A 113,200-nucleotide genomic window follows, 5' to 3' on the forward strand; every position below is an offset into this window, starting at 1 on the left:
ACTGGTACAACCACGAACGACTCCAGAAACGACTCAAGGGTCTGACTCCGATGCACTACCGGAACCAGACCCTTGAACCCCTAACCGCCTAGAATTAAACCAGTCCAACTTTCGGGGGCCAGTTCAAGTTAGGCTAACCTTGTTTCACATCGCTAGTGTGGGAGTATGACCACCGAACTGGCCCCCGTACTGTGCTCCGACAATCGCGTCGAGCCGCTACCCGGTACAGCAAAGACCGGAACCATCTTTGTAGCCTTTGAGCACCTGCACGGCTGGGGTCGGGACATCATGGACGGCGATGCCTTCGACTCCGAGACGACGGCGCGCCTCGCTGCATACCTCAAGCAGTTCGGCGCTAGCCTGCAGCTGATCCGTAAACCCGGACGAGAGGGGCAGCAGCGTGCAGGGCACACCGTTTTTATCGCGTTTGTGGAGCACGGGATAGTAGAAAAACTGCACGTCAATAGTGTGGCGGAACTACTTAACCTAGATATCAGCGCGCCGGGGACTTCCGGGGGCGAACGCGTGCCCCATCCAGTGGTGCTGGTGTGTACGCATGGCAAAAGAGATATGTGCTGCGCTGTCAAAGGGCGCCCGCTGGCAGCTGCACTTGAAAGCGAATTCGGCGGTGATGTTGTCTGGGAATCCTCGCATACCAAAGGACACCGCTTTGCCCCCTCGATTATCGCGCTGCCCTGGGGTTACTCCTTCGGGCACCTAGGGGAAAACGCGGCCGCAGACATGGTGCGCCACTTTCAACGCGGCGAGCTGTTCCTCGCCGGCAATCGCGGGCGGAGCTGCTATCCGGCTGCGGAACAAGCCGCCGAACTGGCGGTAGCTACCCGCTTGGTGGAACACGGCGAAGTTGTGCGACTCGGTGCACTTGTGGTCAGTGGTGACGTGGTCAGCCACAATGATGGCCGGCAATGGGAGGTCGTGCTAGAGCAGCGTCCAGTCGAGGGCGTGATCTCCTCGTGTGGGGATGCCCCGAAAGCAGGTAAAGCCTGGAAAATACGAGCAATAGTGCCACGATTGCACTAGCACACGTTTTATACTCGGCTTATGGCTAAACTCCTCACACTTGATACCTCTAAAATCGCTAAGCCTGCGGGGAGTGCGGAGGGTTTTCCGGATCATTTTCCCGAGGAACTGGCAGCGGGTACCCCGGAAAAGCTAAAGCAAGATCTGGTGGCGCTGCTAGGGCAGGAACAGGTCCATTCCCGGGCCCTTGACCTGGTGCGCTACGCCTCGGATGCCGGCCACTATCGCCTCTTCCCGCAGGTTGTGGTCTCGCCACGGGACATCGCGGACATGCAGCGGCTGCTCGCGTACTGCCGTGAGAACGGCCGCCACCTAACTTTTCGCTCCGGTGGGTCCTCCCTGAACGGTCAGGCGCAGTGCGACGACATCCTCGTGGACGTCCGGAGCAATTTCCGGGGCATTGAAGTTCGAGGCGAAACCGTGCACGTTCGTCCCGGCGAAACCCTGTCCGCGCTCAATGCTGTGCTCGCGCGCACAGGGCGCCGCTTTGCTCCAGATCCAGCATCTGCGGTGGTGGCAACCATCGGCGGCATCCTGGCCAATAACTCGGGCGGAATGCGATGCACTGTCGCGGAGGATTCTTATCATTCGATCGAAGATGCCACGATCGTGTTGCCGTCGGGAACGGTCGTCGATACGCGTGCGGCAGATGCCGAGGAGCGCCTGGCCGCTGCGGAACCGGAGTTGGTGCGCGGTCTGCTGGATATTCGTGCGCGGTTGCTTGCCGATGAAGCCCTCGTGGCGCGGCTGCGTCGCAAGTTTTCAATCCGCAATACCAACGGCATTCGCCTTGATGCTTTCCTTGATGCCGATACCCCGGTCGGTATCCTGCGTCGTCTCATGGTCGGATCGGAAGGCACGCTCGGATTCATCGCGGATGCGGACCTGCGCACCTTGCCATTGCCAACAGAAAAGGCAGTGACCTGGGTGATGCTGCCAACACTGGCTTCCGCCGCGGAGTACGTACCTAAGCTCATGGCGGCCGGTGCTGCCGCCTGTGAAATCCTAGTCAGCCCGGTACTGCGGGAATCCGTCGGTAACTTCAAGGGCGCGGCGGCCGAATGGTCAGAACTCGATGACGATGCTTCTGCGCTGTTGCTGGAAATCGCCGGCCTAGATGAGGCGGACTTGCAGGCCAAGATCGCCGCCGCCGAGGCTGTGCTCGCAGGTGCGCCTCTGACCGCTCCGCTGGACTTCATGCGGGATCAACGGGACATCGATCTGGCCTGGCAAATCCGTGGCGGCTTGTATGCCCTCTTCGGCAAGCAGCGCAAAGAAGGAACCGCACTCATCACCGAGGACGTGTGCTTCCCGCCCGCCCAGGTCGGCGAGGCCGCCAAGGATCTCATGGCATTGCTGCGCAAACACGGTTACCCGGAGATGGTGATGGGGCATGCGGCATTCGGTAACCTGCACTTCTTCATGACGCCAGCCTTTGACAACCCTACTGAAGTGCAGGCCTATGAAATCTTCATCGACGAGCTGGCCGAATTGGTCCTTGACAGCTACGACGGTTCCCTCAAGGCCGAACACGGTACCGGCTTCGCGATGGCCTCCCATGTGGAACGCGAATGGGGCAGCACCGCCTTTGAAATGATGTGGCAGGTCAAGAAGCTCCTGGACCCAGACGGGCTCCTCGCTCCCAACGTCAAGCTCACGCGCGACCAGGACATTCACCTCAAAAACTTCAAGTCCTACCCGCGCATTGAAGCCGAGGCGACGCACTGCGTGGAATGTGGTTTCTGTGAACCCGTGTGCCCATCGCGTAACGCCACCGTCACCCCGCGCCAGCGCATCGTGCTGCGCCGCGAAATGGCTCGCCAGCCCGCAGGTTCCGCCCTGCTTGCCGCGCTTTTCGACGACTATGGCTACGACGCCATCGATATGTGTGCAGCGGACGGCACCTGCGCCATCTCCTGCCCGATCTCCATTGACACTGGGGCGCTGATGAAAACATTCCGGGCGACGCAGCAAACTGCCCAAGCGAACAAAGTCGCACTCGGATTGGCCAAGAACTGGGCAGCGGTAGAAAAAGCTGCCCGTGGCGGTTTGAGCGCCGCCGGAGCAGTGCAGAAAGTACTGGGTCCGGAGCTTGGAGCAAACGTGCTGGGAGCCCTCACCGGGATAGTGCGCAGCGTAGTCTCAGAAGACCTCGTACCCTCTGCCAAGGACGGCCTGCCTCCGGCCTCTGCCGCACTGCCGAGCACTACCCGCAGTGGAGCGGCTGCGATCTACTTCCCGGCGTGCATTAACCGCATGTTTGGTCGTAGCGGATCCGGGCCTTCACTGCCGGAGACGCTGGTCGCGCTTTCGGCGCGGGCAGGCAAGCCGCTGCACATCCCGGACAATGTTGCCGGCACATGCTGCGGTACACCGTTTAGCTCCAAAGGCTTCCGCGATGCCAAGCACTATATGGCGGTACAGCTGCTAGAAGACCTGTGGACATGGTCAGAATCCGGCACGCTGCCCATCATTGTGGATGCATCATCCTGTACACACGGAATGGTGCATGATGTCCCAGCTGAACTGTCGGAAGAACAGCTCGCCCGCTGGCAGCAGATCCAGATTTTGGATGCCGTCGCCTGGGCAGCCGCGCTGCTACCTGAGTTGACAGTGAGCAATCCTGCCGGGCGCGTAGCCGTACACCCGAACTGTTCCATACAACACCTAGACCTGGTCACGCCACTGATGGCAGTTGCTTCCTTTGCCGCCAGCGATGCGTTCATCCCACTCGGTGCTACTTGTTGCGGTACCGCAGGAGACCGTGGTTTGCTGCACCCAGAACTGCTCGAATCGGCTACCGCAGATGAGCGTGCTGGGCTAGCGCTAGCAGAGCAGGACGGACATATCGATTCTTTCGTGTCCGCGAACCGTACCTGCGAAATGGGGCTGGAACAGAAGACTGGGCTCGGCTACGAACACGTGGCGTACCTGCTGGAACAAGCGACGCGTTAGCCGTGCCATTCCGCGAGCTTTGCTAGCAGTACCTTGTCCGATTCCTGCTTGGCCGTACGATTGCCCTCCACGGTGCCGCCGAGCATTTTCTCCCAGGAGCGGCCGAAGGTGGTGATGTCCTCGGAAAATATGTGGCCGGCGTTCGGGTAGACGTGTGCTTCCAGATTCGGGTTGCGTTCCGCGAGTCCGCGGGCGGCAACGTCTCCCTGCCACATCGCATCTTGCTCGCCGGCGAAGAGGAGACCCTTGCCCTGGAAATTCGCGATCGGGATCCGGGCATCTTCGGCATTGGCGGCGCGCTCCGGCATTGACTCGTAGGTGGCTCGGTACGCAGTGGGAAGGCCGAGCATCATGTCAAAGAACATCTTTGAGCTGGCCTTTGGCTCTGCGTCTCGGAAAGAGAGGTAGGGCACGGGCTGGCCATCTTTGGTGAAAGAAGAATGTTCCTCGCGGCCGAAGCTAAGTCCTTGATAGGTGTATTCGGATGGGGTGTACAGCACGATATTGTCCATCCGTGCGCCGCGGGCAGCGAGGTTGGCAGTGAGCTCTGCGCCTTTCGACGCCCCGATCACGGTGACTGGGCCAGGGTTGGTGATGTTGGTGTCCAGATAGGCTGAGACCTCATCATAGAACTCCAAAGGCACCTCAGCGAGGTCAGCTTGCTGGTTGGGCTGGCCGAAGAAGAACAGGGAGAGGACTTCGTAGCCTTGTTCTGAGAGCTGCTTGCCTAGTGGATAGCTGGGGGAGCCTTCGGAGCCGCCGAACACCACGACGGTGCCGCGGTGCTTGCGTTCACTCGGGGTGAAGTGGAAACCGTTGAGGTAGTCGCCCTCGATGCTCTTGACCTGGGCATTGATTTCGTAGGTGGACTTATCTTGCAGGTCGGTGCTGCCCGGGACCGCGTAGCGCTTGGTGTTATAGGCGTTGATGCCGGCGATGGTGGCAACCACCAAGACCACAACGAGGACCAAAGCACCGAGGACTTTAAGAAGTTTCCGCATAGCTTTGACCTTAGCGCCCAGACGTAGCGTGCAGGTTAACTTTGTGCCACAAAATATCGGACGAAATTTTCCCCGTCAACCTGCGCTAACGGCCCATGTATGCGGTGGTATTGCGCTGTTTGGCGGGGAAGATTTCTGATTATGCTTTCCAGGAGAATCGGAATTCTGGGAATGGCAGGTTAATGGTCTCCATGTGGTAAAACGCATTCTTCGCGTGCTTGGAGTAGTGATATTCCCTAGCGCGCAGCGTGGTCACCGAGATCAGGTTGCCAAAGTCAGGCAGGAAGCCCGGGGCGTGGAGAGCTAAGAACGGTGTGAGGTCAAGTAGCCAGGCGTCGGCTAGCTCTTGCAGCTGCGCCGGGTAGGCATCCAGCGTGGCCACGTGGCTCATCTTGGTGCGCTGCTCATCGCCGTACACCACTGGCGCATCGGAGAGTAGCTGCACCTTGACTGCGTTCGATGCGTCACCGCCACCGTTCACCTGCCAATACGCCTTATCGACGGCGATGAAAACCGCATCATCTGGCCGCAGCGTCACCTGAGTCATCCGCCCGTAGAGGTGGCTGGAGAACAAATCAGTTGCCTGGCCATTGACCACTAGTTTGATGGCGCCAAGGCGGTACATTTCCTGCAGTGTTGGATCGCGGGAAATAAGGTTTGGCAGTGCATTAACCGGGTCAAGCAGCTCGGGGTTGAAGTTCATCAGACGCGGCACGGTGAGGTCGTCGTAAATGTGTGGCTGATTTTGCCGGATGAAGGCATCGACGAGGCGGCGACTCTCCGCTGGCTTGGGCGGGAAGCGTTTCGGCTGCGCCTTATAGAGCTCCTTCTGTAGCGAGCAGGTATAGGCGCGCGAGCCGCGGGTGTTGTTGCGCTCGATGGGGCAGCCGGCGAAGCAGAGATAGAACCAGGGGCAGGCGCGGCATTCTTGGGAGAGGGGTTCGTTGTTGGCTTCGTATTGTGCGATGGTGCGGGAACCGGCGTCGATAAGCTCCGGCATACCCAACTGGACCATGTTGCCGAACTTGAGCGCGGGTTCTGCCTGGCCACGATGGCACGGGTAGACATCGCCGTCTTTCTGGACCAGGAAGTTGTTTTCACCGCAGTTGATCTGGTTCGTGCAGTAGCCGTGGGTAAATTCTTTGAACCATTCGTAGTAGATGGCGCGCTCGAACTTGGTGCCGTGGAAGTGCTCTTGCAGCGCGCGCAGGAAAGCGACCATTTCTTCCTGGTCGAGCTGGGAGACGTAGCTGGAGTTGGCGCTGTCATAAGCGAACATGATGTAGAAGTCGGTGCACATGTCGAAACCATGTTCATCCAGCCACTCAATGTCTGCGATGAACTCGGCGATCCGTCGGAGATGCTCCTTTCCGACGACGCAGCTGATCCCCTTGGCGTAAGGGTAGTCCTTCAGAAGCAGCACATTGTCTCGAGTGCGTTGGAGCGTGGACTTGCCTTGCTTAGTGGTGCGTAGCTCATGATGCAGCGAGAAGGGGAGGTCAAAGCTTCCAGAGATGGAGACACGGAACTCCTCGTACAGTGGCCGGAGCACATGAAAGTTGTACAGGTTTGTCTTAATGTGGATTGGGCTGAGCGTGCGGCTACCCAGCGCCTTCAGCTCGCTGCGGTAGCGCTCGCGGTAGTCGAAGTAGGCCTGGAAGAGCTCGCGGAGTACTGGCTGGGGGAGTAATGAGATCTCGGCGCCGTGGAGGAGAAGCGCATCAATGAGGATGCCCTGGTGTTCAAGGTGGCCAGCAATCAAGTGGAACTGGGAAACCACATCATCGTAGGTGTCGCGGTTTTCGGTGAGATCCCCAAGATAGCAATAGGAGCATCCCAGGTTGCAGTACTGGTTTGGGACGAAGGTCAGCTTGATGGCTTGATGGAATAATTGCAGGTCAGCCATTGTTATTATTGTTGTTATTATTGTTATTGTTGTTGTTCGAGCTGCTGCCGCCTGTAGAAGAGCCACTCCAACCGCGCATCCGCAGTTCGTTTCCGACGATGTCCGTCCAGCCGTCGTTAAAGCTGCCGGTCTGCTGGAACAAGGTGCCATTGGCGAGCGCTTGATCTAGCTGGTTTTGTCTGAGCCACGTTTGAAAGTCAGTCACTTTTCTCGCGTCCTTAATCTCTTCCTACCCCAGTACCCTAGTCCAGTAGCCTGGGTCAGCGCAGCTCCTGCGGAAGCCGCGGAATCTGTACCGCAACCTTCTCGCGCCAGTGTGGGAGATAACGTGCTTCCACATAGTTGGCTTGCACAAGGGAAGCCTTTTCATAGCTATCTACAAACAAGGTTGCAGTGCTGGGAAAGCTCTCCCCGTGTGGAGTAAACACCGTGAGCTTCAGCTGAACTTCGTGCTTGCCGGGAATGGTTCGGCCAGTGACCGAATGCTGGATGATGGTCGCTCGTGCCGGTGCACCGTGGTACATCGCATCGAAGGTTGCTTGATCCAGGAATCCATCACGCAGGCAGACAAAGTCAAAGAACAGCTGTGCTCGCTCACGGAACGGACCATGCGGGACATAGAGCGCTGCTGGCTTTTTAGGTTGGAAGATCACCGGAAACTGAGCGCCGGGAACCACTGAGCCCAGGCGACGCCTGCCGACGGCCGCAACCATGCTTCCCTGGAACCGAGCGCCGTCTTCGCTCTCCACATCCATTTTAATCTGATAAGCGCGCACTCCTTTGCGCAGGCCACTGCGGGAAAAGGACTGCACAGTGCCCACGCCAACGCGCCCCTCACGCCAGCGTGCCGCTACATCCTTGGGCGCCATCTTTTTGGAAACGAAGGCAAGGGCTGCACATCCGATTACTAAGAAGACGACACCACCGATGATGAGATCCTCGGTGGATTGAATTGCGCGATCTTCCCAGTGCGACTTCAGCACAAGGAACATGATGACGATGATGAATAGCTGCAGCGTCCTAGTGATGAGGAGACGGATCATCGTCGCACTTCCTTAGGGATGCGCACCGCGACCACCGATGGGTCGGCCGGGAGATACTTGACCTCTACATAGCTGGCATTGCGTAGCTGTAAGTACTTCTCCTCAGTAAGGTACAGGCGTGCGCTGGCCGGAAACTGCTGACCTGTCGGGGTGGTCACGTTGAGGCTCAAGTTCCATTCCAGGGCATCCTCACGCTTGCGACCTGTTTGCTGCATATCCGCGATGATGGCCCGAGCTTCGTTGCCCCAATATTGCGCGTTGAGTGTCTGCTGATCGAGGATACCTTCACGTTGGCAGGCATAGTCATAAAACAGCTGGGCGCGGTGTTGGAGCGGGCCGTGTGGAACATACAGCTTTTCTGGTTTGGATGCCTGGTAAATCACCGGAATCATGGTGTTGGGCGTCAATTTTGATAGTCGTCGACTGCCGACGGTGGACTTCAGCGACCCCGCAAAGATCGCACCGTCCTCGCCTTCGACCTGCATGTTGATTCGATAGACGTGACGGTTGTTCACACGGTACATGTGGTGATAATCGCGGACCCGCCCCACGCCGACCTTTCCGTCTGTCCAATTCTTCGCTACATTGCGGGGGAGCAGAAAAGCGATCAGAGTGAAGACACCGAACATGATGGTGAGGGGAAACCCAAAGACGACCATCAGCATTGCTATCGCGAACCCGGTGGTATCCACCAGGAAAAACGCCATGAGTAGACCGACAACAGTCATGGCAAGTGCGCCGAGCAACAATCGCAAGAACACCTTGTACATGATTTGACTGTAGATCAGTTCGCTGGCTCACGCTGGCCCTATACTGGGGCACCATGGTTCCTGAATCTTCCTTCGCAGCCGCACTCCCGGAGCTCGCTTACCCAGCACGAGGTGAGGATGCGCCTGCACCAGAACTGCTGTTGCTGAATGAGCCACTAGCTGTAGAACTCGGATTGGACCCCGATTGGCTGCGTTCGGACGAGGGGATTGACTTCCTACTCGGACACGACGGCGGGTGGGCACTGGCTTACGCCGGTCACCAGTTTGGGCAGTATTCGCCGCTGCTTGGCGACGGCCGCGCTATCCTCCTCGGGGAATTCTCCGGACGCGAGGTGCAGGCCAAGGGGACGGGGCGGACCCAATTCTCCCGCCGCGGGGATGGCCGCGGACCTCTCGACGCAATGCTCCGCGAATACCTCATCTCTGAGTACCTGCACTCAGTGGGCGTTGCTAGCACGCGTGGCCTTGCCGTCCTGAGCACAGGCAGAAAAATCCAGCGGCAGTTAGTCACCCCGGCTGGGGTGTGCGTACGGGTAGCCAAATCACATGTGCGAGTAGGCAGCTTTGAGTTAGTGCGACGTAATGGCAGCCCGGAACTATTGGAACGTTTGAGTTCCTATGCGTGGGAGCGGTTCCCAGGTGGACTCAGCGCTGTGGTCTCCCGGCAAGCGCAGACGGTAGCCCAGTGGATGGGCATCGGGTTCGTCCATGGGGTGATGAATACCGACAACTGCAGCATATCTGGGGAAACCCTCGATTTTGGGCCCTGCGCATTCCTAGATGCACACGACCCGGGGGCGTGCTTTAGCTCTATTGACGTCGGTAAGCGTTATGCCTATGGGCGTCAGCCCGCGATGATGCAGTGGAACCTAATGCGCCTGGCGGAGTGTCTGGAGGAAGAGATCGACTTTGAGCCAGCCTTCCGCGCCGCATTGTTGGAGGTGTGGGCGGAGAAGCTGGGTACGTCGGATCCCAGCGAGATCAACAAGTGGTTTGAGCGACTCGCTCTTGAACAGCCGGATCACACCCTGGCCCACGCTACGATGCCTGGGAAAAACCCGCAGGTCATCCCGCGTAATGAGGTAGTGCAGCGCGCGCTAGACGCTGCCCTAGCCGGTGACCTTGCGCCATATTTGGCGCTGCAGGAAGTGCTTTCTGATCCATTCACCAAGCCTGAGCAGGACTACCAAGCGGCCGCTTCGGGGTACGTGACCTACTGCGGGACTTAGACTAGCGACGCATGATCTTCTTGGACAACCAGTTGCCGAGGAGCTGGGCGATCTGGACGATCACGATGATCACTGCGGTTGCTGCCAAGGTGACCTCTGGGTCATAGGAGCGGTAGCCGTACACAATCGCGAAGTCGCCCAAGCCGCCGCCACCGATGTAACCGGCCATCGCGGACATATCTACTACCGCGATGAAGATGAAGGTATAGCCGAGGATCAACGGGCCGAGCGCCTCCGGGATGATCACAGTGCGGATGATGAGCCAAGGGGACGCGCCCATTGCCCGCGCGGCTTCAATTACACCTGGGTCGATAGCCACGAGGTTCTGCTCGACGATTCGGGCCACGCCGAAGGTAGCCGCAACTGACATGACAAACACAGCGGCATCGATGCCGATGGTCGAACCGATCATCGCTTTGGTCACTGGGCCGATGAAAGCGATGAGGATGATGAAGGGGATCGGCCGGACAAAGTTCACCAGAATGTTCAGCACCGTGTACAGCCCCTTATTGTGCAGGATGCTGCCGGAGCGAGTGGTGTACAGCAAGATGCCCAAGGCAAGTCCCAAAAGGCCGCCGACGACCATCGTGATCGACACCATGTAGAGGGTGTCCCAGATGGATTCTACGAATTGGTCGCCGAGGCGATCCCAGTTTGCTGCGAGGATAGTTTCGGTCATCGCTTGATCTCCTCGACCTCTGCGTTGGCGGATACGGACTGGTAGAAGCGCTCAACAGCGTCTTCGGGTCCGGTGAGCTGTACGGTGACCTTTCCGAAGGAATGGTGCTGCAGGGTGGTGATGCCACCGTGCACGATATTGATGTTGACGCCGGCCTTGGTCGCGTCCGCCGACGCGGCGAAAAAGCCAGTCTCCTCAGTGAGGTTGATCGTGAAGATTCGCCCCGGGCGCCGGAGGAGCTCGTCGGCTTCCACTAGGTCTGGGGTATTGCGCAGGGAAGTAGCCACGAAGCGCTGAGCTACGGGGGTCTGCGGATTGGAGAACACCTCATGGACAGTGCCGTACTCAACCACCTTGCCGGACTCCATGACGGCGACTTTGTCTCCGATGGAGCGGACTACATCCATTTCGTGAGTAATCACCACGATGGTGATACCGAATTCCTTGTTCACTCGACGCAGTAGTTCGAGTACGTCGTGTGTGGTTTCCGGGTCGAGCGCCGAGGTAGCTTCGTCCGCTAGCAGCAGCTTAGGTTGGGTTGCCAGTGCGCGGGCGATGCCCACACGCTGCTTTTGCCCACCTGAAAGCTGCTCGGGGTAGTGCTTGGCTTTGTCGCCCAGTCCGACAAAGTCCAGCAGTTCCGCTACGCGCTTGTCCCGTTCGGCCTTGGGCATACCGGCCAGCTCGAGCGGGTAGGCCACGTTGCCGGCGGCGGTGCGAGAGGAAAACAGGTTGAACTGCTGGAAGATCATTCCGATATCGCGGCGGGTGGCGCGGAGCTTCTTTTCGGGCATGCCGACGATGTTCAGGTCGTCGAGAAGCAGCTCACCACTGGTCGCGGTTTCGAGACCGTTGATCAGCCGCACCAGCGTGGATTTACCCGCGCCGGAGTAGCCGATGATGCCGATGATCTCGCCAGGCTCGACGGTCAAGGTGACGCCGTCGATGGCGTGCAGGGTCTTCTTATCTGTGCGGAAGACTTTGGTGATATCCCGGAACTGGATGCGAGTTCCGGGGCGCGTAGCGTTAGACACTGGGTATTGATCCTTGGGAGTTATTTGGAGGAAGCCTGCAGTCGATCCAGGATAGCCTTGAGCTCTTCCTGGGGGCGCTTGACCGCTACCGAAGTGCCCTGGGAGTCCTTTGCGAGGGCCTCTTGGACAGCTGGGGTGTGGTAAACATCGACGAGCTTAGCGATCTTCTCATTATTTACATCCTCTGCGCGAACCACCAGGGCGTTGATGTATGGCTCAGCCTCGGTCGAGTTCGGATCGTCCTTGAACACTGCGAGGGTAGGGTCGATGCCTGCGCGCTCTAGGAAGGTGTTGTTGATTACGGCTGGCTTGCCTTCACCGTAGACCGCAGGGGTCTGTGCGGAGTCGATCGGGGTGATCTTGACCTTGGAGGCAGCTTCATCAACATCTGCTGGGGTCGGAGTGACCAGTCCTTCCTGCTTGAGCTTTACTAATCCCGCCTGTACCAGGACGTTGATTGCGCGCCCCTGGTTGGAGGGATCGTTGGGAAGAGCAACTTCCTGCCCCTCGATACCGTCGAGGCTGCTGTGATCCTTCCAGTACAGTGCCAGTGGCACGATCTGAGTGGAACCGATCGGCACTAGGGTGTCATTCGCGCCGGTATTGTATTCGGAGAGGAACTTCAGATGCTGGAAGAGATTCACATCGATTTCGCCTTCGGAGAGCGCGCGGTTTGGAGTGCTGTAATCGGCGAACTGGGTGGTGTCTAATTCAATTCCGGCCTTCTCAGCCTCGTCTTCGAATACCTGCCAGTAGCCCATATCTGATTCGGTGGTGCCGATCTTAATAGTGTTTTCGTCGGAAGCTCCCCGGCCACAGGCGGTGAGGGAGGTAGCGGCGAGGATGGTGGCCAGCCCGAGGGCTGCGGTGCGACGGAATTTCATGACATGATCCTTTTCTAGACAGAGCTTTCTATATTGCTGTTCAAAACCCTAGCAATGCGCCCCTTAGATGTACAGCTTGGTCTAGAAAGCTTGGTCTGTCCTTGAGTGGATTGCCTGCCTTGAGCAGCGAGTATGGTTAAAAAGTGATCCTAATCACAAAAATGCCAGGCTTGAGCTTTGGGGTGGAACATGTGTTCTAATTTAGCTACTCTGATGCCGTGGAATGGAATGGCGGTCCGGTTGGCTTCAATGGGCGCCCGCTGAGCTGGTCTAAGTTGGAAAGAATCCTCAGCGGCCGTCGGGTGGAAACACCGGTATCTGTGCTGCATCTGGAAACGCCTGCTGCGGAGAATATTGCAACGCCTGTACGAAATTGCTTCGCCGAGTTGCACGCACATAGCTCATACAACTTTTTGGTCGGCGCCTCAGAACCGACAGACCTCGTTGCTAAGGCAGCGGAGCTAGGCATGCCCGCGTTAGGAGTGTTGGATCGAGACGGCTTCTATGGGGCCGTGAAGTTCGCTGAAGCTGCCGCCACGGCTGGGATTGAAACAGTTTTTGGTGCCGAGCTATCGCTTATCGACGCCCCGCTCACAGTGCTCGCCCGCACCCCCGAGGGCTACCGTCGACTATCCCGGGTTATTTCGATGGCGCGAATGGCTGGCGGAACTAAAGAAGACACCCATTATCCGATGCTTGAGGAACTGGGAGTACATGCTGCACATTGGGTGATTCTGGTAGATCACCGGTGGTTTCCGGCGATTGAACGCTTACTAGCGGTATTCGGAGCTGAAAACATTGTGCTGGAGCATCAGGTGCAGTTGATTCCGGAAGACGCAGACCGGCTCGCTGAGCTGCGTGAGATGCAAGCGAACTGGGGACTACCGGGAATCGTTTCTTGTGTCCCGAACGCCGCAACAGCTCCCGATGCGCGTTTAGCTGCAGCCAAGAACGCCCTGAACTTGCGTCTTGATCTGGGAAGCGCCGAACCACAGTTGCATCCAATGGGAGGCACCTGGCTGCGGAGCGCCGATTCGCTGAAGAAAGCGCTACCGGATGCGCATGATCTGATCGAGCACACTGTGGTGCTCGCTGCTGAATGCGCCTTCACGCTGGACCTTATTGCCCCGAACCTGCCGCACTGGGATGTTCCTCCCGGGCATTCTGAAATGAGTTGGCTGCGGCAGATCACCAAGGAGCGCTATGTCGAGCGCTATGCAGGGCGTTCTGCGGAGGTGCGGCATCGGGCCCAGCAGCAGATCGATTACGAGCTGTCAGTAATCGAGCAGCTGGACTTCCCCGGCTATTTCCTCATTGTTATGGACCTGGTGGATTTTTGCCGAGGTGCCAATATCTTGTGCCAGGGCCGCGGTTCGGCTGCGAACTCTGCTGTGTGCTTCGCCCTCGGTATTACCGCAGTAGAGCCGATCCAGGCGGGTTTGCTCTTTGAGCGCTTTCTTTCCCCGGATCGCGATGGGCCGCCAGACATCGATATTGATATCGAATCCGGTCGGCGCGAGGAAGTAATCCAGTATGTCTATGACAAGTATGGGCGCGATAACGCTGCTCAGGTGGCAAACGTGATCACCTACCGCACGAAGGGGGCGATCCGTGATGCGGGCAGGGCCCTCGGATACCCACAGGGCAGTTGTGATGCCTGGTCGCGGGGAAGCGCGGAACCTCCGGAGCGCGTACTCGAGTTGGCAGCCCGCTTTAAAGGGCAACCACGACACTTGGGCATTCACTCTGGAGGAATGGTGATCTGCGATCGACCAATCGCAGATGTCGTGCCAGTGGAATGGGCACGCATGGCAGGCCGCTCGGTCGTGCAGTGGGATAAGGATGACTGCGCTTCCGCAGGGCTGGTGAAATTTGATCTGCTGGGGTTGGGCATGCTCGAGGCGCTGCATCACATGATGGATTTGGTGCAGGAACATCGCGGGCAGAAGGTGCGACTTTGGGAGCTGGACCTCACCGATACCAACATCTATGAGATGCTCTCTCGTGCGGATGCTGTGGGCGTGTTCCAGGTGGAATCGCGCGCGCAATTGTCTACGCTGCCTCGGCTCAAACCCCGTAACTTCTTTGATCTCGTGGTGGAGGTTGCCCTGATTCGTCCCGGCCCGATCCAGGGCGGTTCGGTGCACCCGTACATTCGCAGGCGTAACGGTCAGGATCCGGTTAGCTTCGACCATCCCTGCCTGGAGCCCGCCCTGCGCAAAACGCTGGGGATACCGCTTTTTCAGGAGCAGCTCATGCAGATGGCGCGGGATGCCGCCGGGTTTTCCGGGGCGGAAGCAGATGCCCTGCGCCGTGCGATGGGCTCGAAACGCTCTCCGGCGAAAATGGCGGCCCTCAAGGAGCGATTCTTCACGGGGCTGCGGGAAAACAATGGCATCGTGGGTGAGATAGCAGACAACTTGTGGAACAAGATGGTGGCCTTCGCCGCCTACGGTTTCCCGGAATCGCACTCCCAATCCTTTGCCAGCCTCGTATTCTTTTCGGCTTGGTTCAAGTATTACTACCCAGCAGAATTCTGTGTGGGGCTGTTGCGTGCCCAACCAATGGGGTTTTACTCGCCACAGTCTCTGATTCAGGATGCACGCCGCCATGGTGTGCGCATCCTGCCGGTCTCAGTCGCGGAATCTGGGGTTGAGGCAGACTGTCCACAGGGCGCGATCCGGCTTGGTCTGAATCTGGTGCGCGGGCTGGGTGCGGAGGCTGCGCAGCGCATTATCGACGCCCGGAACCAGGCTCCCCTGAGCTCGATTGCGGACCTCTCCCGCCGCGCACACTTGAGTGTTTCTCACATGGAATCCCTAGCCAAAGCCGGTGCCCTGGATTGCTTTGGTGTGGATCGTCGGCAGGCATTATGGGAGGCGGGCGTGGCTGCGACGGAAAAAGAGGGCATGCTGCCCGGGCTCTCGGCGATTTCGGCCCCGGCACTGCCGGGAATGAATGCCTTTGAGTTGCTGGTGGCGGATATCGCAACCACCGGAGTAACGCCCGATACGCAGCCTATGTCGATAGTGCGGTCAGCGCTGGCGCAGCAGGGAGTTACAACAGCGAACCAGCTGCTCCAAGTGGAAGATGGGAGGAGGATTCGGGTGGCAGGCGTGGTGACGCATCGACAGCGTCCGCAGACCGCGAGCGGGGTGACCTTTCTTGGCATGGAGGATGAAACTGGGCTGATTAACGTCTTGATCTCTCCCGGCTTGTGGTCTCGGCAGCGCCTAGTGGCGCGTACCGCGAAGGCCTTGCTCGTTCGGGGCATAATTCAGAATGCGGCGGGCGCGCCGACGCTGGTGGCAGATCGCCTGGAGCCACTCCCCGTCGGGGAGTGGCTGAGCAGGGGGTCGCGGGACTTTAGGTAGCGGCGCCCTAGGGGCCCATCCCGAAGCTGAATCCGAACAACGTGAAGGCGAAAAGCATCAGCACGATGTCGATCCACGGGGCGAGGATTGCTAGCGCCGCAATGGTGAACTGGCGCTTGCGGACGGCCACAATAATCGCCGCGATGGTCAAGGGGATGGCGGCCGCGACGCGGAACGCGTCACTGGCTCCGAATTCGTCGGCGCAGACCAGCGCCGCCACTAGAAAGGCGGCGATGAGAGTTACGCGGCTGAGGATATTGTCAAACTTTTCCATAGCTCTTTCTATAGGAACCTAGAGGAGCTTACCTTGGCAAACTCCTAGTGGATTCTGGACTCGGCAATTGTCTCGTGCCCACGAAATGGCGTGCTTCATTGCGTGAAGATGCGCGATTTCGTCCCAGGTATACGAACCCGCATTATGATCCAGTTCATGTTGAGTGGAATCAATAAGCGCCTGATCGCAAGCTTTCTTTGCGTTCAAATCGGACTGATCCCGTAGACAAACATCATGTGTTCGGCAAGCCTCGTCGGCTGGCTTTCCTTCCTGAGGCTCTCCTGGTTGGGAGTTGTTTGGGCCACAGTAACGCCACTTATACATGAAACCATCAAGGCCTCTGGTCGCAGTTGGATCTGCAAAACCATTGATGTACTCACCTGCCCGGATTGCTGTTTTAGAAGCTCCAGCATTTTGAGCGACTTGCGTGTCAAAATGAGGTACACCGTCGGTGTCGGTGTACTTATCGATCTCTTGGTCCAAAGCCTGGCTATCGTGTTGTGTGGCGTAGGTGGCTTCCAGTTCGGTAGGGGAAGCGCTAGATAGCGGTGTGCATACTAGCGCGGCAAAGCAGCATAGTGCTGCTGAAGAAAAGCGGAGGGTTTTTTAATCAAAACGAAAGAACTCCTTGAGGTTGGGGGGAAAACTTGCGGTCGCCAGTTTAAGGTAAGCCAAACCTAATTGAATGATGTTCAATAATTTGTTATAAACTCCTGATGATTTTGTTATTAATTGGCAACAGGGAATTTCTATGTTCGATTTTGTCGGTATGCAAGATGTGGGATGTACTTTTTGGGGGTGTGAGTTTCAATGACGGGATTGATATCAAGAGGTGACGCTCCCGCGATTGGGGCCTCGGCGTGGCAGTGTCGTCCGAGCAGTGAGCCAAATCCGGCGCTAGGTTCTTTCCTGGTAGTCGAAAACGGGCAGTGACCAGCTGCGCCAGATGGCGAGCAAACGCAGTGTGACGGCAACACAGACGGAAACGATAACCGTGACTGGTTCGGAAGTGCCAAGCCAATCCATGAAGAAGTAGACGCACGTGGCTAACACTGCAACGGAGGCGTACAGCTCCTTTTGGAAAACCAGCGGAAGTTGGTTACTGAGTAGGTCTCGCAGTACGCCTCCGAACACGCCGGTGATCACTGAGGCCACCACCGCGATGATGAAGCCGTGACCTTGGCGTATCGCTACTTCGGTGCCGATCACTGCGAAAGCAGAGAGGCCGATGGCATCGAGCACGAGGAACATCACACGGAAATTCTCGAGCAGAAACGGCATGCTCACAGTAAGCAGGGAGGCTGCCCAAATAAGCAGCAGCCAATGGGGCTCGGCCACCCAGGACAGGGGGTAGTGGCCCAGCAGTATGTCTCGGATAGAGCCACCGCCGATTGCGGTAACGGAGGCAATGACGCCTACTCCGAAGAGGTCCATTTTCCGGCGGCCGGCAGCCAAAGCGCCGGTCATTCCTTCAGCAGTGATGCCGATGATCCACAGGGCTTTGAGCAGGGTAAACACTGATGGGCCGCCTCTTTTGCTTGGAAGTGCTGACCTGAATCAGATTAGCGGACGGAAGAATCGTGGGGGCAATGACCCGGAGAGAATCCCTATCCGACGAGTGTGGGCAGTTAAGGCACCGCTAAAGCGTGATGTCAAGCTGGAACGATGTGGGATATGTCTATGAATGTTGACTTTCCAACATAACCGATTCAGTTTTAAGTTGGAAATAATCAACAAACTGAATCTCACTGAGGGATTCCCACCTTGAAAGGGGAGATCTGTGCTCGCCACAATTCTCGACCCATCAACAACGCTAGCGATAGTCCTGCAAGTCGCCGTCGTCCTGTTCTGCCTCCTCCTGGGTACTAGGTATGGCGGCATTGGCCTTGGCTTGATCTCAGGCTTTGGCCTGCTTCTCATGGTGTTCTTGTTCGGCCTTGAGCCGGGCAAGCCGCCTGTCGACGTCATGCTGACCATCATCGCGGTGATCGGCTGCGCCGCCACACTGCAACAAGCCGGTGGCCTAGACGTGATGATGCAATACGCGGAAAAGTTGCTGCGTAAGAAGCCGGAGATGATCACCATCCTGGCGCCGCTGACTACCTGGTTCCTCACGGTGCTGTGTGGAACGGGCCACGTGGTGTACACGATGTTCCCGATTATTGAGGACATCGCGATTAAGAAGGGCATTCGCCCGGAGCGCCCGATGGCAGTATCTTCCACCTCGGCGCAGATGGGTATTACCGCTTCGCCGGTGTCGGTTGCTACCGTGTCGCTCGCCTCGATCCTGGCCAAGGACGCCGGTGTCATCGAAAAGGCCTATTCGATCCCGCAGATCCTCATGGTGGCAATTCCCGCTTCGCTGGCTGGCGTGTTGCTCGCGGCGTTGTGGTCGCTGCGCCGTGGTAAGGATCTGGACAAGGACGAGGAATTCCAGGAGCGGATGAAGGATCCGGAGTTCAAGGACATGGTCTACGGTTCCTCCGAGACCCTGATCGGAAAGGTCTTCCCCAAGGAGTCTTTCCGTGCGATGTGGACGTTCTTCACCGCCATCGCCGTGGTGGTTGTGCTCGGTGCCTTTGAAAAGCTTCGCCCTGCCTTCGAGGGTAAGAAGGGCATGGAGCCGCTGTCCATGAACCTGGTCATCCAGATGGTTATGCTCGTTGCCGGTGCGTTCATCCTGATTTTCTGCAAGGTGGAGTCCGGCAAGATCGCCAACACGACGGTGTTCAAGGCCGGCATGACCGCCGTGTTCTCCGTCTTCGGCGTGGCCTGGATGGCAGATACCTTCTTCCAGACACATATCGACGCCCTCAAGGGCTCGCTGGGTGGTGTCGTGGAGACCGCGCCTTGGGCTTATGCAATTGTCCTGTTGATCGTATCCAAGCTGGTGAATTCCCAGGCTGCCGCCCTCGTTGCTATCGCCCCGATCGGCCTTCAGCTCGGTGTTGCCCCTGAGCTCATCGTCGGCTTCTATGGCGCGGCATACGGCTACTTTATTCTGCCGACCTACCCTTCGGACCTGGCCTGCATCGGCTTCGACAAGACAGGCACTACTCGCATCGGCAAGTACGTGCTCAACCACTCCTTCATCATCCCGGGTTTCATTTCCGTGATTACCTCCTGTGTGGTGGGTTCCTTCCTCGCGCAAGTAGTGCTTTAACGCCTTCAACTGCAATCGCCAGCGAGTCTCTCCGAAAAGTCGGGAGCCGCTGGCGTTGTGTTATCCAGGTTTAGGATGGGAGGTATGACAACTCCGCTCCATCCGGTCTCGCCCAAACTTGTCAAAGTTCGATACCTGGTGGTCTTGCCGTGGACATTGATTGCCATCCTTGGCTTCCTTATTCCGGCACTGCTTATCGACGCCTGGTTCTACGTAGGAGCGACAATATTCTTCCTCCTGTTCCTCTGGCAGCTCTGGCTGATCCCAGCTCAGGTAAAGAAGCTTGGCTGGCTTGAATCGGAGCAAGAACTGCTCCTCACCAAAGGCAAGCTTTGGCATGTATTCACAGTGGTGCCCTATGGCCGCATCCAGTTCGTCGACGTGAAGGCCGGCCCCATTGAGCGCGCGTTTGGACTTAAACACGTAGAGCTGCACACGGCGTCGTCGACAAGCGATGCCAAAGTGCGGGGCCTGCCGGGAGCTGACGCCGATGCGCTGCGCACTCGCTTGGCCGAGCGGGCTCGCGAAAGGATGAACGGGCTGTGAGGGAATTTCAGCGCGTGCATCGCGCGACCCCATTGTTGAAGTTCTGGACGACAATCCTGGCGGTGTTCGCGGTAATCATCGCGAACATTAATTCCGTCGGATTGAAGGAAATTGCGGATTTCCTGCGGGGTGAAGAGGTGCAATTGTGGTGGTTCGCCGCGGGTATCGGGGTGTTCTTACTGTCTTGTGCGCTGGTGTGGGGGATTTCTGGAATATGGTGGCGGGCGATGGGCTTCCGGCTCGGCGATGACGAGGTTGAGCTCAAACACGGCGTTATCTCAACCACCGTTCGCTCGGCGCGCTATGAACGGATCCAATCCGTGGACGTGGTTGAACCCGTGATCGCGCGCATCTTCCGGGTGGCAAAGGTGCGGATTGAAACCGCTGGTGGTGCGGGGTCAACCCTGGAGATTCTCTATTTGCGGAAACCCAAGGCTGAGCGCGTCTGCGCAGAAGTTCTGGCGCGGGCGCGTGGTGAGGACATGGAGGAACGGCCCTTAACAGAACCAGTACATGCTGCTCTCATTCCAGAGATCCCTATTCAGCGCAGTCTGCTCGCCGCAGTAATTCACCCAGCTAGCATCGTGGTGCTGCTTTCAACTGTTTTCGGGTTTGTCGTGCCGGGTGGCTTTGGTGCGGTGATCCCGGTGTTCGTGGGCCTGCTGCCGTGGGTGTGGGGGATCGTGGACAAGAGTTGGCGTTTTACAGCTGAGGTGGACAATGATGCCTTGAATGTCACATACGGGCTTGCTGATAAGCGCAGACAAACCATCCCGCTGGCTCGGATTCATGCGGTGAAAATCGCCCAGCCAGTGCTGTGGCGGCCATTCAACTGGTGGAGCGTTATCGTTTCCACCGCTGGCTATGGCATGAGAGACAAGCAGGCCGGGACGTCGATGTTGCTACCGGTGGGAACTCGGGAGCAAGCCCTGGCGATGTTGTGCGTGCTCAGCCCGCTCACGGAGCAGGACGTTGTCACGCATGCTCAGCCGGAGCGGGCGACGCAGCCGCAGTATCGCAGTCCGAAATCCGCGTGGTGGGTATCGCCGATTGATCAAGGTCAACAGGCGGTAACCCTGCTGGGGGAGCGAGCGGTGGTAACTCATTCTGGGCGTTTTGGGCATCGAATGAGTGTGATTGCGCCGGAGCATATCCAAGAACTCTCGCTACAACGCGGTCCGATCGCGCAGGGCCTCGGGCTGGCTGATGTCCGCTTTGACCTGGTTCCTGGTCCAGTGCAGATGTCGGGGAAGCAGCTGCTACTCGCGGATGCGCAGCAGCTGCTGGAAGTACTGCGGAAACGCGCGCTGCCGAGCATTCAAAACGCGATAAGTTCAAGGCATTGAACAAAGAATTTCATATGCAATAATTTCTTGCTAGGGTGTTTCTGAACATGACGATTGCCCATTAGGGGCCTCGCCACCCCTCTAGCAAGAAGGACACCTACGTGAAAAATTCGCGTCTCCGCCTCAGCGTTAGCGCTCTGGCGCTTAGTTGCTGTCTCGTCTCCTGCGCAGCGCCGCAGCTAGGTCAAGGAAGCTCCGGGCTGAAAGTAGTGGCAACTACCACGCAGATTTGTGACTATGTCACCCAGATCGCTAGCGCTGCAGGCGGCGAAGGGCTGGAATTTACCAAGACGGATTCTCAAGGCGTCACCAGCACGCATGGCTCCGGTGAAGCCGCACTCGAATTGACGTGCCTCTTGGCCCCAAACGCTTCTGCACACGACCACGAAATGACCCCACAGCAGATGGCGGCACTCAATCGCGCAGACCTACTGCTGAGCAACGGCGTAGATCTGGAGAACTTCCTCGACCAAGCAGTGGCCTCCTCTGGATTTGAGGGCACCAAACTCATAACCTCAGGCCACCAAGAGGGCACCTCAGAGAAGGAAAAATACACCGTTGATCACGGCAGCAAGAAGGTAGAGGTAGCGCCGTGGCCTTTCGACGGAGAGGACGGCGCGCCCCCGGAGTTCAAATACGATCCCCACGTGTGGACCAGTCCTAAAAATGCGACTGTCCAGGTGGAAAACATCGGCGCTGCGCTGCAGCAGGCAGATTCGGAGCATGCAGAACTCTGGCGGGAGCGCACCGCTGCGTACACAAAGCAGCTCGCGGAGTTGGCGCGGTGGACGTCGGAAAGCATGGCGACGGTACCGCAAGAAGACCGGATCCTGTTCACATCCCACGATGCCTTCGGCTACCTATCCCATGACTTTGATATCAAGTTCATCGGCTCCGCGCTATCAGACTTCAACTCACAGCAAGACGCCACCAACCAACATCTCCAAGCCGGGGTGCAGCAAGTCAAAGAAGCGCGCGCAACCTCGATCTTCGCGGAGAACTCCAACAGTGCAAAATCCATCGAAGCAATTGGACGCGCTGCGGGCGTGCGGGTAATCACGGGAGATGAGGCCCTGTATGGAGACTCGCTCGGACCTGCGGGCACTGACGGCGAAACGTACGTGGGCTCTATTACTCACAACATCACCAACCTGGTGAGCGCATGGGGCGGCACCGCCGCGCCTCTGCCTGCTGCCTTGGACGGATACGCGCCAAAGGATACGGTCGAGCATGCTGAACGTTAAAGATGCCAGCTTCGGATATACGGCAACCCCCGCGGTATCCGAGGTAACTTTTCACCTGCCAGCGGGCCAAGCGCTTGCCCTGATCGGCCCCAACGGTTCGGGGAAAACTACCCTGCTCAAGGGCCTGCTCGGGCAAATACGACAGTTCTCCGGAACTGTAGCCATGGCCCCTGATGCCACGATTGGCTACGTCCCGCAAACTACCGAATTCGACCTGACCTTCCCAATAACCGCGCAGCAAGTTGTCGGGATGGGACTATATACGCAGCGCTCCTGGCTGCGCTTCAGCCCGAACCAGGAGCACCGCGCCCGAGTACGACGGGCGCTGCGCCGGGTACAGCTGGAGGATCAGGCAGACGCCCGGTTCGGAACCTTGTCAGGAGGTCAACGTCAACGGGTCCTCCTCGCGCGTGCCCTCGTGGCCGATCCCAGCCTAGTGCTGTTGGACGAACCATTTAATGGCCTTGACCCGGACAGTAGGGAAGTTCTCCTAGAAATCATCGATGAGCTGAAGGCCGATGGAGTGAGCTTGATCAGCTCTACCCACGACCTGCAACTCGCCCGACGCTGCTGCGAATACACCCTGGTACTGGCCGGGAAACAACGCGCATGTGGTCCCACCAAGCAGGTGCTGGCTCACGCCAGAGTGGACGAACTGCTATGCACTTAATTCAGTACGTTCTAGGAACCGATTATTTGCTACGGCCCCTACTGATGTTGCTGGTGTTGAGCGCAGCCGCCGGCGTTGCTGGGGCACTAGTGAACCTGAAGCGAGCAGAGTTTCGCGCCGAGGCTATGGTGCACTCGGTGTTTCCGGGCATCGTCGGAGGCTTCGTGTGGGGTGGCACCGAGTCGATTCTCGTAGGTGCATCTCTCGCGGCTGTGGTGACTGCTGCGATCCTGACCTTTCGGCGGTCCCATTCCGCGCATAGCGCAGGAGAGGAAGCCGGCACCGCAGTGGTCTTGAGCTCCTTTTACTCCCTCGGCATCGTCGCAGCCTTGTACTTTTCAGACAAGTCGGGTCAATTAGAGGCGCTAATGTTCGGGCGGTTGTTGGAGATGACTGAGGCCCGCTTCTTGCAATCAGTGGTCCTGTGCCTAGCCGCACTAGCGCTTTTGCTGTTGAGCTGGCGTTCGCAAGTCTTTCTCGCCTTTGATCCACAGGCGGCCGCCGGGGCCGGGATCGTGGGCTGGCGCTGTGAGTTGATACTGAATCTAGCGATCGCGGCAGTCGTTGTCGCCGGATCTTCCGTGGTCGGGGTCCTGCTCGTGGTCGGATTCCTGGTGGTCCCGGGCGCCGCCGCGCGCCTCGTCGCCCCGACTTCGGCTGCAATGGTGGCCTGGTCCGTGGCGGTCGCCGCCCTCGGCAGTGTTGTCGGAATGTGGTGGATGCTGCAAAGCAGCAGTCGACCGGTGTCCCCGCAGGCGGCAGTTTCGCTGGCTTTGGTCGGCGTGTTTTTCTTGGTGCTCTTTGCCCGAACTGTTAGTAGGAGTGTGCGATGATCCCCGTTTTTCCGCTCGTCGAGGCGCTTAGCGTCGGCGCAGCTGCCGGTCTGGTCGGGGCTGTGGCGGTATTGCACCGGCGGGTGTTCTTTAGTGAAGCGATCACTCATGCTACGTTCCCCGGTGCCGTGCTTGGTGTGGTCTTGGCGGCAGCATTTGTCCCGGGGATCAGTGCGTCTGGGCTCTCTGTGTTCTTGTTTCTCGGGGCGTTCGCAGCGTGTATCCCGCTGGCCGGCATGATGCGTGTACTGGAAGTGCGCGCCGGGCTTAGCGCCCAAGCAGCGGCAGGCGTTGTGCTCACTCTGGGCTTTTCCGGAGGCTACTTTTTGGCAAAGTGGTTTCAGCCGCTCCCGCTGCGGGTGGACTCTTTCCTCACTGGCTCAATTCTGACAGTCAATGCCCTTGATATCGCCGCTGCTACAGGGCTGCTCTTGATCGCAGGGGCTGTGGTGTGGGCGCTGCGGTGGCCGTTGGTCTACACCGCATTTGACCGTAACTTTCCTGGTCAGCGCACCGCGCTTTTCGACGCCATCGTGCTCATCCTCATCTGTCTGACGGTTGTCGTGTGTATCCCCGCGGTCGGCACGATCTTGCCGATCGCATTGATCGCGGCTCCGGCGGGGACTTTGTGGACTACCGCGAAGGATCCCTTATGGTTCCTGGCTGGCTCTGCAGTCTTGGGCGCCACGTTAGCGGTATTCGGATTGACGATAGCAGTAGGGCTTAGCTTGTCTGCTGGCGGAATGATCGCCCTGGCAGGAGGATGCTGCTTTGCCCTATCAGGCCTATGGCGGCGGAGCGGTCTACTACAGTAAAGCTCATGCATGTTTCTGACTTGCCCATGAAGACTCAGGACTACTTGAAAATCCTGTGGGATATTGCGGAACGCACCGGCGAACCCGCAAGCCTGGGGGAAATTGCCGCCATCCTGGGGCAACGGACCTCCACTACCTCGGAGGCAATCAAGCGGCTGGGAGCCCAAGACCTCGTGCACCATGAGCGCTACGGTGGGATCACTCTGACCGACCTGGGGCGCTCCTTGGCGTTGGGGATGGCGCGCCGCCACCGCTTGATCGAAACGTTCCTCGTTCGGACCTTGGGCTATAGCTGGGATGAGGTTCACACAGAGGCAGACATGCTTGAGCACGCGGTATCGGATGAGTTCATTGCCCGCTTAGATACGCATTTGGGCCACCCCACGCACGATCCGCACGGTGACCCGATCCCTACCGCGCAGGGGGAGGTCGAGGATATGGACCGCCTGCATCTCGGACAGATTGAGCCGGGCACGGTAGTCGAAGTCCTACGCATCCATGATGGGGACCCGGAGTTGCTGCGCTACCTGGCCAAACATGGCATTGTGCCAGGTCAGCAGTTGAGCCTGGGGGAGGCAGCCTTCGGGGGGATGCAGCTGGTCAACGTGGGTTCCCGCGAAGTAGCGCTAGCCGACGCCGGCTTGGCCGCGATCAACGTGCGCGAGGTCTAGCTACCAACGAAGCCCAGCTGTCGCCACGCCTCATAGGCTGCAACTGCCGCCGCGTTGGATAGGTTCATCGAGCGACGACCTGGCAGCATCGGGATCCGTACCTGCTGGGTGATGCGGTCGTGGCCGAGGGCATAGTCCGTTAAACCGGTTGGCTCGGTACCAAAGAGCAGCACATCCCCATGCTGGTACTGCACATCTGCGAAACTATTCTCGCAGTGCGCAGTGAAGGCAAAGACCCGCGCGCCGGGGATCGCGTCGAAAGCAGCGTCAAGGTTCTCATGGACGCGCACATCAGCGAGATCGTGGTAATCCAACCCCGCTCGCCGGAGGTTTTTCTCTGCCAAATCAAATCCCAGCGGGCCCGTCAGGTGCAGAATCGCTCCGGTTCCCGCGCACATCCGGATCGCGTTTCCCGTGTTAGGTGGGATGACGGGTTGCTCGAAGATGACGTGGGCAAAAGGGGATTCGACGTGCATAACCATTGAGGATACGCGTGGAGTTGGCGTCGATAAGCACCGCGCGGTCGGAAGGGTGAACAAACCGTGGAATAATGAAAGCCATGACTGCTACGAAGCTGGATGGAAATCTGTACCGCGACGAGATCTTCGCAGACCTTAAGGAACGCGTGGCTGCGCTGAAAGACAAAGGTATCGTGCCCGGGCTGGCAACTGTGCTGGTCGGCGACGATCCTGCTTCCCATTCCTATGTGAAGATGAAGCACCGCGACTGTGAACAGATCGGTGTGAAGTCGATCCGTAAGGATCTTCCAGCAGACGTGTCGCAAGAAGAGCTGCTCGCGGTTATCCAGGAGCTCAATAATGATCCTGAATGCACTGGCTACATCGTGCAGTTGCCTTTGCCGAAGCATCTCGATGAAAACGCAGTACTCGCAGCTATTGATCCAGCCAAGGATGCCGACGGCTTGCATCCAGTTAACCTCGGCAAGCTGGTGCTGAACGAGCCCGCCCCATTGCCGTGTACTCCGAACGGTGCGATCTCTCTGCTGCGTCGTTTCGATGTGGAACTGGCTGGCGCGAAGGTGGTGGTGATCGGACGTGGTGTCACTGTTGGTCGCCCTATCGGTCTCATGCTGACCCGGCGTTCTGAAAACGCCACCGTGACGTTGTGCCATACCGGCACTAAGGACTTGGCTGCGGAGACGCGCACTGCGGATGTCATCGTTGCCGCCGCTGGCCAACCGCACATGTTGACCGCTGACATGGTGAAGCCTGGGGCAGCAATCTTAGACGTTGGGGTGTCTCGCAAAGACGGCAAGCTGCTTGGCGACGTCCACCCGGACGTCTGGGAGACAGCAGGTTTCGTCTCACCAAACCCCGGGGGAGTCGGACCATTGACCCGTGCATTCCTCGTTCGCAACGTTGTCGAACGAGCGGAACAACAGGCAAACTAGGCAATCATGCCGTTGTTGCCACCTCCACCACCACACGTTGCAGCCGCGCTCAGAAATCCGCATGATGAGGGCATGCCGCCCTCGCGACTATCCCCACTGCTGCAGCGTATCGCGTTGCTCGCTTTCGTGCTTTTCGTTGCACTCTCGGCTGTATGCGCGCTGACGGAGCACTGGCGGCGGGCCACCTTCGTCCTCGGCGGAGCGCTCTGCCTGCTGGCGGTGGTTCGTCTGACCTGCGACTCAAAGCTACTAGGCGTCCTTGCAGTGCGGTCACGGAACTTTGATGTGTTCTTTGAGACGGTGCTGGGCCTGGTAATGGTGTTTCTAGCTGTTTCGGTGGACTCGCTCGGAAGCTAGTTGAGTGGCGCGAAGGCTAGCTCTCACGAGTGCTAAGTATGCGTTTGTCCGGCGAGTCGGAAGAACCGGCGTATGAGCTGATCCAACTGACGGGTTTCCGTGAGGAACGCGTCGTGCCCCACCGGGGAGACGATCTTTCCCATTCCAAGTAGGTTTCCCAGGTTTCGCGATAGGTGCTCTTGCTGGTGGTACGGGTACAAGATGTCTGTGTCTACGCCGACTACGAAGGTGGGAACGGTGATGTTAGTGAGGGCTCGGTTCAGACCACCACGGCCGCGACCCACGTCATGCCTATTGAGGGACTCCGTAAGGGTGACATAGGAGCCGGGGTCAAAACGTTCCGCGAGTTTCTCTGCTTGGTAGTCCAGATAGCTTTCTACCGCAAAGCGGTGTTCCCGCGAGCGGAACGGCCCCCGGGGATCCTCACCAGCTTGTGCATCTGTGCCGAAGCGTTCATCGATTTCCAGTTCGCCGCGGTAAGTCAGATGGGCGAGTTTTCGCGCAGTACTCATCCCGGAGATCGGACCAGGGCCGTGTTCGTAATAGTCGCCGCCCCGCCACTCAGGGTCGCCTTCGATCGAGGCGATCTGTTGGGCCTGGATACCGATCTGCCACGCACTGGCACGGGCGGATACTGCGAGAATCATGGCTGAGGCGACGCGATCGGGGTACATCGCAGCCCACTCGAGTGCGCGGGCACCGCCCATTGATCCGCCGATCACTGCAGATACCTGATCGATTCCAACAGCTGACAACGCTCGCTGTTCAGCCGCCACTTGATCTCGAATGGAGATCGCAGGGAATCGCGAACCCCACCGGCCGCCGTCGGGATGCTGCGAGGACGGGCCGGTGGAGCCTTTGCAGCCACCGATGACATTCGTGCAGATCACGTAGTTGGAGTTGGTGTCAATCGCCAACCCCGGGCCGATGAGCCCGGGCCACCAGCCAGTAGCGTCGCTGTCGCCGGTGAGCGCGTGCTCAATGAGCACGACGTTCTCACTGCGTGGATCGCCCCAGGTTTGATAAGCGATGGTCACATCGCGGATCCTCGCCCCAGCCTCAGTGGTGAAGTCTCCAATTGCTACGGTCTGCATCTTTCAGCCTGCTTTCTAAATGGCCTGGAGCCCGGCGCGAAGGTCAGCAATAATGTCCTCGATATCCTCAATGCCCACCGAAAGGCGAATCGTGGATTGGCTGATTCCGGCTCGTTCTAAGCCTTTGGCATCAGATTGGGAATGAGTGGTGGAGGCAGGATGGACTACCAGGGACCGGACGTCGCCAACGTTGGCGAGGTTCGAATGCAGTTTCAACGCGTCGATGAGCCGCCACGCTTCCTCGCGACCACCGGCGACATCGAAGGACAGCACCGCTCCGGCATGCTGCAGACCCAGCTTTTCCTTCACACTGAACCATGGGGAGGACTGGAGACCTGCGTAGTTTACAGAGACCACCTTTTCCTGCTCGCTGAGAAACTCGGCAACGGCCAGCGCGTTCGTATTGTGGCGCTCGAGGCGCAAGCTTAAGGTGTCAAGTCCTTGGGCAGTAACCCAAGCATTGAACGGGGAAGGGGCGGCGCCGGTGTCACGCAGGATACCGACCCTGGCTTTCAGCCCGAACGCAGGGGCTCCGAGCTCAGCATATTTTAGGCCATGGTAAGCCGGATCTGGGGTGGTGAACTGCGGGAATACGGGTTTGCCGTTTCTTTCTACCGTCCAGTCGAACTTTCCGCCGTCGATAAGCACGCCGCCTAGGCCGGAGCCGTTGCCGGTGTAGAACTTGGTTAGGGAGGCTACCACGATGTCGGCGCCGAGCTCGAGGGGCTTGACGACGGCAGCAGTGGCAAGCGTGTTGTCCACAATGAGGGGCACACTATTGCGGTGTGCGACCTCCGCGATTGCGGGGATGTCGAGGATATCTGCTACTGGATTGCCGAAGGTTTCGCCGTAGAAGGCGACGGTGTTTTCCTGCACTGCTGCTTGCCAGGACTCGGGGTCGTCGGGGTTTTCCACGAAGGTGGTTTCGATGCCGAGCCGTTTCAGGGTGACTTGGAATAGTGTTTGGGTGCCACCATAAAGGCGCGGTGAGCTGACGATATGGCTACCGGCCTCGGCCAGGTTGAGAATCGTGGCAGTCTCGGCGGCCTGGCCGGATGCGAATAGTACTGCGTGTACGCCGCCTTCGAGATTTGCGAGGCGGTCTTCCACAACACTGACGGTCGGGTTAGTGAGTCGAGAATAGACCGGGCCGGCATCGGAGAGGTCGAAACGCTTGGATGCGTGTTCGGCAGAGTCGAAGACGTAGCTGGAGGTGAGATAAATCGGGAGGTTTCGGGCGCCATTGTCACTGTCTACTGGTTGCGCGGCGTGGATCGCCCGGGTGGAAAAGCCCCACTGGGAGGTGTCGGAGTTGTCGTACTTGCTCATGGTGTGTCCTTTCGGTGGAATTTCACACAAATGTAGCGGACAGCTCAGTCTATGTAAACAGCTTTGTCTATTATTTTTAGTTTGTGCAGGTAGTGACGGTGTTGGGGGTAGACGGCTTTGTTCGCTGGGGTGTGGATTGGTGATGGAAGTTGCCCATGATTGCTCGTGTTAGGGGTGGCTATGTAAGTGGCTATTGTGAGACAAGTCAATTTCCTGTCTAATTGTTATATATCCGCAAACCAGGTAACCGGCGGAATTAACCGGAAAGGACAGTAGGCGCATGAGCCAAGCACTAAAAGTCCCCGAACGTGTCACCCTCCTGCATACTGATGCAACAGATCTTCCCGTGGGCGTGGATGACAAGCGTCCTATGACTACCAAAAAGAAGCTTTTCCTGCTGATCATTGCGGTGATTGCGGCTGCCGGTTGGGCAATGATCGCCTTTCACCGTGGTGAAACTGTAAATGCAGTGTGGCTCGTATGCGCAGCCGTCGGCTCGTACATCATCGCCTTCGCTGGCTACGCACGACTCGTCGAATACAAAATCGTGCGGCCAAAGGACTCGCGAGCAACCCCGGCCGAATATTGCAACGACGGCAAAGACTTCATGCCGACGGACCGTCGTGTGCTGTTCGGCCATCACTTCGCCGCTATCGCCGGCGCTGGCCCACTCGTTGGTCCTGTTATGGCAGCTCAAATGGGTTACCTGCCAGGAACATTGTGGATCGTGATCGGCGTCATTCTCGCTGGCGCGGTGCAAGACTACCTTGTGCTGTGGGTCTCTACCCGCCGCGGTGGGCGATCACTCGGCCAAATGGTACGCGATGAAGTGGGGCGCTTCGGAGGCGCCGCCGGCATCCTCGCAGTCATCTCGATCATGGTGATCATCATCGCTGTGCTGGCCCTGGTTGTGGTCAACGCGCTAGCTGAGTCACCTTGGGGCGTGTTCTCCATCGCCATGACCATCCCAATCGCATTGTTCATGGGCATTTACCTGCGCTACCTACGGCCAGGCCGGGTGATGGAAGTTTCGGTCATCGGTGTATTCCTCCTGCTGTTTTCCATCGTGGCTGGCGGTTGGGTCGCCAACACGGATTGGGGAGTGCAGTGGTTTACGCTCTCCAAGCTCACGCTCGCGTGGGCACTGATCATCTACGGTGTGATCGCCGCAATCTTGCCCGTATGGTTGCTGCTCGCACCGCGCGATTACCTCTCCACGTTCATGAAAGTCGGCGTGATCGGGCTGCTGGCAGTAGGAATCTTGATTGACCGCCCTGAGGTTCACATGCCTGCTGTCACGGAGTTTGCGCGGAGTGGGCAGGGGCCAGTCTTCTCCGGCAGCCTGTTCCCCTTCCTTTTCATCACCATCGCTTGTGGCGCCCTTTCCGGCTTCCACGCCCTCATCTCCTCAGGTACCACTCCGAAGCTCGTGGAGAAGGAAACCCAGATGCGAATGATCGGTTATGGCGGCATGCTGATGGAATCCTTCGTGGCCATCATGGCTCTCATCACGGCCGTGATCTTGGACCGTCACTTGTACTTCGCAATGAACGCGCCTTTAGCCATGACTGGTGGTAAACCAGAATCTGCTGCAGCATTCGTCAACGGCCTGGGAATTCCCGGCGCAGGCTTGAGCGCAGAACAATTGACGTTAGCTGCACAGGCAGTAGGGGAGCATACGGTGATCTCCCGTACCGGTGGCGCACCGACCCTCGCTTTCGGTATGTCCGAAATCCTCACCAGTATCTTCGGGCATCCAGAGATGCAGGCCTTCTGGTACCACTTCGCCATCATGTTTGAGGCGTTGTTCATCCTGACCACAGTTGATGCCGGAACACGCGTTGCCCGATTCATGATGACCGATACCCTGGCAAACGTTCCTGGACTGAAGAAGTTCCGTGACCAATCATGGACACTGGGCCACTGGATTTCCACCATCTTCGTATGCTCACTGTGGGGCGCGATTCTGATCATGGGCGTCACTGATCCGCTCGGTGGAATCAATGTGCTGTTCCCGCTGTTCGGCATCGCTAACCAGTTGCTCGCGGCTATCGCGCTATCACTGGTACTGGTCGTGGTGATCAAGAAGGGCCTGCTGAAATGGGCCTGGATCCCGGGGGTACCGCTAGCGTGGGACCTCATCGTCACGATGTACGCTTCCTGGCAAAAGATCTTCGCCGCAGACCCGAAGATTGGCTACTTTGCTCAGCACAACCGCTTCGCCGATGCCAAGGCCCAGGGGCTAACGGAGTTTGGCACCGCGAAATCTATCGAAGCCATCGATGCCGTAATACGCAACACCATGATCCAGGGCATTCTCTCCATCTTGTTCGCAGTACTGACCCTCGTGGTCGTGCTGGCAGCTCTCTGGGCATGTGTCCGCACCATCGCCGCCCAAGGCCGTGGAGAGGAAACCCCGACCAGCGAGGACCCCGAGCATCCTTCTGCCTACTTTGCTCCGACGGGCATGATTCCTACGGACGTCGAAAAGCAGCTGGCAGAGCAGTGGGCCGAAAGGGGGCCGGCGGTTCATGCGCGTCATTAAGGCGATCTGGTGGTGGCTTGGTGAGATCGTGGGGGAACGTGAATATGAAAAATACGTTGCCCACCTTCGAGTCCATCACCCGGATAGCCCGGTGCCCACCGAGCGGGAGTACTTCCGGGATCGCTACGCTGAGAAGGCGCGCAATCCCGGTGCTCGGTGCTGCTAGCTTGCCGATGCTGCTGGCTACACGCCGGTTTGCGCCTGGCTAAGCAAACTTCATCCCGCCCCGCTGGAGCGCCGCAAGATACGGCTTACCCAAGCCAGTGGCGGGGCTGAGGACGCCAGTAGCCTCCGGCAAACCCTCGGCGTGCGTCGCGAGCACCACAGCCGCCTCCGCCAGCATCATCGCGGTGACCTTGTACCCCGGATCGCCGTCCGCCATCACACGAGAAGTGAGCAGGCAACCGTCCTCCAGCTTGCCGTGGTGAGTGATGAGGAAACCGCCGTCATCGAGGTTCTTCGGGCCCTCGCCTGGTTCCGGCACCACCTTGGACAGGGGCTTTCGCAGTTTATCCACCATGATCGCAGAAAAAGCTGCCCCGATTGCCGCCAGCAACGCCTTTGCGCGCAATTGACCGCCAAGTCCGGACCCGGTGGGGACAACCTCGCGATAGCGCAATCGCTTTCCATAGCGATATCCCTGCAAGGAATTAGAGCGGCGTACCACCCGAGTATTGAACATCGACATGAAGAATGGGCCCGACCACTGCCCGAGCAGAGGAACGTACGCAGCCTCGAAATCTGGCTGCGGCCCCAAGTCCGGCTCACGAGTGTGGTCCGGCGACAGCGAATACGGGGAATGCAAAATAGCTCCGCCCTTAGGCATCCGCTTCGCATCTTTGCTCACCTCGCGCATCGAATCGACGGTGCCTCCGGATAGCCCGCCGCTGAGCTTATCGACGGCCATAACGACCTCACTGAACGGCCGGCCCTCGGCCTTTTCAGAAAGATGGAACATGCCCATGTCACTTAGCACTGAGTCGAAGCCACAGGAATGCACGATTTTGGCAGCAGTTTTGCCGTGCCAGCGATCTATTGTGCGCCGGATAAACAGGGCTTCCCCACTCAGATCCACGTAGTGCGTATCGTTTTCAGCGCAAGCGTCTACGAGCATGTCTCCGTGACGCGTATAAGGACCGACAGTCGAAATAATGACGGTAGCTTTGCGGGCAAGTTCAACAAGCTCTGACTTGTTGGCAGCATCTGCTTTGAGTGGGGTAAAAGGCAGTCGCAGGTCTTGGAGCTTGGCCCAGTTTCGTCCGGCGATGGCGATACTGAGATCTTTGTGGTGCTCTGCCAAATAGGCGGCGGTAAGCTTCCCGACGAAGCTGGTAGCGCCGAACAAGATGATGTCGAATTCGCGGTTCATGCTCGCCCAGTGTAGTGGGAAACCGAATTTTTGCCTTCGAAGAGCATGGCAAAGGCCCGGCCACACCACATCGAAAATGGGTGAGACCGGGCCTTAATACGACGGAGTCGCTGAGACTACTTCTTCAGCGCGTCGATGATCTCGTTGAACTTAGCTGAAGGACGCATGACAGCGTTGACCTTCTCTTCGTTCGGAGCGTAGTAGCCGCCGAGGTCGACTGGGGAGCCCTGGTTGTCCAGGAGGTCCTTCTCGATCTCGGTGGACGCTGCGGCCAAGGAGGCTGCGATCGGCTGGAACAGGCCAGCCAGCTCAGCGTCCTCGGACTGGGCTGCTAGTTCTTCTGCCCAGAACTTGGTCAGGAAGAAGTGGGAGCCGCGGTTGTCGATCTCGCCAGCCTTGCGGGAAGGGGAGAGATTTTCATCGAGCAGCTTCTCGGTTGCCTTGTCCAGGGCGTCGGCAAGCACAGCAGCCTTCTGAATCCCGGCGGTGTTGGCGAAGTGGCGCAGCGACTCCGCTAGAGCGAGGAACTCGCCGAGGGAATCCCAACGCAGGTGGTTCTCATTGACCAGCTGCTCAACGTGCTTAGGAGCAGATCCGCCCGCACCGGTCTCAAAGAGTCCGCCGCCAGCCATCAGCGGCACGATGGACAGCATCTTGGCAGAGGTGCCTAGCTCGAGGATCGGGAAGAGATCGGTGTTGTAGTCACGCAGCACGTTACCGGTGACAGAGATCGTGTCCTCGCCCTTGCGCATCCGGTCGATGGTGAACTGCGTAGCTTCCATCGGGGACATGATACGGATATCCAGGCCCTCGGTGTCGTGGTCCTTCAGGTACTTTTCCACCAGGGTGATCAGGTTACGATCGTGTGCACGCTCGGTGTCGAGCCAGAACACTGCCGGCATGCCGGACAGGCGGGAACGGGTGACAGCAAGCTTGACCCAATCCTGGATAGGAGCATCCTTGGCCTGGCATGCGCGCCAGATGTCGCCTGCGGAAACCTCGTGATCCATGAGCTCTTCGCCGGCGGAGTTGAGGATGACAACCTTGCCATCGGCAGAGATCTTGAAGGTCTTGTCGTGGGAGCCGTACTCCTCAGCCTTCTGCGCCATCAGACCAACGTTAGGGACGGTGCCCATGGTGGTTGGGTCGAAGGCGCCGTTCTTCTTGCAGTCGTCGATGACTACCTGGTAGATGCCTGCATAAGAGGAATCCGGAAGAACGGCTAAGGTGTCTTGCTCTTCGCCCGCAGCGTTCCACATGTGCCCGGAGGTGCGGATCATAGCTGGCATAGAGGCATCCACGATCACATCGGAAGGAACATGCAGGTTAGTGATGCCCTTATCGGAGTTCACCATGGCAACTGCTGGGCCCTCAGCGAAGCCCTTTTCAAAGGCTGCCTTGATCTCTTCACCGTTCTCTAGCTCTGCGAGACCGGAGTAGATTGCTGCGAGGCCGTTCTCTCCATCAAGGCCGGCTGCCAGGAGCTGCTCGCCATACTGAGCGTAAACATCCTTAAAGAAGGTGCGGACTACGTGGCCGAACATGATCGGGTCGGAGACCTTCATCATGGTTGCCTTGAGGTGTGTAGAGAAGAGGACGCCCTCTTCCTTAGCACGCTTGATCTGCTCTGCGAGGAACGCATCGAGGGCGGCGACGCGCATGACAGTGCCGTCGATAACTTCGCCCTCCAGTACCTTCAGACCGTCCTTGAGGATCTCCTCAGAGCCGTCGGCCTTGACCAGCTTGATCGTCAGGGTGTCAGCGGCTGGCATGATGACGGACTTCTCGTTGCGGCGGAAGTCATCGGAATCCATGGTCGCGACATTGGTCTTGGAGTCAGCGGACCAAGCACCCATGCGGTGTGGGTTCTTCTTAGCGAAGTTCTTCACAGCGATTGGCGCGCGGCGGTCAGAGTTGCCTTCGCGGAGAACTGGGTTAACGGCAGAGCCCTTCACGGCGTCGTAACGCGCGCGAATGTCCTTTTCCTCAGCAGTCTCTGGTGCATCAGGGAAGTCAGGCAGCGCGTAACCCTGGGCCTGCAGCTCCTTGATAGCGGCCTTAAGCTGTGGGACCGAAGCCGAGATATTTGGCAACTTAACGATGTTGGCCTCAGGGTTCTTTGCCAACTCACCGAGCTCCGCAAGAGCGTCAGCAACCTTCTGATCCTCGCTCAAGAAATCTGGGAACTGGGACAGGATACGGCCAGCGAGGGAAATGTCGCGCGTCTCCACCTCAATGCCCGCGGTAGAAGCGAAAGCTTCCACGACTGGCTTCAGCGAGTAGGTCGCGAGCAGTGGAGCCTCGTCAGTGCGGGTGTAAATGATTTTTGCCAATGTAACTCCCTTAAAGAAGATTGCAGTACAGGTATCAAGAATACCTGTTCCCAGTGTGCGGGGTAGGTTTGCCCAAAAAGGAGTGCACCTTTTCGGGGAACGGCATAACCCCGCTTCGGGGTGTAGGGTGATGCGACGTGAATGAGCAATCCCGCAAGATGCGTTTGCCCAACAGGCGGCCGCTACCACGTCAAACTGAGATTTCTGAGCGACACCGCATGATCGTCATGGTGGCGATTGCGCTCGGAGGATTCGGGATAGGCACCACCGAATTTGTTTCCATGGGGCTACTGCCGCTGATCGCACAAGACTTTAATATCACCGAAGACAGCGCCGGCCATATTATCTCGGCTTACGCCTTGGGCGTGGTGGTGGGTGCGCCGCTGATTACTACTCTGACCGGCTATATCCCGCGTCGCAGGCTGCTACTGATGTTGATGGCCTTCTTCGTGCTGGGCAACGCCCTCACAATCGCGGCACCAAGTTATGGCACACTCTTGATCGCCCGGTTTGTAGCAGGGCTGCCACATGGGGCGTTCTTTTCGGTGTCGGGTTTGTGTGCTGCGGCACTGGCGCCGCCAGGGCAGCGGGGTAAAGCGCTGGCACTAGTGGGCGTTGGGTTTTCGGCTGCAACGATCGGCGGGGTTCCGCTCGCACAGTGGCTGGGGCAGGCAGTACATTGGAAAGCCTCCTATGGCGTCGTGGTTGCGGCAGGCATCGCGACAGTTCTGGCTCTGTGGCGTTTCATGCCTCACATGGCTGACATGAAACCCACCTCTGCGCTCACAGAGCTGAGTGCGCTTGCGCGTTCTCAAGTCTGGCTGACCTTAGCGATGGGGACGGTCGGTTTCGGTGGCATGTTTGCTGTGTACACGTATATTGCATGGACGATGACGGATCCCGCGCGAGCCGCCATGGATCTGAAATACCTACCGGTTGTGCTCGCAGCTTATGGCGCAGGTGGGCTACTCGGTAATCTCTTTGGCGGGTTTTTGGCCGACCGAAATTTGGAACTGGGGATCGGGTTCGTGCTCAGCAGTATTGTTGTGGTTCTGGTGGGGTTCTATTTCCTGTCCGCGCACCAGGTCATTGGTACTGCAGTGTTCGGACTCATCGGCTTCTTTGGCTCTGCGCTGGTACCGCAATTGCAGATCCGGCTCATGGACGTTGCGGGGCGGGCGCAAACTCTTGCTGCAGCTCTTAATCACTCGGCGTTGAATCTGGCGAACGCTGCGGGGGCCTCGATAGGTGGTGCAGTGATCGCTGCGGGCTTTTCCTATGCCGCTCCTGCACTGGTCGGGGCTGGATTGGCCGCGGCGGCGTTGCTCATCTGGGGCCCGACCGTCTTGCTGAGAAGACATGCACGGTAACCTCAACCTTAATCAATTTGATGCTATTTTTAATGATTTTCTTGGGTTTGGGGCGCTTTAGCGCGTAAAGTCTTTAGGTGGCCCCCTTGATGCTGAATTAATTCAGCCTGGCAGGAAGACAAAACTGAATGGCGACACATCCCGCCGATCTCACCAGGAGAGAAATTAGCTATGCCCGATTAGTCGGCGTGGTAACAGCTATTTTCTTCTTCTGGCAAATCTCCGATGTTGTTACCGATTGGTCCGCAACGGTGCTGCTGGTATGGCGGGTAGGTGTCAGTGTGCTGGGGATTACCACCATCTTGGGCATTACCTTGTTCTTCCGGCGCTGTTTCCCGATCGCCGCGTGGGTGGTATTCGGGCTGGCTATGCTCGGGCAGCTGCTTTTTGTGCAGGAATCTATAGCCCTTGGACAAATGATCTCTGAATCGGGGGCGGCCCCGATTGTTGGTCGCTATTCGCAGTGCGTCCTGCCGCTGGCCATGCTCGTGCTGGCCTGGATTTTGTTCCGTGATTGCCGGTTCCCTTCACTTTTGGGCTGGTTCTTTGTCGCATATTCGGTGGCTTGGTTCGGGTATTACCTGTTCCATGGGGAAATTGGCAACCGGGTATGGTTCTCTTTCCTCAGCGACCTGTTGGGCATGTTTGCCCATGGCGGCTTGGTGCTGTGGATGACATACCTCGGCTGGTCGCGCGCAATACCGGATACTGGTGTTGCGGTAGGGGAAACTGATGTTGAGCCCCGCGATCTCGGCGAGTTGCAGCCACTTTCCTGAGCGCTCGCAGTGGGGGAACTGCCGGCCGTTACACTGACTGCATGAGTCTGATCATTTCCTCCGTCAATGTCAATGGAATCCGAGCTGCAGTCAAAGAACGCAGTGAAAAGAACCAGGGCTTTCTGCCCTGGCTGGAATCATCAAACGCAGACGTGGTCCTGCTGCAAGAGGTACGCGCAACCGAAAAACAGACTCGCGATGCGCTCGCCCCAGCTCTCGACTCGGGCTGGCATTATGTCGGCGCAGAAGCGAGCGCGAAAGGGCGCGCCGGGGTGGGAATTTTGTCCCGCAAACCGCTTCTCGACGTCCACATCGGCATCCCCCAGTTTGAAGACTCCGGTCGCTTCATTCAAGGCTCATTTGATGATGTCACCGTCGCCTCGCTCTACCTACCATCGGGTTCTGCCGGCACTGAAAAGCAGGATGAAAAATACCGCTTCCTCGACGAATTCTCCGAGGTGATCACCCAGCTGGCGGTGCAGCATCCCAATATGGTGATCGGCGGAGACTGGAACATCTGCCATCGGCGAGAAGACCTGAAGAACTGGAAAGCTAACCAAAAGAAGTCCGGTTTCCTTGCCGACGAGCGCGCGTTCATGGATTCCGTTTTTGGCGTCTTCCCGGACGAAATCTCCCAGGTGGAGGTGCATGGTGAGTACCTAGGCGCAGTCGATTACTCCTCAGTTCGCCCCCGGCGGGAAGCAAACACCAACCCGATGTGGTTCGACGTCGCCCGACGGCTGCAGCCCGAAGATGCTTCGCATACCTGGTGGACCTATCGTGGCCAAGCATTTGATACCGGAGCTGGTTGGCGGATTGACTATCAAGCAGCAACCGCGCCGATGCTGGCCCGAGCGCAACGCTCCTGGGTCGATAAAGCCGCCGCCTATGATTTACGGTGGTCAGACCATGCGCCGTTGAACGTGGAATACGCCTAGAGTTTGCAGGTTCCGGCCCCGACTAGCGGTCCAAGTCGGTACCGGTTCCACGCAATGATCCGATACACCGGTTTGAATATCGGCAGGCCAAGAAGGCGACCGAGCAGCCGGATCCTTCGGTTTCGCCCATGCCGGGTCAGCATCATCCCGATGCCGCGATTGCCCAAATACACCCGATCTTGCGAATCAACAAAATAGGCATTGCGCTGAATGTATAGTCCTTTGCCAGGAGCGATTTCAACGCCCGTGGTCAATTTCTGGAGATGCTGCGCACTCCAAGTGCAAAAGCCACAATCGGCATCGTAAAAGAACATAAGGACAATGGTAGGCGCAATGTCTGGCTATTTGGTACCAACGAAGCAAGTTAGAGTTTCTGAACTGCAAGCGCGCAAAGGGCAACGCCCCTGGGCAATGCTCACTTGCTATGACTATTCCTCAGCCCGCGCGTTTGCCGACGCCGGGATTGAGTGCTTCTTAGTAGGGGACTCCGCCGCCAATGTAATGCTCGGCTACACCTCAACCACCGCAATTTCCCTTGACGAAATGTGCATGCTCGGAGCGGCCGTTGTGCGAGGTGCAGGCAATGCACTCGTGGTCATCGACATGCCCTTCGGCACTTATGAAGCCTCCGATGAACAAGCAGTGCGTTCCGCCACCGAGCTACTGCGCCGTTCGGGTGCGCACATGGTGAAACTAGAAGGCGGGGTGCGTATGGCGGATCGAATTCGTGCGCTCAAGTCTGCAGGCCTAGCAGTGTGCGCACACGTCGGTTTTACCCCGCAATCCGTCAACGGACTCGGTGGCTTCAAGGTGCAGGGGCGTGGCACATCGGCAGATGCAGTGCGTGCCGACGTCACTGCCGTCGTCGACGCCGGAGCAGATTTCGTGGTTTTCGAAATGGTCCCGGCGGCTCTCGCAGCGGAAATCACCGCCAACTGTCCGATCCCAACAATCGGTATTGGCGCCGGCGCGCAGTGCGACGCCCAAGTTCTTGTATGGCATGACATGCTTGCGCTCCCCGAAGGAAACCGCACTCCGAAGTTCGTGCGTGCCTTCGGCTCGGTGGGCGCCGAAATGCTTGCCGGAGCCGCCAAATATAAGGAAGCCGTGGAGAACGGAGAATTCCCGGGGGAGGGGCATGTGTTTTAGGGGCGGTGCGACCATGATTTCACGATCATGATTTACAGACAAGCGTTGTTACCGAGCCTCGAATAGCACAAGTTCTACTCACATAATCATGATCGTGAAATCATGATTGTGCGTTGACTTTTCCTGCCGTCGCGCGCCCGTCGGTTCTTTGTGGGAAGATCGCAGGCAACATCACATTGGGAAACTTGGGGGAGTTTTCTTTAGCCATGCGCAAGCACTTCGTCTATTTGCGTAGATTCACCTTGCCGGAACGCGAGCTGTGGCTGCGTGATCACGCAGCGAGCCATCAATATTTGGCTCCGGATATTGCGATTCCAGCGGAAATATTGGATTCTTTAACCCGTTGGGAGCAATATCGGGCACGGGTAGAAGCTGTCGGACTGACGCGCAATTCTGCGGTGATAGTGGGGGAATCGGCGGCAGTGCTGCATGGTTTCCCACAATTGCGCACGCCCAGTTTCGTCTATCTGGCCTATCCCGGTGCCACTAGTGGTCGCTGTTCGACCCCGAAAACTAGGACGAAGCAATGGCGGCTGCCCGAGCATCATTGGGAATCGGTGGACGGGATTCGGCGCACCACCTTCAATCGAACTTTGGTCGATGTAGTCAGGACGAGTGACTTTGTCGATGGCTTGGTCGCCATGGACCATGCCCTCACTTTGAAGAGTCGGACGGAGCTAGCTAAGAAGTTTTCGCTGCTCAAGGGGATGCCGGGACGAAAGAAGATTGCGCGTGCTCTCAAATGGGGCAGCGGTGCTTCGCAGAGTCCTTTGGAATCCGCCGCCCGTGCGTTGCTGCTGGATGTACATTCTCCACTGATAACGTCGCTGCAAATCCAGCCCGAGGTGAGGGTGTCTCGATTCGAGGTGAGGTATCCTGACCTGCTAGTTAATGGGTGGTTGGCCATTGAAATGGATGGCGATGTGAAATACCGTGAGCCGACAGCGTTGCTCGCGGAAGCCAAGCGCCAAAAGGCATTGGAGCATCTTGGTTTCCAGTTCCTTAGGTTCGGTTACCCGGATCTCTTCCCGCCAGGCAATGGTGCGGCACCGTTGGTGCGTTCGGTACTTACTATTCTCAGCCGTAATCCCGGGCGAGGGCCTGTGCCAGGATACGAGCCGAAGAATAGCGACCATGATTTCACGATCATGATTATGTGAGTAGAGCAAGTGCTAAATGCGTCCAGCTCTACGCCACTCTCTCGAAATCATGATCGTGAAATCATGATCGCGGAGTGCCTGTTACTTCCTCCGAGCCGAAATCAATCCCGATGTTGTCGATAAGCCGCGTCGCACCTACCTTGGCAGCTACCAAGAGTCGATTAGCGCCCGTGGGGTCCACTTTGCCGAGTCCCGGCCCTCGTAACTCGAGGTAATCCAGGGCTATTGCGGGTACGGAGTCAATGACGGAACGCGCTGCTGAGATCACGGCGTCGGGGCCGTCGCCTGCCACGTAAGCGCCGGCGGTGAGAGCTGCGGAAAGGGTCAATGCGAGTTCGCGATCCGCCTCCGAAAGGTAGGTGTTGCGGGAAGACAGCGCGAGGCCGTCATTTTCTCGGACGATGGGGGCACCGATGACCTGTACGTCGAGGTTCAGATCATTGACCATCTGCTGGATAAGTACGATCTGTTGGTAATCTTTTTCACCAAAAATGGCGTGGGATGCGTTGGTGATCTGGAAGAGTTTGTGGACTACGGTCAGCACCCCTGCGAAATGCGTGGGACGCGAGTTGCCTTCGAGCTCGGCGCCTAGCAAGCCCGGGTGAATCATCGTACGGGGGCCATTGGGGTACATTTCGCGCGGGGTGGGAGCGAACACGGCGTCGGCACCCGCGGCGCGCAGCTTCTCGACGTCCTGTTCCAGCGTCCGCGGGTAGGCATCCAGATCCTCATTTTCCGAGAACTGCAAGGGATTGACAAAAATGCTCACCACGACGTTCGCGCCAGGGATGCGCTGTGCGGCTTTCACTAAGGAAATGTGTCCGGAGTGGAGAGCACCCATGGTGGGGACCAGCACAACCGGGCGGGATACCTTGCGGAGTGCGCGGGTGAGCTGGGAGATTTCCTTGATCGAGGTGTAGACGGTGGCTTTGCCTGGCTGAAACGCGGTCATGACCTAAAGATCTTAGTGCGCGTGCCCAATCGCTAGTCTATGTGCGCGGCCGAATGCTTCAGCCCAGCAATGCCTAGCAGGCTAGACATACATCGCTACACTAATAAACCATGACTGACACTGCGCCCAAGCCTGAAAAGAAGCAACGAGTCCTCTCCGGTATCCAGCCAACTGCCGACTCTTATCACCTCGGCAATTACCTGGGGGCGCTGAAGCAGTGGATTGATCTCCAGGATTCCTATGAGGCGTTCTACTTCATCCCAGACTTGCACGCGATTACGGTTGATCAGGACCCGAAAGAGCTGCGGGCCCGTACAGTTGCCGGCGCAGCGCAGCTCTTGGCGCTGGGTATCGACCCGGAAAAGTCCACCTTGTTTGTGCAGTCGCATGTCCATGAACATGCGGAATTGGGCTGGATCCTTACCTGCCTGACCGGGTTTGGTGAGGCATCGCGGATGACGCAATTCAAGGATAAGTCAGCTAAGCGCGGTGCGGACCGGACGTCGGCAGGCCTATTTACCTACCCGATGCTGATGGCAGCAGACATCTTGCTCTATCGCCCTCAGCTTGTGCCGGTCGGGGAGGATCAACGCCAGCACCTCGAGCTCACTCGCACCTTGGCAGAACGATTTAATTCTCGGTTCAAGAAGACTTTCGTGGTGCCCGAAGGTTTCATCCCGCAGGGTGCCGCGAAGATCTATGATCTGCAGGAGCCAACGTCGAAGATGAGTAAGTCGGGGGAGAATCCTAAGGGATGCGTGAACTTGTTGGATGATCCGAAGGTCTCCGCGAAGCGGATCAAGTCGGCGGTCACTGACAATGACGGTGAAATCCGCTATGACAAGGAGAATAAGCCCGGCGTATCCAACTTGCTCGTGATTCAGTCTGCGCTCACGAACAAGAGCATTGACGAGCTGGTCAAGGGTTATGAGGGGCAGGGTTACGGGGCGCTGAAAACTGACACCGCCGAAGCTCTCGAGGCCTTCACCACTCCGCTCAAAGCCAAATTCGACGAGTACATGGCAGATAAGGGTGAGCTGGAGCGGGTGCTTGCAGTGGGTGCTGAAAAAGCTTCGGAAGTTGCAGCCCGCACGCTTGCCGACGTCTATAAGAACATCGGTTTTTTGGCTCCGCGTCGCTAATTTTCGTGTCCGCATTTCCTAAGCTGGGGTAACAATCCAGCAAAAGAACGGATACAGGGCTGCACAAGCGCTGAATCTCTGCCGATTCCTCTCTACTGTAGAGAAAGTCAGAATTACAAAAGGAGTTTAGCCATGACCGCAGTGACCAAGGCGAGCGAAAAGCGCACCGACGAGTACGGCATCGAGAGGGTTCACAAAGATGATCCTGGGTTTGTAGACAAGCTGAGACTCAAGTGGGAATGGTTCGACCACATCATGCGGATGAACGAGCGCTTCGGCACCATGGGTGGCAACCAGTACGCTGCCGGTATTACGTACTTCTCCGTCCTTTCGATGTTCCCCATCCTCATGCTGCTCTTTGCGGCGCTCGGTTTCGCCTTGGCCAACAATCAGGAGCTCCTCGCCGAAGTCCAAGCTCGGATTGGGGACATGGCTTCCGGTCAGCTCGGGGAGACGCTGAATGAGATCCTGGCTACCGCGATCGACCAGCGTGGCGCTATCGCCAGCATTGGTACGCTGACCGCCTTGTGGTCCGGGCTCGGCTGGATGAACAACTTGCGTTATGGCGCCTCCAAAATGTGGAAGGTCGATCCAACCAAGCAGAGCTTCCTGGTGGCCAAGGGTAAAGATCTCGTCGGACTGATTGGGTTGTTGGTCTCCTTGGTGGTTGCCTTTGGTGTAACCGCGGTGGGGTCTTCCGGGCTTACGGATCGTTTCGTTGAGCGCATTGGCCTGGGACACATTCCGGGGATCTTCATCATTACCTACCTCATTGCAGTTGTGATCGGCCTCTTGGCTAACTTCCTGGTGTTCCTCTGGCTCATCAAGTACCTACCGCGAACCAAGGTCCCGATGCGTTCCGCAATTCATGCGGCCATAATCGGTGCGGTTGCGTTCGAGTTGTTCAAGCAGCTTGCGTCTATGTTTTTCTCCAACGGTCTGTCCAATCCAGCCGGGGCAACTTTCGGTCCGATCATCGGCGTCATGGTCCTGCTGTACTTCATCTGGCGCATCCTGCTGTACTGCTCTGCGTGGGCGGCCACCACCAAGGAATCTCTGGCCATGACGATCGTAGAAGTCCCAGAGCCAGCAGTTATCCGGGTGCGTAATGAGGTACGTGAAGGAAGCCCTAAATCCACGTGGGTTGGTGTAGGTGCCGTAATGGGGCTTGCAGGCAGCGCGTTGGCAGCGAAGGCGCTCAAGCGGAAGTAAGGTCTAGGTTGTGAACCTTTACCAAGAATTCCAACTCAATTCAGCTGAAGACTGCGGCGTACAGAGTGTAAAACTATTGGCGCAAGAAGTCCGCCTGCAACAGATGGGTTTCCCTGACGATTCGCCTCAGATTAAAAGGCTGCGCATGGCTTATGGCATTCTCGCGCACCCCGAGCAGCGTGCCACTTATGATCAGGCGCTGGAATCCGGTCGGCTGTTGGGCGATTATGAGTTGGAGCACTTGGCTAACTTTGGTTCTTGGCCTCTGCTGCCACCGCAGCAACCGGCGAAGCCAACGCCTCAACCACAACCGCAGCCTTCGCAATATGCCCGACCGCAGCCGGCACCTCCGACGCGGCCAATTAACCCAAACCCGGCAGTAAATCCTTTTGCTTCTGCAAATCAGTACCAACAGCAGCAAACCGTTCCAGTTGCACCACACTTTGCTGTGCCAGTGGCACCGATGGCACCGAATCGTCCAAGCCCTTCGGCTCGCGTTGGTATGACGCTGCTGGATGGTTTAATCGCCTTGGCGATCGTGGGCACAATAACGGGAAGTGCTTCCATGGATTCTTTCATCGGGGTACTGGCTAGCGCACTGATCATCCTGGTGTATTACCTTGGCTTCGAAGTGAAATTCGGAGCGACTCCAGCCAAGCTCATGCTCGGTTACACGGTGCGCGACGTCAACACCGGACAGAAGCTTTCGCTCGAACATGCTGCGAAGCGCAATTGGTGGCGGTTGGTAGCTATGGTGCCCGGCGTGGGTACCGCTGTCTCCTTTATCGCTGCGTGTATCTATGCTTCGACGATAAGTGAGTCTAACGGCAGGCAGGGCGCCCATGACCGCATTGCTAATGCCGAGGTCGTGAAGAAGGACAGTCCGCTCTAGACTTGAGCGCATGCATCAAGACCTAGATATCAGCCCGGAGTTCAAGTTAGTCAGTCGCGAGATCGTGGCACACCTTCCCAAGGTGGTATTACGCCACGATATAACTCTCGCTGCTGTGAGCGCCGAATTGGAGCGTTTGGCCAGCGAGGGCGTTGTCTACGCAGAGCTGCGGTGCGCGGTCACCACTGCGGACCAGCTGCAGGAGTTGCGGCGAGCAGTAGAGCGTTCAGCAGCCAACGGAATTACCGCGAAAGTGGTCCTCTCCATTAGTGAGATCGCTGCTGTTGAGAGCGCGATCGAACTAGCGAGAGGCCATCGCGGCCTCGTGGTAGGGGTGTCCTTCGAAGGGAACGCTGCCCAGGGCGTCGATAAGCACGGCGATGCTCTGATGAGGCTACGCCGAAACTTCCTGCCCTTCGTGGTGAACGCTGACAGCGGCGAGGGGATTGCCGCACTCGAGGCTGCTGTTACTGCGGGCGCAGCCCGGATCGCTGGTGCCACGCAGCTGTACGAGGAATTCAGCGTTGATCTTGAGGGAATCGCCGCTGGGCCGTTGTCCAGCTATATTCGAGACCGCGAAGTGCCTCTCGAAATGAGCCTTAGCGCCGACGTCGCTGCCGGGCTTGTCGACGAAGTCGGGGACCATCCATTGCCGCTGCTGCAGCAGCTAGGTTTCACCTGCACCCTGAATCCCGGCGGGCACAGTGTGGTTGAGGAGATGATGGTGCTTGTTGAGGGCTTTGATTATGGTCTTGAGGAACTCTTCGAGCTCACCGTCAACGCGATGGAGGCTGCTTTCGCCCCGTTGGAACTACGCCGAAGCATCATGCACTCGGAGATCATTCCGGCGTATCAAAAGTTTGCCGACCTAGAAGATGGTGCGCTCGAAGATCCGGCGGGGACAGATCTCCCCGCCGATGAAGAAGACTAGCGGGGCTTAGAGCTTGCTGAATCGCTTGGTCAGGGACTCTTCGAGTTGCTTCCAGCCCTTGGCCTCGTCAGTGTACGGGGCAGAAGGCAAGTAGCTGGAACGGGCGCCCAACATGTAGGAGATGTAATCCTGCAGGCCTGGGTTTGCCAGTAGCAGGGAGTTCAGCGAGTCGTCGCCAGCCCAGTCTGCGGCGTCGGCAAGCAGCTCATAAGCCTGGCGCATCTGCTCGGTATCGACGTCCTTGGGGCCTTTAGTGATGTCCTCCGCCAAACCCGTGAACGTGTACGTGTTGACCGGGTGAACAGTGATCTCGGCGGTACCACCGTTGACTTCGTCCATGACTTCCGACCACGTGGCGACCTTGGCTAGGTCGTGGTCGCCGTGTTCCACGAGCCAGCGGAGCAAGGCCTTCGGATTGTTGAAGGTGAAGATTTCCCCAAAACGACCCAAGAAGACGGGATTTTCAGCCACGTAGGTGCGCAGTGAGTAGACAATCCGACCATCGATGGCCACCTTGATGGGATCGATTCCGGAGGTTCCCCAGATGGTGGTGTCATAAGGATCCAGTGCGGCTTCAGCGGCAGCGGCTTCTTTCTCAGCGCGTTCTTTCGCCGCTGCTGCTACCTTTTCCGCGGCGTCGATCTGCGCCTGGGCTTGCGAAACCTCAGCTTCCGGCACAGCGGGGGTGTGTACGACCTTGTCGAGTGCATCCACCACGTTGTCCCAGCCCTTCAGCACGGTACGCCCGATGGCCGACCACTCGCCGAGTCCTTCTTCGGCACTGAAATGCTCGGAACCACGATCAACATTGCCGAGGATCGAGTAGCTGCCAAAGAAGCCCTGGACCTCAGCAAGATCGAGTACCTCGCCCAGCCCACGTGCCACGGAAAACGCCCGATTCACGCCGGAAACATTTTCATGTGACGGGCGACCTGCCAACATACCCGGTGCTCTGACGATGTCGTAGTAATCGCGAGTGCGAGGTACGACGCGTAGCGCATCACCGGCAGCAAAGCTGTTCCACTGTGGGTGGTTCTTCAGATCATGCTTGGCGTTCGTGTTCAGGTAGGCCAAAAGCTGCGCGGGAGACTCGAAGAAGAACACATGCTCACCCGCGCCTAAGAACGCTTGCCACTCTGCGCCGTGCTCTTTCCAGCTCGGTGCCCAAAGGGTGTAGTAGTCGCCTGCAGTGAGCGACAGCTTGACCGGGAGGATGCCTTGGTTCTGTGCCATAGGAACACATACTAGCTGCCTTTAGCCTGTTGGCCGGTAATAACCCTTGAATGCCATTCCCATATTTGTTTGGCGCAGCGGATTACGCGAAACAGGGTCACCCGCCTCGATAATGTGGCCTTGGCCGTCGTACATCGCCACGTGCCCGTCCCACACCACCAAGTCTCCTGCCTGCAGTTCCTCATGGGCTACTGGCCGTCCCACAGTTTGATCTTCCGCGATCCGGGGGATCTCCACCCCAGCTTGCCGCCAAGCCCACTGGGTGAAGCCGGAGCAGTCGAAGCCACCGTCTGGGGTGGTGCCGCCCCAGACATAAGGCGTGCCGAGCTGGGTCATCGCCGCCTGCACCGCAGACTGGCCCTGTGCGCTGCCAGCAGCTGAGGTCGGCGCGGGCCCAGAAAGCGCCACAGGTACCTCGGGAGGTAGCTCCGGTAACGGTTCGCTAGCGACGCCGTCAAGCTTTGCGACGGCCGGAGCCAGGTCCGCGCGGAGCCTATCGGCGCGGGAGCTTGCCTCCTGAACTGATAACAACGCCAAGGTGCTCAATTCCGCTATCGCGGTTGCCTGCGATCCCGGCACCGGGCTCAACAGCCGCGGGAGAATCCCCAGGGCTTGTCTCAGGAAGTTTTGGCCAATGCCCAGCAGATCACTGGTGGCTAGTGAAATCTCCGGCAGCGCGGCGCCAATGATGCTTTCGAATTGGCCATGGTTTTGCAGCAACGTATCACGTGCTCCCACCAAAGCGTTCGGGTTCGCACCGATCGCAGTGGCCACCTGCAAGGCGGTGTCCAACTGGGGTAACGTTCCGGCGGCGATTCCCACTGCGGCCGGAAGCAATTTCTCAATGGCTAGCAGCGGGGCAGTGAGGTCTATCATCTGAGCAACTCCAGGTCCCGGGCTAAGGCGGCATCATTTTCTTCTACCTGCGTTAGGACGCGCTCGGAGTTGTCTGCGACACGGTGTAGGTAGTTGCCAAGATGCGTGGCTCGTAGATTGAGCCGCTCGGCCGCTTCGCGGACTGCGACGTGAAAATCTGTGGTGTCTTCGGCGGTGACGGAGGCCGCAGAAACACTGCTTGCTTGGGCGCGAAGGTCAGAAATCAAGAGGCGAGTACGGGCTGGAGAAAAGTTAAAAAGGCTCATACTTAAATAGACTGCTGCACACCCTCAAAAGGTTGCATTAGGTATCAGAAATTTTCATCTAGACTTTCCGGTATGGATATCCGCATCGTCAACCATCCACTTGCAGCTGCCCGGCTCACGATCATGCGCGATGAACGCAGCGATAACGCTGCCTTCCGCGCGGCACTCGCTGATCTTGGTGCCATGCTGATCTATGAGGCATCACGTGACCTTGAGGTCGAGCACTTCGACGTCACCACACCCGTCGCCGTCGCGACGGGCGCCCGACTGCTCGACCCACCAATCATCGTTCCAGTCATCCGCGCAGGCTTGGGGATGATCGACCCAGCGTTGTCTATGATCCCCGATGCGCAAGTCGGTTTCATCGGCCTTGCACGCGACGAGGAAACCCACGAGCCAGTTCCTTACCTGGAAGCCCTGCCAGAGGATCTTTCCGGGCGGACAGTATTCGTGGTTGACCCGATGCTTGCCACCGGTGGCTCTTTGTTGCACGCCATCCGGCTGCTGGCGGATCGTGGCGCCACTGATATCACCTGCGTATGCATGGTGTCGGCCCAAGCGGGCGTTGACGCCTTGGCAAACTCGGGCCTGCCCTGCAAGCTGATCACTGCGACGGTAGATCCGACCCTCAATGAGGACGCCTACATCGTCCCCGGCCTCGGTGATGCCGGTGACCGCCTCTACGGGCCTCGCAACATCCAGATATAGCGCGCAGAAGCGCGGGCTACAGTCGAGTCACTAGCTCGTCTATCTCCGTGCGGAGCAGCTCGAGGAGCTCGGCAGCTCCTTCCGACTCCCAGGGCTGGTGTACCTCGAGATAGAACTTCGCCTTGCTTTCAGTTCCAGAGGTTCGCGCCAGTGCACGCACACCTGGACCTGAAAACAGTACTCCCTGCGAGCACCGTAGGTCCTCAGCGTGCACTGGTACTCCGGCAAGCGTTGTGGGCGGATGCATACGCAGCGCTGCAATCAAGCCTTCGGGGTCCGAGGTGCGTACCGCGATTTGATCGCTGAGGAACATGCCGTACCGCTTGTGCAGCGTTACTAGTTCATCGCCGAGCGTCATGCCTTGTGCTTTGAGCTCAGCGGCCCAAGCACAGGCGTAGAGCGCCGTAGCGATGCCATCTTTGTCTCCGACGAGGTGCGGAGCGGGCGCCGTCCCGATTGCCTCTTCATAAGCGAACGCCAACGTACCCGGTCGGTCATCTGCAGCGCGCACAAGGTGCTTGAAGCCGGTACAGGTGTCTTGGTAGTCCCAGCCGTAATCTGCAGCAATGTGCTTGAGCAATCTAGAGCTCACCTCAGAAGCGGCGACCACGGGGTGGTCTTCCGCGGCGATGCGAGGCATGAGCCGCACTGCGAGGAGCGGGCCGAGGTCGTCGCCACGCAGCATGACATGGGTGCCATCTGATTGCCGGTAGCCGATCGCACACCGGTCGGCGTCGGGGTCCAACGCAATGAGCACGTCAGCATCAACCTGCTGCGCGGTCTCCATGAGCAGGTCGGTAGCCCCTGGTTCTTCTGGGTTTGGAAAATCCACGGTGGGAAACAGCGGATCCGGGTAGTGCTGCGCGGTAACAGGAAAGATCTGCGCGAAGCCGGCAGACAGCAGTGCCTGCGTCGTCGCCCGGCCACCAACCCCATGCATCGAAGTGTAGGCAACCTTCAGCGCGGCACGCTCGTTGTTAACGCGAAGCAAATCCGCCTGCGGTGGTGCGATCAGATCCACTTCGTCATCAATGTAGCGCCGGAGCTGGTCCGTGGTGGGACGCACCATGACGCGGGGAACCTGTAAAGGATCCTCGATCGCCCGGATCTCCTCTTCGATCGCGTGCTCAGCAGCAGTATCGATTTGTCGCCCGTCGGAGGAATAGACCTTGTAACCGTTATAGCCTGCCGGATTATGGGAAGCGGTGATTTGCACCCCGGCATCCAAGCCACGGTTGCGAATTAGCCATGGCACGAGCTGAGTGGGCGACGGCATTGGCAGCAATGTGACTTCAAAACCAGCACCAGCAAATACCTCGGCGGTGACAGCAGCAAAGTTGGGAGAGCCGTAGCGGGCGTCGTACCCGACCACCACATGCAGGGAATCGTCTTGATTGAAGAGGACGGAGAGGGGATGATCTTTGCGCACTCGGCCCACAGATTTGGACAACCACGCGGCAAGACCGGCGGTCACCCGGGTGACCTGAATGACGTTCATTTGATCTGGTGCTGGACCAATTGGGGCGCGCATACCCGCCGTGCCAAAAACGAGCTCTCGAGGCTGGGACATATCACCAACTTAGTCGCTTTAGCTAAGCTTCGTGGCAGGAGGCAGTAAATGATTTCGATCCGATCTCACATAGACACTTGGTTAGCGGAGAACTCCGCCAGCATCCATGCGTGGCGGCATCACCTGCACCAAAACCCAGAGCTATCCCACATGGAGTATGACACCACAGCCTTCATTGAAAACGTGCTGCGTCAACACGGCCTGCAGCCGAAACCATTCCCGGGCACGGGGCTCATGGTGGACCTAGGGCCGGAGGACGCGCCTCGCTTGGCGTTTCGTGGCGATATCGATGCGCTGCCCATCGAAGAACACACCGGAGTTTCCTTTGCTTCCATGCACCCTGGAGTCATGCACGCCTGCGGGCATGACGTCCACACAACGGTCGCATTGGCCACCGCAGTAGCGCTAGCTACGTATCCACTCAAAACCGGCATCCGGGTCATTTTTCAGCCAGCTGAGGAAGTCATGGACGGCGGCGCGCCACAGGTGATCGCGTGGGGCGGATTGGAAGGCGTCGACCAGATCTTTGCGCTGCACGTGGAGCCCAAATTGCGGGTAGGGCTCATAGGGGCGCGGGCCGGGGCGATTACGTCGGCAGGCGATGTGCTGGAGATCCGCGTGTCAGGCCCTGGCGGACACACCTCCCGGCCGCATATGACGGCGGATGTAGTTTATGCGCTGTCCTCGGTGGTGACGCAGCTCCCGGCGCTGCTCTCGCGCCGGGTAGATCCGCGGACCGGAACCGTTATGGTGTTCGGGACGATTAATGCTGGTTATGCCGCCAACGCGATTCCCGAAACCGGGACGGTTTCCGGCACGATTCGCACCGCGGACATCAAGGTGTGGCGGACGATTGAGCCGCTGATGCGTGAACTCATCGCCCAGATACTGGCACCAACCGGTTGCAACTTCGATATCCGATATATCAAGGGAGTGCCACCGGTGGTCAATGATGATGTCTCCACTGCGATGCTTGTCGACGCCGCACGCACGATCGACCCCATGGCCATAGTAGAAGCTCCGCAATCTTCGGGCGGTGAGGATTTCTCCTGGTATTTGGAACATGTGCCAGGCGCGATGGGCCGGCTCGGCTGTTGGAGTGGGGCCGGCGAGAAGTTTGATCTGCATCGAGCGGACCTCATAGTAGACCCGCGGTGCGTGGAGGTTGGTGTCCGGTTGTTCGGTGCTATAGCACAGCGATTCGCCCAAGAAGCCGATAACGAAGAAAGTCGGCTAAGCTAACCGGTGCGAACCTAAATCAAAAGGCTTTGGAGGAAGAACTTAAGTGATCAATCGAATCGTGATCATCGGCGGCGGCCCTGCTGGCTACGAAGCAGCTTTGGCAGGGGCCAAGTACGGAGCTGAAGTCACCTTGGTTGAGGACCAGGGCTTGGGCGGTGCCGCCGTTGTCCTCGACTGTGTGCCTTCAAAGTCGTTCATTGCTGCGACGGGCATCTTCACTGAAATCGATGGTGCTCGTGAACTGATGCACATCGAAGAAATCAACCGTCGTGTGAAGGATCTGGCGCAAGCACAATCTGCCGACATTCTCGCCCAGATGCGTCGCGCAGGTATCCGCGTGATCAACGGCCGTGCTCGCTTCGACGACCACAGCAACAAGCAGGTCACTCACTACATCCATGTGGACAAGAATGATGGAACTACCGAGCTGCTCGAATCCGAACTCGTTCTCATCGCCACCGGTTCCTCGCCTCGCATCCTCAAGGGCGCAGAACCAGACGGCAACCGCATCCTCAACTGGCGTCAGGTCTATGATCTGCAAGAAGTGCCAGAGCACCTGATTGTGGTGGGTTCGGGTGTCACCGGCGCCGAATTCGTTTCCGCCTACGCACAATTGGGCGTGAAGGTGACGATGGTTGCTTCGCGCGACCGCATCCTCCCACATGATGATGCTGATGCAGCAGATGTCCTCGAGACTGTGCTCGCAGAAAAGGGTGTGCAGTTGGAAAAGCACGCCCGTGTGGAGAACGTGGAATACGCCGGAGATGACAAGGTAGTAGTCCACACCTCCGACGGCCGTGCCATCGAGGGATCCCATGTACTCATGACTGTCGGCTCAGTTCCGAACACCGCCGATCTCGGGCTGGAAACCGTAGGCGTTGATGTTGCTCCTTCTGGCCACATCAAGGTGGACCGAGTATCGCGCACTTCCGTTGCTGGAATTTACGCAGCCGGTGACTGCACCGATTTGTTCCCTCTCGCCTCCGTCGCCGCCATGCAGGGGCGTATCGCCATGTACCACGCTCTCGGCGAAGGCGTATCACCGATCCGTCTGAAGACGGTGGCCACCGCAGTGTTCACGCGTCCAGAAATCGCTGCGGTGGGCATTACTCAGCAAGAAGTGGCTGACGGTAAGGTCAACGCACGCACAATCATGCTGCCGCTGGCAACAAATGCGCGTTCCAAGATGCGCGGCATTCGGCACGGCTTTGTCAAGCTGTTCTGTCGTCAGGCATCAGGTCAGATCATCGGTGGCGTAGTGGTCGCCCCGATCGCTTCTGAGCTGATCCTTCCGATCGCGGTAGCAGTGAACAATCGTCTCACCGTCGCCGACCTAGCCGGCACTTTCGCCGTGTACCCTTCCTTGTCGGGTTCGATCACGGAGGCAGCACGTCAGCTCGTCACTCACGACGACCTGGACTAGCCTTCGCAGCCTAGCGAGCCTGCAGCCGCCACTGAGTTCCTTCCTTTCGGAAGGTCAACTCGGTGGCGGTTGTGCGTAGCGTGAGGGGATCTGCGAAGCCTTCGCTGCACAGGTCGAGCTCCTCGGTGGCATAACGCTGAGTCTCAACGCTGCGATCTGAGGTAACGCTGACAAAGGAGTTCATCACCTGGTCGTAGCCCTCTTCGGGGACCTTAACTGAGTCTTCTACAACTGCTACTACGTCGTGGGCCGTGACACCGGGGCACACGATGACAAAATGTTGAGCGTCCTTGGTGACGAGCTCCGATGCCGGCAGCGTCAGCACTGGGCCAGGTTCCCCTTGTAACCGGGCGAGCGCATCGTATGGCGCAGGTGGCGAACAGGCTGCCAGCCCAGGCAGCAGCAGGAAAAGTGGCCAACACAAGGACACAGCCACAACTCGTGCAGGGGACGTTGGTCTCATATCACGGACTATATGCGGTTACTGTAGGCCAGTGCCAGCAACTGGTTCACAACCGTTCGCTTTTTAGCCGGGGCGGTAGTTTAACCCGGTGTATTTCTAGCAAGCTGGACGCAGCGCGATCAGAAACATGGAAAAGTTGAGGGAGTTGTCCTAAAAGTCGCATAGGAAGGCGCCAATGTCTCAAGAAGTACAGACACCAACTTTTTCAAAGGTTCTCGTGGCCAACCGTGGCGAAATCGCTGTTCGAGCATTTCGCGCTGCTTATGAGATCGGTGCCGAAACAGTTGCAATCTTTCCCATCGAGGACCGAAACTCATTCCACCGGGCCTTTGCCTCAGAGGCGATCCGAATTGGAACTGAAGGCTCGCCGGTAAAGGCATATCTCAACATTGATGAGATCCTTCGGGCCGCGCAGGAATCCGGTTCTGATGCCATCTATCCTGGCTATGGTTTCCTCTCGGAGAATGCTCAACTTGCGCGGGAGTGTGCGGAACACGGCATCACCTTCATCGGGCCGACCCCGGAAGTACTCGAGCTGACGGGTGATAAATCAGCTGCCGTCTCTGCAGCGCGTGCAGCCGGACTCCCAACGCTCGATGAGTCGCAAGCAACTGACAACATCGATGAGTTAATGGAATCAGCGGCGGGACAAACCTACCCAATCTTTGTTAAAGCAGTCGCCGGCGGCGGCGGGCGCGGAATGCGCTTCGTCCCAGAAGCTGGGCAGCTCCGAGAACTGGCAATTGAGGCTTCGCGGGAGGCGGAGTCCGCTTTCGGTGATGCACGGGTCTACATTGAGCGCGCGGTATTGAACCCACAGCACATCGAGGTCCAGATTCTGGCGGACGCCACTGGAGACGTGATCCACCTCTACGAGCGCGACTGTTCCTTGCAGCGCCGCCATCAGAAAGTAGTAGAGATCGCTCCAGCGCAGTTCCTCGATCCTGAGCTGCGGGAGCGGATTTGTGCGGATGCGGTGAAGTTCTGTCGCCACATTGGCTACCTTGGCGCAGGAACCGTTGAGTTCTTGGTTGATGAAGCCGGAAACCACGTGTTTATTGAGATGAATCCGCGGATCCAGGTTGAGCACACGGTGACCGAAGAGGTGACCCAAGTGGACCTGGTGAAAACTCAGATGCAGATCGCGGCGGGCGTGAAATTGCGCGATCTTGGCCTCACCCAGGACAGCATCACCACTAGAGGCGCAGCGCTGCAGTGTCGAATCACTACCGAAGACCCCAGTAACGGCTTCCGTCCTGACACTGGAACAATTACCGCCTACCGCAGTCCCGGTGGTGCCGGCGTCCGTCTCGACGGTGCAGCCATGCTGGGCGGAGAGATCACGGCGCACTTCGACTCAATGCTGGTCAAGTTGACCTGCCGGGGCGCGGATTTCGCTACTGCCGTGGCCCGTGCACAGCGGGCACTCAACGAGTTTCATATTTCCGGCGTCGCAACCAACATTGGTTTCTTGCGGGCCTTGCTGCGGGAACCAGACTTCACTACCAAGCGGGTGGCTACCTCCTTCATTCAAGAGCACCCGTGGTTGATGTCGGCGCCGCCTGCCGACGACGAGGCGGGGCGCATCTTGGACTACCTCGCCGACACTACGGTTAACCGGCCGCACGGGATCCCGAGCGTGATGCCGCGGGCCGTCGATAAGCTGCCCGATCTACCCGAGCGTCGTCCCGGTAGCAAGGATCTTCTCCGCGAGCTTGGCCCGGACGGTTTCGCACGTCAGCTACGACAGCAAACAGCGCTTGCTGTCACCGACACCACCTTCCGCGATGCTCACCAGTCGCTCTTGGCCACGCGTGTTCGATCGAGTGCGCTAGTCGACGCCGCTCGAGCGGTGTCCGCACTGACACCTGAGCTGCTGTCTGTGGAGGCATGGGGTGGTGCTACCTATGACGTGGCATTGCGATTCCTCCATGAGGATCCGTGGGAGCGCTTAGACAGGCTTGCCGAGGCGATGCCGAACGTGCCAATCCAAATGCTGTTGCGCGGGCGTAACACCGTCGGTTACACGCCGTATCCCGACAGCGTCGCGCAGGCGTTTGTGCAGGAGGCTGCGTCCTCTGGCGTGGACATCTTCCGCATTTTCGACGCCCTTAACGATGTCTCTCAGATGCGGCCCGCGATCAATGCTGTGCTGAATACCGGCACCGCTGTGGCGGAGGTGGCGATGGCTTACTCAGGTAACCTGGCCGACCCGAATGAAAAGCTCTACACTCTCGACTACTACCTGCGGCTAGCGGAAGATATCGTCAATTCTGGGGCGCATGTGCTGGCCATCAAGGACATGGCCGGCCTGTTACGTCCGAAGGCAGCTGCCACCCTCGTCGGCGCACTGCGAGAGCGCTTTGACCTGCCCGTGCATGTGCACACACACGATACCGCTGGCGGTCAGCTGGCTACCTATCTTGCAGCTGCGGATGCCGGTGCGGACGCCGTTGACGTCGCTTCGGCGCCGCTGTCTGGCACCACCTCGCAGCCTTCCATGTCCGCACTGGTCGCGGCCTTCGCTGACACTGAACGCGACACCGGGCTTTCCTTGCAGGCCGTCTCTGATATCGAACCCTATTGGGAGGCGGTGCGACAGATTTACGCACCATTCGAATCAGGTACCCCAGGTCCTACCGGGCGGGTGTACCGGCATGAGATTCCGGGTGGTCAGCTCTCCAATCTCCGCGCGCAGGCGGTGGCGCTGGGTCTAGCGGATCGCTTCGAACTCATCGAGGATGCTTACGCAGGCGTGAATGAGCTCCTCGGCCGACCTACGAAGGTCACCCCGTCCTCCAAGGTTGTCGGCGACCTGGCGCTATACCTCGTGGGTGCGGGTGTGACGCCGGCGGAATTCGCTGCGGATCCACAGAAGTACGATATTCCTGACTCCGTTATTGCTTTCCTCCGCGGTGAACTTGGCACTCCTCCCGGGGGATGGCCGGAGCCACTGCGAACCCGTGCTTTGGCGGGACGTAGCGAGGCGAATCGCGTAGTTGACGTGCCAGAATCCGCGGCCGCCGCGTTGTCTGGCGATTCTGTCACTCGCCGCGCTGCGCTGGATCGACTGCTGTTCCCGAAGCCTGCGGAGGAGTTCGCAGAGCACCGTCGCTTGTTCGGCAACACCGCGATCCTCGGCGACCGGGAGTTTATCTATGGACTCGTCGCTGGCGAGGAAACGACGATCAGGCTGGCTGACAACCGGGTGCTCCTCGTGCGCCTCGACGCGATCTCCGAGCCAGATGAGAAGGGCATGCGCAAGGTCATGCTGACGGTGAACGGACAGGTTCGCCCGATGGAGGTGCGCGATAGAAACGTGGAGTCCGTGGTCAAGGCCGCTGAAAAGGCTGATCCAGGCAACCCAGGTCATATCGCAGCGCCTTTCGCGGGCACAGTGACCGTCACGGTTGCTGAGGGCGAGGAAGTCAAGGCCGGTGATGCGGTGGCTGTGATCGAGGCGATGAAGCTTGAAGCCACCATCTCCGCGCCTATCGACGGCACCGTAGAGCGCATCGCCTTGATGCAGCCCACCAAGGTAGAAAGCGGTGACTTGTTGCTCGTAGTGAGCTAACTGCTGGTACCTGCTATTTCGTGGCGTAGGGCAGCGCAAAGTCCCAGCGCAGGCGGTATAAACCTGCCAGAGTTATGCAAAGCTCTTGGTGACTGCTGTCTGCCAGCCGTCGAAAAGCGCAGGGTCGCAGGGCTGCGGTTGGTAGGTGCGTTTCTCGGCCCACAGCGCGCGGATCTCATTCAGGGATTTGTATACGCCCACCGCAAGGCCGGCTGCGTAGGCGGCGCCGAGAGCAGTGGTTTCTGTGACTGCCGGGATGGTCACAGGGACCCCGAGCTGATCAGCTTGGAACTGCATCAGCAGTGAGTTTCCCACCATTCCGCCGTCGGCTTTCAACGCTGAAATCTCGAGGCCGGTGTCTTGGTTCATCGCCTCGACTACCTCCCGGGTTTGATAGGCCACTGCTTCTAGCGCCGCGCGGGCGAAGTGGGCTTTGGTGTGAAAGCGGGTCAACCCGGTGATCACACCGCGGGCGTCAGCGCGCCAGTGCGGGGCGAGGAGGCCGGAAAATGCCGGGACTATGTAGCAGCCGCCGTTGTCAGGTACGGAGGCAGCAAGCTTTTCGACGTCCGCAGCCTGCGCAATCAGCCCCAAGTTGTCCCGCAGCCACTGGATCAATGAACCGGTGACTGCAATGGAGCCCTCGAGGGCGTACACAGTGGGTTGTGACCCAAGTTTGTAACACACAGTGGAAATCAGCCCATGCTGGGAGCGCTGGATTTCGGTACCGGTGTTCAGCAACAAAAAGTTGCCGGTGCCGTAGGTGTTTTTGACCTCTCCGGGCTCGAGGCAGGCTTGGCCGAAGGTTGCCGCTTGCTGGTCTCCGAGCACACCTGCGATCGGCACTCCGCTGAACTCGCCCACACGATGGATTTTCCCGATGACCTCAGAATTCGAGACGATGCGGGGGAGGATTGCTGGCGGGATCCCCAGCGCTTCGCATAGCGCGGGATCCCATTGGCCGGTGCGCAGATCCATGAGCATGGTGCGGGAGGCGTTGGTGATATCCGTGACGTGATCGCCCTTCGTCAGGTTCCAAATCAACCACGATTCGATGGTTCCAAATAGTAGATCGCCGTTTTCAGCTCGCTCCCGCGCACCTGGTACATGCGCCAAGATCCATGCGATTTTTGGGCCGGAGAAGTAGGTGGACACCGGCAGGCCGGTTCTTTCGAATAGCGCAGGATCGAGATCCTGACAAAAGCTGTCGGTGCGGGTGTCTTGCCACACGATCGCGTTGTACACCGGCTTCCCTGAGTGCCGATCCCACACAACAGTAGTTTCGCGCTGGTTGGTGATACCGACAGCCGCAATGTCCTCACCCGAGCACTCGGCCTTGGCTAGTACATCTGCCATCACGCGCCGGGTATTCGCCCAGATTTCCATTGGGTCGTGCTCCACCCAGCCTGGCCTCGGAAAAATCTGGCGGTGTTCGAGCTGGGAGGTTGCGAGGGCGCGGCCATGGTCGTCGAAAAGCATGCAGCGCGTAGACGTTGTGCCTTGGTCGATGGCGGCGATGATCTTGCGGCGATTGCGGAAACGGGGAGCCATGAGACCAGCCTAATCGCTTCCGGGGTGAGCTTTTCCAGCAAGTGCAGGTTGGCTAGCGTGCTTGCTCTGCCTGATACAGCGGCAGGAAACCGTCGATCCAGCGCTGAATGGCTGCGCGGCCTTCCGCGACACCGTCTCGTGTCTTCTTCGGTGGCAACATCGGATCATTCGGCAGATCGCGTTCCGGATCACCTACCGGAGCTACTTCGAGGTTGCCATCGTGGTAGCGCGCGATAGCCACGGCATTGACGTTGGTTTGTTCGCACACCGCCCAGGAATAGGCCGTATCATTGAGCCACTCTTGCTGCGCCGCGCTAATCGACGCCACCGAAGTCATCGCCTGCTCCAGCGCTATCGCGTCATCATCGCGCAAGGGTCGCGCGTAGAAGCGGCCACCGTTGACATCCATGGGCTCCATCTATTTTCCGATCTGCGTGTAGGTGGTTTTGGTTCGATACAAAGAGTCCGGCCCCACTTTCAGGACGAAGAGTAAGACAACGAGCACCGGTATCAGCAGTGCAACGAAAGTGGCGAGTTCTGGGGCTATGAGGAGAGCAAATGGGATGAGGCAAGCGTCGAGCGCAATGATTCCGATCCGACGCTGCAATCCGGAGGTGCGTTCGGTCTTGACTACCAGATCTTCGGGGATGTCGTGGACGAGGGTCTCAATATCGCCCTTAGTTCGAGCGCTCGCGGCTCGGGCGGCGCGCTGGTCGAACTCTGCGAGGCTCAGGTGGCCCGATTCCGTGGCACTCTTGAGCTTTTCAAGCGCGTACTCGCGCTCGAAATCGCCGATCAAATAGTGTTGCCGTTCTATGTCCTGCATGTTCATCATTATGCCCGTTTGATTGCCACTTTTGGGTAAACACTGACGGCCCGAGCACTCCGTGGGGAGCATTCGGGCCGTCGGCGTGTGGTTCTGCGTTAGCGGATTACTTGATTTCCATCAGGACGGCACCCTTGGTGACGCCTTCACCCGCTGCTGTTGCGATGCCGCTGACAACACCAGACTTGTGAGCCTTGACTGGGTTCTCCATCTTCATGGCCTCGAGAACGATCACGGTGTCGCCTTCGGCTACTTCCTGGCCCTCTTCCACGTTGACCTTGATCACGGTTCCCTGCATCGGAGCGGAAACTGCATCGCCGGAGACGGCTGCCTTAGCGCCACCTGCGCGGCGCTTCTTTGCCTTCTTCTTGGCGCCGCCAGCTGCGCCACCGCCGATAGCGAGATCGCCGGGGAGCGCGATTTCCACGCGACGGCCATCAATCTCCACGACAACCTTCTGAGAAGGAGTTGCTTCTTCGGCTTCTTCTACCTCGGCAGGATCAACGTAGGCAGGGATTGGGTTGTCCCACTCCTCTTCGATCCACTTGGTGTAGACATCAAACTTCTCGCCGTCACCAACAAATGCCGGGTTCTCCACGATGTGGCGGTGGAATGGGAGCACGGTAGGCATGCCTTCGACTACGTACTCGTTGAGAGCGCGGGATGCGCGCTGCAGTGCTTCGTCACGAGTCTCGCCAAAGACGATGAGCTTGGCGAGCATGGAGTCAAACTGGCCACCGATGACGGTGCCTTCCACGATGCCAGCGTCCATACGGACACCAGGGCCGGAAGGCTCAACGTACTTGGTGACCTTGCCTGGAGCAGGCATGAAGTTGTTGCCGGCATCTTCACCATTGATGCGGAACTCGAAGGCGTGGCCACGTGGGGTTGGATCTTCCTTGATATGGAGTTCCTTGCCCTCGGCGATGCGGAACTGCTCGCGTACCAGGTCGATGCCAGTGGTGACTTCGGTGACAGGGTGTTCCACCTGGAGGCGGGTGTTGACCTCGAGGAAGGAGATCAGTCCATCGGAACCAACGAGGTATTCGACGGTGCCAGCACCGTAGTAGCCAGCTTCCTTACAAATGGCCTTGGCAGACTCGTGCAGGCGGGTGCGCTGGTCTTCGGTGAGGAATGGGGCCGGAGCCTCCTCAACCAGCTTCTGGAAGCGACGCTGGAGGGAACAGTCGCGGGTGCCGGCGACAACAACGTTGCCGTGTTGGTCAGCAATGACCTGACATTCTACGTGGCGCGCCTTGTCCAGGTAACGCTCCACAAAGCACTCGCCACGGCCGAAAGCTGCAACGGCTTCGCGGGTAGCGGACTCGTAGAGGTCGGCTACTTCTTCCATCTTGTAGGCAACCTTCATGCCGCGGCCGCCGCCACCGAATGCTGCCTTAATGGCGATAGGGAGACCGTATTCTTCGGCGAAAGCAACGACCTCGGAGGCATCCTTCACTGGCTCTTTGGTGCCAGGGGCCATTGGGGCCTCTGCCTTAAGGGCGATGTGGCGGGCGGTAACCTTGTCGCCCAATTCGCGGATGGACTGCGGGGAAGGGCCGATCCAGATCAGGCCAGCGTTGATGACGGCTTCCGCGAAGTCGCCGTTTTCAGACAGGAAGCCATAACCAGGGTGGATAGCGTCCGCGCCGGACTTCTTTGCAGCGTCGAGGATCTTATCGAAGACGAGGTAAGACTCGGCAGAGTTCTGGCCACCCAGCGCGAAAGCCTCGTCGGCCATCGATACGAAAGGTGCATCCGCGTCTGGGTCGGCGTAAACAGCGACGCTCTTGATGCCGGCATCGCGTGCTGCGCGAATAACGCGAATTGCAATCTCACCACGGTTTGCAATCAGCACCTTGGTGATCTTCTTGGTCTCGACGGTCACGTCTAACCCCTCCTGGAAGTTTCTATGCGCTAGTTGAGTGAACTATTCACGCTTGTTACTAAGTTGTGCCACGTCCCACAGCTGGCTGGGGGTGCAGTGCGTGACACTTATTGTTACACAAGATGTCGCAAGTTCGAATGGAATCGAGTGAAGGAATGTGGCATCGCACCCCCAAGCGGGAGTAAAAAAATTGCCTGAACAATGTTCAAGGAGTAGGTCAGGAATCCTTATTGATTGGCATACGTACCATGTTGCCCCACTCGACCCATGCGCCGTCGTAATTCAGTACGTCTGCAAACCCGAGCAAGTTTTTCAGCACGAACCAACTGTGAGCGGAACGCTCGCCTTCGTGGCAATACACGATGGTGTGGGACTGTGGATCCAATCCTGCGTAGATCTGTTCCAGCTCCTCCCGTGACCGGAAGTAGTTATTGGCCATGACGCTTGACTCGCAGGCGACATTCTTGGCACCAGGAATATGACCGCGACGAATCGTCGGCTGGCTTTGTTGAGTTTCCGTGCCCTGGTATTCCTCGGAGCTGCGGACGTCGACAAGTGTTCCGGTGTCAATGACGGCGCGCACATCATTGACAAAAGCGCGCAGATGATCTTCTTTTAAGGTGGGGACGGGGTAGCCCGCTGCTGGATACTCCGGGACATCGTAGGAAGTATCGCGTTCCTCTGCCATCCACGCGTCGCGGCCGCCGTCGAGTAGGCGGACATCTTTATGGCCAAACAGCTCGAACACCCACAAGGTATAAGCGGCCCACCAATTGCGCTTATCTCCGTAGATCACCACGGTGTCATCCGGAGCGATTCCTTTCTCATCCATTAGAGCTGCAAATCGTTCAGGTGAAATGAAGTCGCGGGTGAGGGGATCGTTGAGGTCGCGGTGCCAGTCGATCTGGATAGCGGTAGGGATGTGACCGATGCTGTACAACAGGGAGTCTTCATCAGACTCGACCACCTTTAGTCCCTTCGAACCAAGTTGGGCAGAGAGCCATTGTGGGGATACGAGGCGCTCAGGGTGGGCGAAAGCCTTGAACTTGGGGTTCGGGTCTAGGGGTACGGCCATGGGTCGGCAGCCTTTCCATAATCTATGAGCAGTGGTTAGCCACCACCTTAGCGGGAATCGCTGCCGGACAGTCACAGCTCAAGAAGGGGTGTGCTCCGTCTAACATTTTGAAGGTGGGGGTATTCGGTGGGGCGGTCAGCTTTGGGATGCCAGGCCACAACCTGTGGTTTTGCGCACCAAATATTCATTGGCCCTGCAAGCAAGGTGCCGCAAAGATAAGGTTTTTCTTAAGCAGGGCGCGAATCCACGAGCCTTGTGCACACAGAGCTACCAAGGAGAGCGCATGAAAAAGGCAATCGTCGTATTCGAAGTCGAGGGTGGCAGCGACAAGCAAATTAACGGTCACCGTAAGGACACCCTGCCCATCGTCGATGCCATTAAGGCAGCGGGCTGGAATTCCGAGGTTGTCTTCTACCGTCCGGAGTGGTCGGAGAAGCTCTTCGAGTACGTGTCCGAGAATTTTGACGCTTACATTTCCCGTGTGAACCCAGGCAATATTCCTGGTGGTGAAAAAGGCTACTTCGATCTGCTCACCAAGCTCTCCAACGAAGCAGGCCTCGTGGGCATGTCTACTCCAGAGGAAATGATGGCCTATGGAGCGAAGGATGCGCTGGTAAAACTCAACGACACCGATTTGGTTCCAGCGGACACCGCAGCCTATTACGATGTCGAGACCTTCCACAACACCTTCCCAACCTCTATCTCCTACGGTGAACGCGTACTCAAGCAGAACCGCGGCTCTACTGGCGAAGGTATCTGGCGCGTCCAGCTTGAGGACAAGGAGCTGGCAGCTTCCGTGGCTCCAGGCACCGCCTTGCCACTGGATACTGTGCTGCGCTGCACGGAGGCCGTAGATAACCACACCGAGCTCAAGCCGCTCGGCGAATTCATGGATTTCTGCGACCAGTACATCATCGGTGAAAACGGCATGCTTGTGGACATGCGATTCATGCCACGCATCGTTGAAGGTGAGATCCGTATCCTGCTAGTTGGCCCGCATCCCGTATTCGTGGTGCACAAGAAGCCAGCTGCGGGCGGTGACAACTTCTCCGCGACGCTGTTCTCCGGAGCAAAGTACACCTACGACAAGCCAGAGGCATGGCAGGAGCTCATCGACCTGTTCGCTGCAGCTCGCCCAGTTATCGCTGAAAAGCTCGGTGGTGACAACATTCCGCTGATTTGGACCGCTGACTTCATGCTTGCCGACGGCGAGAACGGCGAAGACACTTACGTTCTCGGTGAGATTAACTGCTCTTGTGTTGGCTTTACTTCGGAACTCGACATGGGAATCCAGGAAATGGTGGCTAAGGAAGCCATCTCCCGCGTGGAGAAGAAGTCTGTCTAGACTTCTTAGCGCAGTGATCGCCCCGCCATCTGGAGGCTGGGCGATCACTTTTTCTCTGTCAGTACTCAGCGGCGGCTAAGCTCGCTCCTGCCCCGGATTCGGAAGAATTCCACGATAAGCAGTACTGCGCCGAAGATCCCGAGGACCAGAAACACTGGAAAGGGCCAGTACGTTACCAGTGCGTTGAAGCTCCGACCCCTGATCGCCACTGCGGTGATCGCGACGATCGCCCAGGCTAGCAGTAGCGTGCTTCCTTGAAATACTCGTCGCTTGTGGGAATCGCTTAACAAAACGGCGCTGCACCCCTCGTAGTTCGCCGACCTGAGCCGGAAGCGTTTCTAAGGTCTCTAGATATGCTGATAACACTCCCAACGAAGCGTTGTCAGCGGCAATTCTAGGCGGGTTACTGCGCAGGAGCTTCTTCAGTCATCGGCAAGGTGAAGCCGTTGTCGTCGATGTTGCAGACGGTGCCCTGCTCAGCGGTGACCATGCAGCGTCCAGCGCCAACGGTTAGCTCCTGGCCAGGATTAAGCAGTGCTGGCTGCTCCCCGGTCATGGTGTTGAAAGGCAGTGGCGGATTCTCTTCGTAGAAAGCTGGCTCGCCAGTGATAACCCCGACGATTGCTTCGGGAGTCTCTCCAGTGCGGCAGACCACGTATTGTGCCCCCTCAGGGCCCATGTCCTCAGAAATGCGGCAGTATTCGCTCTCCGGGGTGGAAAACTCTGCGCCGTTGTCGCCCCAGCTGCTCTTGAAGAGCTCTGGGTTAACTTCTTCCGCTTGAGCCATCGGAGTGAGTACGAGGCTCAGGCCGATGCCGAGGATGAGGGGGGTGTGTCGGATGCGCATCAAAGAATCCTGCCAATCGCATAGAAAAGAACTACTGTCACTGAGAACTTTAGACTATGGCTATTTGAAAAATAAGTCCAGTAAATTTCGATTAGATAACAATGCTCAATTTTTCGGTGCTAGTGCAGGCCGGTTGAGCCCATCGCCTGCTGGATTGCGGCTACTGAGCGCTCTAGAGCGAGAGCTTCCCAAGCATTGAGAGAAACCGGAATGCGCCGTTCGGCTCCCCCTGCACCAATCACGGTGGGTAGCGATAGCGCGACGTCTCCAGAATGGCCGTACTCGCCACGCAAGGTTGTGCAGGCCGGGTAAATAGCTTTCTCATCCAATAGCACCGCGCGCGCCATCGCAACCGCCGATTGGGCGACGCCCGCGTTGGTCCAGCCCTTTGATCGGAACACATCATAGGCGGCATCTACTACGGCTTGCGCTAGCTCCGCCGGGTCCAGGGTTACCCCGAACTGTGCCGGCAGTTCGGCGGTGGGGATCCCCGCGACAGACAGGTGGCTGAGAACTGGGAAGGCGGACATGCCGTGCTCGCCCATCATGTAGCCGGTCACGGAGGTGGGGGAGACCCCCACCCGGTCGGCGACGATGCGCCGCAGTCGGGCGGAATCGAGCATGGTCCCGGTGCCGAAGATTTTACCGGCGGGGTAGCCGAACTCGTTCTCGGCGATGTACACCATGGTGTCCAGCGGGTTGGTGATCAGAATGATAACCGCCTCGCGTGTGTGTGCGGTGATGCCGGCCATGACCTCGTGGATCACTTGCGCGTTGTGTGGGGCCAGTGCGGCGCGGTCCGGCTTGGCGTCGGGGTGCTCGGGGTCCACCAGCATGGAGGGGCCGGCGGCGCAGATGATGACGTCTGCATCGGCGCAGTCTTCGTAGCCGCCGGAGCGCACGCTTGCCGACGCAATTGTGTGCAATCCCGTGGCCTGGTGCTGGTCGAGGGCTTCACCATGCGCAACAGTCTGGTCGCAATCGATGGTGACGATCTCCCCGAAAAGATTGAGCTTCATGGCGTCGGCAAGCACGTAGGATCCCACGTGGCCGACTCCGACGATGACAAGTTTGTGTGTGCTGACCATGTGTAGATCCTTTCTGCGCCTGTGTAGTCCACGCTACGCCGGTTTCGGGCATAGGAAAGGGGCCCGGCGAAAACGCCGAGCCCCTAGTAGCTCAAGAGCTACACGCGGTTCTTCTTCAACCAGGTGTATAGGCCTCCGATGAGACCTGCGAACACAACCAAGCCCACGAATTGAGCTGGGGTTTCGAAAGATTCTGGGGTGATGGCCAGTGGCTCGTCAGACCCAGTGGCTCCGATGATGCCAGCCAGCAAGACTCCGAAGAGCGATTCACCGACGATCAGGCCGGTTGCGAGCAGCACGCCGAGACGCTTGACCGGCTCGCCGCCATTCTTCTCCGCCCAGTTGTCGTATGCGCGTCCGATGAAGGCGCCGATCGGGATGATCAAGGTGAGGCTGATCGGAAGGTACATACCCATGCCCACAGCAAGTGGCGGTAACCGAAGGTTGGAAGTGGTGCGTGCCAGGATTTCATCTACCAAAATCACGCCGGCGCCAATTGAGGCTCCGAGGCCGATCAAAGACCAATCCAGCGAATCGCCGAAAATGCCCTGCGCCACGGAGGAAAGCAGTGCGGCCTGTGGCGCGGCGAGGGCGTTTGCACCGGCACCAGGTGCGCCTTGAAAACCGAAGCCGGTGAGCATCAGCTGCAAGACCGGCGGGATGATTGCGGAACCGAACAGGACACCCAAAATCAAGGCAACCTGCTGCTTCCACGGGGTGGCGCCGACGAGCTGACCTGTCTTCAGATCCTGGAGGTTATCGTTGGAAATGGTGGCAATGCCAAAAACAATGGCCGCGGTGAACAGGGTGTATGCGACGAGCGTAGTCGGATCCTCACCGCCTGCCAGCAACTTGATCAATAGGGCAGCAGAAATGACAACGATGATGCCCACGCCGGAAATCGGGCTATTGGAAGCGCCGATAAGACCAGCCATGTAGCCACAAATCGCTGCGACCAGCAGGCCGACAGCCAATACGTACACAATGCTCAAGGCGATCAAGCCGGTGGCGTGGTGGGCGATGAGGGTGTCCTTGGTGAACAGCCACAGCAACAACCCAACAGGGATCATCGAGGCGAGGGTGACTCCTGCAACTACTGGGAACGGGATATCGCGTTCAGTGATATCGACGGTTTGGCCGCTGCGACGATCTCGGGAGGAAACCAGCGAGCTCTTGATGCCCGAGACGATAGGGCCGATGATCTTGATGAGGGTCCAGACCGCTGCGATCGCCATCGCGCCTGCGCCAACGAAGCGCACATCTGAAGAGAAGGTGCTGGAGACGACGCTGGAGATGTCCCCAGATTCCGGTAGCGTTCCTGCGGTAAAGACCGGCAGCAGAACGCCATAAGAAATCAGCAGGCCGATGATCATTGCGATGCCCACACCCACGCCCACAAGGTGGCCGACGCCGATCAAAGCGAGAGACATGGAGGTGGCTGCCATCGTGCCACCGGAGCCGATACGGAAGGCCGTCGATAAGCTGCCGGTGGCAACCTTAAGGGCGGTGAGCAGCGCGTAGCCTGCTGAAGCGAGAGAGCCGAAGGTGATGACCTTGAGGCCAACCTTGTTCTCTTCCGCAGAGCCGTTCTCATCGCCGACGCGCAGAACTTCTGCTGCAGCGACTCCCTCCGGGTAAGGCAAGTCGGAGCCGGTCACGAGCGCGCGACGCAGCGGGATGGAATAGGTGACACCCAAGATGCCGCCAATCGCACATACTGCCGCGGTGGTCCAATAGCTAAACCCACTCCACCATCCGACCATCACGAGGCCCGGGAGGACGAAGATGATGGCGGATAGGGTGCCTGCCGCGGAGGCGATGGTTTGTACGATGTTGTTTTCTTGGATGGTATGGCCAGCGAACTTGCGCAAAACGGCCATGGAAATAACCGCTGCCGGGATAGAAGTGGCAAAGGTTAGGCCTACCTTCAAACCGAGGTAGACGTTGGCTGCAGTAAATACCAGGGTGATAATGCCACCGATGATCACGCCGCGAAGGGTGAGTTCTCTTACCGATGGGCCGGGATTGTTCTCCATGAAGAAAAAATTTACACCCTTAAGCGCTATTTAACCCAGCAGAGATTCAACTACCGAGTTGTCGCAGTCTGAAAGCAGCGCCCGGCAGCGGTCATACTCGGCATCTTCTCCGATTTCTCGAGCAGCTAAGGCCAATTGGGCGATGGCTCGCAGCACCCCTAGATTAGGGGCATGAGCAGCAGGAACAGGGCCGAAGCCTTTCCAGCCGTTCCCGCGAAGCAGGTCTAGGCCCCGGTGGTAGCCGGTCCGGGCAAATGCGTAGCGGACGAGGGGATCTTCAGCCTTTTCTGCGAGCAAGGCCCACGCTTCCGGGTTCTCGGGCCGTTTGTAAGGATCAGCGGAATCAAAGGCTGGGACGTGGACTGGCGGGGGAGTCAGTTGCATTACTTGACCTCTGCTTTCTGTATGGTGACTTCTTCTGCTGGGGCGCCATCGCCGGCACCTGTCGCGGTGCCCTTGGCGGCGATGCTGCGCACTACCTGGAGGGATTCCGGCGTCATCGTGCCGAAAAGGGTGTAATTGGGAGGCAGCGGCGAGTCTTCATAATTGAGGAAGAACTGTGAGCCGTTGGTGTCCGGTCCGGCGTTTGCCATCGCGATCGTTCCGGCCTTGTACAGGCCCTTTTCTACGGTACCTACTGGGTATTCATCAGCAAAACTGAACCCAGGTCCACCACTGCCGCTACCTGTTGGGTCGCCGCATTGCAGGACGAAGATGCCACTGTTTGTCAGGCGGTGGCAAACAGTGTTGTCGAAGTAGCCCTGCTTGGCTAGGTGGGTTATGGAGTTGACGGTGCAGGGCGCTTGGTCTGCGTTGAGGTCGAGATCGATATCGCCCGCCGAGGTAGTCAGACGCAGCCCCACCATCCCAGTCGGTGCATCGCCTGCCGGCTTGTCGACGTCCCTAGCCGCAGCCTTGCTGGATTTGTATTGGCAGGCAGCATTGGATTCCGGCTTAGTGGTAGTGCTGCAGGCGCTGAGCGAGGCGGTAAGGATTGCCAGCACACCGCCGACAAGGAGCTTTTTCATGTTTCACCAAAATTCTGAGACGTTGATACCGAAAGAGTACAGTGCTTTCCGTACCAGTGGCAGGGATAAGCCGATCACGCTCGAGGGATCGCCCTCGATGCGATCGATGAACCAGCCGCCCATTGCCTCTAAGGTAAATGCTCCGGCGCACTGCAACGGCTCTCCAGATTGGGCGTATGCCGCGATGTCTGCGTCGCTAGCTTGCGCGAAGTGGACCCGAGTGCGGGAAGTTCCGGTGTAAGTTCCGGCAGGGGAGATGAGATGGTGCCCGGTGATCAACTCAGCGGTTTTGCCACGTTGGGCTCGCCATCTCTCGATGGTGGCCGCCACGGTATGGGGCTTTCCTTGTAGCTCTCCGTCCAAGAGCAGCATGGAATCACCGCCGATCACCACGTCAGCAGGGTAGTGGTGTGCAACCGCTTCCGCCTTGGCTTGTGCCAGCTTCTCGACGACCGTAGCCGGCTCCGCTCCAGTCAGTGAAGCGATAATGCGGTCTTCATCGACATCTGCGGGGTGAATAACGGGAGACACCCCCGCGGATTCCAGGATGGATTTCCGCGAGGGTGAGCTTGAAGCGAGTACTAGGTGCATGTCGACTTACCCTACCCAAATGTTTGCGTTTTAAGGGGCTTTAGCGCTTGGGTAGGAGAAGTAGACCCCAGCTAGAAGTAGGACACGTTGTGGAAAGCATTGGGATTGTAGGTGGTCGGGCGCTGGAGGCGCTCCGAGATACAGCCCCAGTTGTTACGGTCACGGGTCGGCTCCGCTGCGGGCGCAGCGCTGAGACCGGCGAAGAGCGCAGTCAGAGCTGCGACCTGCGTCGCATCTGGGTTGCCCTTCGTAATGGTCAGGAATGGCTTTTTGTCTTCCATGGAAATCCTTACAGTGGGATGTTGCCGTGCTTCTTGGCTGGGACGCTGACAACCTTGCGCTCCAGGAGACGCAGGCCTTCGATGATCTGGCCACGGGTCTCAGAAGGTGGGATTACGGCATCGACGTAGCCACGTTCTGCAGCCATGTATGGGTTGACGAGGGTTTCCTCGTAGCTCTGCTCGTATTCCTTCATTACCGCTGCCACATCCTTGCCTTCAGCAGCAGCTGCCTTGAGTTCCTTGCGGTAGATGAATCCGACAGCGCCGGATGCACCCATGACGGCGATCTGGGCGGTCGGCCATGCCAGCACGAGGTCCGCGCCCATGTCCTTGGATCCCATCACGCAGTAGGCGCCGCCGTAAGACTTGCGGGTAATGACGGTGATCTTGCCGACGGTGGCCTCAGAGTAGGCGTACAGCAGCTTTGCACCACGACGGATGATGCCGTCGTATTCCTGGTTCGTGCCTGGGAGGAAGCCAGGAACGTCCACGAACTCGATGATCGGAATATTGAAAGCGTCACAGGTGCGGACGAAGCGAGCGGCCTTCTCAGAAGCCTTGATATCCAAGCAGCCGGCAAACTGCATTGGCTGGTTAGCCACGATGCCAACGGAGCGACCTTCAACGCGGGCGAAGCCGATGATGATGTTCTCCGCGTAGGATTCCTGAATCTCCAAGAACTCGCCGTCATCGACAACGCGGGTGATGACGTCCTTCATATCGTAAGGCTGGTTCGGGGAATCTGGGATCAGGGTGTCCAGCTCGAGGTCGGAATCGTTGATGTTCTCCTGGATTGAACCAATCATCATGTCTGATTCCATGCGTGGCGCTTCGGCACGGTTGTTGGCAGGCAGGTAGGAGACCAGCTCGCGAACCCAGTCGAGTGCGTCAGCGTCATCGGCGCCGGTGTAGTGCGAGGTTCCCGAAGTAGACATGTGGGTGTGAGCGCCACCGAGCTCTTCCTGGGTGATGTCCTCGCCGGTGACGGTCTTAATCACATCCGGGCCAGTAATGAACATCTTGGAAGTCTTGTCCACCATGACGATGAAGTCAGTGAGCGCTGGAGAGTAAACGTGTCCACCTGCACAAGCGCCCATGATCAAGGAGATCTGTGGGATAACGCCGGAAGCCTGTACGTTTCGGTAGAAGATCTTGGAGTAAGAACCCAGTGAGACAACGCCCTCCTGGATGCGGGCGCCAGCGCCCTCATTAATACCGATCAGAGGTACACCGGTCTTGATTGCCAGGTCCATGATCTTGACGATCTTCTCGCCATAAACTTCGCCGAGTGCGCCGCCGAAAACGGAACCGTCCTGAGAGAACACACAGACTTTGCGACCGTCAATGGTGCCATAGCCGGTGACTACGCCGTCGGTGACTGGGCGCTTAGCGTCCAGGCCGAAGTTCTTAGAGCGGTGCCGTGCCAGAGCGTCGATCTCGACGAAGGAGCCCTCGTCGAAGAGGTACTCGATGCGTTCACGAGCGGTTTTCTTGCCCTTTTCGTGCACCTTCTGAATAGAAGCCTCGCCCATTGGGGCGTGGGTCTCGGCGATGCGGGCGCGAAGATCGGCCAGCTTTCCGGCGGTGGTCGTCAGGTCAGGCGTCTCGGCGCCAGTGTTCATTGCGGCAGTCATGGCAATCAGTCTATGTTGTTGACCCACTTTTGTTTACTGAGTGGGCAATCGAATTTGGGCAGAACCCAAAAAAGGTGGTGACTCGACCCGCTTTTAGGGGTAAAAGCGGGCCACATCACGTATTAAAGCGGAATGTTTCCGTGCTTACGTGCGGGGCGCATCACATTCTTCTTGCTAAGGAGGCGAAGATTGCGTGCGATTTGCGCTCGGGTTTCGGAAGGCAGGATGACGGCGTCGATAAGCCCCCGTTCCGCCGCCGCATATGGCGTGAGCATGTGATCTTCATACTCGCGCTCAAAAGAACGGATGAGCTGCTCAACGTCGAGCTTTTTCGCAATCGCGTCCTTTATATCTTTACGGTAGATAAAGCCCACTGCTCCGGCGGCGCCCATGACGGCAATTTGCGCGGTCGGCCACGCAAGATTCACATCCGCGCCAAGCCCCTTTGAGCCCATAACGCAGTACGCGCCACCATAAGCCTTGCGCATAGTGACCGTGATCTTTGGGACGGTGGCCTCTCCATAGGCATATAGGAGTTTTGCGCCACGCCGCAGAATGCCCTCGTACTCTTGGCCGGCGCCGGGGAGGAAGCCAGGGACGTCGACAAGCATGATGATCGGGATATTAAAGGCATCGCAGGTGCGGACGAAGCGTGCGGCCTTTTCGGAGGAGTCGATGTCGAGACAGCCAGCGTATTGAGTTGGCTGGTTGGCCACGAACCCGACGGACTGGCCTTCGATGCGACCGAAGGCGATCACAACGTTCTCGGCGCGATCCGCCTGGATCTCGAAGTAGTCCGAGTCATCCGTGAGGATGGAGATGACATCTCGGACATCGTAAGGAGTGGTGGGGGAGTCGGGGATGATGCTATCGAGTAGCAGGTCATCGACGGTTGCCTCGATGCTCTCTGCAGGTTCGAGAGGAGCGAGGTCGCGGTTGTTACTTGGCAGGAACTCGAGCAGGTCCTGTACCCACTCGAGTGCATCTTCATCGCTTTCCGCAACATAGTGGCAATTTCCGGCCGTTGCCATGTGGGTGGAGGCGCCGCCCAGTTCCTCCTGGGTGATAACTTCGCCGGTCACGGTCTTGATCACGTCGGGACCGGTGACGAACATCTTGGATTGCTTCTCCACCATGACAACAAAGTCTGTGAGTGCGGGGGAATATGCGTTTCCGCCTGCGCAGGCGCCCATGATGACGGAAATCTGCGGGACGACGCCAGAAGCGTTCACGTTGTGATAGAAGGTACGCGCGATCTGGTCGAGCGATACGGCACCATCTTGAATGCGGGCGCCGGCCCCTTCATAGAGGCCGATCAGCGGACGGCCGGTGTTGACGGCAAGTTCCATGATTTTGATCATCTTCTCGCCGTACACCTCGCCGAGCGCGCCGCCCATGATGGTGCCGTCCTGGGAAAAGACGCACACCTCACGTCCGTTAATTGTTCCCCAGCCGGTAACGATGCCGTCGGTGACGGGTCGTTTTGAATGCATCCCAAAGTCGTGGGTGCGATGGCGTGCGAGCTGGTCAGTTTCGACGAAAGATTCCTCGTCGAGGAGGAAGTCCAGGCGCTCTCGTGCGGAGAGGCGGTCTTCGCGGGGTTTGGAAATCGTCAGCGCTTCGCTGCGGCGGGCCTTGAGGTCAGCAATTTTCTCCGCGGTAGTCGCGTGTGCTGCTTGCACTGGTTCCGTGATGTCATCGAGCCGTGGCAAAGGTGAGGAAATGGTCATGTTCGGGGAGTTTAAGGGGTTTTATGGTTAGTTTCCACTAAGAAAACACAATTCTTGAGGGATCGCTCACGTTTTTCCAGTTCAGGACACAAAAGAAATCTGCGTCACATTTTTCCGGCGTGTCGCGCTGAATGTCGCCGAGGTAGGGCAGAATCCGCCATTCTGCCAGGTGAAACTCGCCACATTGACCGAACGACTACACTCTTTTCTTATGAGAGAGCCGCTGAACATCGATGCTTTACGCGCTGCAACGCAGCTGCCACGCATCGACTACACCGCAGAGACAGGTTCCACCAATGCAGACCTAGTCAAAGCCGCCCTGCAGGGGGCGCCCGAGTGGACCGCAGCTGTGACGGACTATCAAAGCGCTGGCAGGGGTCGTCACGGGCGGGTATGGACCGCGCCACCGATGTCACAAGCCACCATGTCGATCCTCATCCGGCCGTCGACAAGCGCGGTGGAGCGCCTCGGCACCATGCCGCTGGTCACGGGACTGGCGCTTATCGACGCCCTCAGTGACACCTACGACGTCGCCCTGAAATGGCCCAACGACGTCCTCATCAACGGACGCAAGGTCTGCGGCATCCTCGCTGAGGTTGCCCAGTTTCAGCCGGAACCTGCGATTGTGATTGGTCTGGGCTTGAACGTCTCTCTTAGCGAGGATGAGCTTCCCGTGCCACACGCGATCTCTCTAGAAATGGTCGGCGGCCCGGTAGATCGAACTGTGCTGGTCGGAAGCGTCCTTATTGCTCTTAAAGAGCGTTTGACGCAGTGGATGAATAATGAGCCGACTCTTATGCGGGACTACCGCGCCGTTTGTAGCTCTATCGGGCAACAAGTGCGCGTTCACCTCCCGGGTGATAAGGAGCTGCTCGGCGAGTGCATCGGTGTGGCAGATGATGGACTAATCCAAGTGCAGTCCGCAGATGCGGTAGTACATGAAATCGCTGCCGGCGATGTGGTTCACCTGAGGTTGCAGCAATGAACGAGTCTTTCCGTTACGATCTCACCGCACCGCTAAGTTCTCTGACCTTTCCCGTCATCGAAACCTTGTTGCTCACTACCGTTTGTTGGATGGCCATCGGCTGGGCTGACAATCAAGGGCTGGTTGACTTGCATAACGGCATCGCAGTGCTGTGGATGCTGTTGATATTTTGGCGACTCATCCTGCCATTGCTGCGGCTAAGGCGACAGCGTTTTGCCGTCACCTCCGAGCGCCTTATTGTACGGGCGCCGGGATTTGGTTCCCGAGAAGATTCCATCCCGCTGCAGCACATCCTGGGAGCATATAAGAAGAAGGGCTCACTATATGTAGATGTCTCAGGCATGAGCCGGCCGCTGATCTTCCCGGATGTGCCGAAGACAAAACGCGTTGCGGCGGAGATCAACGAACTTATTGCTGGACGCCGGCAGTCTTGGTAGGTCGTGAGTACGAATTAAGTCCGGTGATGCTTGGGGGAGCGGCCGTTGTGATGTCAGCCTTTCGAGTAGATGTAGGAATTGAGTCGAAAGGTATCCATGATGGCCGCCCTAGTCGCAGTTGGGGTCCATTACCGGATCAATTCATACGCCACGCCAACGGGCACAACCCATTTGAAACTACGTTCACCAGCACGACGTAATCCCTGAAAAGGAAAGGCAACTACCTCATCCACTATTGGGAATGGAGGCTCACAATGGTCTCTCTGATGTATAGATATCCCTCTGAATAATTCTATGGGTTTCGAACAACCGGAGAATCATCAGTTGTTGTCATCGCTTTAAATCGGTGCAGTTCAAAACGTAGTTGGGCGCTTCTTGGTTTTCGCATTTGAGCGCCTGAATTCTGAAAGCTAAGCCAGTTTGGGTACGCTATTTGTTAACCACTTGACTGATGCGCTGCTAATGGACTTCCCTGAGAGCTGGGATATTTGCTAGCTCTTCCATTGGAAGTCTCCAGTGGGTTCGATAGGACCGATGAATTTGGAATCTCCTTTGCGAGTGCTGATCGTGACACCCCACGGGATTTCATCGATGTAGGCGTAGAGTCGCGGTTCAGATTCGTGGGTGAATCCGTGGTGATAGTCCCACTTGCTTCCAAAGCCGTCTGCCGTTAATCCGATATTGGTCACGAGCATTCGGAGGCATTCGCTAGGTGTGGTCAGATCAATGCGACCGCAGGGGAGCTTGAACGTGTCCGCGATGCGAGTCATGTTGAAGAATAATGGCAACGGAAATGTCATCTCGGGTTGGTAAGTTGTCGTAATGACCGCGTCGGGATAAAACAACAAATCCGAGTGGAGCCAGACGTGATCTCCCGGTTCTATCTGGCTTCCCGCGCACGTTTTTGCCCATGTGTCGGAAAACTCCTCAAGGTTCAGCTTCATAAAACCTAAGGTTATTTGAGTGTTGATCTAGGCGCTATAGTTATTAGCCGTGACTGACAACGTAGGGAATCCAGCAGCGCACGCACCAGACATGCCAATTCTGTGTGTGATTGGCGATGGACAATTGGCACGCATGATGCAGACCGCGGCGATCGAGCTCGGGCAGTCTGTGCGTGTGTTGGCCAGCTCGCTGGAGGAGAGCGCCTCGCAGGTCGCAGCCGATGTTGTACTGGGCGACTACAAGAACCTCGACGACCTCCGCGCCGTCACCCACGGCGCTACCGCTGTCACTTTTGACCACGAGCATGTGCCAAACGAGCATTTGGAAACCCTGATCTCTGAGGGAATCAATGTCCAGCCTCGCCCGACAGCTTTGGTGAATGCTCAGGACAAGCTCGTCATGCGCACTCGACTGAAAGAGCTTGGTGCTCCGGTTCCACCGTTTGCGGCCATCGAATCAGTGTCGGAAGCGGAGGCCTTTTGGGAAGAGGTTGATGGCGCGGTGTGCCTTAAGGCTCGCCGTGGCGGTTACGACGGCAAGGGCGTGTGGTTCCCATCGTCCAAGCAGGAGCTTGTTGGGCTCGTCGAGAAGCTGCTTGCGGGCGGCACCCCGCTGATGGCAGAACAGAAAGTTAACTTGCTGCGTGAGCTTTCAGCGATGGTCGCTCGGCGCCCGTCCGGAGAGGTTAAAGCTTGGCCGGTAGTCGAGTCCATCCAAAAGGACGGCATTTGCTGGTTTGCTATCGCCCCAGCACCTGGACTCAAAGCGGAATTGAAGAAGCAAGCGGAAGAAACCGCAATTAAGACCGCAGAAGTCCTCGGTGTCACTGGTAACCTCGCTGTCGAGCTTTTCGAGACTCCGGACGGCATCTTCGTCAACGAGCTTGCGATGCGCCCGCACAACACCGGTCACTGGACGCAGAATGGCTGCGTCACCGATCAATTTGAGCAGCACATTCGCGCAGTGCTCGACATGCCGCTAGGTAGCACGGACACGCTGCAGGAATGGTCAGTTATGGCCAACGTGCTGGGGGCGCCAGAAGATCCGGAGATGCCGATGCCGGAGCGTATGCGCGAGGTATGGAAACGATTCCCGGATGCCAAGATTCACTTCTACGGCAAGCAGCACCGTCCGGGCCGTAAGATCGGGCATGTGAACTTCACCGGGAACGGGAACGTGGCAGAGCTCAAGACAAAGGGCGAGCTCGCGGCTCACTTCCTGGTCCATGCAGAATGGAAGGACAACTAATGCAGCCGCTTGTAGGCCTCATCATGGGCTCCGATTCCGATTGGCCGACTGTGGAGCCAGCCGCCGAGATGCTCGCCACCTTTGACATTCCTTTCGAAGTTGGCGTCGTCAGTGCTCATCGCACCCCAGAGCGCATGCTCGACTATGCGCGTGAGGCTCACAAGCGCGGCTTGAAGTGCATCATCGCCTGCGCCGGTGGCGCCGCGCACCTGCCAGGCATGGTTGCGGCCGCTACACCCTTGCCTGTGATTGGCATCCCGCGTGCACTCAAGGATCTGGATGGCATGGATTCTCTGCTCTCCATCGTGCAGATGCCCGGCGGCGTGCCGGTCGCTACCGTCTCCATCGGTGGGGCCAAGAACGCTGGGTTGCTCGCTGCCCGGATCCTGTCCGTAGGGGATCCCTCCTTGGTGGAAAAAATGGTGAAGTATCAGGAAAACATGCGCGATGAGGTCCTCGCCAAGGACGAAGCCCTGCGCCAGCGCCTCATGGAGGGCTAGATGCACGAACCGGTGCTGATCCTGGGCAGCAGGCTTTTGGGCGGCCGTCCAGGAGGCACTCTCACCCGAAGACTTCAAGCGGCGTTACCGTATGCGCTGGAATCCCAGCACGTGGTGGTTTCGGGGCATCAGGGAGAGGCGGAAGCGATGGCTTCCTGGCTGATCAAGCGTGGGGTTTCGCCCGAGGTGATCTCGCTAGAAAACCAAGCGCGCTCCACGAATGAGAATCTGGAGCAGTCTTTTTCGCTGCTGAAAGGCTATCCGATGTGGATCGTCGTGACCAGCGACTTTCATGCTTGGCGCACAAAGATGTGGGCATGGCACCATGGACTTTCGGTGCGGATGGTGACGGCGCGAACTCCCTTTGCGAAGGCCCCAAAGATGTGGGTTCGTGAAGTATTCGCTTTGCCGCACTCTGCAGGTCGGATTCTGTGGCGGAAGCTAAAGGGCTAGTCAAGTGCAGTAGCAATGTCGGATTTGGCAACGCAAATGGCACTTTAGCCCCTGAAACAGTCAATCTGCATTACCACATCCGACACCTGTTATCTGGCTAGAGAAGCCGTCGCCTCGCGGTCGATACGTCCGAAGTTGTAGTACGCGGCGCAGGCTCCTTCAGGGGAGACCATGCAGGTGCCGATCGGGGTCTGCGGGGTGCAGGCGGTGCCGAATACTTTGCACTGCCAAGGCTTGATTCGGCCGGTCAGGACAGAGCCGCATTCGCAGGCCTTGGGGTCTTCGACGCGGTTGCCAGGGACGTCGAAACGCTTTTCTGCGTCCCACTTGGCGTATTCCGGCGCGATGCCCATACCCGAGTTCTCGAGCCAGCCAAGGCCACGCCATTCGAAGGTGTCACGGAGCACAAAGGTCTTGTCCAGCAATGCACGCGCCGCAGGATTTCCTTCAGCACGCACGACGCGGGCGTACTGATTGTCAACGCGCTTTTCTTCGTCGTGAGCAAATTGAGACACCAACATTGCAACAGCTTGCAGAATGTCAAGTGGCTCGAAACCTGCGACTGCGCAGGGCATCCCAAATTCTTCCACTAGGAAGTCAAAAGCATGAGTGCCGATGATCGTAGAGACGTGGCCAGGCCCGATGAAGCCGTCGACCTTAGTCTCGCCGCCGTTGACGATGGCACGCAGTGGTGGCTCGATGGTGACATGGTTGGAGAAGATCGTGAAGTTGTCGATGTCCTTCTTACGCGCAGTTTCCAGAGTCACAGCGGTGGAAGGAGTAGTGGTTTCAAAACCAACAGCAAAGAATACGACCTGCTTGTCCGGGTTCTCCTCGGCGAGTTTGAGTGCATCCAGAGGCGAGTACACGAACCGGACGTCGCACCCCTTCGCGCGGGCTTGCAAGAGGGATTCCTCGGAGCCCGGGACACGCATCATGTCGCCGAAAGTTGTGAGGATGACGTCGGGTTGGTTGGCGAGCCACACAGCATCGTCAATGCGCCCCATAGGGATCACACACACTGGGCAGCCCGGACCGTGGACTAACTCCACGTTTTCTGGCAGCAGGTTTTCCAGCCCATAGCGGTAAATGGTGTGCGTATGTCCACCGCATACCTCCATGAGGGAAATCGGCTTTTCTAACAGGGCCGCATCATGCTCGATTCGGCGCAGTAGGGCTTTGGCAGCCTCAGGGTCACGGAACTCGTCGACGAATTTCATATCGCGCTGCCTTTGAAAGAATCGAGCTCGTCTTCAAAGGTATTCGCGCCGAGCTGTTTGATCTGCTGCAGGGTCAACTGGGCCTCGTCCTCATCGATCTTGCTGAGCGCGAACCCAACGTGAACGAGGACCCATTCGCCCACCGCGAGGGGCTCTGTCATTAGATCCGTGGAGATCATGCGGGTCACGCCGCTGATCGATACTTTGGCACGCGCAGCTTCCGGGATTTCTACTACCTGCGCAGGAACACCAAGACACATAGGTTCTCCTTTAGATATGACTTGAGCTTAGCAGTCATCTGGGGGCTAACATTGTTAGCAAACCCATTCAAAGGAGCACCAGTGGACCCGAAGAATCGCCTCAACGAGGACGAAACTAAAGTTAATTCGAACATTGAGCGTGTTCGGCTGCGCCCGTTTCGCCTCATTGAGGATCGCGTCACACTAGCGCACGGCGCGGGCGGAAAGTCCTCCGCAGCCCTCGTAGAACAGGTCTTCTTCGACGCTTATGGCAACGACGTCCTTGCGCAAGGTGGCGATAGCGCAGTGGTGTCGGCGGCTTCTTTGATTCAGGAGCATGGTTCCTCTATCGCGATGTCCACCGACTCATATGTGGTCAGCCCGATCGAGTTTCCGGGCGGCAATATCGGCGAATTGGCAATCAACGGCACGGTGAATGACCTGGCAGTTGCTGGTGCTATCCCGAAGCTTATCTCCGTGGCCTTCATCTTGGAGGAAGGCCTGGAATTTGAGGAGCTGCGCCGCATCGTTGCCGCAATGCGGGTTGCAGCAGACAAGGCTGGAGTCACCATTGCGACCGGCGATACCAAGGTCGTGCCCAAAGGGACGGGCGACAAGGTGTACATCACCACTGCAGGCATCGGTGTCATCCCGCCGAGCCGCAATCTTGGCTTTAGCCAGATCCAGGCTGGTGACAAAATCGTGCTTTCCGGTCCCATCGCTGACCATGGGATGGCGGTGATGATGGCCCGCGGAGACCTTGCCATTGAGGCCCCGATCGAGTCCGACACCCAGGCAGTCAACGGGCTTATCGACGCCCTCTGCGCTGGCGCGGAAGTCCGTTGGATGCGCGATGCCACCCGCGGCGGCTTAGCGACGTCCATGAATGAAATGGCCCGCGCCACGGGCAAAGCCGTGGTGCTGGAGGATTCCAAGATCCCCGTCCGTGACATGACTCGTGGTGCCTGCGACATGCTCGGAATAGACCCCCTGTATGTGGCCAACGAAGGGACCTTTGCAGCGGTCGTGTCAGCTGATTCAGCAGAAGCTGCAGTGACCGCGCTGCGCGAGGCCGGCGCAGAAGACGCCTGTGTGATCGGACGGGTGGAACCAGAACCAGCTGCATCTGTTGTACTAGTCACCGGTTTTGGCGGTACCCGCATGGTGGACATGCTGGTGGGCGATCCACTGCCACGTATTTGCTAGCGAGGGTTGTCAGCGGATAAAGCCAACCGGCCGGCCAGCGCCTGGCCTAGGCTCAGTCCGCCGTCGTTGGCGGGCACCGTTTCGTGTGTTAAGACTTCCAACCCAGCTAGCTCTTGCCGCAGGAATCGCATTAGCAGCCGGTTCAACGCGCAGCCTCCGGTTACGCCGACGAAAGGCATTGCGCAGGCTCGCAGCTCTTGGGCGAGGAGTACGGCCACACCATGATGGAATCGCATGGCCCGCTCGGGCACTGGAATTGATTCCTCCAGAACTTCTAGCATGAGCGCGCGCCAATCATGGGCTGCGGAGCGAAGAGAACCGCTTGCTATCCGTTCCAACTCCATTGCGGCCTGCGCTTCATAGGTTTGCTGCGTGCAGATGCCGAGCATGGCTGCGACGGCGTCGAAAAGCCTGCCCAGTGAGGAGGTCTGCACCAGCCCCAGGTTGCGCCCGAGTTGTAGCTCTACCTGGCGGGCTTCCGGATGCTCGTAGCCCCAGGGTAGATCCCAAGCATGAGCCAGTCCGAGCGCGAGGCGCCACGGCTGCTGCACCGCGCGGTCGCCACCGACGATAGGGAACTGTGGCAAGTGCCAGGCTCGGGTGTAAGAGCGCAGGTCCTCTGAAAGAACCAGGATTTCTCCGCCCCACACTGTGCCGTCGGTGCCGTATCCGGTGCCATCCAACGTGGCGCAGGCGAAGGGGCCTTCGAACCTACCATGCGATGCCAACAGGGACAGCGCATGCGCATAGTGATGCTGAACTGGCACAACCGGATACCCGGAGCGTTCGGCCCACCCCGTGGTGGCGTAGTTCGGGTGTAGGTCACACACTACGATCTCCGGCTCACAGCGCTGCATACGGAGCATCTGCGCGACCGAACGCTCGAAAGCCTGCTGGCTGGCCAAGGAACCCATGTCGCCGATGTGTGCAGACACGTGGGCGATATCATCATGAGCGAGACAAAAGGTGTTCTTGAGCTCGCCACCCACGGCTAACACAGTGCCGGAGCCCGGCAGCGAGAACGGCAACGGAGCATATCCGCGGGAGCGGCGCACCGGCATCGTCTCCAGGAAGACCGAATCCTCTACGGGAACATGAATGTCCCGGTCGTGCAGGAGAAAATAGTCCGCAAATCCTTTGAGGCGAGCCAGCGCGTCAGCATTTGTGTAGCACAGCGGCTCTCCAGAGAGGTTGCCGGAGGTAGCCACCAACGGCCGGTCCACGAGGAGCGAGTGCAGCGGTGTATAGGGCAGCATGATTCCCACATCGTTGAGTCCCGGTGCCACTGCAGGCGCGAGATCATAGGAGCTGCTCATCGGTGCAATCACGATCGGGTGTGCAGGGGATTCCAGCAAAGCCTGCTGCTCCGCCGTCAGCTCCGCTAGTGAGGTCATCGGGGTCATCACCGCGAAGGGCTTGCCGGGCCGCGCTTTTCGACGCCGCAGCTCCAAGACCGCTTGTTCATTGCGGGCATCGCAGAGCAAGTGAAAGCCGCCTAAGCCCTTGACCGCGAGGATTCTCCCTTGGTCGAGCAGCTCCTGAGCAGTGCGGATGGGGTCGTCAGAGTCGATCCCCTCGAGCCACAGCTGCGGGCCACAATTCGGGCAGGAAATTGGCTGGGCATGAAAACGCCGGTCTTTGGGATCGCGGTACTCCTGTTCACAGTCCGGACACATCGGAAACTTCTTCATGGTCGTGGCAGGCCGGTCGTACGGTAGGTCTTCGATGATCGTTAGCCGGGGGCCACAGTTGGTGCAGTTGGTGAACGGATAGCGGTAGCGCCTATCGTCCGGCCTGGACATATCGGCGAAGCATTCTGGACAGGTGGCCACATCTGGAGGAATCAGTGTGCGCGTACCTGGGACGTGCCGTGACGATACGATGCGGAAACCATGGTCGTCGACAAGCGGCAGCGTGCTGGTACTGACGGAAATTACGTGGGCCAAGGGCGGCAATGTGTCCAACAAGGTGCAGAGGAACGAGTCGATATCGGCGGATTTCCCTTGGGCTTCAATAAACACTTCACGGTCGTCGTTACCGCACCAGCCAGTGATGGGAAACTTGGCTGCAGTGGCAGCCACATGGGGGCGGAAGCCCACGCCTTGGACCACCCCGCGCAGCCGGATATCACGACGTTCTGTCATGCTCACCAGCCTAGACTGCTACGTTCTAGGTTATGCATGAAGTCGCTTTGGCTACGCAGCTGGCGCGCGCCGTTACTCGGGCTGCCGCTGGTCGAGAGGTCCTCACCGTGCGCATGAGTATTGGCGCACTGCGTCAGGTGGTGCCCGAAACCTTGGAGTATGCCTGGGGATTTGTCGTCAAAGACTCACCTCTTGAGGACGCTGAACTAGACATACACTGGGAGCCAGTGCGCATTACCTGCGCAAGCGGACACGAAACACAACTTTCTGAACTCGACTTCACCTGTCCAACCTGTGGCGAAACAGCGGAAGTGACAAGTGGTAATGAGTTCACCATCCTCGATATCGATGTAACTAGGAGCTAACCCATGGGACGATTCCACCGCCACGACGACGGCACCGTACACAGCCACGATCATGAGCACGATCACGAGCACGGCGACCATGTACACCTTGAGCACATTGATCCCGCTGCAAGTGAGCACGGCGATCATTCCGGCTATGACACCGGGCGCGAGCGCATCGTTGTCCTAGAGGACATTTTTGCCGAGAACGATCACCGCGCTGCACATAATCGTGAAGCTTTTGATCAACACAGTGTCCAGTGCATGAACCTGATGAGCGCGCCGGGTTCTGGCAAGACATCAGTGTTGCAGAAAACCTTGGAGGCGCTACAAGGCAAGGTGCGTATCGGCATCGTAGAAGGTGATATCGAAACGGCTATCGACGCCGATCGGCTCGAAGGCTACGGCGCCCAGATCTCCCTGCTCAACACTGGCAATGGCTTCGGTGGTGAATGCCATTTGGATGCGCCAATGGTCGCGAAAGCTTTGAAAGGGCTGGATCTGTCCACCCTGGATCTGGTGCTGATTGAAAATGTTGGCAACCTGGTGTGTCCTGCAGAATTTGAAGTGGGGGAACATTGCAAGGCCATGGTGTATTCGGTTACTGAGGGTGAGGATAAGCCGCTGAAGTACCCGATCATGTTCCGCTCTGTCGCTGCAGTGGTGGTTAACAAAGTGGATCTGTTGCCTTATCTGGATTTCGACATGGCATTGTTCCGTCGCAATCTGGAGACAGTGAATCCGGGAGTGCAAGTGTTTGAGGTTTCTGCGAAAACCGGCGCTGGGATGGACGCTTGGATCGAGTGGGTGTCGCGTCCGCGAGCGACCGCTCAGTAGGGCCGGACTTGGCCTGGGGGTTGACCCCCAAACGGGTAGGTTTGGTACATAAATCAAGATAAATGTGACCAAGATTGCCCTACTTCCATACCTAGGTTCTAGGAGCCGAGACGAGGTACGTTCCTCTCGTCTCGGCTTTGTGGTTTCTGCAGCTGAGAGTGGCTTTCGGGGCATTTTGAATGACTGTGGCGTGGCTGTGATATTTCGGAAAATTCTCGGGGTTAATGGCGATTCTCACACCAACATTGAGCGTTGAACAATGTTGGGTTAGCAAAGTGGTAATACCTACTCCCTAAGTGCGGTGATACTTGCTACGGTTCAACTAGTGATGCCTGCTGGCATTAGTTAATTATTGTGTCTCGAGTCACAAAATATGGAATGGGGCTCGCCAAAATGAATTTTGGTGCTAACTGGCAAGGTGAAACCCTCGCCGAGAATCTGGAACTCCGCGGTGTTCCGCGTCGAGATTTCCTTAAAATGTGCGGCGGACTTGCCGGTGTATTCGCAGTAGGTTCTCCTTTTGCGAAGATGCCGGAAGCCGCTGCAGAAGAAATTGCTGACAAACTTGGTGCGGTTAAAAAACCGAACGTGGTGTGGCTGCAATTACAAGAATGTACCGGCTGTATGGAATCCACGATCCGCTCTGGTGGAACCACAGTAGAAGAGCTCGTGCTCGATCTACTGTCCGTTAATTACAACGACCTCATCATGGCTGCTTCAGGGCATGCGGCAGAAAAAGCCCTGGATGACGTAAACAAAGAGCCTCACATTCTGGTGGTCAATGGTTCGATCCCGATGAAGGACGACGGAATCTACTGCACCATCGGAGGCAAGTCCGTCAAACACGTCTTGGAGGAAGCTGCCGAGAACGCTGACGTCGTGCTGGCCGTCGGTGCGTGCGCAGTCTACGGTTCCGTCCAAGCTGCGCGTCCAAATCCGACCGGCGCTGTGGGTGTAGATGAAATCATCACCGACAAACCTGTCATCAATGTCTCCGGATGCCCACCGATCGGTGAGGTTATCACTGCGTCTCTGACGTACATCCTCACTCACGGCGAAGCTCCAGAAGTGGATGCTGAAGGGCGTCCGCTGTTCGCCTACGATCAGCGGATCCATGATTCCTGCCCACGTCGCGCGCATTTCGACGCCGGCCAGTTTGTACGCTCCTTCGACGATGAAGGTGCCCGAAACGGTTGGTGCCTCTACGAGGTTGGTTGCAAGGGGCCATCTACCTTTAGCCCGTGCCCGATCGTGCAATGGAACCTCAAGTCTGGCTGGCCGATCGGCGCAGGTCACCCCTGCATCGGCTGTACCGAGAAGGACTTCTTTGACAAGTTCACACCGTTCTACAAGGAACTGCCACACATCAAGGGCTTCGGCATTGAAGAGCCGGTGGAAAAGATCGGCCTAGGCCTGATCGGAGCTGCTGCCGTAGGCACAGCGATCCACGGCGGATTGACCTTGTTTAAGTCCATTCCAGTGCGGGAATCCGAGTCAAATGAAACTCTGACAGCATTCGGCGATGCCCCCGTAGCAGAAAAGAAGGAACACTAATGGCTACTGAACGCGTTGTCATTGACCCACTGACCCGTATTGAAGGCCACCTGCGACTCGAGCTAGAGCGCGATGGTGACAAAATCTCGAAGGCCTGGGCAGAAACCACCCAGTTTCGCGGGATTGAAACCATCGTCAAGGACCGCGATCCACGCGATGTGTGGGCGTTCGTCGGACGTATTTGCGGTGTGTGCACCGGAGTCCACTCTGTTGCCTCGGTAGCAGCAGTTGAGGATGCGATCGGTTCCACCCCGCCGAAGCAAGCCCAAATGATTCGACAGTTGGTGTTGGGTTCTCATGGCATTCACGACCATGTGGTTCACTTCTATCACCTGCACGCACTCGACTGGGTCAATGTGGTCTCAGCTGCAAAGGCGGATCCAGCCAAAACTGTCGAGTTTGCAAAGTCCATTGGCTCTACCTGGAAGCTGAACTCGGAAAACAAGTTCGCCAAGGTTAAGAAGACCTTGGAGGATGTCTTGGCTTCGGGACAGCTTTCCATCTTCACAAACGGCTATTGGGAACACCCAGACTATCGGCTCCCGCCAGAAGCCAACTTGATGGCGGTTTCGCATTACCTCGACGCCTTGGAATTCCAGCGTTCCATGATCCGCATCTCCACCGTCTTCGGTGGAAAGAACCCTCATCCCAACTTCCTCGTCGGCGGCATGGCGTGTTCCATCGATCCGGACAAATCCGAGACGGTAAACCAGGTGACCCTGGACAGCATCAAGTCCTGGATCGATGAAATCACCGAGTTTGTCAATGAGTGCTACGTCCCTGATGCGCTGGCAATCATGGGCGTGTACAAGGACTACTTTGATATCGGCAAGGCCTCGGAAAACATGATGGCCGTCGGTATGCAAGGCACCACCTACTCCGGCAAGGTCAAGGGCGGCATGCCCGCCACCACCCCGAATCCGAAGGTCAAGCCGGGCATCTTCCTCAACGGTGACTACCGCACCATCCACCCGTTCGACGAGTCCAAGATCGAAGAGTTTGTCTCTTCCGCGTGGTACTCCTACGAAGAGGGCGACGATGCTGGCTTGCACCCTGCTGTCGGTGAAACCGAAGTCAACTACACTGGCCCAAAGCCGCCATACGAGTGGCTTGCAGATGACACCAAATACACCTGGTCTAAGGCACCACGTTATGACGGTCATGCCATGCAAATGGGACCGGTTGCCCGCGTCCTCTTGGCCTATGCCCAAGACGAACCACTGACCAAGCAGCTCCTTGATGACGCCATGTACAAGATTGGCTTCAAGCTCGAGCAAATGAACTCAACGGCTGGGCGTACCTTAGCTCGCGCTATTGAAGCCGCAACCAACGCGGAACAAATGGCAAACACGCTGCTTCCGGAGTTCATTGCGGGCATCAAGAATGGTGACATTGATGTATTCGATTCCACTAAATGGGAACCGAGCTCATGGCCGGAAGAGAAGTCGGGCTATGCCTTCGTTGAAGTTGCGCGTGGTTGCTTGAGCCACTGGGTGACCGTTAAGGACGGCAAAGTCTCCCGATACCAGGCGGTAGTTCCAACCACCTGGCTGGCATCCGGACGCGATCCGAAGGGCGAGCTTGGCCCCTACGAAGAAGCGCTCTCCGGCGATGGCAAGCACCCATTGGTCGATCCAGAACAGCCGCTGGAGCCGATGCGCACCATCCACTCCTTTGACCCGTGCATGGCGTGCGCCGTCCACGTGCTCGACCCTGATGGCAAACCACTTTTCCAGGTGATGACCTCATGACTACCTCGCTCAGCTCACGGCAGCGGGAGATCCGCATTGCGCAAGTGTATTCCGCTGGCAAGTACACGCCGGAGGAATTGCTCGAGTTCGCTGCGGCTGCGCCTGCAGGGACCAATGATCCTGTAGAGCTGGCTTTGCAGCGGGAAGCTGGCCCGATCGTAGCAAGCGAATACGTGCCCGTTAATCCTTCGGCAAAGTACTCGCTGGCCAGTATCGGCAACGGGGTTGGGCGCCAGCTTGTCATGCGCGGTGATACTCACGCGGTGCTTGAGAAAGCCTCGATGGAGCGAACGAAGAAGCGGGACTTCGTTGATAACTTCGAAGCAGCACGTATCCTCGGCCACCGTATCCTGACGGTAGCAGTGGCGGATGTTGATGCCATTGGGCAGAAGACTCAGTATTACGTCGAGGGCTTCATTGCGATGGGCATTGATAAGCCCGAGGAACACGGCCACGTTGGAAACAATCAATGGGTCCGAGTCCACCTCTGGTCAAAGGCGTTGCGCTTTCAGCATTGGGCAAATGTCTTCCTCATCATCATGATGAGCCTGACCGGCTACTACATCATGGACCCATTCTTTGGCGCTCAGCCGACTAACCCTGGCGAAGTTGGATACCTCATGGGGTACATGCGCTTCGCCCATTTCCTCGCGGGATTCGCCTGGATCGCAATGGGAATTTGGCGTTTGAGCCTGTGGCTGTTTTCCGCCCAAAGACAACTCCGATGGCGTTCGCTGTGGCCTTTTGACTCGATGCGGGACGTCAACGGCCTGTGGGACACCATCTTGTATTACCTCTTTGTGAAGAAGGACCATCCCACCTATCTGGCACACAATCCGCTGCAGCAGCTCGCATACACGGCGATCTACGGCTTGTGCATCATTCAGCTCATTACGGGTTTGGCGCTGTTCGGACTCGCAGAGCAGTCGAGCTGGATCTGGGCCGCAATATCTGCGCCAGTCCACTGGTTTGGCGTGCCTTTTGTCCGACTAGTGCATGCCGCTTTGATGTTCATCCTCTGGACTTTTGTGGTGATCCACGTGTACCTAGCGGTGCGCGCCGATAATCAAGAAACGCTGGGCGGTATTTCTTCAATGATCAACGGCGGTGTGTGGATCCGCAAGGGGACGATTCCTCGCGATGCGCACAGAATCGGCAATGTCTAAGCAGCCGCGTATCACCGTCATTGGCATCGGGAACCCCATCATGACCGACGACGCAGTTGGCCTTGCCATTCTGCGTCGCCTGCAGGGTGGGGAGGAGGATGAGCTGGCGTGGGTGCCCTCCCGCTCGTTTACGCCGATGCTTGACGACGCCCCTCAGGAAAACCCTCAGGCTGCAAAGGTGGAATTCGTAGATGGTGGCACTTCAGGAATGGAGCTACTGCCACTGATCCAGGATGCCCAGAACCTGCTCATCCTCGATGCCCTCGCCGGACCCGGCAAAGTAGGGGACGTGGTGACCTTGGTGGGGGATCAGATCCCGAGGCTACTTAATTCGAAGCTTTCCCCGCATCAGGTTGGGTTGCTGGATCTGCTCTCAGCAGCTCGGCTGCTAGGTCGAGAACCGCAGCGGGTAGGTGTCGTGGGGATTGTGGTGGCTGATACCGACCTCAACGTAGGGATGTCGCCTTCGGTGGCAGCAGCGATCCCGGAAGCGGTGGTGGCTGCCGAGACCCTTATCGAGCAGTGGCTCGGCTAGGATTCCACATCCACAAAGGCAACCTCAAACTCTTTCCCGTGCCTTAAGTCTGCGGTGGGGAAGTCGCACACGGGGCAGGTGAGCGCGAAATACTCATCTATCGCACGTTCGGTATCGCACTGCGGGCAAAAGACAGTTGCGGTGATGACCTCGATGCGCAATTCGGCGTCTTCGCAGGCCGTGCCCGCTGTCGCGATCGGCCATGCTGCCATTAGTGCTTCCTCGATGACACCGCTGCGAGTGCCAACTTTCAGCCCCACGGCGGAAATCGCCCGCCCCGCAGCTGCATTCGTTACCGTGGAGACAACACCCGTCAGAATCCCTAATTCATGCATAGATCCCATTATCCGCTAGGAGAGCCGCGATGAGCATTACGACGCTCACCCTCGATCAGTTCGTGGACCCGTTTGAAGCCCGGGTCAGCTACAAAAAGGATGAGGACGGCGCCATTATCGACGCCCGCTTCGATCTCTCCGGACTCCCGCGCCTCGACCCACTGCTCTTAGGCAAGGAGGTGCGCGCGGTTCCCGACATCGTCAAGCGCCTTTGCGGGATCTGCCCAGTAACACACCACCTCGCTGGGGTACGGGCCTTGGATGCATTGTTTGGTGTGCCGGAGATCCCGGAAACCGCCCGACTAGTCCGCAGTCTGCTCAATTATGGGTCGATTCTGGATGCAGTGGCGCCACGCTTGTTCACGGTGGATAGGGATCTAGCGGTGGCACTAAAAAAGGTCGGCAAACTTGCGATGGCCACAGCAGGCTGCTCCGGGCACTTCCCCGATGTAGCGGTGCCGGGCGGAGTCCGAGCGCCCGCCAATCACGAGCTTGCTACCGAGCTGGCAACCCAGCTGCCCGCGCTCAAGAGTGCTATCCAGCAGCTGCCAAAGGATGATCACTGGGAAGACACCTTTAGCGGTCTGAGCATGACACTGGCATTAGGGGGCACGCTGGACCCTTTAGGAAATCGGGTGCTGCTTTCAGACGGCACGAGCTTTCTGGTCCCGGAGTTTTCGCAGTGTGTGGTCGAGTCGGTTCCAGGCGACCCAGCACCGCGACCGCTGGTGCATGGCAGGCCTTACCGTGTAGGCCCAGTCGCCCGGTCCGTAGTCGACGCAGCTCCGCTAGGTCCGAAACAAGCACAACAGGAATTGCTGATGAGCAGCGTCCTGGCGATTGCAGAGATCCTCGAGTCTTCCGAGCTGTGCGCCGGGGAAGTGCTATTTGAGGGCAAGCAGCAAGCCGGCGAAGGTATCGGAATCGTGGAGGGGCCACGAGGCTTGCTGGTGCATCGCTATGTCTCCGATGCCTCGGGTCGGTTGATTGAGTGCCAGATCCTTACTCCTACCGCTCAAAATGAGTGGTGGTTAGCGGAGATGCTGTGTGAGTCATTGAGCTCCGGGGTGGAGCTGGAGGCGTCGATACGTGCGGCGGATCCGTGCCTGCCTATCACCTCTGCACCAGCCGGCGCGATGGGCATCAACGTGGCAGAGGAAGGCTAAGGTTAGAGCTATGTGCCTCGGAATTCCAGCCAAAATCGTGAGCGTAGACAATGGCCTCATGCCGACGGCCGTCATCGATGTTGCCGGTCAGGTTCGCCAATGCTGTACCGCCTATGTCCCGGAGGTGGCAGTAGGCGACTATGTGTTGATCCAAAATGGATTCGCTATGAGCGTGTTGTCAGAAGAAGATGCCCTGCTGTCCCTGGCGGCCATTCAGGAAAACAACCTACTTCCGGCCGATGCGCCACACGATGACCGTCAGCAACACCAAAATGAGGGCTAGAATTGCCGGCCATAATGCAGGCTCTGGTCGCATCACATTGATGGTTGCCTGTATCACCGACATAAAAGCGAGAAACCCCAAGAAACCCGTAAGCGCCTGAAACTGTAGCTGCCTACGGGTGTGCTTGTGTGGATCCTCAGTCATGCCACTAGTTTAAGCCTTGATGCCACCAGCTGTGAGACCGGCCACGATACGTCGCTGGAAAATCAGCACCATGATCACCAACGGAATAGTGACTAGCGCCCCCGCGGCCATGATCGAAGCATAAGGGTACTCAAAGGAATTCGGACCCGAGAAGCGGGCAATAGCCACCGTGACCGGTTCCGTAGCATTGGTGGAAAGCTGCTGCGCGATCATGAACTCGTTCCACGTCGCAATGAACGCCAGGATTGCCGTAGTGAAGAGCGCTGGGGCTGCCAAGGGCAGTAACACCAGTCGGAATGCTTGGCCTCTGGAGGCGCCGTCGACACGCGCCGCTTCCTCCAATTCCCAAGGTAGTTGCTGGAAGAAGCTCACCAGGGTGTAAATGGTCAGCGGCAGCGCGAAGGAAATATTCGGGATAATCAACGCACGGTATGTGCCGATCCAATCCATATCGCCGAAGAGCTGGAACAACGGAGTGACCAGTGCGATGCCCGGGAACATCGACGCGGCTAGCACAATGCCAGTGACAAAACCCTTGCCACGAAACTCCAAGCGCGCAAGCGCATAGGCCGTAAAAACGCCCACCGCGACAGCGAGAACCGTCGTAATCAAGCCCACGAGCAGTGAGTTAGCGATCGCCCCAAGGAAATCATTGCCTTTGTCCGTAGCGAGCGCATCAGCGAAGTTATCCAGGGTGACGTGAGTAGGCCACGGTGTGGTGTCGAAGGTATGGCTCTTATGCCGGAATGCGGTGACAACCATCCAATAAAACGGGGCAAGACCCCAGATCAAGATGAGGACAACTGCGAGGTAGTTGCGGGCGGCTTTCACTTGCGGGCCCCCTTCTTATTGACGTCAGCACCGAGGAATCGAATCATCACAAAGGCTACGAAGAAAATGAGCAGAAAAATTAAGGTAGACAAGGCCGAGGCGGAGTTGAAGTGACCTTGGCGCATATCTTCCACCACAAGCTGGGAGATCGTCGCGGTAGGGGAGTTCGAGGAAGCGGAAATCAAGATCACCGGTAGGTCATACATTCGCAGCGCATCGAGGGTGCGGAACAATACCGCCACCATCAGCGCTGGTTTTACCAGCGGAAGTGTAATCCGCGTGAAAATCTGCCAAGTGCTAGCGCCGTCGACACGGGCAGCCTCATAAACGTCCTTCGGGATCATTTGCAGACCGGCGAGAATCAAGAGCGCCATAAACGGGGTGGTCTTCCACACGTCCGCAATGATGACGGCGAAGCGAGCCGCCCAAGGGTCGGTAGTCCACCCGACTGAGGTACCAAGTAAAGAGTTAGCGATGCCATGATCGGCAAAGATGAACTGCCACAGCTTTGCGGTAACTGCAGTAGGGATGGCCCAAGGAATGAGCACCGCTGCGCGCAGCAGGCCACGTCCCCGGAACTCGCGGTTCATCACGGTGGCCATCCACAGGCCCAGAACCGTCTCCAACAAAACGGTAACTACAGCGAAGAACAAGGTGACGCGAACTGCTGGCCAAAAATCAGTAGAAATCACGCCTGGGGGACAGCTGCCAATCTCGCCTGAAGAGCTCATGCAGCGTTGTGTCAACCAGTAAAGATAATGCTGGAAACCGGCGAATCCGCCTTCAACGAAGACGCCGGTGTCAGGATCTAGATGTTTGTCAGCTTGGAAGGATAACCAAATGGCCCTGAGGATCGGGTAGCCGATGACAACCGCTAACACGGTTAGCGCTGGGGCAATCAACGCATACGCTGACCTGTGCTTCATTAATTATCCTTCCGCTGTGCTTACTTGGAAGCGTTCTCGATGGCAGCCTTCATGTCACGGGTTGCATCATCAACGCTCTTACCAGCGGTAAGTGCGGCGTAGGAATTGTCCTGGATAGCCTTAGAGATCGCTGGGTAGAAGGGCGAGACTGGACGAGGTGAAGCGTTCTCCAGAGATTCCTTCAGTGCTGGCAGGTAAGGGTACTTCTCAACCAAGGCTGCGTCATCGTAGATGGAAGCGAGCACTGGTGGGAAGGAGTTATCGGCGAAGGACTTCTGGTTTTCCTCGTTGATAACGAACTCAATGAAGTCACGTGCGGTGGCCTTGTGCTTGGAATTGATGTTAATTCCGTTGTTATAACCGCCCAAAGTAGAGACGCCGACACCATCCTTAGCTACAAGTGGCTGAACCTCAAACTTGTCCTTGACAGCTGCCTCTTCAGAGTTCGAGTACATGTAAGGCCAGTTCACGGCGTACGCAGTCTTGCCCTCGGTGAAGGCAAGGTTGGTTTCCTCCTCAGTAGCGGAGATGGAAGACTTTGCGATGGTGCCGTCACCATAGGCGTCGACAAGCGCCTGGAGGCCGGCCTTCGCCTCTGCACTGTCCACGCTCGCTGCGCCAGATTCATTCAAGACCTGGCCGCCCCAACCCTCCATGAACCCTACGGTGTTCACAGTGAGGCCCTCGTACTGCTTGAGCTGCAGGGTGAGGCAGTCCGCCTCCTTAACCTGCTTACAGGAGTTCTTCAGATCGTCGAAGTTCTTTGGTGCTTCTGGTGCCAGCTCGGTGTTGCGGAACAACAGCTGACCATTAGTGTTCTGTGGAACGGCGTAGAGCTTCTTGTTGTAGGTTGCGGAATCGACGGTAGATTCCAGCAGCTTGGAGGTATCTACCTTCAGGTCGCCTTCGAGAGGTGCGAGCCACTGATTAGCGGCGAAGTCTGCGGTCCAAATGACGTCCAAGGCCATGACATCGTAGTCAGAGTTCTTGGCCTGCAGGGACTGGACGAGGGTGTCGCGCTGGGCATCGGCTTCGCCGGCTAGCTCCTTAAGCTCAACCTTCTCGTCTGGATGCTCGGCATTCCATTTCTCAATGACCGGCTTGATCTTGTCAGTATCGTTCTTGCCCATTGCAAACGTGATTGGGCCACGGGAGGTGTTGGACTCGGAGGAGCCAGCGGCACCGTCCTTGCCCGAATCTGAGGAACAACCAGTGACGAGTGCAGCCGCCATACCGGTTGCTGCAAGAATTCCTGCAGTTCGACGAGTGAACTTCATGAGGCTATAACCTTTCCAGTTAGGGATGTATATCAAATCTAGCGTTAATCCAGCCGCTGTCCAGTCTCTTTGGAGAAAAAGTGTGCGTGCTCGAGATCGAAAGCAGGGTAGACAGTTGTTCCCGGAGCGGGAGAGCTACCAGGAAGTTGGCGGCTGACGATCGTAATCTCGGGATTCTCCGCAAGGTGCGCGTAGACATAGGACTCGCTTCCAAGTTCCTCCACGATGTCTACTACGGCCCTAATGGAGCCGGATACAGGTTCGTTGTGTGGGCGAACGTGCTCGGGACGGATTCCCAAAGTTACTGCGCCATGCTTGGGGTGGCTATGAGGCAAGAAATTCATCGACGGTGAACCGATGAAACCTGCGACAAACTCGTTGGCCGGATGATCGTAGAGCTCCCGAGGTGGGGCTACCTGCTGCAACAGGCCGTCCTTGAGGACGGCAACGCGGTCGCCCATAGTCATGGCCTCTACTTGGTCATGCGTGACGTACACGGTTGTGGTTTTCAAACGACGCTGCAGCGCAGCGAGCTCCGTGCGGGTTTGGACCCGCAATTTAGCATCCAAGTTGGACAGCGGCTCGTCCATCAAAAAGACCTGTGGACTGCGGACAATCGCACGACCCATCGCTACGCGCTGGCGCTGCCCTCCGGAGAGGTCCTTCGGTTTGCGATCCAAATATGGGGTGAGTCCAAGGATCTCAGCAGCCTCTTCAACTTTGGCGCGAATCTGATCCTTGGGCATTTTAGAAAGCTTGAGGGAGAACCCCATGTTGTCAGCTACAGACATATGCGGGTACAAGGCGTAATTTTGGAACACCATCGCGATGTCGCGGTCGGCGGGCTCCAAATTGCTTACGTCTTTGTCTCCGATGAAGATCGCTCCAGATTCGATCGGCTCGAGGCCGGCGAGCGAACGCAGCACTGTCGATTTGCCACATCCTGAAGGGCCGACCAGTACAAGGAACTCGCCGTCCTTGATTTCTAGGTCGAGGCCACTGACGGTGGGGGAAGCAGCGCCAGGGTATCTAATCGTGACATCGGAAAACGAAACGGAAGCCATGTCTTTAAAAAGTATCAGGGTGCAACGCGTTCGGTAATACGTTCAGCCTGTGCAATTTTTTCGAGTCGCTCAGTGGCAGTTGGTCCAGAAACCACTACTGCACTGCCACCAGTAGCGATGGGGACTAACACGTGGCGAACAAACTCATCCCAATTGTGCCAACCGGTGGACAGTAGTCTTTCACCCTGTTTCACCTGGGAGACATCGATGTTGAGTAGGTCTGCCAGCGGCGCGGTTGGCTCGTAGAACTGGTCTCCGTAGAAGCGAACTGTGGGGCCGAAATCTACACAGCCTTCCGGAAGCTCGGCACCAATTTCGGCGACGCCACGACCGAAAGGGTCATTAGTGACAATTGCCACATCTGGGTGACGATCATCCCGTTCGTAACCAAGGCTGGTAAATAGGACATCTGCGTTGTCTGAACCAAAATGAACGGACATGCCCGCAGCGAGAGCACCGAGTGAAATTGCCGTTGCTTGCCAGGAGGGGGCCAGGTCAATCGCAATGGTGTCGCCTGGCTCAAGATCAAATTCTTCAAGCAGCATATTGCCTACTTTTGCTGCCCAGTTATCCAAGGTGAGCGCTGAAAAGTCGAGGCGCGTTCCGGTTGTCTCGTTGTAAATCGTCAGACGCGGGGCAGCCGGATCAGCTTCCATGGCTGTGCGAAGAAGTTCCATATGCCCCACATTAGAGAGTTTTCTAAGTGAACGTTGCGGGAAGGTGACTAGTTAACGCAGCGTGGTCCGTTGCCACCTGCATCGATGCTAGGTGCAACCTCAACATCTTCGCCAAAGTCCGCGCCTGGCTGTCCCACAGATTCGCCTTCAGACTCGGCCGGAGTCAGAGTCTCATTGCTGCGTGGCCCCGAGTAGTCATCGGAAACTACCAAGACGAGGCTGTTTTGATCCAGCGATGGCGATTCGGCGACAGGCACGCCACCGAGTTCAGCTGCAAGGGCCTGCGCTGCTGGGGAAGAGGCAGAAGCTGCTACTACCTGGGTTTGGCTGTACATGCCTGCAGGCGCATTGCCGACGTCAATGACTTGATATCCTGCGTTCTTCATTGCGCTGGCGACCTGGGACGCAAACCCTTCAGTTGTAGTTGCGTTGAGAACGTGTAGTTCGGCCTTTGCCGCTTCGTTCTTCGGCGTGGAAGTGGGGGTTGGGGTAGCGGTGGCCCCGGAACCTAACAGGGTATTGAAGAAGGCGTGTACTTCTTCGGGATTAATAGTGACCACGGACTCTCCGTAATCGCCTACGCCGTCGATTGACGTCACCGGAATAGTCTCAAAGCGGACATTTCCGCCAGCGAGATTCTGAAGCTGGGTAGCAAAGCTCATGACGTCCCAGTCTTCGTCGATGACAACCGAACGACGCACGGCTTGGGATAGCCCTTGCAGCTTGCCGGGGTTGGTGAGGGTGCCGGTTTCCAGTGCTTGGCTAACCAGAGAAGCCATGAATGCCTGTTGGCGAACGATACGGTCCAAGTCACCGCGGGGGAGACCATGACGTTGGCGGACAAAGGACAACGCGTCTGGCCCCTGGAGGGTTTGCACTCCCTTGTGGAAGTTCGCTCCAGAGTATTCATCCTGTGTGTCCTCATTGAGGCAGACTTCTACGCCACCGACTGCGTCGGTAAAGAGCACAAATCCGAGGAGTCCGATCTCCGCGTAGTGGTCCACTGTGATTCCGGAGAGCTTAGCAACGGTATCGATGAGGGCCTTACGGCCTGCATCGGTGGACTGGGACTCAAGCTTGCTCTCGTCGGTCATGCCGGCAGCCATGAGCTCCTCGCGCTTAGCAGACTTGTGCCCCCGATAAACGCCGTTGATCTTAGTGTTTCCCAGCTCACTGTCTTTGATATAGGTATCGCGTGGGATTGAGATGGCAGTGGCCGAGGAGCCGTCATTTGGTACACGAATAACCATGATGGTGTCCGTATTGTCATTCTCCTCATCGCCAGCGCGCAGCATGCCGATTTCGCTATCAGACAAGGGATTGCCTTGCGCGTCGGTGCGCGAATCAGAACCGACCAGCAGAATATCGGTAGCGCCGTCCTTCGCGTTCTTTACGCCTTTGCCGCCGCCCCCGAGGGACAATCCGCCAGCAGAGGCGATGTCGTTTCCGATGTTTCCCACAAGTGAATAGCCCACACCAGATACGATCAGCACAAGAGCTGACAATGCCGCAAGCATCATTCGGAGTGATTTCGGGCCCGTTTGACGGAAGCGTGGTTGTGGGATCGGGGCAGGCTGAATATCCCGCGCGTGGCGACGTTTTTCGGGCACGTGGAGCTCCCCAATAATTGATGAGTAATTTAGAGCGTAAAGGTTAGTCGGCTAAGGAGTCTAAGGCAATGCGCGTAGCAGTAGTTGGAGGCAACGGCCAATTGGGGCAGGCACTTGTGAGCACGGCCCCGGCCGGGGTGGAGGTTACTGCGCTGAGCAGGCCTTATTTTGATGTTACGGAGATTGACGTCGATAAGCTCGCAGGTTCGGATGTGATCATCAACACCGCTGCATATACCAACGTTGATGCTGCGGAGTCGGATGAAACGACCGCGCATGCAGTTAATGCCCTCGCACCTGGCGAGCTCGCTCGAGTTGCTGATCGGCTTAATGCTCGGTTCATTCATGTGAGCACTGACTACGTATTTGGTGCCGGCTGCTTACAGCGCCCGCTGCATGTCAATGACCCGAAGAACCCAGACACGGTATACGGACGTACCAAACTTGCAGGAGAACAGGCTGTGTTAGCAGCGCTGCCTTCGGCCACGATTGTTCGAACCGCGTGGCTGTTTACCGGAGATCTGCAGCCACACAAAGACTTTGTGTCCACAATGTTAGCTATGGCGCGTGCTGCTCAACCTGCCAACGTGGTCGCCGATCAGATGGGCAGCCCTACCTGTGCGGTCGACTTGGCTGAGGGGCTGTGGCAGATCGCTGAACGCGAAATTGACGGCGTGCTGCATGGAGTTGGCGCTGGCCAGGCTTCCTGGTTCGAGCTTGCGCGGGAGGTGTACGCGCTTGCCGGTGCAAAGCCAACTTTGGTTCAGCCATGTACTACAGCGCAGTTCCCGCGCCCCGCCCGGAGACCGGAGTGGTCGGTGCTGTCCACTGAGAGCTGGCGAGCCGCTGAATTGACGCCATTGCCGGAGTGGCGGACAGCACTGCGGAACTCGGTGTCGATTACACTGTGAAAATTGTGAATGCCCCAATTGCGATCATTACCGTGACGTACTCGCCAGGAAAGTACCTCAAGTCTTTCCTGGATTCAGTGCCTGCGGCATCGAGTGACCCCTGCCTAGTTGTGATGGCAGATAACGGTTCCGTGGACGGAGCACCTGAAGCTGCGGCGGAAGCTTATGATCATGTGGAGTACCTGTCTACCGGCGGAAACCTTGGCTACGGCGGGGCGATCAACTTAGCTGCCCGGCAGTTGCGTGAGCGCCGCGATGCTGGGGAGATCAACTCGGAGTTTTTTGTAATTTCGAACCCCGACGTGGTGTTCGATGCGGATTCAATTGATGAGATGCTCAATTGCGCACGTCGTTGGCCGAAGGCTGGGGCGGTAGGCCCTTATATTCGTGAAGCTGATGGCTCTGCGTATCCTTCGGCGCGTGCGGTTCCCACCTTGGCTAACGGTATTGGACACGCGCTTTTCTCGGCTGTCTGGCCCTCGAACCCTTGGTCGCAGGCGTACCTCAATGATGCGGATATGTCTCAGGAGCGAGCGGCTGGTTGGCTTTCTGGCTCCTGTTTGCTTGTGCGCTGGGAAGCATTCGATGCGATTGGCGGTTTTGATGACGGGTATTTCATGTACATGGAAGATGTTGACCTAGGAGATCGTCTTGGGAAGGCTGGCTGGGACAATGTGTTCTGCCCCGCAGCACAGATTCAACACAGCAAAGGGCATGTGGCTGGCTCCCACCCCGAGCTGATGCTTCCCGCGCACCATCGCAGTGCGTATAAATTCCAGGCTGATCGCCATCCGCATTGGTGGCAGGCTCCGATCCGTGCGGTTCTGTGGATCGGTCTTAAGGTGCGCAGTGAAGTTGCGGTAGCTGTTGCGCAGTCTCGTAAATCAGAACAAAAGGATTGAGAAACCTCATGTCGATTGAAACTCTGGCAAAAGAAACTGACGCAGTTATCCTCGTTGGCGGCAAAGGCACCCGGTTGCGACCGTTGACGCTGTCTACCCCGAAGCCGATGCTGCCGACGGCTGGTGTGCCCTTTCTGACCCACCTGCTTGCTCGGATCAAGGCTGCCGGCATCACCCACGTGGTAATGGGGACCTCTTACAAAGCCGAAGTGTTTGAAGAATACTTCGGGGACGGTTCCGAAATGGGGCTGGAGATTGAGTATGTGGTGGAGGAACAGGCCCTAGGTACTGGTGGCGGTATCCGAAACGTCTACGACAAACTGCGTCATGAGACCGTGATGGTATTTAACGGTGATGTACTCGGCGGCACTGACCTGACTAAGGTGCTGGAAACCCATGAGACTAAGAATGCGGATCTGACCATGCACTTGGTTCGGGTGGCTGATCCACGTGCTTTTGGCTGCGTGCCTACCGATGCTGAGGGGCGGGTTTCTGAATTCTTGGAGAAGACGGAAGATCCCCCAACTAATCAGATCAATGCAGGGATCTATGTTTTCAGGCGCGAGCTCATTGAAACCATTCCTGCTGGTCGGCCAGTGTCTGTTGAGCGAGAGACTTTCCCACGTTTACTCGAAGATGGTCGTCGGGTTTATGGCTATGTGGATCAGTCCTATTGGCGTGACATGGGCACACCGGATGATTTCGTGCGCGGTTCCTCCGATATCGTGCGCGGAATCGCGCCGTCGCCGATTTTGGACGGACGCACGGGCGAGAGCCTCGTCGATGAGACAGCGGGTGTCAATGACGGTGCTTGGCTGCTCGGTGGCACAGTTATCGGTCGCGGGTCTGAGATCGGCGCAGGAGCGCGTCTCGACGCCACTGTGGTGTTTGACGGTGTGACTATTGAACCGGGTGCTGTGATCGAGAATTCCATCATCGGTTCTGGCGTCCATATCGGGGCTAACGCGCGTATTTCCGATTGCGTCATCGGCAATGGCGCGAAGATCGGAGCTCGTTGTGAGCTCAAAGGCGGAATGCGCGTATGGCCGGGCGTTGAGATTCCCGACAACGGAGTGCGTTTTTCTTCAGATGCCTAATTGGTGTTGCGGGACAGAAGTCAAGCATTTGTCTCGCGACACGCCGTAAGGCGTCGACGCTTGTCGTTCATGGGTGTATGAAACACTACATGTAGTACCCCCGCACTTATCCCCCCACTCGTGCACGATGTTAATCGTGTGACTGGTGGGGTTTTCTTCTTGGGAAAATGCTGAACATTTGGAAAATATCGCCAAGCTGGGTTGACGATATCTAGTGATCGGTGTGTAATCACATTTGTGTAAGTCGAACGGCACGTGGTGAACAGTCAACACGGTCTGTATCGAAAAGTTGCAAAAATACCAACGGAAGAAGGAGGCGCGTCGATGGAGTTTGTGGCGAATGACGCAACTTCCCGCGGAATGGGGTCCGGGCTAGACACTGGGTCTGACCTATCCTTCGATGCCCTCTTTGGTGCGGTCGAGCAGGAGTGGCAAGATCAAGCGCTCTGTGCGCAAACCGACCCGGAAGCTTTCTTCCCTGAAAAAGGTGGCTCGACCCGCGAGGCAAAGCGAATCTGTCAGGCATGTGGCGTCCGAGATGAATGCCTAGAGTTTGCCCTTGAGCACGATGAACGATTCGGCATCTGGGGTGGACTGTCGGAGCGTGAGCGCCGTCGCCTGAAGAAACAGATCGGTTAATTACCAGCTAAAGCCAGGATCTATCTCAATCGGATCGATGTTGAGATGATTGGCAACCAGCGCAGTGAGAACCATACGGAGGATCTCGCCGCGCTCTTCGTTATTTGCGCACCTGTGCTCAATAGGCTGACGAAACAGCACAATCCTTGGTCGGGTTGGCGTGCCGCGCCTATCGATGCCAGCGGGAATTACCCGCCCCAATGGCACTGGTCCATCGGCAACTATTTCATCAGGCAGCACTGTCATATCGGCGCTCAATCGCATACGTGGCACAGTGTCCACAGCGATATCCAGGTTTGCCAACTCTTCGGGATAGGCGTTTGCGATCGGCGCGTAGGCTTCGAGGACAGCTGCGTCGAAAAGCTGAGGTCGCGTGCGGTAGCGCGGAGCAGCCTGGGGGAGTACCGACCCACGTACTCCGCGACCGTGCCTATTCCGGGCAGTCCTAACGTCCATAGCTGCAACTTTAGGGGCTAGTTTCCGTCCGGGCGGAAGCCACGCCGTCTCAGTACTACCCAAAGTGTGAACTAAAGGTCTAGACTTTGTCGCGTGAGTAATTTTCGTCGTTGTAGCCGTCCTGGATGTGGTAAACCTGCCGTCGCCACGTTGACGTACGCTTACGCAGAATCTACCGCGGTCATCGGCCCGCTGGCACCTGCTGCAGAACCACACAGCTGGGATCTGTGCGAGGAGCATGCGGCGAAGATAACAGCCCCGCTGGGCTGGGAAATGCTGCGCGTATCTGGCATTAACGATGCCGAAGATGACGATGACCTCACGGCTCTAGCAGAGGCCGTCCGCGAAGCTGGTAGGCAGTCTTCCGGGCTGGTAGTAGAAGAAGCAGATCAAAACCATCCGATCCATCGGTATACCCGAAAAGAAGCCGACAAGGGACGTCGTCGCGCGCATCTGTACGTAGTTGATGACGAAGATTGATCTAGACTTGTGGGGAAGTAGTGCGCGCCAGGCTCAAAGCTCCTGACGCGTGTTCGTCTAAAAGGAGCATTTATGCGCAACTCTGCACCCCGTTCTCGTGAAGCTGTCGAAGCCGTCATCAAAGCATATGATGTCCGTGGCATCGTAGGGGACGGCATTGATACCGACTTTATTCACGACGTTGGTGCAGCGTTCGGTCGCCTCATGCGAGAAGAATCTGCCCCACAGGTAGCAATCGGTCACGACATGCGCGCTTCATCGCCTGGCCTTGCCCAAGCATTTGCTGACGGCGTCACAGAGCAGGGAGTAGACGTAGTCATGTTGGGGCTGAACTCTACGGATCAGCTCTATTACGCTTCAGGCGTCATGAACTGCCCAGGTGCAATGTTCACCGCCTCTCACAATCCTGCTGCCTACAACGGCATTAAGCTGTGCCGATCTGGAGCGCGTCCCGTCGGTCAAGACTCCGGTCTCCGCACCATCATTGACGATCTGGTGACGGGCGTGCCAGGTTACGTGGGCGAGGCGGGTACGCAACGTGCGGAGGATGTCTTAGCTGGCTACGGGGAGTACTTGCGTGATTTGGTGGATCTTTCTAGCATCCGCCCCCTGAAGGTTGCTGTGGATGCCGCCAATGGCATGGGCGGACACACCGTGCCCGCGGTCCTAGGTGGCCTGCCTTTGGAAATTGAGCCACTCTATTTCGAGTTAGATGGGGACTTTCCCAATCATGAAGCCAATCCGCTCGATCCAAAGAACCTCGTTGACTTGCAGAAATTCGTGCTAGAAACCCGTGCAGACATTGGTCTGGCCTTCGATGGGGATGCTGACCGGTGCTTTGTTGTCGACGAAAACGGCCAGCCGGTAAGCCCTTCTGCGATCTGCGCAATCGTTGCGGAACGCTACCTCGGCCAGAATCCTGGTGCCACAATCATCCATAACCTGATCACCTCGAAGTCGGTCCCCGAAATCATTGCTGAAAACGGCGGCGTTGCCGTGCGCACGCGGGTGGGGCACTCGTTCATCAAGAAAACCATGGCAGATGAAGGCGCAGTCTTCGGCGGCGAGCACTCGGCGCACTATTACTTCACCGAGTTCTTTAATGCCGATTCTGGCATGCTTGCAGCGATGCATGTGCTGGCGGCCCTCGGTTCCCAGGACCAGCCTCTATCGGAGATGATGGCCAAATACAACCGCTACGAAGCCTCTGGTGAGATCAACTCCCAACTTGCCTCTAAAGCAGCACAGGGTGAGCGCACCCAGGCTGTACTCGACCACTTTGCGGATCGAATCGAGAGCATTGATGAACTCGACGGTGTAACTGTTGAGCTGAAAGACACTAACGCCTGGTTCAATGTGCGTGCCTCGAACACGGAGCCGTTGCTGCGCCTGAACGTGGAGGCGCCTACTCGCACGGAAGTGGATAACCTCAGCGCCGAAATCCTAGCAGTGATTAGGGCATAAGGAACTTAAGCCATGTATGATCGCGACGCCGTCCGTTTCTTTGATGTCGCCCACGAGGGCGCCTATGTGCGCGGTGCCGCAAACCTACTGCGTGATGGTTGGTGCACAGAGATTCGCGAATTGCGCCCGCGCAGCCTCGTCGTTGTGGTGGCAGATGACCTGAGCCGCGCAGCAGCGGAATGTGCCATTGCCCTACTGGAGCCACTGCCATTGCCGATCAGCGTGGTATCCGAACTTCCGCGCTTCGCAGGTCCATTGGATGCGGTCTTGGTGGCCTCCTCAAAAGGCAGTGCGTCGCAGGAAATCAGCTTGCATGCGGCCGCCCAACGGGGATGCCCGAGCCTTTTGATAGCTCCTTCCGAGGGGCCATTGCGTGCCGAGGCCCCTGCCCAGGTCACTCTCGTTGGCGGTCCGCCTAATGGGATAGGGGGCTCGCCGGCAAGCGTCATTGCTGCAATGTATGCCGTAGTAGCTTCCCTAACACGTGCCGATCAAATCGTCCTTGAGCAGTTGGAGCTTGCAGCCGACGGTGTCGATGCGGAACTGCTAGCGGTAGCTCCAGAACGAGATGAACTAGTCAACGAGGCCCGAGCATTGAAGGCGTTTGCGGCGCACTCTCGCGTCATACACACCGGTAATGACGGGGTTGGTCGTGCCATTGCGAATTTGATGGCAGTGTTGTGGACAGGAAAAGCCATGGTCAGCGGAGTGCTGGAAGCTGCAGAGTTGGCAGTAGCGTTACCAGAATTGCAATCAGCTGCCCCGGACGTTTTCTATGACCCGTTCGAGCCGACCACCGAACCAGTGCTACCCTTGAGAATCGTTGTCTGGGCGCAACCCGACACAACGTTGCCGTTTGCCAGCGCCCAAAGTAGTGGAGACGGATCGTGTTCTCTCGAGAATATGCTACGTCTCATAGTTCGAGGACTAGCAGCTGCAGTCTTATAAGGAGCCGTAGATGGAATTGCTGACGGGGAAGATCCGGCACTACCCATGGGGATCTCGCGAATATATGGCGAACCTGCGGGGAGAGGCGGTGCCATCCGAGCGTCCAGAAGCGGAACTGTGGTTCGGTGCCCACCCCGGCGGATCAGCGACTGTGGGAGAGACTGAACTCATCGATGTTATTGCCGCTGACCCAGAGTCGAACCTGGGTGCGCGGGTGTGTGAGAAATTCGGGGAGGGACTGCCCTTCCTGTTGAAGATCTTGGCTGCCGGAGAACCGCTGTCGCTGCAGGCGCACCCTTCCCGCGAACAGGCTCAGGAGGGTTTCGCGCGCGAAAACGAGTGCGGCATCGACCCAACTGCTGACAATCGCAACTATAAAGACGATAACCACAAGCCCGAGCTGATTGTTGCGCTGACTGATTTTGAAGCTATGGCGGGTTTCCGTCCCCTGGCTGACACGATGGCGCTATTCGAGCGCCTCGGCAGCTCCGAAGTGAGTCGCTACGTGTCCATGCTGGAGGGGTCGCCTGCTGCAGAATCTGCTGATTTGCGAGTCCTATTTACTACGTGGATAACTATTCCTGGCGCCAACCGCACCAAGCTTATCGACGACATCGTCACTTGCGCCACCCTCGCCTTGGGAGATCCAGAGCTGCCCGAGTGGATGCGCGAAGCGCTGACAAATGTGGTGGCGTTGCATAACCGATACCCATACGATGTGGGTGTTCTTGGAGCGCTCTTGCTCAACAAGTTCTCGCTACGCCCGGGTGAAGGGGTCTATCTAGACGCGGGCCAACTCCATGCTTATGTCAAGGGGCTAGGCGTGGAAATCATGGCGAATTCCGACAATGTTCTCCGTGGTGGTCTCACTTCCAAGCATGTGGATGTTCCCGAGTTGGTGCGGGTGCTCGATTTTGAGTCTTTGAGCGATCCCCGAGTTGCGGCACAGCGCGCAGATGCTGTTACCACGTATCCAATTCCAATTGACGAGTTCAAGCTTTCTCGCATTGACGTCGAGGAAGCTATGACGCTGAGCCATGATGGCCCGATGATTGTGCTAGTTACTGCGGGCGAGGCACATTGCGTGTGTGGCGCCACCGAGTTGAGTATTCCGGCCGGCCAAGCTGCCTGGGTTCCTGCCAGCGACCCGAGCATCGAGCTGTCCGGTGCCGGGGCCGAAGTGTTTGTTGCTACGGTGTAGTTGCGCAAAAGAACTAAAAGGCGGCTGAGTGGATAGTGCTACTCAGCCGCCTTTTCGGGTATGAGGTTAGAAGTTCAAAGCCTCAAAAGGGGACAACCTTGCTGCTCCAGCGGTTGGCGTTGGGGTAGGGGTTGTCGGTGTCGCGGAAGGCTCTGGAGTGCTGCCAGGCTCAGCAGGATCTATGGGGGAGGGCTCTTCTACCGATGTCGTTGGCGTTTCCTCAGATGGGGCCGGAGCGGTTCCCGTAGGTGCGTCGGTAGGAGTTGGCTCCGGCGTCACCTCAGTGGGCTGTTCTGGTGTCGGCTCAGTTGGAACCGAAGTATCCGTAGGTTCGGTTGGCGGATTCGATGGCTCAGTGGGTGAGGTGGTAACCGGTGGCTCAGTAGGGTTGTTTGGGTTATCAGTCGGCTGGGACGGAGTTGGATCAGTCGCCGTCGTCGAAGGTGAGGTGGCAGCATGGTCGCCAGTTGGAGTCGGCTGCAGCGAGTTTGGCGCGTAGACACGGGTTGGCGGAGTCACAGGGGTCTGTGAATCTGGGATGTATGCATTGGGTGCCAAATATGGATCGGATTGTGAAACTTTGGCTTGCTGCTGAGGCATCTTGTGCCGTTCGGAAGCATCCGCCGATCCGGGGGTAGTCTCCGTGGGCTGGGGGGTAGGTACGGCCGTTGTGACAATCGTTACGGGAGACGCAGTGCGAGAAGTCGTGGTTTCGTTAGCAGCGAACGCATCATCAGGGGCGGTGGCACGCCACACTCCCCACCCGGTAGCGCCAGCAGCGACGCAGCCCATGGCAACGAAGACTACAAACCCACGGGTATGTGTGTTCACTGACGGCGCTCCTCAAGTTGCGATAACAGCGATTCAATTTTTGAATTCACCTGTGTTATCGCTGTTCATCTCGAAATTGTTACAACCCAACTGCAAGTAACAACTTAATAACAACGCTGACCCTAGCATGTGACGTGTTTCGGGGAAACCCTTGCGCATGAAAAATATTCAGAAACTTCGCTGCTGATCTGCTATCGATGGGGCAAGATCGTTCTGAAACTGCTGTAGTGGAAATTAGTGCCCGAGCAAAGTAAATCTAGTAGTGACCCTAAGTTGGACACTCACCCCGCTGATCGCGCAATTCGTCGCGACCCTTGTAGTCAGGAGAAAAATGGGAGCCTGGGATATCGCAATCTTCGCTAATGAAAGCAATGTCGATTTCCTCGATGAGATTGCCACGCTCGATTCAGAAGATATTGTCGAAGCCATAGATGACGCAGTCGCACTGGTAGCCAGCAACAAGGCTGTCAACGAAGAAGAAGTCGCCAACGGACTTCTTGCAGCAACCATCGCCGCGATCTGGGCCGGAGCGCCCTTTAGCGCTGGCGAGATCGCAGAAAACTATCCATTCGTTCGTGAACTCGCTGGTTCCGGGTCGGAGCTCCTCAGGGAGCGGTCCGCAGCCATTCTTGAGGAGGCAGACACCGAGGAAGACCTTGAGGTCTACCTCGAGGCGCTGAACTAGCCGTGATCATTTGTATTGAAGGCATTGACGGCGCAGGCAAGAACACGCTAGCGCGGGCGCTTACCGCGCGTATCGACGCCGAGCAGCTTGCATTCCCGCGATATGAGGAATCGATCCATGCCCAGTTAGCTGCGCGTGCACTCCGCGGTGAAATGGGGGACCTGACAAATAGCGCCTACGCGATGGCCACGCTGTTTGCGCTAGATCGCGCCGGGGTCGTCGATAAGCTGCGGGCCGCCGCATCTGATAGGAAGGTGTTGCTGCTAGACCGCTACGTTGCCTCGAACGCTGCGTATTCTGTCGCGCGCACTCGGGAGCAATCGATGGCAACCTGGATCGCAGACTTGGAATTCGGCACGCTCGGCCTGCCGAAGCCGGATCTGCAAATTCTGTTGGCTACCCCGGTGGCGGTTGCGTCGGAACGAGCTGAGCTTCGTGCGGCGGCGGACGCGACACGGGCCAAGGACATCTATGAATCTGATGGCGATCTGCAGTCCCGTACCAGTGCGGCATACCAGTGGCTTGCCTCGGAAAGCTGGGCTGGGGAGTGGATCGTTGCACAACCAGAAGAGTCAGTCACAGGAATCGCGGAACGGATTGTTAGCCGCATCGAAGCTAAAAAGAATCTATGATTGATCCTTATCAATACTCCCACGCGGATTTTACAAAGGAACCATAGGAAATCATGACTAATGCCAAAATTCTCGTCGTCGATGACGATCCAGCGATTTCAGAGATGTTGTCGATTGTCCTACAGGCTGAAGGTTTTGACACCGTTGCCGTGATGGACGGGGCAGAAGCGGTGGCAACGTTCCAGCGTGAACAGCCGGACCTAGTATTGCTCGACCTGATGCTGCCAGGGATGAACGGCGTGGACATTTGCCGCGCGATTCGACAAGAGTCGATGGTTCCTGTGGTCATGCTTACGGCGAAAACTGACACGGTCGATGTTGTATTGGGGCTTGAGTCTGGTGCTGACGACTACGTAAACAAGCCGTTTAAACCTAAGGAACTGGTTGCTCGCATTCGGGCGCGTCTGCGTCGCACCGACGAAGAGCCTAGCGAATTGTTGGAGATCGGCGACCTCACCATCGACGTGCCCGGCCATTTGGTGCGCCGTGGCGATGAAGAGATTCAGCTCACCCCTCTCGAGTTTGATCTTCTGTTGGAAATGGCACGCAGGCCACGCCAGGTTTTCACCCGAGAGGAACTACTGGAAAAGGTGTGGGGGTACCGGCACGCGTCTGATACCCGCCTTGTGAACGTTCACGTACAGCGACTTCGTGCGAAGATTGAAAAGGATCCGGAAAACCCGCAGATCGTTCTCACTGTCCGTGGCGTCGGTTATAAAACCGGTCAAAACGACTAAGACACACTCCTTCGCTCATGAGTTCACTTCGTCGTGCCTGGGAGCAGCTTGCCGATCGCTGGCGCACCTCCCTCCAGGTTCGAGTCATCGGTTCGATTTTGGTCTCCACGACGCTGGTCGTGCTCATCCTCGGACTGACGTTGATCAGCATCGTCGCGCAGCGACTGATCGATTCGAAGCTGGAGACAGCCGACGGAGAAATTGAGCGATCGCGGACGGCCGTCGAGAAGCAAATAGCGTCCTCGGACACGTCGAATTCCCTGCAAGCGCGCTTGAACTCCGCACGGTCATCGCTCACCAACCTCAGCAGCTCCGAGCCAGCCGGCTCTAGCGCCATCTTTGAACCGGTGCTGATTGTTGAGAACCCAGATGGCACGCTGACAACCTCACCAGAGGGATTCGAGATACCTGGGCGCCTGCGCTATTTTGTTTCGCAGGGGCAGGTTTCCTATCAATTTGCCACTCTGAACAACTACGAGGGGAATCTCTACAAAGCTCTGGTCATCGGCTCCCCGACGGATACGGACATCATCGGACTCCAGGTGTACCTGGTGATGCCACTATCGAGCGAAGAAGCCACCCTGGCCTTAATTAAAGGCTTGTTCTCAGCCGCTGGTGTGGTGTTGTTGGTCTTGATCGTCGCAATATCGTGGCTCCTCACTCAGCAGGTAACCGCTCCCGTGCTTTCCGCCAGTCGTATCGCCCAACGCTTTGCGGCAGGGCACCGCCGGGAACGGATGGTGGTGGATGGTGAAGATGAAATGGCGCGCTTGGCTTTGAGCTTCAACTCGATGGCGGAGTCATTGTCTAAGCAGATCGATCAACTCGAGGAATACGGCAATCTGCAGCGTCAGTTCACCTCTGATGTTTCACACGAACTGCGCACACCGTTGACTACGGTGCGGATGGCTGCTGACATGATCGCAGATAACGCCGACTCCATGGATGCCTATTCAAAGCGTGCGTCCGAACTCATGGTCCGAGAATTGGATCGCTTTGAGGCGTTGCTCGCGGATCTGCTGGAAATTTCTCGCCACGACGCTGGCGTTGCAGACCTTTCGCAAGAGAAAGTAGATATCCGTGGCGCGCTGAAGGCAGCATGGCAGCAGGTGGAGCACTTGTCTCAGCAGTTGAATGTTCCGGTTAACTTCGACGAGCCAGACGAGCCTGTCCAAGTTGTGATCGATTCGCGTCGTATTGAGAGAATTCTCCGCAATCTACTTGCCAACGCGATCGATCACAGCGAAGGCAAGCCCGTGGATGTGCTGATGCGGGTCAACGAAGAGGCAGTGGCCATCGCGGTCACCGACCACGGAGTGGGACTCAAGCCCGGGCAAGAAGAGCTGGTGTTCAATCGATTTTGGCGTGCGGATCCATCCCGCAAGAGGCATTCCGGGGGCACAGGTTTGGGGCTTGCCATCGCCGCCGAGGACGCTCGCCTGCATGGCGGTAAGTTAGAGGCTTCTGGCGAAGTAGGTATTGGCTCGCGGTTCCTCCTCACGCTTCCGCTTGTGGCCAAGGAGCGATACAATACGAGCCCGATCTCGCTGCAGCATCCGAACAGTGCAGTCGAGTCTGAACCAGAACCGAAAGCAGTTGAAACTAGCGGGGTGGTGACTGATGAACGCTAAGTCCACTGCGGTAGTTGCCGTCGTTGCTGGTGCCGGCCTCGTGTTCTCCGCCTGCACCACTATCCCCAGCGACTCTTCACCCCAGGCGCTTCGCTCTTTTGAATCCGTCACGGGAACCAATGAGGTGGCGGGCCCTTATCCGAATCAGGCGGCTGACCTGCTGCTGCGTGACTTTTTCGCCCAGGCCGTCAAACCTACGCAGCGTCACCAAGCCGCTCGCCAGTATTTGACCGCGGCAGCGGCGAAATCCTGGGATTCCCAGGCAGGAACGCTTGTCTTGGATCGAATCGATCTCAATTCCATGCCGGGGGCTACTAATGACCGGATGATGTTCAGCGTTCGTGGACCTGTAGTCGGTTCGATTGGTGTCGGTGGTGTTTATCAGCCCGAGAACGGCATGTACGAATCCACCATTGAACTTGCTAAAGAAGAAGGCCAGTGGCGCATCGATAATTTGCCGCCTGGTGTCGTGCTTGAGCATACTGAAATGCGGAACAATTTCCAGCCTTATGCCCTGTATTTTCTCGATCCAACAGATCGCAGCCTAGTGGTAGACCGCCGCTGGGTGTACAGCGGTAATACCTCGATTGACACCGCGCTATTGTCGCTGCTGGTGGAAGGGCCTCAAGAGTCGCTGAAACCGGGGGTCAAAACCTATGTGCCGCCGGGAGCTACCTTCTCTGGAGTGAACTCCGGTGTGTATTCATTTTCCGGATTTGGTGATGTAGGGCAGGAGGGTCGCTATCGTTTTGCTGCACAGGTGATTTGGACCCTAGCTAAGGCAGGAGTGCCCGGCCCCTACAAGATCGACATTGATAACACCCCGATTATTGAGGGTGCGGAATCCCTCATGGTCGACCAAGTCGCAGAATTTAACCCAGGCGCTTCCGCTGGTGCTGCCTCGTCGCTGTATGCGCTTTCCGACGGCCGGATGCTGAAGGTGGAAAACGATAAAGCCACTCCAGTTCCAGGAAAATTCGGAGAAAGCCAAGATTTCGAGTCCGCAGACTTTGAAGCGGCCTCCGGGTTAGTGGCGGCGGTGCAAGCCGTTGGCGAGGGCGAGCAGAAGAAGTCCACCTTGTTGATCGGGCAGATCGGCCAGGAAGGACGCCCCGGCCTTGAAGCCACCACGCTTTCGCACCCCACGTTTGAAATCGGTGGCGGTGCTGTCTGGACCGTCATCGATGGTCGTAGGGTGGCGCGCGTTGCGCGTTCGACGACCAGTGGTGACCTCTCGCACACCGAGGTTGATACCTCGGAATTGGACAGTGACAATGGCCTGATTTCTGTACTCAGGTTGTCCCCCAGCGGAGTGCGTTGCGCGTTCATTGCCAACGGCAGGGTGTATCTGGCAACGGTGGAGCGACCTAGCCCTGGACACCGTAAGCTGTCTCATGTTCAGGAAATTGCGCCGTCGATAGCTGGGACGGCGCTGACGGTGGACTGGAAGGTCGATGGTTCGCTGCTGGTGGGAACCTCTACTGCGGAAACTCCGGTTTGGCAGATCCAGGCAGATGGTTCGGCCTTGACTCCGTTGCCCGCCGGCAACGTCACGGCCCCGGTGGTGGCGATCTCTGCCAGTTCCTCAACGCTGTACATCACTGATTCGCGAGCAGTATTGCAATTGCCGATCAACACCACAGGTGCGGCATTCTGGCGCGAGGTTCCTGCGCTACAAGGTCAACGAGCAGCGCCTGTTGTAGCAAAATGATGGAGCTGCTGCTTCCTAAGCATTGCGCTGGATGCGGTGAACCAGGGCAGTCCCTGTGCAGTGCGTGTCGACGCCAACTAGCCAACACTCCGCAGCGGCTGTTCACTCCCGTAGATCCGCATGTCCCAGTTTGGGTGCTGTCTCCCTACGCTGGCGTGCACCGCGAGTTGATTCTCGCCATGAAAGAGCGCGGGCGCAGAGATGTGCCACCCTTGTTAGGTTCGGTTGTCAACGCGGCCTTGCTGTATTTGGCGGCGAGAGGTGAGATTCCGGAGTTGAGTGAGCTCAGGCTTGTTCCGGCTCCGACGAAGCGGACGTCGGCACGCAAGCGCGGTGGTGACCCAGTGACCGCAGTATGTCGCGGGACGGATGCAGCGGTGAGTTGTTGCGTACGCCATAGCGCACAGGTGCGAGACTCCGTTGGATTGGATTCGGCCGCTCGCCGGAAAAACCTTGCTGGCAACGTAGTGTTGACGACAATTCCGACCGGGCCCGTAGTGATCGTCGATGACGTTGTGACCACAGGTGCCACTATTGCGGCGACCGCAGCGGTTCTCTTTGCTGCGAACGTACAGGTCGCAGGCGTGCTCGCAATTTGCGGCGCCTGAAGTGGGGTAACCAAGGGGAGAAGTCGTGGCAAATTGGTTATGACCAGATGTAAAATTTGAGGTGTAGCAAGATAAGCGTCACCGTGGACGTTGTGAGTAATCCCGCTCGCATTGTGCGGTGGCAGATACCGGGAGGTAAAGCAAAGTGACTACACCTGCTGAGAACAACGACGTCCTGCGCGCACAGGTCAATATCACCGGCCGCAACGTCGAGGTGCCCGATCACTTCGCGGAACGCGTCAAGTCTAAGCTCGCAAAGATCGAGCGACTTGATCCGACACTGACGTTCTTCCACGTTGAACTGCAGCACGAGCCGAACCCTCGCCGTGAAGCGCAGTCTGATCGTATTCAGATCACTGCGACCGGCAAGGGGCACATCGCCCGCGCAGAAGCAAAAGAAGACAGCTTCTATGCTGCCCTCGAAACTGCACTGGGCAAGATGGAGCGCTCCCTGCGCAAGGTGAAGGCTCGTCGCAGCATCAGCCGCTCCGGCCATCGCGCCCCTCTCGGCACTGGTGAACTCGCTGCTGAAATGGCTGCCGAAGCCAAGAAGGCCCAGGAAGCCGCCAGCGAGTTCGATGTGGATCCATACGCAGATAAGGTGCAGGATGTCACCCCGGGACACATCGTGCGCACCAAGCAGCACTCTGCAACTCCAGTGAGCGTGGATGACGCGC

The 113,200-nt window shown here is 57.7% G+C and carries 108 protein-coding genes and 1 pseudogene (1 of these 109 cut by a window edge); 60 read left to right on the plus strand and 49 right to left on the minus strand.

Annotated features, from left to right (window positions below):
* The 3 genes from WG915_RS06625 to WG915_RS06635 all read left to right on the plus strand — a co-directional run.
* On the plus strand, positions 1-92 hold a 92-nt coding region (locus WG915_RS06625), incomplete at its 5' end, for an IS3 family transposase (protein WP_339564728.1).
* A gap of 73 nt (positions 93-165) precedes the next feature.
* The gene (locus tag WG915_RS06630) at positions 166-1,041 is read left to right on the plus strand and encodes a sucrase ferredoxin (protein WP_339564593.1); all 876 of its coding nucleotides are present in this window, start codon (positions 166-168) and stop codon (positions 1,039-1,041) included.
* Positions 1,042-1,062: 21 nt separating this feature from the next.
* Positions 1,063-3,996, plus strand: coding sequence for an FAD-binding and (Fe-S)-binding domain-containing protein (locus WG915_RS06635; protein ID WP_339564594.1), 2,934 nt, complete (start codon positions 1,063-1,065; stop codon positions 3,994-3,996).
* Here the strand turns inward: WG915_RS06635 and WG915_RS06640 are convergent.
* The 5 genes from WG915_RS06640 to WG915_RS06660 form a co-directional block, all read right to left on the minus strand.
* Complete coding sequence (locus tag WG915_RS06640) at positions 3,993-4,997, minus strand: alpha/beta hydrolase family protein (protein WP_339564595.1); 1,005 nt, start codon at positions 4,995-4,997, stop codon at positions 3,993-3,995. The two genes, WG915_RS06635 and WG915_RS06640, sit on opposite strands and share 4 nt — an antisense overlap.
* Positions 4,998-5,136: 139 nt before the next feature.
* On the minus strand, positions 5,137-6,903 hold the full coding sequence (locus WG915_RS06645) for a radical SAM protein (RefSeq protein WP_339564596.1): 1,767 nt from the start codon (positions 6,901-6,903) through the stop codon (positions 5,137-5,139).
* On the minus strand, positions 6,896-7,108 hold the full coding sequence (locus WG915_RS06650) for a hypothetical protein (protein WP_339564597.1): 213 nt from the start codon (positions 7,106-7,108) through the stop codon (positions 6,896-6,898). The genes WG915_RS06645 and WG915_RS06650 overlap by 8 nt, the downstream gene beginning before the upstream one ends.
* A gap of 55 nt (positions 7,109-7,163) precedes the next feature.
* The gene (locus tag WG915_RS06655; RefSeq protein ID WP_339564598.1) at positions 7,164-7,946 is read right to left on the minus strand and encodes a hypothetical protein; all 783 of its coding nucleotides are present in this window, start codon (positions 7,944-7,946) and stop codon (positions 7,164-7,166) included.
* On the minus strand, positions 7,943-8,716 hold the full coding sequence (locus tag WG915_RS06660; protein ID WP_339564599.1) for a hypothetical protein: 774 nt from the start codon (positions 8,714-8,716) through the stop codon (positions 7,943-7,945). The genes WG915_RS06655 and WG915_RS06660 overlap by 4 nt, the downstream gene beginning before the upstream one ends.
* A gap of 53 nt (positions 8,717-8,769) precedes the next feature.
* On the opposite strand from WG915_RS06660, the gene WG915_RS06665 reads away from it, so the two are divergent.
* A complete protein-coding gene (locus WG915_RS06665; RefSeq protein ID WP_339564600.1) occupies positions 8,770-9,945 on the plus strand; it encodes a protein adenylyltransferase SelO family protein in 1,176 nt (391 codons plus the stop codon).
* Between the two features lies 1 nt (position 9,946).
* On the opposite strand, the gene WG915_RS06670 is transcribed toward WG915_RS06665, so the two are convergent.
* Genes WG915_RS06670 through WG915_RS06680 form a run of 3 tightly spaced genes read right to left on the minus strand, consistent with a single transcriptional unit; the run spans position 9,947 to position 12,542 of the window.
* The gene (locus WG915_RS06670) at positions 9,947-10,624 is read right to left on the minus strand and encodes a methionine ABC transporter permease (protein ID WP_339564601.1); all 678 of its coding nucleotides are present in this window, start codon (positions 10,622-10,624) and stop codon (positions 9,947-9,949) included.
* Positions 10,621-11,682, minus strand: a complete 1,062-nt coding sequence (locus WG915_RS06675) for a methionine ABC transporter ATP-binding protein (RefSeq protein WP_445227795.1) — start codon at positions 11,680-11,682, stop codon at positions 10,621-10,623. The genes WG915_RS06670 and WG915_RS06675 overlap by 4 nt, the downstream gene beginning before the upstream one ends.
* Positions 11,679-12,542 (minus strand): MetQ/NlpA family ABC transporter substrate-binding protein, encoded by an 864-nt coding sequence (locus tag WG915_RS06680; RefSeq protein ID WP_339564603.1) that lies wholly within the window; start codon positions 12,540-12,542, stop codon positions 11,679-11,681. Before WG915_RS06680 ends, WG915_RS06675 begins: the two co-directional genes overlap by 4 nt.
* A gap of 218 nt (positions 12,543-12,760) precedes the next feature.
* Here WG915_RS06680 and WG915_RS06685 point away from each other — a divergent pair, with 218 nt between their 5' ends.
* Positions 12,761-15,916: an error-prone DNA polymerase gene (locus WG915_RS06685; RefSeq protein WP_339564604.1), complete on the plus strand. Its 3,156-nt coding sequence runs from the start codon at positions 12,761-12,763 to the stop codon at positions 15,914-15,916.
* Positions 15,917-15,923: 7 nt separating this feature from the next.
* Here the strand turns inward: WG915_RS06685 and WG915_RS06690 are convergent, their stop codons facing one another.
* Both WG915_RS06690 and WG915_RS06695 read right to left on the minus strand, forming a co-directional pair.
* Complete coding sequence (locus WG915_RS06690; RefSeq protein WP_339564605.1) at positions 15,924-16,190, minus strand: hypothetical protein; 267 nt, start codon at positions 16,188-16,190, stop codon at positions 15,924-15,926.
* Between the two features lie 897 nt (positions 16,191-17,087).
* A complete protein-coding gene (locus tag WG915_RS06695) occupies positions 17,088-17,657 on the minus strand; it encodes a trimeric intracellular cation channel family protein (protein ID WP_445227796.1) in 570 nt (189 codons plus the stop codon).
* A gap of 313 nt (positions 17,658-17,970) precedes the next feature.
* Between WG915_RS06695 and WG915_RS06700 the strand changes: the two genes are divergently transcribed.
* The 8 genes from WG915_RS06700 (at position 17,971) to WG915_RS06735 (ending at position 25,478) form a co-directional block, all read left to right on the plus strand.
* The gene (locus tag WG915_RS06700; protein ID WP_339564606.1) at positions 17,971-19,353 is read left to right on the plus strand and encodes an anaerobic C4-dicarboxylate transporter; all 1,383 of its coding nucleotides are present in this window, start codon (positions 17,971-17,973) and stop codon (positions 19,351-19,353) included.
* 84 nt (positions 19,354-19,437) lie between these two features.
* Positions 19,438-19,899 carry a PH domain-containing protein gene (locus WG915_RS06705; protein WP_339564607.1) on the plus strand — a complete coding sequence of 154 codons (462 nt, stop codon included), beginning with the start codon at positions 19,438-19,440 and terminating at the stop codon, positions 19,897-19,899.
* Positions 19,896-21,245 carry a PH domain-containing protein gene (locus tag WG915_RS06710; RefSeq protein ID WP_339564608.1) on the plus strand — a complete coding sequence of 450 codons (1,350 nt, stop codon included), beginning with the start codon at positions 19,896-19,898 and terminating at the stop codon, positions 21,243-21,245. Before WG915_RS06705 ends, WG915_RS06710 begins: the two co-directional genes overlap by 4 nt.
* 101 nt (positions 21,246-21,346) lie before the next feature.
* Complete coding sequence (locus WG915_RS06715) at positions 21,347-22,489, plus strand: metal ABC transporter substrate-binding protein (protein WP_339564609.1); 1,143 nt, start codon at positions 21,347-21,349, stop codon at positions 22,487-22,489.
* Positions 22,476-23,159, plus strand: coding sequence for a metal ABC transporter ATP-binding protein (locus WG915_RS06720; RefSeq protein WP_339564610.1), 684 nt, complete (start codon positions 22,476-22,478; stop codon positions 23,157-23,159). Before WG915_RS06715 ends, WG915_RS06720 begins: the two co-directional genes overlap by 14 nt.
* The gene (locus WG915_RS06725) at positions 23,150-23,992 is read left to right on the plus strand and encodes a metal ABC transporter permease (protein WP_339564611.1); all 843 of its coding nucleotides are present in this window, start codon (positions 23,150-23,152) and stop codon (positions 23,990-23,992) included. Before WG915_RS06720 ends, WG915_RS06725 begins: the two co-directional genes overlap by 10 nt.
* On the plus strand, positions 23,989-24,807 hold the full coding sequence (locus WG915_RS06730; RefSeq protein WP_339564612.1) for a metal ABC transporter permease: 819 nt from the start codon (positions 23,989-23,991) through the stop codon (positions 24,805-24,807). The genes WG915_RS06725 and WG915_RS06730 overlap by 4 nt, the downstream gene beginning before the upstream one ends.
* A gap of 5 nt (positions 24,808-24,812) precedes the next feature.
* Positions 24,813-25,478: a metal-dependent transcriptional regulator gene (locus WG915_RS06735; protein WP_339564613.1), complete on the plus strand. Its 666-nt coding sequence runs from the start codon at positions 24,813-24,815 to the stop codon at positions 25,476-25,478.
* On the opposite strand, the gene WG915_RS06740 is transcribed toward WG915_RS06735, so the two are convergent.
* A complete protein-coding gene (locus tag WG915_RS06740) occupies positions 25,475-25,954 on the minus strand; it encodes a tRNA (cytidine(34)-2'-O)-methyltransferase (protein ID WP_339564614.1) in 480 nt (159 codons plus the stop codon). The two genes, WG915_RS06735 and WG915_RS06740, sit on opposite strands and share 4 nt — an antisense overlap.
* An 83-nt stretch (positions 25,955-26,037) precedes the next feature.
* Between WG915_RS06740 and WG915_RS06745 the strand changes: the two genes are divergently transcribed.
* Positions 26,038-26,889 carry a bifunctional methylenetetrahydrofolate dehydrogenase/methenyltetrahydrofolate cyclohydrolase gene (locus tag WG915_RS06745; protein WP_339564615.1) on the plus strand — a complete coding sequence of 284 codons (852 nt, stop codon included), beginning with the start codon at positions 26,038-26,040 and terminating at the stop codon, positions 26,887-26,889.
* A 6-nt stretch (positions 26,890-26,895) separates the two neighbouring features.
* Complete coding sequence (locus WG915_RS06750) at positions 26,896-27,246, plus strand: DUF3017 domain-containing protein (protein ID WP_445227791.1); 351 nt, start codon at positions 26,896-26,898, stop codon at positions 27,244-27,246.
* A gap of 32 nt (positions 27,247-27,278) precedes the next feature.
* On the opposite strand, the gene metX is transcribed toward WG915_RS06750, so the two are convergent.
* Together metX and WG915_RS06760 are read right to left on the minus strand one after the other, a co-directional pair.
* Positions 27,279-28,340, minus strand: a complete 1,062-nt coding sequence (metX, locus tag WG915_RS06755; RefSeq protein ID WP_339564616.1) for a homoserine O-acetyltransferase MetX — start codon at positions 28,338-28,340, stop codon at positions 27,279-27,281.
* Positions 28,341-28,355: 15 nt separating this feature from the next.
* A complete protein-coding gene (locus WG915_RS06760; protein ID WP_339564617.1) occupies positions 28,356-29,669 on the minus strand; it encodes an O-acetylhomoserine/O-acetylserine sulfhydrylase in 1,314 nt (437 codons plus the stop codon).
* Between the two features lie 280 nt (positions 29,670-29,949).
* On the opposite strand from WG915_RS06760, the gene WG915_RS06765 reads away from it, so the two are divergent.
* On the plus strand, positions 29,950-32,214 hold the full coding sequence (locus WG915_RS06765) for a carbon starvation CstA family protein (protein WP_339564618.1): 2,265 nt from the start codon (positions 29,950-29,952) through the stop codon (positions 32,212-32,214).
* The gene (locus WG915_RS06770) at positions 32,201-32,380 is read left to right on the plus strand and encodes a YbdD/YjiX family protein (RefSeq protein ID WP_339564619.1); all 180 of its coding nucleotides are present in this window, start codon (positions 32,201-32,203) and stop codon (positions 32,378-32,380) included. Before WG915_RS06765 ends, WG915_RS06770 begins: the two co-directional genes overlap by 14 nt.
* 39 nt (positions 32,381-32,419) lie before the next feature.
* Here the strand turns inward: WG915_RS06770 and WG915_RS06775 are convergent, their stop codons facing one another.
* Together WG915_RS06775 and WG915_RS06780 are read right to left on the minus strand one after the other, a co-directional pair.
* Positions 32,420-33,583 carry a saccharopine dehydrogenase family protein gene (locus WG915_RS06775; RefSeq protein WP_339564620.1) on the minus strand — a complete coding sequence of 388 codons (1,164 nt, stop codon included), beginning with the start codon at positions 33,581-33,583 and terminating at the stop codon, positions 32,420-32,422.
* Between the two features lie 116 nt (positions 33,584-33,699).
* Positions 33,700-35,916, minus strand: a complete 2,217-nt coding sequence (locus tag WG915_RS06780; protein ID WP_339564621.1) for an NADP-dependent isocitrate dehydrogenase — start codon at positions 35,914-35,916, stop codon at positions 33,700-33,702.
* Between the two features lie 158 nt (positions 35,917-36,074).
* Between WG915_RS06780 and WG915_RS06785 the strand changes: the two genes are divergently transcribed.
* The 3 genes from WG915_RS06785 to WG915_RS06795 all read left to right on the plus strand — a co-directional run bounded on the left by WG915_RS06785 (position 36,075) and on the right by WG915_RS06795 (position 39,000).
* On the plus strand, positions 36,075-37,286 hold the full coding sequence (locus WG915_RS06785) for an MFS transporter (RefSeq protein WP_339564731.1): 1,212 nt from the start codon (positions 36,075-36,077) through the stop codon (positions 37,284-37,286).
* 188 nt (positions 37,287-37,474) lie between these two features.
* Positions 37,475-38,062: a hypothetical protein gene (locus tag WG915_RS06790; RefSeq protein WP_339564622.1), complete on the plus strand. Its 588-nt coding sequence runs from the start codon at positions 37,475-37,477 to the stop codon at positions 38,060-38,062.
* Between the two features lie 41 nt (positions 38,063-38,103).
* Positions 38,104-39,000 (plus strand): exodeoxyribonuclease III, encoded by an 897-nt coding sequence (locus WG915_RS06795; RefSeq protein ID WP_445227792.1) that lies wholly within the window; start codon positions 38,104-38,106, stop codon positions 38,998-39,000.
* Here the strand turns inward: WG915_RS06795 and WG915_RS06800 are convergent.
* Positions 38,997-39,314, minus strand: a complete 318-nt coding sequence (locus WG915_RS06800; protein ID WP_339564623.1) for a DCC1-like thiol-disulfide oxidoreductase family protein — start codon at positions 39,312-39,314, stop codon at positions 38,997-38,999. The genes WG915_RS06795 and WG915_RS06800 overlap by 4 nt on opposite strands.
* A 19-nt stretch (positions 39,315-39,333) precedes the next feature.
* Between WG915_RS06800 and panB the strand changes: the two genes are divergently transcribed.
* Together panB and WG915_RS06810 are read left to right on the plus strand one after the other, a co-directional pair.
* Positions 39,334-40,149 (plus strand): 3-methyl-2-oxobutanoate hydroxymethyltransferase, encoded by an 816-nt coding sequence (panB, locus tag WG915_RS06805; RefSeq protein ID WP_339564624.1) that lies wholly within the window; start codon positions 39,334-39,336, stop codon positions 40,147-40,149.
* Positions 40,150-40,355: 206 nt separating this feature from the next.
* Positions 40,356-41,309, plus strand: coding sequence for a hypothetical protein (locus WG915_RS06810; RefSeq protein WP_339564625.1), 954 nt, complete (start codon positions 40,356-40,358; stop codon positions 41,307-41,309).
* 61 nt (positions 41,310-41,370) lie between these two features.
* Here WG915_RS06810 and panC read toward each other — a convergent pair whose 3' ends face one another.
* Positions 41,371-42,261, minus strand: coding sequence for a pantoate--beta-alanine ligase (panC, locus tag WG915_RS06815; RefSeq protein WP_339564626.1), 891 nt, complete (start codon positions 42,259-42,261; stop codon positions 41,371-41,373).
* 110 nt (positions 42,262-42,371) lie between these two features.
* Between panC and trpS the strand changes: the two genes are divergently transcribed.
* The 4 genes from trpS (at position 42,372) to WG915_RS06835 (ending at position 46,438) form a co-directional block, all read left to right on the plus strand.
* The gene (gene trpS, locus WG915_RS06820; RefSeq protein ID WP_339564627.1) at positions 42,372-43,403 is read left to right on the plus strand and encodes a tryptophan--tRNA ligase; all 1,032 of its coding nucleotides are present in this window, start codon (positions 42,372-42,374) and stop codon (positions 43,401-43,403) included.
* A 132-nt stretch (positions 43,404-43,535) separates the two neighbouring features.
* The gene (locus tag WG915_RS06825) at positions 43,536-44,615 is read left to right on the plus strand and encodes a YhjD/YihY/BrkB family envelope integrity protein (RefSeq protein WP_339564628.1); all 1,080 of its coding nucleotides are present in this window, start codon (positions 43,536-43,538) and stop codon (positions 44,613-44,615) included.
* Positions 44,616-44,760: 145 nt separating this feature from the next.
* Positions 44,761-45,507 (plus strand): RDD family protein, encoded by a 747-nt coding sequence (locus tag WG915_RS06830; RefSeq protein WP_339564629.1) that lies wholly within the window; start codon positions 44,761-44,763, stop codon positions 45,505-45,507.
* A 10-nt stretch (positions 45,508-45,517) separates the two neighbouring features.
* On the plus strand, positions 45,518-46,438 hold the full coding sequence (locus WG915_RS06835; protein ID WP_339564630.1) for an adenosine deaminase family protein: 921 nt from the start codon (positions 45,518-45,520) through the stop codon (positions 46,436-46,438).
* 6 nt (positions 46,439-46,444) lie between these two features.
* Here the strand turns inward: WG915_RS06835 and WG915_RS06840 are convergent, their stop codons facing one another.
* The 3 genes from WG915_RS06840 to WG915_RS06850 are packed head-to-tail and all read right to left on the minus strand — an operon-like array spanning position 46,445 to position 48,813.
* Positions 46,445-47,671 carry a hypothetical protein gene (locus WG915_RS06840; protein ID WP_339564631.1) on the minus strand — a complete coding sequence of 409 codons (1,227 nt, stop codon included), beginning with the start codon at positions 47,669-47,671 and terminating at the stop codon, positions 46,445-46,447.
* 21 nt (positions 47,672-47,692) lie between these two features.
* Positions 47,693-48,547: a C40 family peptidase gene (locus WG915_RS06845; protein ID WP_339564632.1), complete on the minus strand. Its 855-nt coding sequence runs from the start codon at positions 48,545-48,547 to the stop codon at positions 47,693-47,695.
* Positions 48,544-48,813: a hypothetical protein gene (locus WG915_RS06850; RefSeq protein ID WP_339564633.1), complete on the minus strand. Its 270-nt coding sequence runs from the start codon at positions 48,811-48,813 to the stop codon at positions 48,544-48,546. The genes WG915_RS06845 and WG915_RS06850 overlap by 4 nt, the downstream gene beginning before the upstream one ends.
* Before the next feature lie 72 nt (positions 48,814-48,885).
* Between WG915_RS06850 and upp the strand changes: the two genes are divergently transcribed.
* Entirely contained in the window at positions 48,886-49,521 is a 636-nt protein-coding gene (upp, locus tag WG915_RS06855; RefSeq protein WP_339564634.1) for a uracil phosphoribosyltransferase, read from the plus strand.
* Positions 49,522-49,537: 16 nt separating this feature from the next.
* On the opposite strand, the gene WG915_RS06860 is transcribed toward upp, so the two are convergent.
* Positions 49,538-51,091, minus strand: coding sequence for a phospho-sugar mutase (locus WG915_RS06860; RefSeq protein ID WP_339564635.1), 1,554 nt, complete (start codon positions 51,089-51,091; stop codon positions 49,538-49,540).
* 48 nt (positions 51,092-51,139) lie between these two features.
* Here WG915_RS06860 and WG915_RS06865 point away from each other — a divergent pair, with 48 nt between their 5' ends.
* Complete coding sequence (locus WG915_RS06865; RefSeq protein WP_339564636.1) at positions 51,140-52,333, plus strand: amidohydrolase; 1,194 nt, start codon at positions 51,140-51,142, stop codon at positions 52,331-52,333.
* Between the two features lie 46 nt (positions 52,334-52,379).
* A complete protein-coding gene (locus WG915_RS06870) occupies positions 52,380-53,756 on the plus strand; it encodes an NAD(P)H-quinone dehydrogenase (protein ID WP_445227797.1) in 1,377 nt (458 codons plus the stop codon).
* Positions 53,757-53,766: 10 nt separating this feature from the next.
* On the opposite strand, the gene WG915_RS06875 is transcribed toward WG915_RS06870, so the two are convergent.
* On the minus strand, positions 53,767-54,219 hold the full coding sequence (locus tag WG915_RS06875) for a hypothetical protein (protein ID WP_339564638.1): 453 nt from the start codon (positions 54,217-54,219) through the stop codon (positions 53,767-53,769).
* A gap of 175 nt (positions 54,220-54,394) precedes the next feature.
* Here WG915_RS06875 and WG915_RS06880 point away from each other — a divergent pair, with 175 nt between their 5' ends.
* Complete coding sequence (locus tag WG915_RS06880) at positions 54,395-57,793, plus strand: pyruvate carboxylase (protein ID WP_339564639.1); 3,399 nt, start codon at positions 54,395-54,397, stop codon at positions 57,791-57,793.
* Positions 57,794-57,865: 72 nt separating this feature from the next.
* On the opposite strand, the gene glpK is transcribed toward WG915_RS06880, so the two are convergent.
* The 5 genes from glpK to WG915_RS06905 form a co-directional block, all read right to left on the minus strand.
* Entirely contained in the window at positions 57,866-59,344 is a 1,479-nt protein-coding gene (gene glpK, locus WG915_RS06885) for a glycerol kinase GlpK (RefSeq protein ID WP_339564640.1), read from the minus strand.
* Positions 59,345-59,396: 52 nt separating this feature from the next.
* The gene (locus tag WG915_RS06890; RefSeq protein WP_339564641.1) at positions 59,397-59,762 is read right to left on the minus strand and encodes a hypothetical protein; all 366 of its coding nucleotides are present in this window, start codon (positions 59,760-59,762) and stop codon (positions 59,397-59,399) included.
* Complete coding sequence (locus WG915_RS06895; RefSeq protein ID WP_339564642.1) at positions 59,763-60,170, minus strand: DUF1707 domain-containing protein; 408 nt, start codon at positions 60,168-60,170, stop codon at positions 59,763-59,765.
* 106 nt (positions 60,171-60,276) lie between these two features.
* Positions 60,277-62,058 (minus strand): acetyl/propionyl/methylcrotonyl-CoA carboxylase subunit alpha, encoded by a 1,782-nt coding sequence (locus WG915_RS06900; RefSeq protein WP_339564643.1) that lies wholly within the window; start codon positions 62,056-62,058, stop codon positions 60,277-60,279.
* A 217-nt stretch (positions 62,059-62,275) separates the two neighbouring features.
* On the minus strand, positions 62,276-63,133 hold the full coding sequence (locus WG915_RS06905; protein ID WP_339564644.1) for a sulfurtransferase: 858 nt from the start codon (positions 63,131-63,133) through the stop codon (positions 62,276-62,278).
* Between the two features lie 283 nt (positions 63,134-63,416).
* Here WG915_RS06905 and WG915_RS06910 point away from each other — a divergent pair, with 283 nt between their 5' ends.
* The gene (locus WG915_RS06910) at positions 63,417-64,478 is read left to right on the plus strand and encodes a Cj0069 family protein (RefSeq protein ID WP_339564645.1); all 1,062 of its coding nucleotides are present in this window, start codon (positions 63,417-63,419) and stop codon (positions 64,476-64,478) included.
* Between the two features lie 403 nt (positions 64,479-64,881).
* Here WG915_RS06910 and WG915_RS06915 read toward each other — a convergent pair whose 3' ends face one another.
* From WG915_RS06915 to WG915_RS06955, 9 genes are all read right to left on the minus strand, one after another.
* Positions 64,882-65,325 (minus strand): hypothetical protein, encoded by a 444-nt coding sequence (locus WG915_RS06915; RefSeq protein WP_339564646.1) that lies wholly within the window; start codon positions 65,323-65,325, stop codon positions 64,882-64,884.
* A gap of 119 nt (positions 65,326-65,444) precedes the next feature.
* Positions 65,445-66,413 carry a lactate/malate family dehydrogenase gene (locus WG915_RS06920; protein ID WP_339564647.1) on the minus strand — a complete coding sequence of 323 codons (969 nt, stop codon included), beginning with the start codon at positions 66,411-66,413 and terminating at the stop codon, positions 65,445-65,447.
* Positions 66,414-66,511: 98 nt separating this feature from the next.
* On the minus strand, positions 66,512-68,449 hold the full coding sequence (locus tag WG915_RS06925; protein ID WP_339564648.1) for an OPT family oligopeptide transporter: 1,938 nt from the start codon (positions 68,447-68,449) through the stop codon (positions 66,512-66,514).
* 30 nt (positions 68,450-68,479) lie between these two features.
* Positions 68,480-68,833 carry a DUF3151 domain-containing protein gene (locus tag WG915_RS06930; protein WP_339564649.1) on the minus strand — a complete coding sequence of 118 codons (354 nt, stop codon included), beginning with the start codon at positions 68,831-68,833 and terminating at the stop codon, positions 68,480-68,482.
* Positions 68,833-69,477 (minus strand): peptidylprolyl isomerase, encoded by a 645-nt coding sequence (locus WG915_RS06935; RefSeq protein WP_339564650.1) that lies wholly within the window; start codon positions 69,475-69,477, stop codon positions 68,833-68,835. The genes WG915_RS06930 and WG915_RS06935 overlap by 1 nt, the downstream gene beginning before the upstream one ends.
* 3 nt (positions 69,478-69,480) lie before the next feature.
* Positions 69,481-70,068 carry a Maf family protein gene (locus WG915_RS06940; RefSeq protein ID WP_339564651.1) on the minus strand — a complete coding sequence of 196 codons (588 nt, stop codon included), beginning with the start codon at positions 70,066-70,068 and terminating at the stop codon, positions 69,481-69,483.
* A gap of 71 nt (positions 70,069-70,139) precedes the next feature.
* The gene (locus WG915_RS06945; RefSeq protein WP_339564652.1) at positions 70,140-70,349 is read right to left on the minus strand and encodes an acyl-CoA carboxylase subunit epsilon; all 210 of its coding nucleotides are present in this window, start codon (positions 70,347-70,349) and stop codon (positions 70,140-70,142) included.
* An 8-nt stretch (positions 70,350-70,357) separates the two neighbouring features.
* Positions 70,358-71,983, minus strand: a complete 1,626-nt coding sequence (locus WG915_RS06950; RefSeq protein WP_339564653.1) for an acyl-CoA carboxylase subunit beta — start codon at positions 71,981-71,983, stop codon at positions 70,358-70,360.
* A gap of 122 nt (positions 71,984-72,105) precedes the next feature.
* Positions 72,106-73,713, minus strand: coding sequence for an acyl-CoA carboxylase subunit beta (locus WG915_RS06955; protein ID WP_339564654.1), 1,608 nt, complete (start codon positions 73,711-73,713; stop codon positions 72,106-72,108).
* Positions 73,714-73,924: 211 nt separating this feature from the next.
* Between WG915_RS06955 and WG915_RS06960 the strand changes: the two genes are divergently transcribed.
* Positions 73,925-74,698 carry a biotin--[acetyl-CoA-carboxylase] ligase gene (locus WG915_RS06960; protein WP_339564655.1) on the plus strand — a complete coding sequence of 258 codons (774 nt, stop codon included), beginning with the start codon at positions 73,925-73,927 and terminating at the stop codon, positions 74,696-74,698.
* Complete coding sequence (locus tag WG915_RS06965) at positions 74,695-75,135, plus strand: hypothetical protein (RefSeq protein ID WP_339564656.1); 441 nt, start codon at positions 74,695-74,697, stop codon at positions 75,133-75,135. Before WG915_RS06960 ends, WG915_RS06965 begins: the two co-directional genes overlap by 4 nt.
* Before the next feature lie 491 nt (positions 75,136-75,626).
* Here the strand turns inward: WG915_RS06965 and WG915_RS06970 are convergent, their stop codons facing one another.
* Positions 75,627-75,905, minus strand: a complete 279-nt coding sequence (locus tag WG915_RS06970) for a hypothetical protein (protein WP_339564657.1) — start codon at positions 75,903-75,905, stop codon at positions 75,627-75,629.
* A gap of 265 nt (positions 75,906-76,170) precedes the next feature.
* Here WG915_RS06970 and WG915_RS06975 point away from each other — a divergent pair, with 265 nt between their 5' ends.
* Genes WG915_RS06975 through WG915_RS06985 form a run of 3 tightly spaced genes read left to right on the plus strand, consistent with a single transcriptional unit; the run spans position 76,171 to position 78,281 of the window.
* Positions 76,171-77,328 carry a 5-(carboxyamino)imidazole ribonucleotide synthase gene (locus tag WG915_RS06975; protein WP_339564733.1) on the plus strand — a complete coding sequence of 386 codons (1,158 nt, stop codon included), beginning with the start codon at positions 76,171-76,173 and terminating at the stop codon, positions 77,326-77,328.
* Positions 77,328-77,828 carry a 5-(carboxyamino)imidazole ribonucleotide mutase gene (gene purE, locus WG915_RS06980; protein ID WP_339564658.1) on the plus strand — a complete coding sequence of 167 codons (501 nt, stop codon included), beginning with the start codon at positions 77,328-77,330 and terminating at the stop codon, positions 77,826-77,828. Before WG915_RS06975 ends, purE begins: the two co-directional genes overlap by 1 nt.
* Positions 77,829-78,281: a YdcF family protein gene (locus WG915_RS06985; protein WP_339564659.1), complete on the plus strand. Its 453-nt coding sequence runs from the start codon at positions 77,829-77,831 to the stop codon at positions 78,279-78,281.
* An 89-nt stretch (positions 78,282-78,370) separates the two neighbouring features.
* Here the strand turns inward: WG915_RS06985 and hypD are convergent, their stop codons facing one another.
* Both hypD and WG915_RS06995 read right to left on the minus strand, forming a co-directional pair.
* Positions 78,371-79,501: a hydrogenase formation protein HypD gene (hypD, locus tag WG915_RS06990; protein ID WP_339564660.1), complete on the minus strand. Its 1,131-nt coding sequence runs from the start codon at positions 79,499-79,501 to the stop codon at positions 78,371-78,373.
* Positions 79,498-79,761: a HypC/HybG/HupF family hydrogenase formation chaperone gene (locus WG915_RS06995; protein ID WP_339564661.1), complete on the minus strand. Its 264-nt coding sequence runs from the start codon at positions 79,759-79,761 to the stop codon at positions 79,498-79,500. Before WG915_RS06995 ends, hypD begins: the two co-directional genes overlap by 4 nt.
* An 81-nt stretch (positions 79,762-79,842) precedes the next feature.
* Here WG915_RS06995 and hypE point away from each other — a divergent pair, with 81 nt between their 5' ends.
* Positions 79,843-80,946 carry a hydrogenase expression/formation protein HypE gene (gene hypE / locus WG915_RS07000; protein WP_339564662.1) on the plus strand — a complete coding sequence of 368 codons (1,104 nt, stop codon included), beginning with the start codon at positions 79,843-79,845 and terminating at the stop codon, positions 80,944-80,946.
* On the opposite strand, the gene hypF is transcribed toward hypE, so the two are convergent.
* Positions 80,943-83,090: a carbamoyltransferase HypF gene (gene hypF, locus WG915_RS07005; RefSeq protein WP_339564663.1), complete on the minus strand. Its 2,148-nt coding sequence runs from the start codon at positions 83,088-83,090 to the stop codon at positions 80,943-80,945. The genes hypE and hypF overlap by 4 nt on opposite strands.
* 32 nt (positions 83,091-83,122) lie before the next feature.
* On the opposite strand from hypF, the gene WG915_RS07010 reads away from it, so the two are divergent.
* From WG915_RS07010 to WG915_RS07035, 6 genes are all read left to right on the plus strand, one after another.
* Positions 83,123-83,455, plus strand: coding sequence for a hydrogenase maturation nickel metallochaperone HypA (locus WG915_RS07010; RefSeq protein ID WP_339564664.1), 333 nt, complete (start codon positions 83,123-83,125; stop codon positions 83,453-83,455).
* A 3-nt stretch (positions 83,456-83,458) separates the two neighbouring features.
* On the plus strand, positions 83,459-84,271 hold the full coding sequence (gene hypB / locus WG915_RS07015) for a hydrogenase nickel incorporation protein HypB (RefSeq protein WP_339564665.1): 813 nt from the start codon (positions 83,459-83,461) through the stop codon (positions 84,269-84,271).
* 393 nt (positions 84,272-84,664) lie between these two features.
* The gene (locus WG915_RS07020; RefSeq protein WP_339564666.1) at positions 84,665-85,825 is read left to right on the plus strand and encodes a hydrogenase small subunit; all 1,161 of its coding nucleotides are present in this window, start codon (positions 84,665-84,667) and stop codon (positions 85,823-85,825) included.
* Entirely contained in the window at positions 85,825-87,576 is a 1,752-nt protein-coding gene (locus WG915_RS07025; protein ID WP_339564667.1) for a nickel-dependent hydrogenase large subunit, read from the plus strand. Before WG915_RS07020 ends, WG915_RS07025 begins: the two co-directional genes overlap by 1 nt.
* The gene (gene cybH / locus WG915_RS07030) at positions 87,573-88,742 is read left to right on the plus strand and encodes a Ni/Fe-hydrogenase, b-type cytochrome subunit (protein ID WP_339564668.1); all 1,170 of its coding nucleotides are present in this window, start codon (positions 87,573-87,575) and stop codon (positions 88,740-88,742) included. Before WG915_RS07025 ends, cybH begins: the two co-directional genes overlap by 4 nt.
* A complete protein-coding gene (locus tag WG915_RS07035) occupies positions 88,735-89,277 on the plus strand; it encodes a HyaD/HybD family hydrogenase maturation endopeptidase (RefSeq protein WP_339564669.1) in 543 nt (180 codons plus the stop codon). Before cybH ends, WG915_RS07035 begins: the two co-directional genes overlap by 8 nt.
* On the opposite strand, the gene WG915_RS07040 is transcribed toward WG915_RS07035, so the two are convergent.
* Entirely contained in the window at positions 89,274-89,612 is a 339-nt protein-coding gene (locus tag WG915_RS07040) for a hydrogenase maturation nickel metallochaperone HypA/HybF (RefSeq protein WP_339564670.1), read from the minus strand. The two genes, WG915_RS07035 and WG915_RS07040, sit on opposite strands and share 4 nt — an antisense overlap.
* Positions 89,613-89,641: 29 nt before the next feature.
* Between WG915_RS07040 and WG915_RS07045 the strand changes: the two genes are divergently transcribed.
* Together WG915_RS07045 and WG915_RS07050 are read left to right on the plus strand one after the other, a co-directional pair.
* Positions 89,642-90,778: a nickel-dependent hydrogenase large subunit gene (locus tag WG915_RS07045; protein ID WP_339564671.1), complete on the plus strand. Its 1,137-nt coding sequence runs from the start codon at positions 89,642-89,644 to the stop codon at positions 90,776-90,778.
* A 10-nt stretch (positions 90,779-90,788) separates the two neighbouring features.
* Positions 90,789-91,061: a HypC/HybG/HupF family hydrogenase formation chaperone gene (locus WG915_RS07050; protein WP_339564672.1), complete on the plus strand. Its 273-nt coding sequence runs from the start codon at positions 90,789-90,791 to the stop codon at positions 91,059-91,061.
* Between the two features lie 153 nt (positions 91,062-91,214).
* Here WG915_RS07050 and WG915_RS07055 read toward each other — a convergent pair whose 3' ends face one another.
* The 6 genes and pseudogenes from WG915_RS07055 to WG915_RS07080 all read right to left on the minus strand — a co-directional run bounded on the left by WG915_RS07055 (position 91,215) and on the right by WG915_RS07080 (position 97,590).
* Positions 91,215-92,036: a carbohydrate ABC transporter permease gene (locus tag WG915_RS07055; RefSeq protein WP_339564673.1), complete on the minus strand. Its 822-nt coding sequence runs from the start codon at positions 92,034-92,036 to the stop codon at positions 91,215-91,217.
* A 14-nt stretch (positions 92,037-92,050) separates the two neighbouring features.
* Positions 92,051-92,962, minus strand: a pseudogene (locus tag WG915_RS07060) (carbohydrate ABC transporter permease); the annotation flags it as partial.
* Positions 92,963-92,982: 20 nt separating this feature from the next.
* Positions 92,983-94,239 (minus strand): ABC transporter substrate-binding protein, encoded by a 1,257-nt coding sequence (locus WG915_RS07065; RefSeq protein WP_339564674.1) that lies wholly within the window; start codon positions 94,237-94,239, stop codon positions 92,983-92,985.
* 44 nt (positions 94,240-94,283) lie between these two features.
* On the minus strand, positions 94,284-95,303 hold the full coding sequence (locus tag WG915_RS07070) for an ABC transporter ATP-binding protein (protein ID WP_339564675.1): 1,020 nt from the start codon (positions 95,301-95,303) through the stop codon (positions 94,284-94,286).
* 14 nt (positions 95,304-95,317) lie between these two features.
* Positions 95,318-95,980, minus strand: coding sequence for a TIGR03089 family protein (locus WG915_RS07075; RefSeq protein ID WP_339564676.1), 663 nt, complete (start codon positions 95,978-95,980; stop codon positions 95,318-95,320).
* A 47-nt stretch (positions 95,981-96,027) separates the two neighbouring features.
* Positions 96,028-97,590, minus strand: a complete 1,563-nt coding sequence (locus WG915_RS07080; protein WP_445227793.1) for an LCP family protein — start codon at positions 97,588-97,590, stop codon at positions 96,028-96,030.
* Positions 97,591-97,658: 68 nt separating this feature from the next.
* On the opposite strand from WG915_RS07080, the gene rfbD reads away from it, so the two are divergent.
* The 4 genes from rfbD (at position 97,659) to WG915_RS07100 (ending at position 101,139) form a co-directional block, all read left to right on the plus strand.
* Positions 97,659-98,501 carry a dTDP-4-dehydrorhamnose reductase gene (gene rfbD / locus WG915_RS07085; RefSeq protein ID WP_339564677.1) on the plus strand — a complete coding sequence of 281 codons (843 nt, stop codon included), beginning with the start codon at positions 97,659-97,661 and terminating at the stop codon, positions 98,499-98,501.
* Positions 98,459-99,403, plus strand: a complete 945-nt coding sequence (locus WG915_RS07090; RefSeq protein ID WP_445227794.1) for a glycosyltransferase family 2 protein — start codon at positions 98,459-98,461, stop codon at positions 99,401-99,403. The genes rfbD and WG915_RS07090 overlap by 43 nt, the downstream gene beginning before the upstream one ends.
* Before the next feature lie 8 nt (positions 99,404-99,411).
* On the plus strand, positions 99,412-100,500 hold the full coding sequence (locus tag WG915_RS07095) for an NDP-sugar synthase (protein WP_339564679.1): 1,089 nt from the start codon (positions 99,412-99,414) through the stop codon (positions 100,498-100,500).
* 360 nt (positions 100,501-100,860) lie between these two features.
* Positions 100,861-101,139 carry a WhiB family transcriptional regulator gene (locus tag WG915_RS07100; protein WP_445227798.1) on the plus strand — a complete coding sequence of 93 codons (279 nt, stop codon included), beginning with the start codon at positions 100,861-100,863 and terminating at the stop codon, positions 101,137-101,139.
* On the opposite strand, the gene WG915_RS07105 is transcribed toward WG915_RS07100, so the two are convergent.
* Positions 101,140-101,595 (minus strand): metallopeptidase family protein, encoded by a 456-nt coding sequence (locus WG915_RS07105; protein ID WP_339564681.1) that lies wholly within the window; start codon positions 101,593-101,595, stop codon positions 101,140-101,142. It abuts the gene before it with no gap.
* Positions 101,596-101,688: 93 nt separating this feature from the next.
* Here WG915_RS07105 and WG915_RS07110 point away from each other — a divergent pair, with 93 nt between their 5' ends.
* From WG915_RS07110 to manA, 4 genes are all read left to right on the plus strand, one after another.
* The gene (locus WG915_RS07110; protein ID WP_339564682.1) at positions 101,689-102,075 is read left to right on the plus strand and encodes a DUF3499 domain-containing protein; all 387 of its coding nucleotides are present in this window, start codon (positions 101,689-101,691) and stop codon (positions 102,073-102,075) included.
* A gap of 72 nt (positions 102,076-102,147) precedes the next feature.
* Positions 102,148-103,539 (plus strand): phosphomannomutase/phosphoglucomutase, encoded by a 1,392-nt coding sequence (locus WG915_RS07115; RefSeq protein ID WP_339564683.1) that lies wholly within the window; start codon positions 102,148-102,150, stop codon positions 103,537-103,539.
* Positions 103,540-103,551: 12 nt separating this feature from the next.
* Positions 103,552-104,487: a hypothetical protein gene (locus WG915_RS07120; RefSeq protein WP_339564684.1), complete on the plus strand. Its 936-nt coding sequence runs from the start codon at positions 103,552-103,554 to the stop codon at positions 104,485-104,487.
* 10 nt (positions 104,488-104,497) lie between these two features.
* Positions 104,498-105,688, plus strand: a complete 1,191-nt coding sequence (manA, locus tag WG915_RS07125; RefSeq protein ID WP_339564685.1) for a mannose-6-phosphate isomerase, class I — start codon at positions 104,498-104,500, stop codon at positions 105,686-105,688.
* 66 nt (positions 105,689-105,754) lie between these two features.
* On the opposite strand, the gene WG915_RS07130 is transcribed toward manA, so the two are convergent.
* Positions 105,755-106,519, minus strand: a complete 765-nt coding sequence (locus tag WG915_RS07130; RefSeq protein ID WP_339564686.1) for a hypothetical protein — start codon at positions 106,517-106,519, stop codon at positions 105,755-105,757.
* 331 nt (positions 106,520-106,850) lie between these two features.
* Here WG915_RS07130 and WG915_RS07135 point away from each other — a divergent pair, with 331 nt between their 5' ends.
* The 7 genes from WG915_RS07135 to hpf form a co-directional block, all read left to right on the plus strand.
* Positions 106,851-107,204, plus strand: a complete 354-nt coding sequence (locus tag WG915_RS07135) for a DUF4259 domain-containing protein (protein ID WP_339564735.1) — start codon at positions 106,851-106,853, stop codon at positions 107,202-107,204.
* Positions 107,205-107,206: 2 nt separating this feature from the next.
* Positions 107,207-107,836: a dTMP kinase gene (locus tag WG915_RS07140; protein ID WP_339564687.1), complete on the plus strand. Its 630-nt coding sequence runs from the start codon at positions 107,207-107,209 to the stop codon at positions 107,834-107,836.
* Positions 107,837-107,889: 53 nt separating this feature from the next.
* The gene (mtrA, locus tag WG915_RS07145) at positions 107,890-108,573 is read left to right on the plus strand and encodes an MtrAB system response regulator MtrA (protein ID WP_339564688.1); all 684 of its coding nucleotides are present in this window, start codon (positions 107,890-107,892) and stop codon (positions 108,571-108,573) included.
* Positions 108,574-108,590: 17 nt separating this feature from the next.
* On the plus strand, positions 108,591-110,204 hold the full coding sequence (gene mtrB, locus WG915_RS07150) for an MtrAB system histidine kinase MtrB (protein ID WP_339564689.1): 1,614 nt from the start codon (positions 108,591-108,593) through the stop codon (positions 110,202-110,204).
* Positions 110,194-111,915 (plus strand): MtrAB system accessory lipoprotein LpqB, encoded by a 1,722-nt coding sequence (gene lpqB / locus WG915_RS07155; RefSeq protein WP_339564690.1) that lies wholly within the window; start codon positions 110,194-110,196, stop codon positions 111,913-111,915. The genes mtrB and lpqB overlap by 11 nt, the downstream gene beginning before the upstream one ends.
* Entirely contained in the window at positions 111,915-112,523 is a 609-nt protein-coding gene (locus WG915_RS07160) for a ComF family protein (protein WP_339564736.1), read from the plus strand. Before lpqB ends, WG915_RS07160 begins: the two co-directional genes overlap by 1 nt.
* Positions 112,524-112,668: 145 nt before the next feature.
* Positions 112,669-113,200, plus strand: partial view of a ribosome hibernation-promoting factor, HPF/YfiA family gene (hpf, locus tag WG915_RS07165; RefSeq protein WP_339564691.1) — the 5' portion only. Its footprint extends 137 nt past the window's final position; 532 of the gene's 669 nt are visible here — the first part of the coding sequence; its start codon is at positions 112,669-112,671; the stop codon falls past the right edge of the window.

The organism is Corynebacterium sp. H128, from assembly GCF_037482625.1.
In the GTDB taxonomy this organism is placed as follows: Bacteria; Actinomycetota; Actinomycetes; order Mycobacteriales; family Mycobacteriaceae; genus Corynebacterium.

Bases quoted from the DNA above. Each gene is read 5' to 3' on its own strand.
- WG915_RS06775 (WP_339564620.1), bottom strand. From the start codon at position 33,583: ATGAACCGCGAATTCGACATCATCTTGTTCGGCGCTACCAGCTTCGTC.
- WG915_RS06945 (WP_339564652.1), bottom strand. From the start codon at position 70,349: ATGGAAGACAAAAAGCCATTCCTGACCATTACGAAGGGCAACCCAGAT.
- WG915_RS06850 (WP_339564633.1), bottom strand. From the start codon at position 48,813: ATGAGCCTTTTTAACTTTTCTCCAGCCCGTACTCGCCTCTTGATTTCT.
- WG915_RS06745 (WP_339564615.1), top strand. From the start codon at position 26,038: ATGACTGCTACGAAGCTGGATGGAAATCTGTACCGCGACGAGATCTTC.
- WG915_RS06975 (WP_339564733.1), top strand. From the start codon at position 76,171: ATGCCAATTCTGTGTGTGATTGGCGATGGACAATTGGCACGCATGATG.
- WG915_RS06965 (WP_339564656.1), top strand. From the start codon at position 74,695: ATGAACGAGTCTTTCCGTTACGATCTCACCGCACCGCTAAGTTCTCTG.
- WG915_RS06860 (WP_339564635.1), bottom strand. From the start codon at position 51,091: ATGTCCCAGCCTCGAGAGCTCGTTTTTGGCACGGCGGGTATGCGCGCC.
- WG915_RS06660 (WP_339564599.1), bottom strand. From the start codon at position 8,716: ATGTACAAGGTGTTCTTGCGATTGTTGCTCGGCGCACTTGCCATGACT.
- WG915_RS06950 (WP_339564653.1), bottom strand. From the start codon at position 71,983: ATGACTGCCGCAATGAACACTGGCGCCGAGACGCCTGACCTGACGACC.
- WG915_RS07010 (WP_339564664.1), top strand. From the start codon at position 83,123: ATGCATGAAGTCGCTTTGGCTACGCAGCTGGCGCGCGCCGTTACTCGG.
- WG915_RS06770 (WP_339564619.1), top strand. From the start codon at position 32,201: ATGCGCGTCATTAAGGCGATCTGGTGGTGGCTTGGTGAGATCGTGGGG.
- lpqB (WP_339564690.1), top strand. From the start codon at position 110,194: ATGAACGCTAAGTCCACTGCGGTAGTTGCCGTCGTTGCTGGTGCCGGC.
- WG915_RS07035 (WP_339564669.1), top strand. From the start codon at position 88,735: ATGTCTAAGCAGCCGCGTATCACCGTCATTGGCATCGGGAACCCCATC.
- WG915_RS06920 (WP_339564647.1), bottom strand. From the start codon at position 66,413: ATGGTCAGCACACACAAACTTGTCATCGTCGGAGTCGGCCACGTGGGA.
- WG915_RS06960 (WP_339564655.1), top strand. From the start codon at position 73,925: ATGAGAGAGCCGCTGAACATCGATGCTTTACGCGCTGCAACGCAGCTG.
- hypD (WP_339564660.1), bottom strand. From the start codon at position 79,501: ATGAAATTCGTCGACGAGTTCCGTGACCCTGAGGCTGCCAAAGCCCTA.
- WG915_RS06665 (WP_339564600.1), top strand. From the start codon at position 8,770: ATGGTTCCTGAATCTTCCTTCGCAGCCGCACTCCCGGAGCTCGCTTAC.
- rfbD (WP_339564677.1), top strand. From the start codon at position 97,659: ATGCGCGTAGCAGTAGTTGGAGGCAACGGCCAATTGGGGCAGGCACTT.
- WG915_RS06740 (WP_339564614.1), bottom strand. From the start codon at position 25,954: ATGCACGTCGAATCCCCTTTTGCCCACGTCATCTTCGAGCAACCCGTC.
- WG915_RS06680 (WP_339564603.1), bottom strand. From the start codon at position 12,542: ATGAAATTCCGTCGCACCGCAGCCCTCGGGCTGGCCACCATCCTCGCC.
- WG915_RS06735 (WP_339564613.1), top strand. From the start codon at position 24,813: ATGCATGTTTCTGACTTGCCCATGAAGACTCAGGACTACTTGAAAATC.
- WG915_RS07100 (WP_445227798.1), top strand. From the start codon at position 100,861: ATGGGGTCCGGGCTAGACACTGGGTCTGACCTATCCTTCGATGCCCTC.
- WG915_RS07075 (WP_339564676.1), bottom strand. From the start codon at position 95,980: ATGGAACTTCTTCGCACAGCCATGGAAGCTGATCCGGCTGCCCCGCGT.
- upp (WP_339564634.1), top strand. From the start codon at position 48,886: ATGGATATCCGCATCGTCAACCATCCACTTGCAGCTGCCCGGCTCACG.
- WG915_RS07045 (WP_339564671.1), top strand. From the start codon at position 89,642: ATGAGCATTACGACGCTCACCCTCGATCAGTTCGTGGACCCGTTTGAA.
- WG915_RS06645 (WP_339564596.1), bottom strand. From the start codon at position 6,903: ATGGCTGACCTGCAATTATTCCATCAAGCCATCAAGCTGACCTTCGTC.
- WG915_RS07020 (WP_339564666.1), top strand. From the start codon at position 84,665: ATGAATTTTGGTGCTAACTGGCAAGGTGAAACCCTCGCCGAGAATCTG.
- hypB (WP_339564665.1), top strand. From the start codon at position 83,459: ATGGGACGATTCCACCGCCACGACGACGGCACCGTACACAGCCACGAT.
- WG915_RS06800 (WP_339564623.1), bottom strand. From the start codon at position 39,314: ATGTTCTTTTACGATGCCGATTGTGGCTTTTGCACTTGGAGTGCGCAG.
- WG915_RS06995 (WP_339564661.1), bottom strand. From the start codon at position 79,761: ATGTGTCTTGGTGTTCCTGCGCAGGTAGTAGAAATCCCGGAAGCTGCG.
- WG915_RS07040 (WP_339564670.1), bottom strand. From the start codon at position 89,612: ATGCATGAATTAGGGATTCTGACGGGTGTTGTCTCCACGGTAACGAAT.
- WG915_RS06865 (WP_339564636.1), top strand. From the start codon at position 51,140: ATGATTTCGATCCGATCTCACATAGACACTTGGTTAGCGGAGAACTCC.
- WG915_RS07160 (WP_339564736.1), top strand. From the start codon at position 111,915: ATGGAGCTGCTGCTTCCTAAGCATTGCGCTGGATGCGGTGAACCAGGG.
- WG915_RS06895 (WP_339564642.1), bottom strand. From the start codon at position 60,170: ATGCAGGACATAGAACGGCAACACTATTTGATCGGCGATTTCGAGCGC.
- WG915_RS06915 (WP_339564646.1), bottom strand. From the start codon at position 65,325: ATGCGCATCCGACACACCCCCCTCATCCTCGGCATCGGCCTGAGCCTC.
- trpS (WP_339564627.1), top strand. From the start codon at position 42,372: ATGACTGACACTGCGCCCAAGCCTGAAAAGAAGCAACGAGTCCTCTCC.
- WG915_RS06670 (WP_339564601.1), bottom strand. From the start codon at position 10,624: ATGACCGAAACTATCCTCGCAGCAAACTGGGATCGCCTCGGCGACCAA.
- WG915_RS06905 (WP_339564644.1), bottom strand. From the start codon at position 63,133: ATGGCCGTACCCCTAGACCCGAACCCCAAGTTCAAGGCTTTCGCCCAC.
- WG915_RS06730 (WP_339564612.1), top strand. From the start codon at position 23,989: ATGATCCCCGTTTTTCCGCTCGTCGAGGCGCTTAGCGTCGGCGCAGCT.
- WG915_RS06785 (WP_339564731.1), top strand. From the start codon at position 36,075: ATGCGTTTGCCCAACAGGCGGCCGCTACCACGTCAAACTGAGATTTCT.
- WG915_RS06930 (WP_339564649.1), bottom strand. From the start codon at position 68,833: ATGCAACTGACTCCCCCGCCAGTCCACGTCCCAGCCTTTGATTCCGCT.
- WG915_RS06765 (WP_339564618.1), top strand. From the start codon at position 29,950: ATGAGCCAAGCACTAAAAGTCCCCGAACGTGTCACCCTCCTGCATACT.
- WG915_RS07120 (WP_339564684.1), top strand. From the start codon at position 103,552: ATGTATGATCGCGACGCCGTCCGTTTCTTTGATGTCGCCCACGAGGGC.
- WG915_RS06985 (WP_339564659.1), top strand. From the start codon at position 77,829: ATGCACGAACCGGTGCTGATCCTGGGCAGCAGGCTTTTGGGCGGCCGT.
- hypF (WP_339564663.1), bottom strand. From the start codon at position 83,090: ATGACAGAACGTCGTGATATCCGGCTGCGCGGGGTGGTCCAAGGCGTG.
- mtrA (WP_339564688.1), top strand. From the start codon at position 107,890: ATGACTAATGCCAAAATTCTCGTCGTCGATGACGATCCAGCGATTTCA.
- WG915_RS06880 (WP_339564639.1), top strand. From the start codon at position 54,395: ATGTCTCAAGAAGTACAGACACCAACTTTTTCAAAGGTTCTCGTGGCC.
- WG915_RS06970 (WP_339564657.1), bottom strand. From the start codon at position 75,905: ATGACTCGCATCGCGGACACGTTCAAGCTCCCCTGCGGTCGCATTGAT.
- WG915_RS06840 (WP_339564631.1), bottom strand. From the start codon at position 47,671: ATGGCACAGAACCAAGGCATCCTCCCGGTCAAGCTGTCGCTCACTGCA.
- WG915_RS06725 (WP_339564611.1), top strand. From the start codon at position 23,150: ATGCACTTAATTCAGTACGTTCTAGGAACCGATTATTTGCTACGGCCC.
- WG915_RS06635 (WP_339564594.1), top strand. From the start codon at position 1,063: ATGGCTAAACTCCTCACACTTGATACCTCTAAAATCGCTAAGCCTGCG.
- WG915_RS06810 (WP_339564625.1), top strand. From the start codon at position 40,356: ATGCGCAAGCACTTCGTCTATTTGCGTAGATTCACCTTGCCGGAACGC.
- WG915_RS06890 (WP_339564641.1), bottom strand. From the start codon at position 59,762: ATGGAGCCCATGGATGTCAACGGTGGCCGCTTCTACGCGCGACCCTTG.
- mtrB (WP_339564689.1), top strand. From the start codon at position 108,591: ATGAGTTCACTTCGTCGTGCCTGGGAGCAGCTTGCCGATCGCTGGCGC.
- WG915_RS06940 (WP_339564651.1), bottom strand. From the start codon at position 70,068: ATGCACCTAGTACTCGCTTCAAGCTCACCCTCGCGGAAATCCATCCTG.
- WG915_RS06955 (WP_339564654.1), bottom strand. From the start codon at position 73,713: ATGACCATTTCCTCACCTTTGCCACGGCTCGATGACATCACGGAACCA.
- WG915_RS06690 (WP_339564605.1), bottom strand. From the start codon at position 16,190: ATGGAAAAGTTTGACAATATCCTCAGCCGCGTAACTCTCATCGCCGCC.
- WG915_RS06845 (WP_339564632.1), bottom strand. From the start codon at position 48,547: ATGATAGACCTCACTGCCCCGCTGCTAGCCATTGAGAAATTGCTTCCG.
- panC (WP_339564626.1), bottom strand. From the start codon at position 42,261: ATGACCGCGTTTCAGCCAGGCAAAGCCACCGTCTACACCTCGATCAAG.
- WG915_RS06935 (WP_339564650.1), bottom strand. From the start codon at position 69,477: ATGAAAAAGCTCCTTGTCGGCGGTGTGCTGGCAATCCTTACCGCCTCG.
- WG915_RS06630 (WP_339564593.1), top strand. From the start codon at position 166: ATGACCACCGAACTGGCCCCCGTACTGTGCTCCGACAATCGCGTCGAG.
- WG915_RS07070 (WP_339564675.1), bottom strand. From the start codon at position 95,303: ATGGCTTCCGTTTCGTTTTCCGATGTCACGATTAGATACCCTGGCGCT.
- WG915_RS06720 (WP_339564610.1), top strand. From the start codon at position 22,476: ATGCTGAACGTTAAAGATGCCAGCTTCGGATATACGGCAACCCCCGCG.
- WG915_RS06705 (WP_339564607.1), top strand. From the start codon at position 19,438: ATGACAACTCCGCTCCATCCGGTCTCGCCCAAACTTGTCAAAGTTCGA.
- metX (WP_339564616.1), bottom strand. From the start codon at position 28,340: ATGCAGACCGTAGCAATTGGAGACTTCACCACTGAGGCTGGGGCGAGG.
- WG915_RS06695 (WP_445227796.1), bottom strand. From the start codon at position 17,657: ATGACCGGCGCTTTGGCTGCCGGCCGCCGGAAAATGGACCTCTTCGGA.
- WG915_RS07135 (WP_339564735.1), top strand. From the start codon at position 106,851: ATGGGAGCCTGGGATATCGCAATCTTCGCTAATGAAAGCAATGTCGAT.
- WG915_RS06795 (WP_445227792.1), top strand. From the start codon at position 38,104: ATGAGTCTGATCATTTCCTCCGTCAATGTCAATGGAATCCGAGCTGCA.
- WG915_RS06925 (WP_339564648.1), bottom strand. From the start codon at position 68,449: ATGGAGAACAATCCCGGCCCATCGGTAAGAGAACTCACCCTTCGCGGC.
- cybH (WP_339564668.1), top strand. From the start codon at position 87,573: ATGACTACCTCGCTCAGCTCACGGCAGCGGGAGATCCGCATTGCGCAA.
- WG915_RS07065 (WP_339564674.1), bottom strand. From the start codon at position 94,239: ATGAAGTTCACTCGTCGAACTGCAGGAATTCTTGCAGCAACCGGTATG.
- WG915_RS07025 (WP_339564667.1), top strand. From the start codon at position 85,825: ATGGCTACTGAACGCGTTGTCATTGACCCACTGACCCGTATTGAAGGC.
- glpK (WP_339564640.1), bottom strand. From the start codon at position 59,344: ATGGCTCCCCGTTTCCGCAATCGCCGCAAGATCATCGCCGCCATCGAC.
- WG915_RS06910 (WP_339564645.1), top strand. From the start codon at position 63,417: ATGAAAAAGGCAATCGTCGTATTCGAAGTCGAGGGTGGCAGCGACAAG.
- WG915_RS06750 (WP_445227791.1), top strand. From the start codon at position 26,896: ATGCCGTTGTTGCCACCTCCACCACCACACGTTGCAGCCGCGCTCAGA.
- panB (WP_339564624.1), top strand. From the start codon at position 39,334: ATGTCTGGCTATTTGGTACCAACGAAGCAAGTTAGAGTTTCTGAACTG.
- WG915_RS06655 (WP_339564598.1), bottom strand. From the start codon at position 7,946: ATGATCCGTCTCCTCATCACTAGGACGCTGCAGCTATTCATCATCGTC.
- WG915_RS07095 (WP_339564679.1), top strand. From the start codon at position 99,412: ATGTCGATTGAAACTCTGGCAAAAGAAACTGACGCAGTTATCCTCGTT.
- WG915_RS06830 (WP_339564629.1), top strand. From the start codon at position 44,761: ATGGCTTATGGCATTCTCGCGCACCCCGAGCAGCGTGCCACTTATGAT.
- WG915_RS06760 (WP_339564617.1), bottom strand. From the start codon at position 29,669: ATGAGCAAGTACGACAACTCCGACACCTCCCAGTGGGGCTTTTCCACC.
- WG915_RS07115 (WP_339564683.1), top strand. From the start codon at position 102,148: ATGCGCAACTCTGCACCCCGTTCTCGTGAAGCTGTCGAAGCCGTCATC.
- WG915_RS06835 (WP_339564630.1), top strand. From the start codon at position 45,518: ATGCATCAAGACCTAGATATCAGCCCGGAGTTCAAGTTAGTCAGTCGC.
- WG915_RS07105 (WP_339564681.1), bottom strand. From the start codon at position 101,595: ATGGACGTTAGGACTGCCCGGAATAGGCACGGTCGCGGAGTACGTGGG.
- WG915_RS07050 (WP_339564672.1), top strand. From the start codon at position 90,789: ATGTGCCTCGGAATTCCAGCCAAAATCGTGAGCGTAGACAATGGCCTC.
- WG915_RS06825 (WP_339564628.1), top strand. From the start codon at position 43,536: ATGACCGCAGTGACCAAGGCGAGCGAAAAGCGCACCGACGAGTACGGC.
- WG915_RS06640 (WP_339564595.1), bottom strand. From the start codon at position 4,997: ATGCGGAAACTTCTTAAAGTCCTCGGTGCTTTGGTCCTCGTTGTGGTC.
- WG915_RS06875 (WP_339564638.1), bottom strand. From the start codon at position 54,219: ATGAGACCAACGTCCCCTGCACGAGTTGTGGCTGTGTCCTTGTGTTGG.
- purE (WP_339564658.1), top strand. From the start codon at position 77,328: ATGCAGCCGCTTGTAGGCCTCATCATGGGCTCCGATTCCGATTGGCCG.
- manA (WP_339564685.1), top strand. From the start codon at position 104,498: ATGGAATTGCTGACGGGGAAGATCCGGCACTACCCATGGGGATCTCGC.